This is a genomic window from Sphingomonas adhaesiva, assembly GCF_002374855.1.
Lineage (GTDB): Bacteria > Pseudomonadota > Alphaproteobacteria > Sphingomonadales > Sphingomonadaceae > Sphingomonas > Sphingomonas adhaesiva.
In genome coordinates this window covers 1-111,622 of the sequence record NZ_NWVC01000007.1, presented here as the reverse complement: position 1 = coordinate 111,622, position 111,622 = coordinate 1, and the positions used below count along the sequence as shown (strand labels likewise).

At 70.0% G+C, this 111,622-nt stretch carries 114 protein-coding genes and 1 tRNA gene (1 of these 115 cut by a window edge); 49 read left to right on the top strand and 66 right to left on the bottom strand.

What is annotated here, in order from left to right:
* On the bottom strand, positions 1-792 hold the 5' portion of the coding sequence (gene hppD, locus COA07_RS13870) for a 4-hydroxyphenylpyruvate dioxygenase (protein WP_066706423.1). Its footprint begins 279 nt before the window's first position; the window shows 792 of its 1,071 coding nt (coding positions 1-792); its start codon is at positions 790-792; its stop codon lies beyond the left edge, outside the window.
* 379 nt (positions 793-1,171) lie between these two features.
* Here hppD and COA07_RS13865 point away from each other — a divergent pair, with 379 nt between their 5' ends.
* Positions 1,172-2,287, top strand: coding sequence for a mechanosensitive ion channel family protein (locus COA07_RS13865; protein WP_066706426.1), 1,116 nt, complete (start codon positions 1,172-1,174; stop codon positions 2,285-2,287).
* Positions 2,288-2,387: 100 nt separating this feature from the next.
* Positions 2,388-4,841, top strand: a complete 2,454-nt coding sequence (locus COA07_RS13860) for a TonB-dependent receptor domain-containing protein (RefSeq protein WP_066706428.1) — start codon at positions 2,388-2,390, stop codon at positions 4,839-4,841.
* 132 nt (positions 4,842-4,973) lie between these two features.
* Here COA07_RS13860 and COA07_RS13855 read toward each other — a convergent pair whose 3' ends face one another.
* The 5 genes from COA07_RS13855 to COA07_RS13835 form a co-directional block, all read right to left on the bottom strand.
* Positions 4,974-6,356: an alpha,alpha-trehalose-phosphate synthase (UDP-forming) gene (locus COA07_RS13855; RefSeq protein ID WP_066706431.1), complete on the bottom strand. Its 1,383-nt coding sequence runs from the start codon at positions 6,354-6,356 to the stop codon at positions 4,974-4,976.
* Positions 6,353-8,152, bottom strand: a complete 1,800-nt coding sequence (locus tag COA07_RS13850; protein ID WP_066706433.1) for a glycoside hydrolase family 15 protein — start codon at positions 8,150-8,152, stop codon at positions 6,353-6,355. Before COA07_RS13850 ends, COA07_RS13855 begins: the two co-directional genes overlap by 4 nt.
* Complete coding sequence (otsB, locus tag COA07_RS13845; RefSeq protein WP_066706436.1) at positions 8,149-8,895, bottom strand: trehalose-phosphatase; 747 nt, start codon at positions 8,893-8,895, stop codon at positions 8,149-8,151. The genes COA07_RS13850 and otsB overlap by 4 nt, the downstream gene beginning before the upstream one ends.
* Before the next feature lie 208 nt (positions 8,896-9,103).
* Positions 9,104-10,162 (bottom strand): NAD(P)H-dependent flavin oxidoreductase, encoded by a 1,059-nt coding sequence (locus COA07_RS13840; RefSeq protein ID WP_066706438.1) that lies wholly within the window; start codon positions 10,160-10,162, stop codon positions 9,104-9,106.
* A complete protein-coding gene (locus COA07_RS13835) occupies positions 10,159-10,689 on the bottom strand; it encodes a GNAT family N-acetyltransferase (RefSeq protein WP_066706441.1) in 531 nt (176 codons plus the stop codon). The genes COA07_RS13840 and COA07_RS13835 overlap by 4 nt, the downstream gene beginning before the upstream one ends.
* Before the next feature lie 170 nt (positions 10,690-10,859).
* Here COA07_RS13835 and COA07_RS13830 point away from each other — a divergent pair, with 170 nt between their 5' ends.
* The 3 genes from COA07_RS13830 to COA07_RS13820 all read left to right on the top strand — a co-directional run bounded on the left by COA07_RS13830 (position 10,860) and on the right by COA07_RS13820 (position 13,659).
* Complete coding sequence (locus COA07_RS13830; protein ID WP_096641262.1) at positions 10,860-12,308, top strand: L,D-transpeptidase family protein; 1,449 nt, start codon at positions 10,860-10,862, stop codon at positions 12,306-12,308.
* A gap of 14 nt (positions 12,309-12,322) precedes the next feature.
* On the top strand, positions 12,323-12,652 hold the full coding sequence (locus tag COA07_RS13825) for a hypothetical protein (RefSeq protein ID WP_245842161.1): 330 nt from the start codon (positions 12,323-12,325) through the stop codon (positions 12,650-12,652).
* A 296-nt stretch (positions 12,653-12,948) separates the two neighbouring features.
* A complete protein-coding gene (locus COA07_RS13820; protein ID WP_066711503.1) occupies positions 12,949-13,659 on the top strand; it encodes an MgtC/SapB family protein in 711 nt (236 codons plus the stop codon).
* A gap of 214 nt (positions 13,660-13,873) precedes the next feature.
* On the opposite strand, the gene COA07_RS13815 is transcribed toward COA07_RS13820, so the two are convergent.
* The 5 genes from COA07_RS13815 to fdhD form a co-directional block, all read right to left on the bottom strand.
* Complete coding sequence (locus COA07_RS13815; protein ID WP_066711502.1) at positions 13,874-15,076, bottom strand: acyl-CoA dehydrogenase family protein; 1,203 nt, start codon at positions 15,074-15,076, stop codon at positions 13,874-13,876.
* A 16-nt stretch (positions 15,077-15,092) separates the two neighbouring features.
* Entirely contained in the window at positions 15,093-16,184 is a 1,092-nt protein-coding gene (locus tag COA07_RS13810) for an acyl-CoA dehydrogenase family protein (protein WP_066711501.1), read from the bottom strand.
* 5 nt (positions 16,185-16,189) lie between these two features.
* On the bottom strand, positions 16,190-16,978 hold the full coding sequence (locus COA07_RS13805; RefSeq protein ID WP_066711500.1) for an SDR family NAD(P)-dependent oxidoreductase: 789 nt from the start codon (positions 16,976-16,978) through the stop codon (positions 16,190-16,192).
* 75 nt (positions 16,979-17,053) lie between these two features.
* Complete coding sequence (locus COA07_RS13800; RefSeq protein ID WP_083956901.1) at positions 17,054-19,318, bottom strand: FdhF/YdeP family oxidoreductase; 2,265 nt, start codon at positions 19,316-19,318, stop codon at positions 17,054-17,056.
* A 7-nt stretch (positions 19,319-19,325) separates the two neighbouring features.
* Positions 19,326-20,096, bottom strand: a complete 771-nt coding sequence (gene fdhD / locus COA07_RS13795; protein WP_096641234.1) for a formate dehydrogenase accessory sulfurtransferase FdhD — start codon at positions 20,094-20,096, stop codon at positions 19,326-19,328.
* A 100-nt stretch (positions 20,097-20,196) separates the two neighbouring features.
* On the opposite strand from fdhD, the gene COA07_RS13790 reads away from it, so the two are divergent.
* The 3 genes from COA07_RS13790 (at position 20,197) to COA07_RS13780 (ending at position 22,077) form a co-directional block, all read left to right on the top strand.
* On the top strand, positions 20,197-20,997 hold the full coding sequence (locus tag COA07_RS13790; protein WP_066711827.1) for an enoyl-CoA hydratase/isomerase family protein: 801 nt from the start codon (positions 20,197-20,199) through the stop codon (positions 20,995-20,997).
* Complete coding sequence (locus tag COA07_RS13785) at positions 20,994-21,755, top strand: SDR family NAD(P)-dependent oxidoreductase (RefSeq protein ID WP_066711828.1); 762 nt, start codon at positions 20,994-20,996, stop codon at positions 21,753-21,755. Before COA07_RS13790 ends, COA07_RS13785 begins: the two co-directional genes overlap by 4 nt.
* 142 nt (positions 21,756-21,897) lie before the next feature.
* Complete coding sequence (locus COA07_RS13780; protein WP_066711829.1) at positions 21,898-22,077, top strand: hypothetical protein; 180 nt, start codon at positions 21,898-21,900, stop codon at positions 22,075-22,077.
* 25 nt (positions 22,078-22,102) lie between these two features.
* Here the strand turns inward: COA07_RS13780 and COA07_RS13775 are convergent, their stop codons facing one another.
* The 4 genes from COA07_RS13775 to COA07_RS13760 form a co-directional block, all read right to left on the bottom strand.
* Positions 22,103-22,705, bottom strand: a complete 603-nt coding sequence (locus COA07_RS13775; RefSeq protein ID WP_066711830.1) for a DUF1989 domain-containing protein — start codon at positions 22,703-22,705, stop codon at positions 22,103-22,105.
* The gene (gene gntA / locus COA07_RS13770) at positions 22,702-23,412 is read right to left on the bottom strand and encodes a guanitoxin biosynthesis heme-dependent pre-guanitoxin N-hydroxylase GntA (protein WP_066711831.1); all 711 of its coding nucleotides are present in this window, start codon (positions 23,410-23,412) and stop codon (positions 22,702-22,704) included. The genes COA07_RS13775 and gntA overlap by 4 nt, the downstream gene beginning before the upstream one ends.
* 333 nt (positions 23,413-23,745) lie before the next feature.
* Positions 23,746-24,849, bottom strand: a complete 1,104-nt coding sequence (dnaN, locus tag COA07_RS13765; RefSeq protein WP_066711832.1) for a DNA polymerase III subunit beta — start codon at positions 24,847-24,849, stop codon at positions 23,746-23,748.
* Between the two features lie 166 nt (positions 24,850-25,015).
* Positions 25,016-25,630 carry an outer membrane protein gene (locus COA07_RS13760; RefSeq protein WP_066711833.1) on the bottom strand — a complete coding sequence of 205 codons (615 nt, stop codon included), beginning with the start codon at positions 25,628-25,630 and terminating at the stop codon, positions 25,016-25,018.
* A gap of 132 nt (positions 25,631-25,762) precedes the next feature.
* Here COA07_RS13760 and COA07_RS13755 point away from each other — a divergent pair, with 132 nt between their 5' ends.
* From COA07_RS13755 to rlmN, 3 genes are all read left to right on the top strand, one after another.
* Positions 25,763-26,395: a histidine phosphatase family protein gene (locus tag COA07_RS13755; protein ID WP_066711834.1), complete on the top strand. Its 633-nt coding sequence runs from the start codon at positions 25,763-25,765 to the stop codon at positions 26,393-26,395.
* 7 nt (positions 26,396-26,402) lie between these two features.
* Positions 26,403-26,873, top strand: coding sequence for an invasion associated locus B family protein (locus tag COA07_RS13750; protein ID WP_096641232.1), 471 nt, complete (start codon positions 26,403-26,405; stop codon positions 26,871-26,873).
* 66 nt (positions 26,874-26,939) lie between these two features.
* Complete coding sequence (gene rlmN, locus COA07_RS13745; RefSeq protein ID WP_096641260.1) at positions 26,940-28,124, top strand: dual-specificity RNA methyltransferase RlmN; 1,185 nt, start codon at positions 26,940-26,942, stop codon at positions 28,122-28,124.
* Positions 28,125-28,142: 18 nt separating this feature from the next.
* On the opposite strand, the gene COA07_RS13740 is transcribed toward rlmN, so the two are convergent.
* On the bottom strand, positions 28,143-29,396 hold the full coding sequence (locus COA07_RS13740; protein WP_169924241.1) for a methyl-accepting chemotaxis protein: 1,254 nt from the start codon (positions 29,394-29,396) through the stop codon (positions 28,143-28,145).
* Between the two features lie 271 nt (positions 29,397-29,667).
* Here COA07_RS13740 and COA07_RS13735 point away from each other — a divergent pair, with 271 nt between their 5' ends.
* Complete coding sequence (locus COA07_RS13735; protein ID WP_245842160.1) at positions 29,668-30,426, top strand: sulfite exporter TauE/SafE family protein; 759 nt, start codon at positions 29,668-29,670, stop codon at positions 30,424-30,426.
* Positions 30,427-30,444: 18 nt separating this feature from the next.
* Here the strand turns inward: COA07_RS13735 and COA07_RS13730 are convergent, their stop codons facing one another.
* Positions 30,445-31,062, bottom strand: coding sequence for a flavin reductase family protein (locus tag COA07_RS13730; protein WP_066712449.1), 618 nt, complete (start codon positions 31,060-31,062; stop codon positions 30,445-30,447).
* A gap of 26 nt (positions 31,063-31,088) precedes the next feature.
* On the opposite strand from COA07_RS13730, the gene COA07_RS13725 reads away from it, so the two are divergent.
* Both COA07_RS13725 and COA07_RS13720 read left to right on the top strand, forming a co-directional pair.
* Positions 31,089-31,781, top strand: a complete 693-nt coding sequence (locus tag COA07_RS13725) for a cytochrome b/b6 domain-containing protein (RefSeq protein ID WP_066712451.1) — start codon at positions 31,089-31,091, stop codon at positions 31,779-31,781.
* The gene (locus COA07_RS13720; RefSeq protein ID WP_066712454.1) at positions 31,778-32,533 is read left to right on the top strand and encodes a molybdopterin-dependent oxidoreductase; all 756 of its coding nucleotides are present in this window, start codon (positions 31,778-31,780) and stop codon (positions 32,531-32,533) included. The genes COA07_RS13725 and COA07_RS13720 overlap by 4 nt, the downstream gene beginning before the upstream one ends.
* Before the next feature lie 458 nt (positions 32,534-32,991).
* Here the strand turns inward: COA07_RS13720 and COA07_RS13715 are convergent, their stop codons facing one another.
* The 13 genes from COA07_RS13715 to coxB all read right to left on the bottom strand — a co-directional run bounded on the left by COA07_RS13715 (position 32,992) and on the right by coxB (position 45,439).
* Positions 32,992-33,591, bottom strand: a complete 600-nt coding sequence (locus tag COA07_RS13715) for an SURF1 family cytochrome oxidase biogenesis protein (RefSeq protein ID WP_066712460.1) — start codon at positions 33,589-33,591, stop codon at positions 32,992-32,994.
* Positions 33,588-34,016, bottom strand: a complete 429-nt coding sequence (locus COA07_RS13710) for a DUF983 domain-containing protein (RefSeq protein WP_096641228.1) — start codon at positions 34,014-34,016, stop codon at positions 33,588-33,590. The genes COA07_RS13715 and COA07_RS13710 overlap by 4 nt, the downstream gene beginning before the upstream one ends.
* Positions 34,017-34,020: 4 nt before the next feature.
* On the bottom strand, positions 34,021-34,932 hold the full coding sequence (locus COA07_RS13705; protein ID WP_066712204.1) for a cytochrome c oxidase subunit 3: 912 nt from the start codon (positions 34,930-34,932) through the stop codon (positions 34,021-34,023).
* A 38-nt stretch (positions 34,933-34,970) separates the two neighbouring features.
* The gene (locus COA07_RS13700) at positions 34,971-35,531 is read right to left on the bottom strand and encodes a cytochrome c oxidase assembly protein (RefSeq protein ID WP_066712202.1); all 561 of its coding nucleotides are present in this window, start codon (positions 35,529-35,531) and stop codon (positions 34,971-34,973) included.
* Positions 35,531-35,668 (bottom strand): hypothetical protein, encoded by a 138-nt coding sequence (locus COA07_RS18350; RefSeq protein WP_169803565.1) that lies wholly within the window; start codon positions 35,666-35,668, stop codon positions 35,531-35,533. Before COA07_RS18350 ends, COA07_RS13700 begins: the two co-directional genes overlap by 1 nt.
* On the bottom strand, positions 35,665-36,564 hold the full coding sequence (locus COA07_RS13695) for a heme o synthase (protein WP_066712208.1): 900 nt from the start codon (positions 36,562-36,564) through the stop codon (positions 35,665-35,667). The genes COA07_RS18350 and COA07_RS13695 overlap by 4 nt, the downstream gene beginning before the upstream one ends.
* Before the next feature lie 47 nt (positions 36,565-36,611).
* Positions 36,612-37,991, bottom strand: coding sequence for a DUF1501 domain-containing protein (locus COA07_RS13690; protein ID WP_066712200.1), 1,380 nt, complete (start codon positions 37,989-37,991; stop codon positions 36,612-36,614).
* A gap of 13 nt (positions 37,992-38,004) precedes the next feature.
* Positions 38,005-39,726 carry a DUF1800 domain-containing protein gene (locus COA07_RS13685; protein WP_096641226.1) on the bottom strand — a complete coding sequence of 574 codons (1,722 nt, stop codon included), beginning with the start codon at positions 39,724-39,726 and terminating at the stop codon, positions 38,005-38,007.
* A 142-nt stretch (positions 39,727-39,868) separates the two neighbouring features.
* The gene (locus COA07_RS13680; RefSeq protein WP_066713879.1) at positions 39,869-40,837 is read right to left on the bottom strand and encodes an alpha/beta fold hydrolase; all 969 of its coding nucleotides are present in this window, start codon (positions 40,835-40,837) and stop codon (positions 39,869-39,871) included.
* On the bottom strand, positions 40,837-41,598 hold the full coding sequence (locus COA07_RS13675) for a GNAT family N-acetyltransferase (RefSeq protein WP_096641224.1): 762 nt from the start codon (positions 41,596-41,598) through the stop codon (positions 40,837-40,839). Before COA07_RS13675 ends, COA07_RS13680 begins: the two co-directional genes overlap by 1 nt.
* Positions 41,599-41,654: 56 nt before the next feature.
* On the bottom strand, positions 41,655-42,191 hold the full coding sequence (locus COA07_RS13670; protein WP_083957015.1) for a L,D-transpeptidase family protein: 537 nt from the start codon (positions 42,189-42,191) through the stop codon (positions 41,655-41,657).
* A gap of 358 nt (positions 42,192-42,549) precedes the next feature.
* Positions 42,550-44,217, bottom strand: a complete 1,668-nt coding sequence (gene ctaD / locus COA07_RS13665; protein ID WP_066712968.1) for a cytochrome c oxidase subunit I — start codon at positions 44,215-44,217, stop codon at positions 42,550-42,552.
* 4 nt (positions 44,218-44,221) lie between these two features.
* Positions 44,222-45,439, bottom strand: a complete 1,218-nt coding sequence (coxB, locus tag COA07_RS13660) for a cytochrome c oxidase subunit II (RefSeq protein WP_096641222.1) — start codon at positions 45,437-45,439, stop codon at positions 44,222-44,224.
* Positions 45,440-45,627: 188 nt separating this feature from the next.
* On the opposite strand from coxB, the gene pyrE reads away from it, so the two are divergent.
* From pyrE to COA07_RS13620, 8 genes are all read left to right on the top strand, one after another.
* The gene (pyrE, locus tag COA07_RS13655; protein ID WP_066712815.1) at positions 45,628-46,212 is read left to right on the top strand and encodes an orotate phosphoribosyltransferase; all 585 of its coding nucleotides are present in this window, start codon (positions 45,628-45,630) and stop codon (positions 46,210-46,212) included.
* Positions 46,212-46,949, top strand: a complete 738-nt coding sequence (locus COA07_RS13650; protein ID WP_066712810.1) for a pyridoxine 5'-phosphate synthase — start codon at positions 46,212-46,214, stop codon at positions 46,947-46,949. Before pyrE ends, COA07_RS13650 begins: the two co-directional genes overlap by 1 nt.
* Positions 46,949-47,368: a holo-ACP synthase gene (gene acpS, locus COA07_RS13645; RefSeq protein ID WP_066712812.1), complete on the top strand. Its 420-nt coding sequence runs from the start codon at positions 46,949-46,951 to the stop codon at positions 47,366-47,368. Before COA07_RS13650 ends, acpS begins: the two co-directional genes overlap by 1 nt.
* Positions 47,369-47,371: 3 nt before the next feature.
* Entirely contained in the window at positions 47,372-48,325 is a 954-nt protein-coding gene (lepB, locus tag COA07_RS13640) for a signal peptidase I (protein ID WP_066712814.1), read from the top strand.
* 41 nt (positions 48,326-48,366) lie between these two features.
* Complete coding sequence (locus COA07_RS13635) at positions 48,367-49,434, top strand: AI-2E family transporter (protein WP_066712816.1); 1,068 nt, start codon at positions 48,367-48,369, stop codon at positions 49,432-49,434.
* Between the two features lie 121 nt (positions 49,435-49,555).
* A complete protein-coding gene (locus COA07_RS13630) occupies positions 49,556-50,521 on the top strand; it encodes a hypothetical protein (RefSeq protein WP_245842159.1) in 966 nt (321 codons plus the stop codon).
* Positions 50,503-51,024: a DUF2141 domain-containing protein gene (locus tag COA07_RS13625; RefSeq protein ID WP_066711207.1), complete on the top strand. Its 522-nt coding sequence runs from the start codon at positions 50,503-50,505 to the stop codon at positions 51,022-51,024. Before COA07_RS13630 ends, COA07_RS13625 begins: the two co-directional genes overlap by 19 nt.
* A gap of 11 nt (positions 51,025-51,035) precedes the next feature.
* Entirely contained in the window at positions 51,036-52,229 is a 1,194-nt protein-coding gene (locus COA07_RS13620; protein ID WP_066490300.1) for a glycosyltransferase, read from the top strand.
* Here the strand turns inward: COA07_RS13620 and COA07_RS13615 are convergent.
* Positions 52,172-52,927: a polysaccharide deacetylase family protein gene (locus COA07_RS13615; protein WP_066711205.1), complete on the bottom strand. Its 756-nt coding sequence runs from the start codon at positions 52,925-52,927 to the stop codon at positions 52,172-52,174. The genes COA07_RS13620 and COA07_RS13615 overlap by 58 nt on opposite strands.
* A 142-nt stretch (positions 52,928-53,069) precedes the next feature.
* On the opposite strand from COA07_RS13615, the gene COA07_RS13610 reads away from it, so the two are divergent.
* On the top strand, positions 53,070-54,701 hold the full coding sequence (locus tag COA07_RS13610) for an alkaline phosphatase D family protein (protein ID WP_066711203.1): 1,632 nt from the start codon (positions 53,070-53,072) through the stop codon (positions 54,699-54,701).
* Between the two features lie 226 nt (positions 54,702-54,927).
* Here COA07_RS13610 and COA07_RS13605 read toward each other — a convergent pair whose 3' ends face one another.
* The 9 genes from COA07_RS13605 to panC all read right to left on the bottom strand — a co-directional run bounded on the left by COA07_RS13605 (position 54,928) and on the right by panC (position 66,126).
* Entirely contained in the window at positions 54,928-55,416 is a 489-nt protein-coding gene (locus COA07_RS13605; RefSeq protein WP_066711201.1) for an asparaginase domain-containing protein, read from the bottom strand.
* The gene (locus COA07_RS13600; RefSeq protein WP_066711199.1) at positions 55,413-57,455 is read right to left on the bottom strand and encodes a M3 family metallopeptidase; all 2,043 of its coding nucleotides are present in this window, start codon (positions 57,453-57,455) and stop codon (positions 55,413-55,415) included. Before COA07_RS13600 ends, COA07_RS13605 begins: the two co-directional genes overlap by 4 nt.
* Positions 57,456-57,518: 63 nt before the next feature.
* Positions 57,519-59,186 (bottom strand): N-acetylglucosamine-specific PTS transporter subunit IIBC, encoded by a 1,668-nt coding sequence (gene nagE / locus COA07_RS13595; RefSeq protein ID WP_066711197.1) that lies wholly within the window; start codon positions 59,184-59,186, stop codon positions 57,519-57,521.
* The gene (ptsP, locus tag COA07_RS13590) at positions 59,183-61,675 is read right to left on the bottom strand and encodes a phosphoenolpyruvate--protein phosphotransferase (protein ID WP_245842158.1); all 2,493 of its coding nucleotides are present in this window, start codon (positions 61,673-61,675) and stop codon (positions 59,183-59,185) included. The genes nagE and ptsP overlap by 4 nt, the downstream gene beginning before the upstream one ends.
* Positions 61,676-61,706: 31 nt before the next feature.
* On the bottom strand, positions 61,707-62,864 hold the full coding sequence (nagA, locus tag COA07_RS13585) for an N-acetylglucosamine-6-phosphate deacetylase (protein WP_066712019.1): 1,158 nt from the start codon (positions 62,862-62,864) through the stop codon (positions 61,707-61,709).
* Positions 62,861-63,904: an SIS domain-containing protein gene (locus COA07_RS13580; RefSeq protein WP_096641218.1), complete on the bottom strand. Its 1,044-nt coding sequence runs from the start codon at positions 63,902-63,904 to the stop codon at positions 62,861-62,863. Before COA07_RS13580 ends, nagA begins: the two co-directional genes overlap by 4 nt.
* An 85-nt stretch (positions 63,905-63,989) precedes the next feature.
* A complete protein-coding gene (locus tag COA07_RS13575) occupies positions 63,990-64,769 on the bottom strand; it encodes a GntR family transcriptional regulator (protein WP_066712021.1) in 780 nt (259 codons plus the stop codon).
* 107 nt (positions 64,770-64,876) lie between these two features.
* Positions 64,877-65,161, bottom strand: coding sequence for a hypothetical protein (locus tag COA07_RS13570; RefSeq protein ID WP_066712028.1), 285 nt, complete (start codon positions 65,159-65,161; stop codon positions 64,877-64,879).
* Positions 65,162-65,283: 122 nt separating this feature from the next.
* A complete protein-coding gene (gene panC, locus COA07_RS13565) occupies positions 65,284-66,126 on the bottom strand; it encodes a pantoate--beta-alanine ligase (RefSeq protein WP_066712022.1) in 843 nt (280 codons plus the stop codon).
* An 83-nt stretch (positions 66,127-66,209) separates the two neighbouring features.
* Between panC and COA07_RS13560 the strand changes: the two genes are divergently transcribed.
* Genes COA07_RS13560 through murA form a run of 4 tightly spaced genes read left to right on the top strand, consistent with a single transcriptional unit; the run spans position 66,210 to position 70,000 of the window.
* Positions 66,210-67,010, top strand: a complete 801-nt coding sequence (locus COA07_RS13560) for a division plane positioning ATPase MipZ (protein ID WP_066712024.1) — start codon at positions 66,210-66,212, stop codon at positions 67,008-67,010.
* Between the two features lie 28 nt (positions 67,011-67,038).
* A complete protein-coding gene (locus COA07_RS13555) occupies positions 67,039-67,302 on the top strand; it encodes a J domain-containing protein (RefSeq protein ID WP_096641216.1) in 264 nt (87 codons plus the stop codon).
* Positions 67,302-68,669, top strand: a complete 1,368-nt coding sequence (gene pgmG, locus COA07_RS13550; RefSeq protein ID WP_066708610.1) for a phosphoglucomutase/phosphomannomutase PgmG — start codon at positions 67,302-67,304, stop codon at positions 68,667-68,669. Before COA07_RS13555 ends, pgmG begins: the two co-directional genes overlap by 1 nt.
* 47 nt (positions 68,670-68,716) lie before the next feature.
* Positions 68,717-70,000, top strand: coding sequence for a UDP-N-acetylglucosamine 1-carboxyvinyltransferase (gene murA, locus COA07_RS13545; RefSeq protein WP_066708613.1), 1,284 nt, complete (start codon positions 68,717-68,719; stop codon positions 69,998-70,000).
* Between the two features lie 156 nt (positions 70,001-70,156).
* Here murA and COA07_RS13540 read toward each other — a convergent pair whose 3' ends face one another.
* The 8 genes from COA07_RS13540 to COA07_RS13505 are packed head-to-tail and all read right to left on the bottom strand — an operon-like array spanning position 70,157 to position 77,879.
* Positions 70,157-70,840: a Fe2+-dependent dioxygenase gene (locus tag COA07_RS13540; RefSeq protein WP_066708616.1), complete on the bottom strand. Its 684-nt coding sequence runs from the start codon at positions 70,838-70,840 to the stop codon at positions 70,157-70,159.
* Between the two features lie 19 nt (positions 70,841-70,859).
* The gene (locus COA07_RS13535) at positions 70,860-73,331 is read right to left on the bottom strand and encodes a TonB-dependent receptor (protein WP_066708619.1); all 2,472 of its coding nucleotides are present in this window, start codon (positions 73,329-73,331) and stop codon (positions 70,860-70,862) included.
* Positions 73,332-73,388: 57 nt separating this feature from the next.
* Complete coding sequence (locus COA07_RS13530; protein WP_066708621.1) at positions 73,389-73,661, bottom strand: ribbon-helix-helix domain-containing protein; 273 nt, start codon at positions 73,659-73,661, stop codon at positions 73,389-73,391.
* Between the two features lie 19 nt (positions 73,662-73,680).
* Entirely contained in the window at positions 73,681-75,504 is a 1,824-nt protein-coding gene (gene cobT, locus COA07_RS13525; protein WP_066708624.1) for a cobaltochelatase subunit CobT, read from the bottom strand.
* Positions 75,504-75,863 carry a HepT-like ribonuclease domain-containing protein gene (locus COA07_RS13520; RefSeq protein ID WP_141396542.1) on the bottom strand — a complete coding sequence of 120 codons (360 nt, stop codon included), beginning with the start codon at positions 75,861-75,863 and terminating at the stop codon, positions 75,504-75,506. Before COA07_RS13520 ends, cobT begins: the two co-directional genes overlap by 1 nt.
* Entirely contained in the window at positions 75,841-76,134 is a 294-nt protein-coding gene (locus COA07_RS13515) for a nucleotidyltransferase family protein (protein ID WP_141396541.1), read from the bottom strand. Before COA07_RS13515 ends, COA07_RS13520 begins: the two co-directional genes overlap by 23 nt.
* Positions 76,134-77,138, bottom strand: a complete 1,005-nt coding sequence (gene cobS, locus COA07_RS13510; protein ID WP_066708633.1) for a cobaltochelatase subunit CobS — start codon at positions 77,136-77,138, stop codon at positions 76,134-76,136. The genes COA07_RS13515 and cobS overlap by 1 nt, the downstream gene beginning before the upstream one ends.
* Positions 77,139-77,195: 57 nt before the next feature.
* Positions 77,196-77,879: a winged helix-turn-helix transcriptional regulator gene (locus COA07_RS13505; RefSeq protein ID WP_066708635.1), complete on the bottom strand. Its 684-nt coding sequence runs from the start codon at positions 77,877-77,879 to the stop codon at positions 77,196-77,198.
* A gap of 60 nt (positions 77,880-77,939) precedes the next feature.
* Between COA07_RS13505 and COA07_RS13500 the strand changes: the two genes are divergently transcribed.
* From COA07_RS13500 to COA07_RS18720, 13 genes are all read left to right on the top strand, one after another.
* Positions 77,940-78,665, top strand: coding sequence for a DUF1428 domain-containing protein (locus tag COA07_RS13500; RefSeq protein ID WP_083956768.1), 726 nt, complete (start codon positions 77,940-77,942; stop codon positions 78,663-78,665).
* Between the two features lie 178 nt (positions 78,666-78,843).
* Positions 78,844-79,626 carry a succinate dehydrogenase iron-sulfur subunit gene (locus tag COA07_RS13495; RefSeq protein WP_066708637.1) on the top strand — a complete coding sequence of 261 codons (783 nt, stop codon included), beginning with the start codon at positions 78,844-78,846 and terminating at the stop codon, positions 79,624-79,626.
* A gap of 7 nt (positions 79,627-79,633) precedes the next feature.
* Complete coding sequence (locus tag COA07_RS13490) at positions 79,634-80,089, top strand: PaaI family thioesterase (RefSeq protein WP_066708644.1); 456 nt, start codon at positions 79,634-79,636, stop codon at positions 80,087-80,089.
* A 19-nt stretch (positions 80,090-80,108) separates the two neighbouring features.
* A complete protein-coding gene (gene zapE, locus COA07_RS13485; protein WP_066708647.1) occupies positions 80,109-81,191 on the top strand; it encodes a cell division protein ZapE in 1,083 nt (360 codons plus the stop codon).
* A 130-nt stretch (positions 81,192-81,321) separates the two neighbouring features.
* Complete coding sequence (mdh, locus tag COA07_RS13480) at positions 81,322-82,284, top strand: malate dehydrogenase (RefSeq protein WP_066708650.1); 963 nt, start codon at positions 81,322-81,324, stop codon at positions 82,282-82,284.
* Between the two features lie 57 nt (positions 82,285-82,341).
* The gene (locus tag COA07_RS13475; protein ID WP_066708655.1) at positions 82,342-82,638 is read left to right on the top strand and encodes a GIY-YIG nuclease family protein; all 297 of its coding nucleotides are present in this window, start codon (positions 82,342-82,344) and stop codon (positions 82,636-82,638) included.
* Positions 82,639-82,692: 54 nt separating this feature from the next.
* Complete coding sequence (gene sucD, locus COA07_RS13470) at positions 82,693-83,583, top strand: succinate--CoA ligase subunit alpha (protein WP_066708658.1); 891 nt, start codon at positions 82,693-82,695, stop codon at positions 83,581-83,583.
* 165 nt (positions 83,584-83,748) lie between these two features.
* On the top strand, positions 83,749-86,724 hold the full coding sequence (locus COA07_RS13465; protein WP_066708662.1) for a 2-oxoglutarate dehydrogenase E1 component: 2,976 nt from the start codon (positions 83,749-83,751) through the stop codon (positions 86,722-86,724).
* Positions 86,724-87,227: a hypothetical protein gene (locus COA07_RS13460; protein ID WP_096641214.1), complete on the top strand. Its 504-nt coding sequence runs from the start codon at positions 86,724-86,726 to the stop codon at positions 87,225-87,227. Before COA07_RS13465 ends, COA07_RS13460 begins: the two co-directional genes overlap by 1 nt.
* Position 87,228: 1 nt before the next feature.
* Positions 87,229-88,461 (top strand): 2-oxoglutarate dehydrogenase complex dihydrolipoyllysine-residue succinyltransferase, encoded by a 1,233-nt coding sequence (odhB, locus tag COA07_RS13455; RefSeq protein ID WP_096641212.1) that lies wholly within the window; start codon positions 87,229-87,231, stop codon positions 88,459-88,461.
* 67 nt (positions 88,462-88,528) lie between these two features.
* On the top strand, positions 88,529-88,819 hold the full coding sequence (locus COA07_RS13450; protein ID WP_255266825.1) for a GIY-YIG nuclease family protein: 291 nt from the start codon (positions 88,529-88,531) through the stop codon (positions 88,817-88,819).
* Positions 88,820-88,861: 42 nt separating this feature from the next.
* Complete coding sequence (gene lpdA, locus COA07_RS13445; RefSeq protein WP_066712825.1) at positions 88,862-90,262, top strand: dihydrolipoyl dehydrogenase; 1,401 nt, start codon at positions 88,862-88,864, stop codon at positions 90,260-90,262.
* A gap of 99 nt (positions 90,263-90,361) precedes the next feature.
* The gene (locus tag COA07_RS18720; RefSeq protein ID WP_281254094.1) at positions 90,362-90,487 is read left to right on the top strand and encodes a hypothetical protein; all 126 of its coding nucleotides are present in this window, start codon (positions 90,362-90,364) and stop codon (positions 90,485-90,487) included.
* A gap of 41 nt (positions 90,488-90,528) precedes the next feature.
* Here COA07_RS18720 and COA07_RS18715 read toward each other — a convergent pair whose 3' ends face one another.
* Positions 90,529-90,663: a hypothetical protein gene (locus COA07_RS18715; RefSeq protein WP_281254093.1), complete on the bottom strand. Its 135-nt coding sequence runs from the start codon at positions 90,661-90,663 to the stop codon at positions 90,529-90,531.
* Between COA07_RS18715 and COA07_RS13440 the strand changes: the two genes are divergently transcribed.
* Together COA07_RS13440 and COA07_RS13435 are read left to right on the top strand one after the other, a co-directional pair.
* Positions 90,614-91,033 carry a GNAT family N-acetyltransferase gene (locus COA07_RS13440; RefSeq protein WP_245842170.1) on the top strand — a complete coding sequence of 140 codons (420 nt, stop codon included), beginning with the start codon at positions 90,614-90,616 and terminating at the stop codon, positions 91,031-91,033. The genes COA07_RS18715 and COA07_RS13440 overlap by 50 nt on opposite strands.
* Positions 91,034-91,057: 24 nt before the next feature.
* The gene (locus COA07_RS13435) at positions 91,058-91,528 is read left to right on the top strand and encodes an AAA family ATPase (RefSeq protein ID WP_066712823.1); all 471 of its coding nucleotides are present in this window, start codon (positions 91,058-91,060) and stop codon (positions 91,526-91,528) included.
* A 3-nt stretch (positions 91,529-91,531) separates the two neighbouring features.
* Here the strand turns inward: COA07_RS13435 and COA07_RS18000 are convergent, their stop codons facing one another.
* The 6 genes from COA07_RS18000 to rpmF form a co-directional block, all read right to left on the bottom strand.
* Positions 91,532-91,747, bottom strand: a complete 216-nt coding sequence (locus COA07_RS18000) for a hypothetical protein (RefSeq protein ID WP_141396540.1) — start codon at positions 91,745-91,747, stop codon at positions 91,532-91,534.
* A 64-nt stretch (positions 91,748-91,811) separates the two neighbouring features.
* A complete protein-coding gene (locus COA07_RS13430) occupies positions 91,812-92,162 on the bottom strand; it encodes a MerR family transcriptional regulator (protein ID WP_096641211.1) in 351 nt (116 codons plus the stop codon).
* Positions 92,159-92,458 (bottom strand): integration host factor subunit alpha, encoded by a 300-nt coding sequence (locus COA07_RS13425; protein ID WP_066490543.1) that lies wholly within the window; start codon positions 92,456-92,458, stop codon positions 92,159-92,161. The genes COA07_RS13430 and COA07_RS13425 overlap by 4 nt, the downstream gene beginning before the upstream one ends.
* Before the next feature lie 87 nt (positions 92,459-92,545).
* Positions 92,546-93,526, bottom strand: a complete 981-nt coding sequence (locus COA07_RS13420; protein ID WP_066713108.1) for a beta-ketoacyl-ACP synthase III — start codon at positions 93,524-93,526, stop codon at positions 92,546-92,548.
* Entirely contained in the window at positions 93,523-94,557 is a 1,035-nt protein-coding gene (gene plsX, locus COA07_RS13415) for a phosphate acyltransferase PlsX (RefSeq protein ID WP_066713104.1), read from the bottom strand. Before plsX ends, COA07_RS13420 begins: the two co-directional genes overlap by 4 nt.
* A 41-nt stretch (positions 94,558-94,598) precedes the next feature.
* Positions 94,599-94,778, bottom strand: coding sequence for a 50S ribosomal protein L32 (gene rpmF / locus COA07_RS13410; RefSeq protein WP_056633974.1), 180 nt, complete (start codon positions 94,776-94,778; stop codon positions 94,599-94,601).
* A 212-nt stretch (positions 94,779-94,990) separates the two neighbouring features.
* Here rpmF and COA07_RS13405 point away from each other — a divergent pair, with 212 nt between their 5' ends.
* On the top strand, positions 94,991-95,437 hold the full coding sequence (locus COA07_RS13405) for an MAPEG family protein (RefSeq protein ID WP_375182541.1): 447 nt from the start codon (positions 94,991-94,993) through the stop codon (positions 95,435-95,437).
* 25 nt (positions 95,438-95,462) lie between these two features.
* Here COA07_RS13405 and COA07_RS13400 read toward each other — a convergent pair whose 3' ends face one another.
* Entirely contained in the window at positions 95,463-96,125 is a 663-nt protein-coding gene (locus COA07_RS13400) for an MBL fold metallo-hydrolase (RefSeq protein ID WP_066713267.1), read from the bottom strand.
* Positions 96,122-98,095 (bottom strand): S9 family peptidase, encoded by a 1,974-nt coding sequence (locus COA07_RS13395; RefSeq protein WP_066713270.1) that lies wholly within the window; start codon positions 98,093-98,095, stop codon positions 96,122-96,124. The genes COA07_RS13400 and COA07_RS13395 overlap by 4 nt, the downstream gene beginning before the upstream one ends.
* A 100-nt stretch (positions 98,096-98,195) precedes the next feature.
* Here COA07_RS13395 and pabB point away from each other — a divergent pair, with 100 nt between their 5' ends.
* The 4 genes from pabB (at position 98,196) to msrA (ending at position 102,259) form a co-directional block, all read left to right on the top strand.
* Positions 98,196-99,959, top strand: a complete 1,764-nt coding sequence (gene pabB / locus COA07_RS13390) for an aminodeoxychorismate synthase component I (protein WP_096641252.1) — start codon at positions 98,196-98,198, stop codon at positions 99,957-99,959.
* Between the two features lie 51 nt (positions 99,960-100,010).
* Positions 100,011-101,210: a pyridoxal phosphate-dependent aminotransferase gene (locus COA07_RS13385; RefSeq protein WP_066710964.1), complete on the top strand. Its 1,200-nt coding sequence runs from the start codon at positions 100,011-100,013 to the stop codon at positions 101,208-101,210.
* A gap of 214 nt (positions 101,211-101,424) precedes the next feature.
* The gene (locus COA07_RS18345) at positions 101,425-101,568 is read left to right on the top strand and encodes a hypothetical protein (protein WP_157085224.1); all 144 of its coding nucleotides are present in this window, start codon (positions 101,425-101,427) and stop codon (positions 101,566-101,568) included.
* 46 nt (positions 101,569-101,614) lie between these two features.
* A complete protein-coding gene (gene msrA / locus COA07_RS13380; RefSeq protein WP_066710973.1) occupies positions 101,615-102,259 on the top strand; it encodes a peptide-methionine (S)-S-oxide reductase MsrA in 645 nt (214 codons plus the stop codon).
* Between the two features lie 42 nt (positions 102,260-102,301).
* Here msrA and COA07_RS13375 read toward each other — a convergent pair whose 3' ends face one another.
* The 8 genes from COA07_RS13375 to COA07_RS13340 form a co-directional block, all read right to left on the bottom strand.
* Entirely contained in the window at positions 102,302-102,478 is a 177-nt protein-coding gene (locus COA07_RS13375) for a Trm112 family protein (RefSeq protein WP_083956856.1), read from the bottom strand.
* Positions 102,475-103,098 carry an LON peptidase substrate-binding domain-containing protein gene (locus COA07_RS13370; protein ID WP_066710966.1) on the bottom strand — a complete coding sequence of 208 codons (624 nt, stop codon included), beginning with the start codon at positions 103,096-103,098 and terminating at the stop codon, positions 102,475-102,477. Before COA07_RS13370 ends, COA07_RS13375 begins: the two co-directional genes overlap by 4 nt.
* Before the next feature lie 10 nt (positions 103,099-103,108).
* Complete coding sequence (locus COA07_RS13365; RefSeq protein ID WP_066710967.1) at positions 103,109-104,005, bottom strand: tetratricopeptide repeat protein; 897 nt, start codon at positions 104,003-104,005, stop codon at positions 103,109-103,111.
* Between the two features lie 134 nt (positions 104,006-104,139).
* Positions 104,140-104,988 carry a TorF family putative porin gene (locus COA07_RS13360; RefSeq protein ID WP_066710969.1) on the bottom strand — a complete coding sequence of 283 codons (849 nt, stop codon included), beginning with the start codon at positions 104,986-104,988 and terminating at the stop codon, positions 104,140-104,142.
* Between the two features lie 145 nt (positions 104,989-105,133).
* Positions 105,134-106,711, bottom strand: coding sequence for a SulP family inorganic anion transporter (locus COA07_RS13355; protein WP_066710970.1), 1,578 nt, complete (start codon positions 106,709-106,711; stop codon positions 105,134-105,136).
* On the bottom strand, positions 106,711-107,403 hold the full coding sequence (locus tag COA07_RS13350) for a carbonic anhydrase (protein WP_066710975.1): 693 nt from the start codon (positions 107,401-107,403) through the stop codon (positions 106,711-106,713). The genes COA07_RS13355 and COA07_RS13350 overlap by 1 nt, the downstream gene beginning before the upstream one ends.
* Before the next feature lie 101 nt (positions 107,404-107,504).
* A complete protein-coding gene (locus tag COA07_RS13345; RefSeq protein ID WP_066710972.1) occupies positions 107,505-108,836 on the bottom strand; it encodes an ATP-binding protein in 1,332 nt (443 codons plus the stop codon).
* Complete coding sequence (locus COA07_RS13340; RefSeq protein WP_066487501.1) at positions 108,833-109,543, bottom strand: response regulator; 711 nt, start codon at positions 109,541-109,543, stop codon at positions 108,833-108,835. The genes COA07_RS13345 and COA07_RS13340 overlap by 4 nt, the downstream gene beginning before the upstream one ends.
* A gap of 160 nt (positions 109,544-109,703) precedes the next feature.
* On the opposite strand from COA07_RS13340, the gene COA07_RS13335 reads away from it, so the two are divergent.
* Positions 109,704-109,778, top strand: a tRNA-Gly gene (locus COA07_RS13335).
* On the top strand, positions 109,734-111,365 hold the full coding sequence (locus tag COA07_RS13330; protein ID WP_342747670.1) for a DUF6538 domain-containing protein: 1,632 nt from the start codon (positions 109,734-109,736) through the stop codon (positions 111,363-111,365). Before COA07_RS13335 ends, COA07_RS13330 begins: the two co-directional genes overlap by 45 nt.
* Here the strand turns inward: COA07_RS13330 and COA07_RS18780 are convergent.
* On the bottom strand, positions 111,269-111,622 hold a 354-nt coding region (locus COA07_RS18780), incomplete at its 5' end, for a hypothetical protein (RefSeq protein ID WP_342747669.1). The genes COA07_RS13330 and COA07_RS18780 overlap by 97 nt on opposite strands.

The following is a 111,622-nucleotide window of genomic DNA, read 5'->3' as shown; positions in this document are numbered from 1 at the left end:
CTGCAACCGCACGCCGCGCGCGCGCAGCGCCTCCACGGTGGCGTAGATATCGTCGGTGGTCATGGCCAGGTGCTGGATCCCCTCGCCATTGTAATCGCGGATGAATTCCTCGATCTGGCTCTTGTCGTCCTGGCTTTCGTTGAGCGGGATGCGGATCGCGCGGTCGGGCGCGATCATCGCCTGGCTGAACAGCCCGGTCGCCTTGCCCTTGATGTCGAAATACTTCTGTTCCTCGAACCCGAAGATCTGGCCGTAGAATTCGGCCCAGACGCGCATCTGCCCGCGCCGGACATTGTGGGTGAGGTGGTCGAGCAGGTCCAGCCCGACGCCCTCGCGCGCCGCCGCCTCGCGCCAGCCGGGCACCTCGTCCCAGTCGTCATAGACGCTGCCGGCCGCGCCGTGGCGATCGACCAGATACAGGAGCGAGCCGCCGATCCCCTGGAGCACATACGCCCCCTCCCCCAGCGCGCTGGAGCCTGCGTCGGCGGGCTTCGCGCCGCGCGCCAGCGCCGCGTCGAACGCCGCCTTCGCATTGGCGACGCGGAACGCCATGCCGTTGGCGGACGGGCCGTGTTCGGCCGCGAACGCCGCCGCCTGCCCGCCCGGCTCCTCGTTCACCAAAAGGTTGGTGCGCCCCTGGACGTAGCGCGTGACGCGGCGCGTGGGATGACGCGCGGCGGCGACGAAGCCCAGCGCCTCGAACTGGCGGCGCAGCGCGGCGGGATCGGGGGCGGTGAATTCGCAGAATTCGAACCCGTCGAGGCCCATCGGATTGACGTCCATGTGTTCCATCGCGCGTGTCCCGGCCAGTGGTTTCAAACGATATGGTATCGTATGAAACCGGATGCACCGCGTCAATGGGGATGCGCACGCCCGCGTCATGCCGGACCTGTTCCGGCATCCACGGTTCCGCGCATCCGCAAGACGTTGCGGAGCGGCCGGTGGCCCCTGGGGACGGATAGAAGCCTCTGCGAAGGCCCGGGGTCCATGGTGCCGCAAGAGCAGCGGCCTGTGCGTTCGTGGCGCGGTGGATGCCGGAACAAGTCCGGCATGACGGGGGAGGGGCGGACGGTGCGCGTGTCGCGGCGGTGGCGGGCGCCCGGTCGCCGATCGGGAACGCGCGCGGGCCGATGCTCGTTCGCGGCGGTGCAACATCATGCACGGAGCGGCGATGACGGGCTGGAGCAGGGCGGTGCGGACATGGTGGCATGACGTGCCCGGCTGGCTGTCCGGGATCGTCTATGTCGCGGGGGCGGTGCTGTTGGCGCTGGTGGTGCATCGCGTGCTGATCTGGGCCGCGCGGCGCGCGACGCGCGGCCGGCCCGACAGCAGCGCCGCGCTGTTCGTCGAGCGGATCCGCAAGCTCATGCGCTGGCTGATGATCGTCGTCGCGCTGGCGGCGGTGCAGCCCGCGCTCGACCTAGACCGCACCACCGCGACCTTATGGGCGCGCGCCGCCGCGCTGATCGTGCCGGGGTTGCTGGGCTGGGCGGCGATCGTCGGCGCGGGGACGGTGATCGACGCGATGATCCGCCATGCCGACATCACCGTCGCCGACAATCTGCGCGCGCGGCGGCGGCGCACGCGGCTGGGCATCCTGCAACGGATCATCGTGTCGGTGATCCTGCTGGTGACGATCTGCGCGATGCTGATGACGATCCCGGCGGTGCGCACGCTGGGCGTGACGCTGGTCGCGTCGGCGGGGCTTGCCGGGCTGGCGGTGGGCGCGGCGGCGCAGCCCGCGCTGAAGAACCTGATCGCCGGGTTCCAGATGATCTTCACCGAGCCGATCCGAATCGACGACGTCGTCATCATCGACGGCGAATGGGGGCGGATCGAGGAGATCCGGCTGACCTATGTCGTCGTCAAGATCTGGGACGAACGGCGGCTGGTGGTGCCGGTGTCGAAGTTCCTGGAGCAGAGCTTCCAGAACTGGACCCGCCAGTCGAGCGCGCTGCTGGGCAGCGTGTTCTGGTATGTCGATCCGGCCGCCGACGTGCCGCGGCTGCGCGAGGCGCTGGGACGGATCGTCACCGCCAGCCCGCGCTGGGACGGGCGGTTCTGGAACCTGCAGGTGACCGATACCAAGCCCGACGGGTCGATCGAGCTGCGCGGGCTGATGACCGCGAAGGATGCGTCGACCGCGTTCGACCTGCGCTGCGACGTGCGCGAGGGATTGCTGGCCTATATCGCAGCGGACATGCCGCAGGCGCTGTTCCGGCGGCGCGCCGAGGTGGCGCTGGCACCGGCCGGCCCAAGCGGCCCGGCGCCTACGACTTTAGGCTAAGTCGTTTTGTCTCTTAAGTAAATTGATACCGGTGCGGACCCAAGGAGCAGGCCTGACTCGCAGAGGGCGGTGAGCGAGCAGTTCTTGGGGGAGGATCCACATGTCCCGTTACATGGCACTGGCGGCGGTATCGGCCATCGCGCTGGCATCGCCGGCGCTGGCCGAAACCGCGGCGCCGGCGCCGGCGCCTGCCGCCGACCAGGACACTGTCACCACCGGCGTCGCGAAGGGGCGCGACCGGCTGGACAGCGCCACGTCGACCAGCGTGCTGCGCGAGGCGGAGATCGCCAAGCTGGCGCCGCGATCGGTCGGCGAGCTGCTGCGCGACATTCCCGGCATCCTGGCCGAGGCACCAAACGGGGAGAGCATCGCCAACATCACCATCCGCGGGCTGCCGCTGTCGTCGTCGGGCGCCAAGTTCGTGCAGTTGCAGGAAGACGGCCTGCCGGTGATGGAGTTCGGCGACATCGTCGGCGCGAGTGCCGACAGCTTCCTGCGCCTGGACCTGAACCTGGCGCAGGTCGAGGCGATCCGCGGCGGTTCGGCATCGACGTTCGCCAGCAACGCGCCGGGCGGGATCATCAACTTCATCAGCAAGACCGGCGAACAGCAAGGCGGCGCGGTGGCGCTGACCGCGGGCGTTGATTTCGACCAGTATCGCGCCGACGTGGATTACGGCGGGCCGCTGAGCGACACGTGGCGCTTCCACGTCGGCGGCTATTACCGGCAGGGCGAGGGGCCGCGGCGGATTGGCTTCGACGGTCAGCGCGGCGGGCAGATCAAGGCCAATGTCACGCACACGTTCGCGGGCGGCTACATCCGCTTCTACGGCAAGTATCTCGACGACCGCTCGCCCTTCTACGATTCGGTGCCGCTGCGCGTGACCGGCACGAACGACGCGCCGACGCTGGCGGCGGTACCCGGGTTCGATCCGACGCGGGACACGCTGTCGACCCGCTACCTGCAGTCGGTGCTGGTTCTGGACGAGAACAACCAGCCGATCCGCGAGGACATCCGCGACGGCCAGCGGGTCAGGGAACGCTCGGTCGGGGTCGAAACCCAGTTCGCGCTGGGCGACTGGACGATCACCGACCGCTTCCGCGTCGCCGGCCGCTCCGGCGGGCTGATCGGGCCGTTCAGCAGCCAGTATCTGACCCCCGCCGCCGCGCTGACGCGGCTGGGCGCGACGGGCGGGTCGTTCCGTTATGCCAGCGGCGCCGGCGCCGGGCAGGCGATCGCCGATCCGACGGCGCTGAACGGCAACGGGCTGATCGCGATCTACAACATCCGCGACCGTCGCCAGCAGGATGTCGGCAGCGTCACCAACGACATCCGCGCCAGCCGCGTGTGGAACGTGGGCGACGGCGTGCTGACCACCACCGCTGGCCTGTACACCGGGCGCCAGCAGATCGACACGTCGATCCTGTACGGCGTGGCGGTGACCGAGGTGAAGGGCGGCGGCGATGCCGCGCTGATCGACGTGTTCGACGCGGCCGGCAATGCGCGCACCGCGGGCGGCATCTATGCCTATAACCCGCTGTCGGGCACGCAGCGCCGCACGCTGCGGCTGGCCTATGCGATCAACGCGCCGTTCGCGTCGGCGAACTACAAGATCGGGCGCGTGTCGATCGGCGGCAGCCTGCGCTACGATGTCGGCAGTGCGAAGGGCACCGTCTACGGCGTCGAGCTGGGCGGGGGCCGCATCGGGCAGGTCGCGCGCGACATCGACGGCAACGGCGTCCTGTCGCCCCCCGAACAACGCGTCGGGGTGACCCCGACCGCGCCGGGGTACGTCGACTATACCTATCGTTACCTGTCCTATTCGGCGGGCGTCGTCTATCGCGTGGCCGAGCCGCTGGCGGTGTTCGCGCGCTACAGCCGCGGCGCGCGCGCCAATGCCGACCGGATCACCTTCGGCAGCGTGATCGACAATGCCACCGGCGCGCTGGCGATCCCGCAGGCGGCCTACGACCCGGTCAAACAGGCCGAGATCGGCGTGAAATACCGCCAGCACGGCGTGACGCTGAACCTGACCGGCTTCCATGTCGAGGCGCAGGATTCGAACATCAACACCTCCACCGGCGCGGTGATCGCGCGCGACTACAAGGCCAAGGGGCTGGAGTTCGAGGGCGGGGTGCGCCGCGGCGTGTTCAGCCTGACCGCGGGCGCGACCTTCACCGACGCCACGATCGTGCGCGACCGGGTGGACCCGGCCGTCAACGGCAACACCCCGCGCCACCAGGCGAGCGTGATCTTCCAGGCGACGCCGCAGGTCAGCACCGACCGGTTCGCGGTGGGCGCGGTGTTCATCGGCACCACGGACACCTATGCGCAGGACACCAACCTGCTCAAGATCCCCGGCTATGTCACCACCAACGCCTTCGTCCAGGTGCGCCCGGCCGAACGGCTGCTGCTGTCGCTCAACGCCACCAACCTGTTCGACACACTGGCGCTGACCGGGATCGACGAGGATCGCATCCCCGCCAGCGGGATCGTGCGCGGACGGCTGCTGAACGGGCGCGCCGTGTCGGTGACCGCGCGGTTCGACTTCTAGAGGCTCCCAGGACACCGGCCTTCCAGCGGGGGCGAGAAGGCCGGTACCCCCACTGCGTCCCTGCACGGCCCCTTTGCATGCGGGGACGCAGACCGGGTATTTCAGACCGGGGGGCTATCGCGGCGTGTAGCGTCAGGCGTCGACCTCGGCGCGGCGCAGCGCGGCGAGGAAGCGGTCGGCCCACCAGGTGACGTCGCGTTCCTGCACCCCGGCCATCAGCCTTTCCCAGCGCCGCACGCGTTCGTCGCGCGGCATGCGCAGCGCCTGGCAGATCGCATCGGCCATCTCCTCCGCGCTGTACGGATTGACCAGCAGCGCATCGCCCATCTGTTCCGCCGCGCCCGCGAAGCGCGACAGCACCAGCACGCCGGGATCCGCCGGATCCTGCGCGGCGACATATTCCTTCGCGACCAAATTCATCCCGTCGCGCAACGGGGTCACCAGCCCGATCTTCGCCGCGCGATAGATGCCGGCCAGCTGGTCGCGCGGATAGCCCTGGTTGACGTAGCGGATCGGCACCCAGTCGACATCGGCATATTCGCCGTTGATCCGCCCCGACAGCCCTTCCAGCGACTGGCGGATGCGCTGGTAGCTTTCGACCGAGACGCGGCTGGGCGGCGCGATCTGGAGCAGGAACACTTCCTTGCGCTCCTCCGGATGCTCGATCAGGAAGCGTTCGTAGCCGAGGAAGCGTTCTTCCAGCCCCTTCGAATAATCGAGCCGGTCGACGCCGACGATCATGTCGCGCCCGTCCGCCGAATCGCGCATCCGGCGATAGGCGAGCCGCGCGTTGACGCTTTTCGACATGTCGGCGAACGCCGCCGCGTCGATCCCGATCGGGCAGGCGATCAGCTCCACGCTGCGGTCGCCCAGCCGCGCGACGCCATCCTCGATCACCGCGCCCATATCCTGTCGCGCATAGTCGCAGAAGGATTCCAGCCATTCCTCCGTATGGAAGCCGATCAGGTCGTAGGCGAACATCGATTCGACCAGCGCGCGTGCGCCCGGCAACGTCCCCAGCAGGCGGCGCGGCGGCCACGGGATGTGCAGGAAGAAGCCCATGCGATTTTCGCAGCCGCGCTGGCGCAGTTCGGCGCCCAGCGGGAACATGTGATAATCCTGGATCCACACCAGGTCGTCCGGCTCGATCAGCGGGCGCACCGTGTCGGCGAACCGCTGGTTCGTGCGCTGGTAGCCGCCGGCGAACTCACGCTCATATTCCGCCAGGTCGATGCGATAGTGGAACAGCGGCCACAACGTGCGGTTGGCGTAGCCGTCGTAATATTCCTGGACGTCCTGTTCCTCCAGATCGACGGTCGCGGTGGTGACGCCGTGCGCGCGCTGGAAGTTGATATGGCCGGTGAACTGGTCGGTCTGTTCCCCCGACCAGCCGAACCACAGCCCGCCGTTGGCGCGCAGCGCCGCCGCCATCGCCACCGCCAGCCCGCCCTGTGCGCCCGACGTGGAGCCGGTGGGGGCGCTGACCCGGTTGGAGATGACGATCAGGCGGCTCAACGGATACTACTCCATGGTTTGCTCAACATCGCGGCGCAATTGATCATGCCGACCAGCGAATAGGTCTGCGGGTAATTGCCCCACAATTCGCCGGTCGTGGGGTCGATATCCTCCGACAACAGCCCCGCGGCGGTGCGCCGGGTCAGCATCTCCTCGAACAAAATGCGCGCCTCGTCGCTGCGCCCGGTTAGGAAAAGCGCCTCGATCAGCCAGAAGGTGCAGAAATTGAATGCGGTTTCGGGCAGGCCGAAATCGTCCTCGGTATCGTAGCGCAGCATCGTCGAGCCGCGGCGCAGCCCCTTTTCGATCGCGGTCAGGGTATCGATGAAGCGCGGATCGTCGGCGGCGAAGAAGCGCAGGTCGAGCAGTTGCAGCACGCTGGCGTCCAGATCGTCGCCGCCGAAGGTCGCGGACATGCGCCGCGTCCCCTCGCGCCACGCCGCTTCCTCGATGCGCGCGCGGATCGCGTCGGCGCGCCCGGCCCACAGCGCCTGCCGGTCGGTCAACCCCAGCCGTTCGGCGGCGTTGGCCAGCCGGTCGCACGCCGCCCAGCACATCGCCGAGGAATAGGTGTGGACGCTCTGGCGCGTGCGCAATTCCCACAGCCCGGCGTCGGGCTGGTCGTAATAGGCCCAGGCGCGGTCGCCGACATGTTCGAGCGATTCGAAATCCTCGATCCCGGCGGTGCGGAACAGTCGCTGGTCGAAGAAGGCGTGGACCGAACACAGCACGATCTGGCCATAGGCGTCATGCTGGATCTGCTCGGCCGCCTGGTTGCCGACGCGCACCGGCCCCATGCCGCGATAGCCGGGCAGCGTCTCCTCGATCCGTTCGGGCAGATGCGCCTCGCCCAGCACGCCGTACAGCGGCTGGATATGCCCGCCGCGCTCCTCGTCATGGCTGGCAGCATCGACGATGTTGCGCAGATAGCCCAGATAGCCCTCCAGCACGTCGAGCGCGCCGAGGCGGTTGAGCGCCTGCACCGTATAATAGGCGTCGCGGATCCAGCAGAAGCGATAGTCCCAGTTGCGCTGCGACCCGGCATGTTCGGGGACCGAGGTGGTCAGCGCGGCGACGATCGCGCCGGTTTCCTCATGCTGGCACAGTTTCAGCGTGATCGCGCAGCGGATGACGACGTCCTGCCATTCCAGCGGCACCGCCAGCCCGCGCACCCACGACTGCCATTCGTGGGTGGTGCGGTACAGCATCAGGTCGACCGTCGCGGCCAGATCGCCCTGGAAGCTTTCGTCCGGCCCCAGGAAGAAATGCAGCGGGCGTTCGAGGCGGAAGGCGCGTTCGCCCTGCACCATCGCGATCGGCGCGGTGGTGGTCAGTCGCAGCGCGATCGTGTCCATCAGCAGCCGCAGGTGGTTCGACCCGCCGATCTGTTCGCGGCACCCCCCGCCCCAGCCGCAGGTCGGGCGCAGCTCGACCCGCACCCGCGGGCTGCCCGACAGCGGGCGGACGATCCGCGCGAAGGCGACCGGGCGATAGGTGCGCCCCTCGCGCTGGAAGCGCGGGCAGAAGTCGATCACCTCCACCGCGCCGCCGTGCGCGTCGCGGTGGGTGGTGACCAGGATCGGGGTGTTGCGGATATATTCCTGCTCGACCGAAACCGAATCCTCGAGGGCGATGCCCCAGAAGCCGGTATCGGGCGCCTCGCCCCCCAGCAGCGCGGAGAACAGCGGATCCCCGTCGACACGCGGCACGCAGCCCCACACGAAGCGGCCGGCACGGTCGACCAGCGCGCTGACCTGGCAATTGCCGATCGGCCACAGATCCAGCGTCGTCGTCATGCATTCCCCCGTGCGGCGGCGTCGAGAAAGGCGAGCGCGTCGGCGACGCCGGCCAGGCGGAAGGACGCGGCGGTCGCGCGCGGCGCGCCGATCAGCACGCCCGCGCCACCCAGCGCACGCGCGGCATGGAAGCCGGCCTCGTCGGTCACGTCGTCCCCCATGAACACAGGACGCGCGTGGCGCCGTTCCGGTTCCGTCATCAACAGATCGACCGCCGCGCCCTTGTCGCGGCCGGGCAGGCGCAGTTCCACCACCATCTTGCCATGCTGGACGACCAGCCCGTGGCGCGCGGCGAGCGTATCGGCGAGCGCGGCGGCGGCATCGCCCGCATGCGCCGCGCGGCGATAGTGGAGGCCGACGCCGAACGGCTTGTCCTCCACCAGCACCCCATGGTGCGCGGCGGCCAGATCGTGCGCGGCGGCCAGCGCGGCATCGAGCGCGGCGGGGCGATCGGGCGCGTGGACGGTGCCGTCGGCGTCGGCGATCTCCAGCCCGTGGCTGCCCGCGATCACCAGCGCGGCGGGGGCGATCAGCGCGCGCACCTCGTGCACCGGCCGCCCGCTGACGATCGCGACCCCGCCGGGCAGGCGCGCCGCCAGCCGTTCGAGCAGAGCGGGCAGTTCGGGCGCGACGACCACCGCATCGGGGGTGGCGGCCAGTTCGACCAGCGTGCCGTCGAAATCGAGGAACAGGCTGGCGCCGGCAAGCAGATCGGCGGGCGGGGGCGGAAGGGGGGCGCTCATGCGCGCCTAGGTGGCGCGGGGCGCGCGATGGTGCAATGCGGAAAGGGTCGGCGTGGCGCGCCCGCTGCGCGGGCGGGGCATCGCCAGAACCGTCGCCCCAGCGAAGGCTGGGGCCTTTCGCGGCTCCTGCGGCACCCTGTCGGCCCGAGATCCCGGCTTTCGCCGGGATGACGGTGTTGGCGCCGGGATGACGATACGGCCGGCCCGCTCAGCGGGTGCGGCGGTCGAGCGCCTCGGCGGCTTCGGTCATCAGCGCGGCGATGATGTCGGCGACGGGTTCCTCCTTCGTCACCATCCCGACCGACTGGCCGGCCATCACGCTGCCGTGCTCGACGTCGCCGTCGATCACCGCGCGGCGCAGCGCGCCGGCCCAGTAATGCTCGATCTGCAACTGCGCCTCGGCCATCGCGACCGCGCCTTCGTCCAGCGACTGCGCGACCTCGCGCTGTTTCGCGGTGAACAGTTCCGACCCGGCGTTCTTCAGCGCGCGCACCGGGATCACCGGCAGGCGCGGGTCGATCTGCACGCTGGCGACCGCGTCGCGCGCGCTGGCGCGGATGAACGCCTTCTTGAAATTGGCGTGCGCGATGCTTTCGGTCGCGCAGACGAAGCGCGTGCCGAGCTGGACGCCCGCCGCGCCCATGTCGAGATAGCCGGCGATCGCTTCCCCCCGGCCGATCCCGCCGGCGACGAACACCGGCACCTGATCGGCGATCTCGGGCAGCATTTCCTGCGCCAGCACGCTGGTGGAAACGGGGCCGATATGGCCGCCGGCCTCCATCCCCTCGATCACCAGCGCGTCGACGCCGGAACGGATCAGCTTCTTCGCCAGCGCCAGCGTGGGGGCGAAGCAGATGACCTTCGCGCCCGATGCCTTGATCGCCTCCAGCGAGCCCTTGGGCGGCAGCCCCCCGGCCAGCACGACATGCCCGACGCCGTGGCGCGCGCACACCGCGATCAGATCGGTCAGCTGCGGATGCATGGTGATGAGGTTGACGCCGAACGCGCGGGTCGTCAGCGCCTTCGTCCCCGCGATCTCCGCGTCGAGCAGCTCGGGGGTCATCGCGCCGCACGCGATCACGCCGAACCCGCCAGCGTTCGACATCGCCGCGACCAGATGGCGTTCCGACACCCACGACATCGCGCCCGCCATGATCGCGACGTCCGCGCCCAGAAACGCGGCGCCGCGTTCCATGCGGCGCGCCAGGCGCGCGGCGCCGGTGGAGGGGGCATCAGCGGCCGTCGGGGCGATCAGCGTATCGGTCATCGCGCAGCCGTAGAACGCGGGCGCGCGCGCGGCAATCCTTCCGCCAGATCGCGGTACATCACCAGCGCATCGACCAGGCCGTGGACCGGATGGTCGAACGCGCGCGGCAGCGTGCCGACGACCGCGAAGCCCAGCCCGCGCCACAGCGCGACGGCGCGGTCGTTGGTGGCGACCACGAAGTTGAACTGCATCGCGCGGAACCCGGCCGCACGCGCATGGTCAAGCGAATGGACGCACATCGCGCGCGCCACCCCGCGCCCGCGCGCCGCCGCCGCGGTGGCGTAGCCGGCATTGGCGACATGCGCACCGCCGCCGCGCTGATTGGCGCGCACCCAACAGGTGCCCAGCACCGCGCCGTCCGCGCCGACCGCGACGAACACGTCGTGCGCCGGCGCCATCCAATAGGCGAGCGCGGCGTCGCGGCCGATGTCGCGTTCGATCGCATTGGTTTCCCCGGCGCGGAACACCGGCAGGAGGATCGCGGCGATCGCGTCGGCATCGGCGGGGGTGGCGGGCCTGATCTGCATTGCGACGCTTCACCACATCCACCGTGCAACCGCAGCTTCTTTTCGCTTGTTCATTGGCCAGCAGGGTGCGCACCGCCATATGGGGCGCGACGACGAACGGGGAGATCGACAGGGTGAACGGATCGGGGCAGGCGATCGTGGCGCGGCTCGCACGGCAGGCGGTGATCGGGATGACGGCGGCGGCCGTCGCCGGCCAGGCGTTGGCGCAGGCGCCCGCGCCGCAGCCGATCCCGACGATCACGCCGCCCGCCCCCACCCAGCCCGGCCCGCTGGCGCCGGTGGCGCGCGCGCCGGTATCGCTGCCGACGCTGTCGGCGGCACAGGCCAGGCAGCTGGCGACGCTGATCGCCGACGACGAAGTCGCGCAGGGGCTGCGCTATACCCGGCGCACCGACCTCGACCGGCTGGACGGTGCGGCGCTGGTGCGTGCCGCGCTCGACCATGCGCGCGCGATCCGCAGCGGACGGTTGATGGCGGAGGATTTCCAGCGCGACTGGGGCATCCGCCCGCCCGCCTACGACCCGCTGCCCGATTTCGCCGCGGCGGTGGCGAACGACCGGCTGTCGGCCTGGGTGCGCGCGCTGCCCCCGCCCTATGTCGGCTATGACGCGCTGGTCGCCGGGCTGGCACGCTATCGCCGGATCGCCGCCGACGGCGGGTGGCCGACGATCGCCACCGCGCCGACGTTCGGATCGCGCGGGGCCGCGGTCGCGACGCTGCGCGCGCGGCTGGCGGCGGAGGACCCGCAGGTCGCGAAGAGCGGCGACACGTTCGATGCCGCGCTGCTCGACGCGGTGCGCCGCGCGCAGCGGCGCTATGGCCTGAACCCGGTCGGCACGGTGGGATCGCAGACGATCGCCGCGCTCAACGTGCCGGTCGAACGGCGCATCCGCCAGATCATGGCGAACCTGGAACGCTGGCGCTGGCTGCCGCCGCGGCTGGACCAGAAGCGCGTGCAGGTGAACATCGCCGCGGCGGTGCTGACCGCGTTCGACGGCGATGCGCCGGTGATGTCGATGAAGGCGGTGACCGGGCGCCCGGGGAACGAGACGCCGATGCTGATCTCCAAGATCAACAGCATCGTCATCAACCCGCCGTGGAACGTGCCGACGTCGATCGCGACCAAGGAATTGTGGCCCAAGGAACGCGCCAACCCCGGTTACCTGAAGCGCAACGGGTTCCGCGTGATCGACAATGGCGACGGCAGCAAGCGGTTGCAGCAGGCGTCGGAGCGCAGCGCGCTGGGGCGGTTCAAGTTCGATTTCCCCAACGATTTCGCGGTGTACCTGCACGACACGCCCGCGCAATCGGGCTTTTCGCGGTTCGACCGGCTGGCCAGCCACGGCTGCGTCCGGCTGGAGAAGCCCGAGGAACTGGCCAAGCTTCTGCTGAAGACGACCCCCGAATGGCAGCCCGACGCGATCGACGCCGCGGTCGCGGCGGGCAAGACGGTGCGCGCGCGCATGGCCGAGCCGGTGACGGTGTACCTGCTGTACTGGACCGCCTTCGCCAGCGCGGACGGCCAGGTCGGCTTCCGGGATGATCCCTATGGCTGGGATGCCAAGCTGGCGGCTACGATCGAGCGGCGTTCGCAGGTACAGGCACAGGCGACGACATGAGCAAAGGAATCCACGTGACCAAGCGTTCGACCCCGCTTTTCCTGGCGACCCTGCTGGCGGCGACCGCGCTGGCGGGCTGTTCGCGCCATGACGAGCCGGAAACCCCGCCGGCGGACACCAACATGGCGGTCGAGGAAATCGCCCCGCCCGAGGCCGCGCCGACCCCGGAGCCGATGCCGACCGCCGCGCCGTCGCCGATCGAGAATGTCGCCGCGCTGCCCGACGCGCCGCCGCCGGCACCCGACGAGCAGATGCTGGACGACGCCTCCGTCACCGGCATGACCGCGCGCGCCAACCGCGACGCGGCGGACGAACAGGCGCCGGCAGAGAAGAAGCAGAACTGACGGTTCGGGGCGTGGTGGCTGGGGCGGGTAGAGACCTTCGCCGACGTCGGTTTCCGCCTCCTTATGTCGTCACGCCGGCCAAGGCGCGAGGTTTACAAGCCCACGCCGTCATGCCGGACTGGTTCCGGCATCCACGTTTCCGCACACGGGCACGCGCCTGATGTCGCGGCACAGTGGACCCCGGAACAAGTCCGGGGTGACGGAGGGAACTAGATAGACGGACCTCCCGCCCGCCCCTCTCCCTCGCCGCCGGCGGCGTCACGCAAACGTCACATTCGCGGCGCACCGCGCGCGCCGTGGATACGAGCTTTCCCCTGACCGACAGCTGGCGGCTGCTCGCCGCGCTGGCGACGGCGTTCGTGCTGGGCACGGCGATCGGGCTGGAGCGGCAGTGGCGGCAGCGCACCGCGGGGCTGCGCACCAACGTGCTGGTCGCGGTGGGCGCGGCGGCGTTCGTCGACCTGGGGGTGCAGACCGCCGGGCAGGACGGCGCGGCGCGGGTGATCGCCTATGTCGTGTCCGGCATCGGCTTCCTGGGTGCGGGCGTCATCATGAAGGAAGGCACGCAGGTCCGCGGGCTGAACACCGCCGCGACGTTGTGGACGTCGGCGGCGGTCGGCGCCTTCGCGGGCGTGGGCCGGCTGGCGGAGGCGGCGGTGGTCACCGGCTTCGTGCTGGCGGGCAATACGATGCTGCGCCCGCTGGTCGATTTCGTGAACCGCCGCCCGATCGCGGAGCGGCATACCGAGGCGCTGTACCGCGTCCATGTCGTCTGCGCGCCCGAGCGCGTGTCGATGGCGCGCGACGTCCTGTACGAGGAGCTGGAGGTCCACGACTATCCGGTGCGCGAGATCGAGATGATGACCGAATCGGACGCCGCGGTGGAACTGGCCGCCGCGCTGCTGCCGACCAGCGCGGAGGCCGCCGACCTGGACCGGATCGTCGCGCATATCGCGCGGCGGCCGGGGATCGTCAGCGCGACCTGGACGGTCAGCACGACGAACTGACGCGCCCTCACCGGGCGGTCGAAGAAGATGGGTTCACGCGAAGACGCGAAGGCGCAACGGGGCGGCGCCCGCGGTTCGCGACAGCGCGCCCGTCAGATGGCACAGGACGATGACGCTGCGCGTCGATGACGATTGCTTCGCGCCTTCGCGTCTTCGCGTCTTCGCGTGAACCCATCTTCTCCTTCGTATCGCCCGCGCCTCCGCCCCGGCCCCGCTACGCCGGCAGGTCGCGGAACGCCGCGTCCTTGTCGGTGCGGATTTCGCCGGGCAGGCCCAGCACGCGTTCGGCGATGATGTTCTTCAGGATCTCGTCGGTGCCGCCCGCGATGCGCAGCCCCGGCGCGTTGAGCGTCGCCGACTGGAACAGCCCGCGCAGCGGCGCCAGCGCGGGATCGGCGATGATGCCGTATTGGTCCTCCGCCTCGACCGCCGAATTGCCGATATCCTGCAACTGGTTGGCGGCGATGATCTTGCCGATCGAGCTTTCCGGCCCCGGCGTCTGCCCGCGGCTGAGCGCGGTGATGGTGCGCATCCGGGTGTTGCGCAGCCCCTCCGCCTGGACCCACCAGTCGGCCAGTTTCTGGCGAAAGGCGGGATCGTGGAGCAGCTTGCCGCCGTCCGCGCCGTCCACCTCACGCGCCAGTTTCAATATCTCCTTCGGCCCCGCGCCGCCGCCGCCGCCGACCGCCAGCCGTTCGTTCATCAGCGTGACCAGCGCGACCTTCCAACCGGCATCGACCGCGCCCAGCCGCTGCGCGTCGGGGATGCGCACGTCGGTGAAATAGACTTCGTTGAAGTTCGACCCGCCCGACATCTGGTGGATCGGCCGGATCTCCACCCCCGGCGCGCGCAAGTCGAGCCAGAACATCGTCAGCCCCTTGTGCTTGGGCACGTCGGGGTTGGTGCGCACCAGCACGATGCCGAAGTCGGAATAATGCGCGCCCGACGTCCACACCTTCTGCCCGTTGACGACCCAGTCGTCGCCGTCGCGCACCGCGCGGGTGCGGATCGCTGCAACGTCCGACCCGCCGGCGGGTTCGGAAAACAGCTGCGACCAGATTTCCTCGCCGCGCAGCGCCGGGCCGACGAACCGCTGCTTCGTCGCATCGTCGGCGAAGGCCATGACGGTGGGGATGCACATCCCCAGCCCGATCGTGAAATAGCCGTACTGGACGGGGTGCTTTGCCTCCTCCTGCCCGAAGATCACGCTCTGGATCGGGGTACCGCCGCCGCCGCCCCATTCCTTCGGCCAGGTGATCTGCGCATAGCCGGCCGCGGCCTTGCGCGCCTGCCACGCGCGCGCCGCCGCCATGTCGTCGGCATAAGCGATCGCCTTGTGCTCGGCGACGTTCGCGGCCAGCCAGTCTCGCGCGCGGGCGCGATAGGCGGCTTCGTCGGGGGTATCGTTGAAGTCCATCGTACCGTTCCTCGCTTCAGGCCGCGTTGCGGCGTTCGAGCTGCGCGACCAGCCGCTCGCGCCAGACCGCCGGCGCCCCGGCAACCAGCGCCAGCTGGCGCGAGCGGCGATAGTGGAGCTGCGGATCGGCTTCCCAGGTGAAGCCGATGCCGCCGTGGGTCTGGATATTCTCCTTGGCGGCGAACCAATAGGCCTCGCTGGCGGCGACGCGCGCGGTCGCGGCGGCCAGCGGCAGTTCCGCCGCGCCGCTGCCCAGCGCCCAGGCGCCGTAATAGGCGTTGGAGCGTGCGATCTCGTTCCTGACGTAAATGTCGGCCAGCTTGTGCTTGATCGCCTGATAGCCGCCGATCGCGCGGCCGAAGGCGTGGCGCTGGAGCGCATAGTCCTTGGCCATTTCCAGCGCGCGGTCGGCGCCGCCCAGCTGCTCGAACGCCAGCAGCACCGCCGCGCGGTCGAACACCGCCTGCATCGCGGCGAAGCCGTCCTCGTCGCCCAGCCGCTCGGCCGGCGCGCCGTTGAAGACGATCTTCGCGGCGGCGCGCGTAGGGTCGAGCGTCGCCAGCGGCTCGGCGGCGACCGGCCCCTCCACCAGGTACAGGCCGTCGTCTGCGAGCACGACCAGCACGTCGGCGATCTGCCCGTCGGTGACGGGGATCTTGGTGCCGCTGAGCCGGCCGTCGACGACGCGCGTCGCGATCCGCCCCGGCGCGATTGCGCCCGGCCCCTCCGAGGTGGCGAAGGCGCCGATGACCTCGCCCGCGGCGATGCGCGGCAGCCAGCGCGTCTTCTGTTCCTCGCTGCCCAGCAGCATCAGCGCCTCGGCGACGAAATAGACGGTGGACGCGAACGGTACCGGCGCCAGCGCGCGGCCCAGCTCTTCCGCCAGCGCGCACAATTCGACATGGCCCAGCCCCAGCCCGCCATAAGCTTCCGGGATCGCCGCCCCCAGCCAGCCCTGCCCCGCGATCGCGCGCCACAGCGCATCGTCGTGATGCCGGTCGTCGTGATCGAGGACGCCGCGCACCACCGCGGTATCGCAGCGCGCGGCCAGGAAGCGGCGCGCCTCCTCCTTCAGCATCTTCTGCTCATCGGAATAGTCGAAGTTCATCGGCGCTACCTCGGCTGCATGCGGATGGCGCCGTCCAGCCGGACGTCCTCGCCATTGAAATAGGGGTTGCGGATCATCTCCAGCGCGAGCCGGGCATATTCGTCGGCGCGGCCCAGCCGCTTCGGGAACGGCACCATCGCGCCCAGCGCCGCCTTCACCTGCGGCTTCGCCCGCGCCAGCAGCGGCGTGTCGAAGATGCCGGGCAGGATCGTGTTGCAGCGGATCGCCTCCGCCGCCAGATCGCGCGCGACCACCAATGTCATGCCGATGATCCCCGCCTTGGCCGAGGCATAGGAGATCTGGCCGACCTGCCCTTCCTCGCCCGCGACGCTGGCGGTGTTGACGATCGCGCCGCGATCGCCGTCGGCGGTGGGCGGCAGCGTCATCATCCCCGCCGCCGCGCCGACGATGCAGCGGAACGTGCCGACCAGGTTGAGTTCGAGCGTCGCGCGGTAATGGTCGATCGGATAGGGGACGATCGCGCCGTCCTCCTTCGACCGCGCGACCGTCTTGTTCGGGCCGCCGACGCTGCCGCCGGCGCAATTGACCAGCACGCGTTCCTGCCCGTTGGCGGCGCGCGCCGCGGCGAAGCCGGCGTCGACCGACCCCTGATCGGTGACGTCGACATGGCAGAAGGTCGCGCCGATCTCAGCCGCGACGCCCGGTCCGATATCGGCATTGCGATCGAACAGCGCGACGCGGCATCCGGCGGCGATCAGCGCCTGAGCGGTAGCGCGCCCCAGTCCGGACGCACCCCCGGTGACGACGGCCGCGATATCGGGGCCAAGCTGCACATCCCTCTCCCTCTTGCGGGTTATCGAGGGATAACGTCTGTTATGGTGACGCGCACGTCAAGAGGCTTGGCACGATCAGGCGACGATCCGCACCGGCACCGACTTGGCGGCGGGGACGTGGCTTTCCTCCGCATGATGTTCCAGCGGGATCAGCGGGTTGCACTCCGGGTAATAGGCCGCGATGCAGCCGGGCGGCACATTGTATTCGACGACGATCAGGTCGCCGACGCGCCGGTCGTGGTTGTCGCCCGCGTCGCTGGCCAGCGTCACCTTCTGTCCGTTCGACAGCCCCGCCTTCGCGATATCGTCGCGGTTCATCAGCACCACCTGCCGCGTGCCGTTGATGCCGCGGAACCGGTCCGAATAGCCGTAGACGGTGGTGTTGAACTGATCGTTCGAGCGCAAGGTGAGCAGCCGGTAGCGGCCGTCCGCGGCGGCGAAGCCGGTGGCGTTCAGCTCGGCCGGCGCCAGGAACTCGGCCTTGCCGCTGGGCGTGTCCCATTCGCGCCCCGATGCCTTGTTCCCCTTCCAGAAACCGCCCGGCTCCTCGGCGAGGCGCTGGTTGAAGCGGGCGAAGAAATGCGGGAAGATCGCCGCGATCTCGTCGCGGATCAGCGCATAGTCGCCGATCCATTCGTCCCATTTCACCGCCGGATTGGCGGGCAGCAGCGCCCTGGCGATGCCCGCGACGATCGCGGGTTCGGAGAGCAGGTGCGGACTGGCGGGATCGACCTTCCCCAGCGAGGCGTGGATGACGCTGGTCGAATCCTCCACCGTCACACGCTGCGGCCCCGTTTCCTGCAGATCGCGCTCGATCCGGCCCAGGCACGGCAGCAGCCAGGTGTCGCCGGCGGCGGGCAGCAGGTGGCTGCGGTTCAGCTTGGTGGCGATCTGCACCGACAGGTCCATCCGCATCCAGCCGTCCTCGACCAGTTCGGTTTCCGGCACCGCGCGCGCGAAATTGCCGCCCAGCGACAGGAACGCCTTCACCGTGCCGTCGATGATGCCGCGGCACGCCTCCACCGTGTCCAGCCCCTTTTCGGTGGGCGGAGTGAAGCCATAGCGCTCCTTAAGCGCATCGACCGGCGCCAGCTCGGTCTTCTCGGTGATGCCGACGGTGCGCTGGCCCTGCACGTTGCTGTGCCCGCGCACCGGGCACAGGCCCGCGCCCGGCTTGCCGATGTTGCCGCGCATCAGCATCAGGTTCACGAGCATGCGGACGTTGTCGACGCCCTTCACATGCTGCGTCAGCCCCATGCCGTAGATCGCCATCGCCGCCTTCGCGCGCGCATAGATGGCCGCGACCCCCTCGATCGCGGCACGCGTCAGCCCCGATTCGCGTTCGATATCCGCCCAGTCCGCCGCCTGCACGCTGGCGGCGAACGCCTCATAGCCGTGGGTGTGGCGGGCGACGAAATCGTGGTCGACGCGGTCGTTGTCGATCAGCCATTTGGCGATGCCGGTCATCGCGGCGATATCGCCGCCGGCGATCACCTGATGATATTGGGTGGCGATCGGGGTTTCGCCGCCGGTCGCCATCTCGATCGGGTTCTGCGGATCGGTGAAGCGTTCCAGCCCGCGTTCGCGCAGCGGGTTGAACACGACGATCGGTGCGCCGCGCTTGTGCACCGCGCGCAGCTGGTGGAGCATCCGCGGGCTGTTGGTGGCGACGTTCTGGCCGAAGTGCAGGATGCAGTCGGTATGGTCGAAATCCTCGATCTTCACGGTGCCCACCGGCACGCCGATCGACGCCTTCAGCCCGACCGACGTCGATTCGTGGCACATGTTCGAACTGTCGGGCAGGTTCTGGTTGCCGTAGAGGCGCGCCATCAGCTGCCACAGGAACGAGGTTTCCAGGCTGGCGCGGCCCGAGGCGTAGAAGACCACCGACCGCGGATCGAGCGGCTTGAGCCGCGCGGCGATCGCGGCGAACGCCTCCTCCCACGGCGCCACGACATAGCGGTCGGTCGCAGCGTCGTAGCGCATCGGATGGGTCAGCCGCCCGGCTTCCTCCAGCCGGTAATCGCTCCAGCCGCGCAGCTGCGTCAACGTATGCTGGCGGAAGAACGCCGGGGTGACGCGCTGCGAGGTGATTTCCCAGGCGGTCGCCTTCGCGCCGTTTTCGCAGAATTCGGCGGCATGCGTCGGATCGGGCTTGGCCCAGGCGCAGCTGACGCAGGCGAAGCCGTCCGGCTTGTTCTGGCGCAGCAGCTCGGCGCTGGTGACGACCGGGTTCTTTTCGCGCGGGATGATGTCCGCCAGCGAGCGGAGCGACCCCCATCCGCCCGCCGGGCCGGGATAGGGGGTGAAATCGGGGCGGTCGTCATATTGTTCGGTCATGGCACCCCTAACGCACGGGATCGGCGATCAGCACCGCGTCGTCGCGCGCCAGGCTGACCAGCGTCAACCCCGCCGCGGCGGCGCGCGCCAGCGCCAGCGTGGTCGCCGCCGATACGGTGACCAGCATCGGGCAGTCGGCCAGCGCGGCCTTTTCCACCAGTTCGTACGAACAGCGCGACGACAGCAGCGCGAACCCGCCGTCCCACGCCATGCCGCCGCGCGCCATCGCGCCGATCAGCTTGTCGAAGGCATTGTGGCGGCCGACATCCTCGCGCGCGCAGCGGATCGTGCCGTCCGCCGCGCACAGCATCGCGGCATGCGCGGCGCCGGTCGCGGCGTTCAGCGGCTGGTGCGCGCGCATCGCCGCCAGCGCGGCGAACACCGCCGCGGTCGGCGCGGTGGCGGCGGGGACGCGCGGCAGCGGGCGGTGGACGGCATCGAGGTTGTCCATCCCGCACAGTCCGCACGAACTGTCGCTGGTGCGCCGCCGCACGCGGTCGGCGACCGCGGCGGCGCGCGCGGGGGGCACGGCGAGCCGCACGATCGTCCCCTGCGGTGCGTCATGCAGGTCGATCGCGGCCAGTTCCGAGCGATCGGCGACGATCCGTTCGGACAGCGCGAAGCCGGTGGCGAAATCGGCAAGGTCGGCGGGGGTCGCCATCATCACCGCATAGCCCAGGCCGTTGACCTCGATCGCGACCGGCGCCTCCTCGGCGATCGCGCGGCGGTGCGGTTCGGTGCGGCCATCGGGAAAGGCGCGGCGGAAGTCGTGGTCCATCGCGCGCGCTTGTGCCCGATCCGCATCCCCGCGGCCATCGCCGTTGCGGGATAACTTTAGTTATGCCAACCTGCGCGCAAAGAAGGAACGGGAGAGGGTGATGACGCAGCGACAGACGATCGTCGTGGAGCGGCGCGGCGCGACCGAATGGGTGACGATGAACCGGCCCGACCGGCTCAACGCGCTGGACGACGCGATGGTCGGCGAACTCTCCGACTATTTCCGCGGGCTGGCGACCGACCGCGAGGTGCGCGTCGTGGTGCTGCGCGGCGCCGGCAGCGCCTATTGCGCGGGGCTGGACCTGAAGGCCGATCCGGTCGAGCGCGACACGATCGACCGGCTGCGCCACCAGCGGTCGATCGCGGAGATCGTGATGGCGATGCGCTATGCGCCGCAGCCGATCGTCAGCCTGATCCACGGGCCGGCGTGCGGCGGCGGCTTCGCGATGGCGCTGGCGTCCGACGTGCGGATCGCGGGCGAAAGCGCGCGGATGAACGCGGCCTTCATCCGCATCGGCCTGTCGGCGTGCGACATCGGGGTCAGTTACTTCCTGCCGCGGCTGGTCGGCGCGTCGCTGGCGGCCGAACTGATGCTGACGGGCGATTTCATCCATGCCGAGCGCGCGCTGGCGTGCGGGCTGGTGAGCCGCGTCGTCCCCGATGCCGAGCTGGAGGCGGCGGCCGTGCCGCTGGTCGAACGGATGCTGGATGCCTCGCCGCTGGGGCTGCGGCTGACCAAGGAGTGTCTGCGGATGAGCATCGATGCCCCCTCGCTCGAATCGGCGATCGCGATGGAGGATCGCAACCAGATCCTGACCGTCGGCGACAACGCCTTTGCCGAGGGGCTGAGCGCGTTCCTGGAGAAGCGGCGTCCGGACTATAGCAAGGGAGCGCGGGCATGAGCGCGCCGCTGACGGGACGCGTCGCGCTGGTGACGGGCGCGGGGCGCGGAATCGGGCGCGCGATCGCGCTGCGGCTGGCGCACGACGGCGCGGACGTGGCGGTCAATTACCGCCGCGACGCCGATGCCGCGGCGGAGGTGGTCGCCGCGATCGAGGCGATGGGGCGGCGCGCGCGCGCCTATCCGGCGTCGGTCGATTCGTTCGACGCCTGCGCGACATTGGTGGAGGCGGTGGCGGCGGATTTCGGCGCGATCGACATCCTGGTCAACAACGCCGGCATCGCCAGTCGCGGGCAATCGGTCGCCGATACCGATCCCGCCGAGCTGGAACGCGTGGTGCGCACCCATGCGCTGGCGCCGCATTACCTGTCGAAACTGGCCATCCCGTGGATGCGCCAGCGGACGCGCGGCGATATCGTGATGATCTCGTCGGTGGCGACGCTGTATCACGCCGCCAACGGCGCGCCGTACAACATGGGCAAGGCGGCGGTGGAGGCGCTGGCGCAGACGCTGGCCAAGGAGGAGCGCGCGCATGGCATCCGCGTCAACATCGTCGCGCCGGGACTGACCGTCACCGACATGGGCAAGCGGCTGGCGATGGCGACGCGCGGCGTGGCGGATATCCATGAACTGGACGCGGGGTCGCCGTTCGGGCGCGTTTCCACGCCGGAGGACGTCGCGGCGGCGGTCGCCTTCTTCGTGTCGGCTGACGCCGACTACGTCACCGGGCAGAAGATCAACCTGCACGGCGGGGGATAGCGCGACCGCGCTTCGCGGCCAAGCGACGGGAATTGTGGCGGAATCTTGATCGAGTTGAACGCCGCGCGCGGCAGGGTGGTGCATAGTGCGCAACCGCCGCCGGATGCCGGCGGCCCCTTCGCTCGATCAGAAAGGTTGCGCCATGTCAGCCACCGACGATGCCGAATTCTTCCGCCGCCGTTCCGACCAGGAACGCGCCCTTGCCCGCGACACGGACGTCAAGGCGATCCGGCGGCTCCACCTCGACCTGGCCGAACGTTATACGCAGCGGTTGCGCGAGGCGGTCGCGCGCAAGCGCGCGAACGCGACCGCGCGGCCATAGCGGCGCCCGGTCATGACGGGCCGGGTCACGACGGGTCGTCGATCCGATAGTGGATCGGCTTGAAACTGCCGCCGTTCGATGCCGGTGCGGAACAGGCGGTCAGCCCGATCACCAGGTCCATCCGCGCGCGCAGCACGATCCGGTCCCCCGCGACGCTGGTGGGGGGCAGCACCTCCAGCCGCCCGGTCGTGCCATCGACCGGCACATTCATGAAACAGTTGAACGCGACCGGGATCGCATCCTCCTCCACCCCGAACGGCGCCAGCGCCTCCGCCAGATTGCCGAAACAGCCGCGATGCGGCGGCAGGTCGGGGTAGAAATGGTGGAAGGTGTCGTAAGAGCAAGGCGTCAGCAGGAAGTCGTGCCGGCCGACGCTGTCCTCGACAATCTCCAGCATCGGCCTTGAGCGGTTGGAATACAGCAGGTGCCCGGTCGTCAGCCGGATCGTTTCGGCATAATCTAGCGTGCGGCCGGACGAGATCACCTCGCGCACGTCCGCCGCGTTATAGGCGAGCAGGTCGGCGACCTGCCGCCCCTCCGGGTCGATGACGGTCAGCAATTGCCCGGCGGCCAGCCGGAAGCCGGCCCCCCTGCGCGGCGGGATGACCTGCGTGCCCGCGGCGCTCATGCCGCTTCCCCGCCGCCATATTGGAACGGGCAGCGCCATTGCGGATCGACCGCGCGGCCGCTGTATTGGCGCGCCTCGCTCATCTCGCCATGGCGGGCGAGCATCGGGTTGCGCGAACCGGCGATCGCCTCGTCACGGACCATGATCGCCTCGCGCATCGTTTCGTAGCGGCCGTCGGCGCGCAGCGTCTCGAACTGGTCGTGGAGGTTGAACACCAGGGTCGGCCGCGCGAAGCGCCGCGCCGGGCGCGACGCGGCGGGGTGCAGCCCGACGACGAAGAACGCCTCCCCGCCGAAGCTGAGCGAGAAATGCGGATCGTCCGGATCGGCGCTGACGCGCGCGTCATAGGACTGGCCGCGCCACACGTCCTTGTCCGACAGCGACTGCAGGCGCTGCCACAGCGCCGCCTCGAACGCGTTCTCATCCAGCGCGTCCGGCCCGTCGAACACCACCGCGAAGCTGCGGAACAGCCCGGGCTGCGCGCGATAATCGGCGGCGAAGCGCATCAGCGCGTCATGGATGCGCAGGTCGTCCCACGCGCTGTCGATGCGCGTGCACGCCAGCACCATCAACGTCCCGCGCGCCAGCGCCGCCTTGGCCCCGACACACGGGAAGTCGCGCGCCGCGACGTGTTGCTGGAGGAGCGATTCCAGCGCGGATTGCGCATCATGGACCCAGGGAAACAGCGGCGTGGCGGGAATGGTCATAGGGCCGGGGATACGGACCGCGCGGGTGGTTCGTTCCGGGAAATCAGGCTGATGCCGATCAACCGGGGGTGTCGTGCGCCGCCGGGGGTCCGGTGGTGGCCCCCGCCTCTTCTACCCGTCGCGCCAGCGAAGGCAGGACCTTTGGCAAAACTCACGCCGTCATGCCGGACCTGTTACGGCATCCACGTTTCCGCACACAGGCAAGCGCCTGATTTCGCGGCACGGTGGATGCCGGAACAAGTCCGGCATGACGGAGGCGAGCTTCGCAGACGTCCCGGCCCGATCAGCGGCCACGGCGTGGGAGTGGTCGTCGTCCGCCCCCCCGGCCGGGTGTCAGACGCGCATCGGCATCAGGACGTAGAGCGCGGGGCTCTTGTCGTTCTCGCGGATCAGCGTCGGGGCGGCGGCGTCGGCGAGGTGGACCTCGACGATATCGGTGTCGATCTGCCCCAGGATGTCGAGCAGGTAGCGGCTGTTGAAGCCGATCTCGAACGGCAGCGACACATATTCGCCGGGCACTTCCTCCGCCGCGGTGCCGTTTTCCGGGCTGGTCACCGACAGCGTGATCTTGTCGCGGTCCAGCGCCATCTTGACCGCGCGGGTCTTCTCGGTGGCGATGGTGGAGACGCGGTCGACGCCCTCCATGAAGCTCTTGGGATCGAGCTTCAGGATCTTGTCGTTGGCGGTCGGGATGACGCGGCTGTAATCGGGGAAGGTGCCGTCGATCAGCTTCGACGTCAGGATCGCCTGCCCCAGGTCGAAGCGGATCTTGGTGCCCGACAGCGACACGCCGACCGAACCGTCGACCTCGTCGAGCAGCTTGCGCAGTTCGGCGATGCATTTGCGCGGCACGATCACGTCGGGCATCCCCTCGGCGCCCTGCGGCTGGTCGACGGTGACGCGCGCCAGCCGGTGGCCGTCGGTCGCCGCCGCCTTCAGCACGCCCTCCGCGGTGTGAAGGAAGATGCCGTTGAGGTAATAGCGCGTCTCCTCGGTGGAGATGGCGAAGCGCGTCTTGTCGATGATCTGCCTGAGCGTTTCGACCGGCAGTTCGAACTGGTGCGGCAATTCGCCCTCGGCGATCACCGGGAAATCGTCACGCGGCAGCGTGCCGAGCGAGAAGCGCGCGCGCCCCGCCACGATCGTCATCCGCCCCTCGGCCGCGGTGATCGACACCTGCGCGCCCTCCGGCAGCTTGCGCGCGATGTCGAACAACGTGTGCGCCGACACGGTGGTGGCGCCCGGCTGATCCACGGCGGCGGCGACCGATTCGTTGATCTGCAGATCGAGGTCGGTCGCCATCAGCCGCAACTGCCCCTCGGCGGTCGCTTCCAGCAGCACGTTCGACAGGATCGGAATGGTGTTGCGCCGCTCCACCACCGACTGGACGTGGCTCAGCCCCTTCAGCAGCGTCGCGCGTTCGATCGTCGCCTTCATCTCAACTCATCCCCCGGCCCGCAGGTCTACACATCGCACCAGGGGCAATTGGCCGACTTTTCCTAGCCAAAGATGAAGGGCCGGAGCAAGCGCCCCGACCCTCCATAACGGTCCCAAGCCGGTGGTACGGCCGATTTCCTGTGGAAAACCGGCCGCACGATGCGCATCAGAAGCGGATGCCGATGCCCGCCATCAGCTGATGCCGGTCGAGGTCGATGTCGACGTTGTCGACATTGCCATAGTGCGAATAGCGGTATTCGCCCTTGATGAACGACGTCGGCGACAGCTTGTACTCAAGGCCCGCACCGACGCGGAACCCGTCGAGGTTCACCTTGTCGATCGTCTCGGTCGCGCCGGTCGCGCCGGTGGTGTAGCGGCTTTCCACGCGCGCGTTGGTGTAGCCGCCCTTGGCATAGACCATCGCCTGCGGCGAGATCACCGCGCCGATGCGCCCGCCCAGATAGAAGTCGCGCCCCGCCTCGACCGAGAAACGGTCGCCCGCGGCCAGCGCGTTGTAGCTGCGCGTGCTGGTGGTGGCGTCGGTCACTTCCCCTTCCAGGCCGAACACGGTGTTGCCGCGCTGGATATCGTAGCCGACGAGCCCGCCGTAGGTGAAGCCGCTGGTCCCTTCCGACGAACCGTCGCCGCCGTCCTGGACGTTGTCATAGCCGGCCAGCGCCTCGACACGGCCACCCGCGAACGGGCCGTCCTGCGCCATCGCGGGGGCCGCCAGCATCGCGCCGAACGCGGCCGCGGCGGTGGCCATTGCAAGCTTACGCATGTCTCACTCCAGTTACCCACCCCAGAACGCGGGGCGTGGCGTTCAATTAGCGGATCGCGCCGACGTTGCATGAACCCTGCCTAAACAGGAAAAATCGTTGCTTTTCGGCAACAGCAAGGGGACAGGGACGGGATGACCGCTACCCGCCACGGACGTGACTTCATCGCCCGCCACGGCGAAACCGTCTTCAACGCCGCGCGCCGGTTGCAGGGCGAGGCGCCGCACACCCCGCTGACCCGCGCCGGCTTCGCCCAGGCCGAGGAGATGGGCCGCGCGTTGCGCGCCGCGCTGGGGGAAAGGCCCGCGCTGACGCTGTGGGCCAGCCCCACCGGCCGCGCGTTGCAGACGCTGGCGATCGTCGCCGAGCATCTGGGGCTGGACTGGCACGACGTCCGCACCGACGAACGCCTGACCGAGATCGGCATGGGATCGTGGGGCGGGCGCTATTACGCGGACGTGGTGGCGGACGTCGGGCCGGTGATCCTGCCCGGCGGGCTGCTGAAATGCGCGCCGGACGGGGAGCGATACGAGCAGATCGCCGCGCGCGTCTCCGGCTGGCTGGCCGATACCGATGCGGACCCAGGCGACCGGCTGGTCATCATGCACGGTATTTCCAGCCGCGTGCTGAGGGGTGTGATGACCGGCGCGCCGGTCGATCCGTGCGGTGCGCCGGTGCTGCCGGGCCATCCGCAGGGCACCGTGACGATGATCGAGCGCGGGCGCGAACAGGTGGTGCACCTGGGCACGGGGCACGCGCCGGCGTGACGCGCCGGTGATCTGGGCGCTGGCGCTGGCGCTGGCGGGCGAGCGCGTCGCGCTGGGCGTGTGGGAACGCTGGGCGGCGATTCGGGATGCCGGGAACGGGGCGGGGCCGCGCTGCTTCGCGATCGCGCAGCCGGTGCTGGCGGGCGGCGACAGCGACCGGCGCGGCGCCTTCGCCAGCGTCGCCGCGCGGCAGGGGCCGGCGCGCGCGCCGGCGGTCTTCTATCGCCTGTCGCGCGCGCGCGGTGCGGGCGCGGCGATCACGCTGACCGTGGGGGAGCGGCGCTTCGCGCTGGTCGGCGACCGAACGACCGCGCGCGCAGCGGACGCCGCCACCGACCGCGCGATCCTGAACGCGATGCGCAGCGCGCACGCGATGACGCTGGCGACGCTGGACGCGGACGGGCGGACGATCGCGGATTCCTATCCGCTGGCCGGCGCCGCCACCGCGATCGACGCGGCACAGCTGGGCTGCCGGTAGCGGATACTGGAAAAACGCGCGCGATCCGGCTATATCGCCGCGATGCTGACAGAGCCGGCCGCCGCCATGCCCATTCCGGGGCACATCGATCCCGTGCCCGTGCCGCGCGCGCCGACGATGCGCGAGGATGGCCGCACCGACCTGATCGGCCTGTCCAAGGAGCAGCTGCGCGAGACGCTGGCCGCGGCGGGGATGGACGCGCGGCAGGCCAAGCTGCGCGCCAAGCAGATCTGGCACTGGATCTACAACCGCGGCGCGACCGATTTCGCCGCGATGACCGATATCGCCAAGGCGCAGCACCCGTGGCTGACCGAGCGGTTCGTGATCGGCCGCCCCGACGTGGTGGAGGCACAGGTGTCGACCGACGGCACGCGCAAGTGGCTGCTGCGTTCCCCCGACGGGCAGGATTACGAGATGGTGTTCATCCCCGATGCCGATCGGGGGACGCTGTGCGTGTCGAGCCAGGTCGGCTGCACGCTCAACTGCCGGTTCTGCCATACCGGCACGATGCGGCTGGTGCGCAACCTGACCGCGGGCGAGATCGTCGGGCAGGTGATGCTGGCGCGCGATTCGCTGGGCGAATGGCCCAGCCAGCCCGAGGGGCGGATGCTGACCAACATCGTGATGATGGGGATGGGCGAGCCGCTGTACAATTTCGATGCGGTGCGCGACGCGCTGAAGCTGGTGATGGACGGCGACGGGCTGGCGCTGTCGAAGCGGCGGATCACGCTGTCGACGTCGGGCGTGGTGCCGATGATGGCGCGCGCGGGCGCGGAGATCGGCGTCAACCTGGCGGTGTCGCTCCACGCCGTGACCAAGGACGTGCGCGACGAGATCGTGCCGCTGAACCGCAAATACGGCATCGAGGAACTGTTGCAGGCATGCGCCGACTATCCCGGTGCCAACAATGCCCGGCGCATCACGTTCGAATATGTGATGCTGAAGGACAAGAACGATTCGGACGCCGAGGCGCACGAGCTGGTTCGCCTGCTGCGCCAGTACAAACTGCCGGCCAAGGTCAACCTGATCCCGTTCAACCCGTGGCCGGGCGCGCCGTACGAAACCTCCACCCCCGAACGGGTGCGGCGGTTCAGCGAGATCGTGTTCGAGGGCGGCATTTCCGCCCCGGTACGCACCCCGCGCGGGCGCGACATCGACGCGGCGTGCGGCCAGCTGAAGACCGCGGCGGAGAAGAAGAGCCGCGCCGAGCTGGACCGGCTGGCGGCGGAAAAGCAGGCCGCGCTCGGCTGATCCCGGCCGCGGCGCGGATCAGCCCGCGTCGTGATGCGCGGCCAGGTGCATCGACCAGAAGCGGTCGGCGCCGTCGACCAGCTGCGATACCTGCCGTTCGGCGGCATCGACCTGTCGGGTGACGTCGCGGAAGGCCGCGTCCAGCCGCCGGTGCGCGTCCTCCAGCGCATGGGCGTGGCGCACCGCCAGGTCGCCGTTCCCGGCGATCTCGCGCGCGGCGCGCGCCACCGCGGCGACCTCGACCCGTTCCGCCTGCATCGTCGCGCGCACCGACGCGGCGCGGCCATGCACGTCGTCCAGCCGCCCGCGGATCACCGCATGGGCGCCGACCACGTCGTCCACGCCGTCACGGATGCCGTCGACATGATCGGCGATCCCGCCCGTTGCGCGGCCGATCTGGTCGGTCAGCAGCCTGGCCTCCTGCGCCACGACGCGAAAGCCCTGCCCGGCATCGCCGGCGCGCGCCGCCTCGATCGTCGCGTTGAGCGCCAGCAGCCGGCTTTGCGCCGCCAGCGCACCGATCTGGTCGAGCACCGGGCCGATCGCGCGCGCGTGATCGGCCAGCTTCGCGATCGCGGTGCTGCTGTGCCCGGCCGCCACGCGCGCCTGCTCCGCGATGCCGGCGGCATCGTCGATCGCATCGGCGGTCGCGCCGATCGTGTCGTTCAGCCGCGCTGCGGCGTCCGCCGCCGCGGCCATGCCGGTCGACGCCTCCGCCGACAGGCCGGCGATGTCGCCGACCCGCGCGGCGACGATGGCGGTCGCCGCCGCGGCATCGTCGCCGCGCGCGCGGATCGCGGCGGCGACGCGTGCGACGCCCGCCACCGTCTCACCCACGTCGTCGCGGAACTGCCGCGCGGCATCCTTGCGCGCCCGCGCCAGCGTCGCGCGCTGTTCCTGCTGGGTGATGTCGTCGAAGGTCAGCACCGCGCCGCGCGCGCGATAGGGGCGATAGGCGATGCGCAGCACCGTGCCGTCGTCGTAATGATGATCGAGCTGGCGGTCGGTGCCCTCCCGCTTCCAGCTGCGGTGGTTGTCGAGCACCCGCGCGACGCGCGCCGCGTCCCAGCCGACGCTGGCGCCGACATGGCCCAGCAGCTGCGCCAGCGTCGTCCCGGCCGCGATCGTCCCCGGCGCCAGCGCGAACAGCCGGTGCATCCGGTCGTTGACCAGCAGCACCGTCTCGTCCTCCCCCAGCACGACGATGCCGTTGGTCATGTGGGCGAGCGCGACCGACAACAGATCACCCCGGTCCTCGGCCTGGTCGCTCACGGGCATTCCTTCCTGGCGGCCAATGCCGAAAGCTTCGCCTTACGAACCGGCCGCGCGGCTGACAACGATGCCCGCGCAAGACGTTGACGAAGCGGGCGCAAGCGCGCACGGATCGCCGGCTTCACCTGTCGCAACGACGAAAGGACCGGCCGTGACCGCTATCGTTGGCCCGTTCCCCCGCCGGTCGTGGCGGACGGCGATGTCGATCGACGGCGCGGTCGGCATCTTCTGACGAACGCGAACGGATGATGGCGCACGCGGGGCGCGGCGCGTGATCGACGCGGGCGCGATGCTGATGATCTTCGCCGCGGGCACGCTGGGCGGGGCGATGAACGCGCTGGCGGGCGGCGGCACGTTCGCGACGCTGCCCGCGCTGATCGCGATCGGGCTGCCGGCCAATATCGCCAATGCGACGTCGAACGTCGCGCTGCTGCCCGGCGCGGCGGCGAGCGCGCATGGCTATCGCGACGAACTGGCGCCGCTGGGCGGGGTCGACTGGCGCGTGCTGGCGGCGGTCACCTTCGTCGCGGGGCTGGCGGGCAGCATCCTGCTGGTGCTGACCCCGACGCGCGCGTTCGACCTCATCATCCCGTGGCTGCTGCTGGTGGCGCTGGCGGCGATGCTGGGGGGCAAGCGCGCGGCGGACTGGCTGGCGGCGCGCGTCACGATCGGGCCGCGCACGCTGCTGGCGGTACAGGCGCTGCTCGGCGTCTATGGCGGCTATTTCGGCGGGGGCGTGGGCTTGATGATGACCGCGCTGTACGGGCTGCTCGCCGGGATCGGCGTGCGCGCGATGTTCGCGCCGCGCACGATGATGCTGGCGGTGGCCAACAGCGCCGCCGCGCTGGTGTTCGTGGCGACCGGCATGGTGCGCTGGCCCGCGGCGCTGCCGATGATCGCCGGCGCGATCCTGGGCGGCTGGGGCGGCGCGCTGGTCGGGCGCGCGCTGCCCCCGCTGCTGGTGCGGTGGTGGACGCTGGCGGTGACGGGCGCGACGACCGCGGTGTTCTTCGCCCGCGCCTATGGCTGACGTCGGCCGGCGGGGCGGTCAGCCGGGGCGGTGCATCCGGAACAGCCCGGCGTCCAGCGCCTCGAAATAATCGGCCGGGCCGCCGCCGCGCAGGATCGGGCGGGCGCGCGCGGTCTGGTAGACGCCGTCCGTAATCAGCGCGCGGTCGATGTGGATCGCGATCGCTTCGCCGAACACCATCCAGTACGGCATGTCGCTGCCGTCGCGCGCGGTCAGCTGCACGATCTGCGTCACCGCGCATTCGAACTGCACCGGGCTGCCCGCGACGCGCGGCGCGGCGACACGGCGCGAGGGCAGCGCCGCCAGCCCCGCCAGCGTGAATTCGTCCTCTCCCGGCGGCACCATCGCGCTGGTGGCGTTCATCGCCTCCGCCTGGTCGCGGGTCGCCAGGTTCCACACGAATTCGCCCGTGGCGCGCGCATTGGCGAGCGTATCCTTCGCCCCGGCCGAACAGAAGCCGACGATCGGCGGGCGATAGGCGAACAGGTTGAAGAAGCTGTACGGCGCCAGATTGCGCACGCCGGTGTCGGACAGCGTGCTGATCCAGCCGATCGGGCGCGGCGCGACGATCGCGTTGAGCGGATCGTGCGCCAGGCCGTGGCCCGCCGCCGGCTCGTAGAAATGCCATTCGGTCATCGCGCGCCTTCTGCTAGAACCACGCCATGGCCGCAACCGTCATCCGCCGCCACCGCCTCGCGACCCGGATATGGCACGCGATCAATGCGGTGTGCATCATCGTCCTGATCGGATCGGGACTGGGCATTTCGAACGCCCATCCGCGGCTCTACTGGGGCGCGTATGGCGCGAATTTCGACCATGCCTGGGCGCAATTGCCGCGCTTTCCGGCGTGGCTGACGATCCCGGCGAACTACAATCTGGCAATCTCGCGCCGCTGGCACCTGTTCATGGCGCTGATCCTCGCCTTCTCGCTGCTGGCGTACATGGTCGTCAGCCTGGTCAACCGGCATATCCAGCGCGACCTGAGCATCCGCCGCGCGGACCTGTCGCGCGCGCATCTGGCGGCGGACGTGCGCGCGCATTTGGCGCTGCGGTTCCACGATCCCGAAGCGCCGGGGGCGTACAACATCCTGCAGAAGCTGAGCTACGTGGCGGTGATCTTCGTCCTGCTGCCGCTGGTGATCGCGACGGGCCTTGCGCTGTCGCCGGGGATGAACGCGGCGTGGCCGTGGCTGCTCGACGTGCTGGGCGGACGGCAGTCGGCACGATCGCTGCACTTCATCGCCATGGTGGCGATCGCGGCGTTCCTGGTGGTGCATCTGGTGCTGGTGATCCTGGCGGGCGTGGGCAACGAACTGCGCTCGATCGTCACCGGCCGCTGGCAGGTGCCGGAATGAGCGCGTCGCTCCTCCGCCGCCGCACGCTGATCGCGGGGGGCGCCGGGCTCGCGTTGGCGGGATGCGACCGCGTGATCCGCCAGCCGACGGTGCGCGAGATCGTGTTCCGCGGCGAGGACATGCACCGCGGGTTGCAGCGCGCGCTGTCGAACCGCGACGCGCTGGCGCCCGAATTCCGCCCCGACCAGATGTCGCCGCGGTTCCGCACCAACGGGACGCGCGATCCGGGCACCGCCGACTATGCCGCGCTGCGCGCCGGACGCTTCGCCGACTGGCGGCTGACGGTCGACGGGCTGGTGACGCGCCCGCTGTCGCTGTCGCTGGCGGATATCGGCGCCTTCCCGCAGCGCGCGCAGATCACCCGCCACGATTGCGTGGAGGGGTGGAGCGCGATCGGCAAGTGGCAGGGGCCGCAACTGGGCGCGGTGCTGCGCGCGGCGGGGCTGCGCGACGGCGCGCGCTACATCGTATTCCGCTGCGCCGACCTGTACGGCGGCGCGCCCTATTACGAATCGATCGACCTGGTCGACGCCTTCCATCCGCAGACGATCCTGGCCTGGGCGATGAACGACCGGTTCCTGGACGTCGGCCACGGCGCGCCGCTGCGGCTGCGGGTGGAGCGGCAATTGGGGTACAAGCACGCCAAATACCTGATGCGCGCCACCGCGGTCGCCTCGCTCGACGGGATCGGCAAGGGGCGCGGGGGCTATTGGGAAGATAACGTCGATTACGACTGGTGGGCGGGAATCTGACGCACCGGGGCGGGGCGAAGAAGGTTGTTCACGCGGAGGCGCGGAGGGGGTGTGGCGCCGTGGTCCGCGCAGCGGCCTCATCATCGCGCGTCGGCCGCCTGGTATCGGCCTGAGTGCACGAATCTGGCGCGCCTGCGCGGCGGCGGGAAGATGGTTCACGCGAAGCCGCGAAGACGCGAAGGGGTTGCGACCCGTGGCCCGCGTAGCGGACTCATCATCGCTCGTTGACAGGCAAGGACGCTTCGCGTCGGCGAAACCTCTTCGCGGCTTCGCGGCTTCGCGTGAACCTTCCTTCTACCGTTCGAACCGGTATCGCCTGTTCGACGACGGAAGAGCGCGACGATGTCAGGCCTTATGGCAAGCGTCGTGGGCCATTGACTGGCCGGTGGAGAGAGACGCTTCGCGTCGGCGCCAGCGCTCCGCGTCTCCGCGCCTCCGCGTGCCCCCCTCTCGGCGCGTTATCGCGCGCGGCGGCGCAGTGCGATGGCGTAGATGATCGCGGCGATGCCGGCGAACAGGAACCATTGCACCGCATAGGCCAGATGGTTGTTGGGCACCGCCGCGACGTTGGGCGGGGTGTTGGCGGTCAGCCCGGCGGCGGGGGTGTCGGCGATCAGCAGCATGTCCTGCGGCCGGCGATCGAACAGTGTCGCGATCAGCGGGCGCGAATCGGGCGCGTGGCCGATCCAGCCGGATACCTTCCCGCCGCGCCAGTCGACCTTGCCCAGCGGATCGCGCGTCGTGCCCAGCTGCACCTGGAACCCCGGCCCCTCCGCCCCCGTGCGGCAGGTGGCGATCAACCGGTAGCCCGCCGACCCCGCACCGGCGCGCCGGATGTCGACCGGTTCGAGGCAGAAGGCGCTGGTGCGCCGGAACAGCAGACTGTCGTCGGGAAAGCGCGGGAAGGCGACCGCGGGCAGCGACGGGTTCTTCGCCAGCCGCGCGATATGCGCTTCCTTGGCGGGCAGCCGGTCGAGCAGCTGCCACAGGCCCAGCGCGATCATCGCCGCCACGGCCATCCCGACGACCAGCGTCGGGATCAGCGGAATACGCCTCACGGGGTGATCTTCCCCTCGCGCGCGGCATTGCGGAACTCCGCCGCCAGCAGCCAGCCCTTGGCGACGCGCAGCGAATAGACGACCCCGGCGGCGGTCACCGGCACCCACACCAGCGCATGGACCCACCACGGCGGCCCGACCGACAGTTCCAGCCAGATCGCCAGCGCGGTGACGATCGCCCCCCAGATCAGCGTCAGGAACGCCGCCGGCCCGTCACCGACGTTGAAATCGCCGATGCGCAGCCCGCACGCGCCGCATGTCGGGGAAAAGCGAACGGCGCCGGCGAACAGGGTCGCGGCGCCGCAGCGCGGGCACAGGCCCTTCAGCCCGCATTCCAGCGGGGCGGGAAGCGCCGCCGGCGCGGGGCCGGCAGCGCCGGCGGGGGCCGCCGGATCGCCGCCCCCGGCCGATGGGCCGCCGGTCATCGCGTCAGCCGCCGTGGACCGGCGCGCCCCAGCCGCCCCAGACGTAGATGGTGACGAACAGGAACAGCCACACCACGTCGACGAAATGCCAGTACCAGGCGGCGGCTTCGAACCCGAAATGCTGCTTCGGGGTGAATTCGCCCTGATAGGCGCGGATCAGGTTGACGATCAGGAAGATCGTGCCGACCAGCACGTGGAAGCCGTGGAAGCCCGTCGCCATGAAGAACGCCGCGCCATAGTTGATGCCCTTGAACGGGAACGGCGCGTGCATGTATTCATAGGCCTGGATCGTGCTGAAGATCAGGCCCAGCGCGACCGTCAGCCACAGCCCCTTGAGCACGCCGTCGCGGTCGCCCACGCCCAGCAGGCCCCAGAAGCCGCGCTTCTCGCCACCGCGCTGGTTGTGGATCAGCGCATGGTGCGCCCAGGTGATGGTGGTGCCCGAGGTCAGCAGGATCAGCGTGTTGAGCAGCGGCAGCTCGAACGCGTTGATGACGGTCAGCCCCTTGGGCGGCCATTGCGCGGCGATCGCGGCGGCCCCCTCGGCCGCGCGTTCCACCTGGCCGTCGACGAACTGCATCGCGGTGGGGAACAACGCGAAATCGAAGAACGCCCAGAACCAGCCGACGAAGAACATCACTTCCGAGGCGATGAACAGGATCATGCCGTAGCGGAAATGCAGCTGGACCACCGGCGTATGATCGCCGGCATGCGCCTCGCGGATCACCTGGTGCCACCAGCCGTACATGCAGAACAGCACGAAGGCGAGGCCGATCAGGAAGACCCAGCCGCCGCCGACCGCGGAATGCATGTACATGATGCCGCCCGTCGCCAGCACCAGCGCGGCCAGCGAGCTGAGCAGCGGCCACGGGCTGGGTGGCAGGATGTGGTAATCGTGGTTCTTCGCGCCAGCCATGCGTGGCTCTCCCCGTTTATACGCCTATCGGCCCCGCTCTAGCTTGCCGTTTTCGCAGAATCCACCGGGTAAAAGGTGTAGCTGAGCGTGATCGTCTCGACATCGCGGGTATCGGGATCGGTCAGGATCTTCGGATCGACGAAGAAGATCACCGGCATCCGCTGCGTCTCGCCCGGTTTCAGCGTCTGCTGCGTGAAGCAGAAACACTGGATCTTGGTGAAATATTTTCCCGCGATCGCGGGGGTGACGTTGTAGGTGGCGGTGCCGGTGACCGCTTGCGCGCCGCGGTTGGTGGCGGTGAAGAACGCCATGTCGCGCGCGCCGATCTCGACCGTTTCCTGCTCCTGTTCGGGCACGAAGCGCCACGGCAGCTTGGGGCTGGTATTGGCGTCGAACGCGATCGTGATCGGGCGGTGGACGCTGCCGGGCGCGGCGAGTGCGCGGTTGGTGGTGCCGTTCAGCCCGGTCGCCTCGCAGAATAGGCGGTAGAGCGGCACGCTGGCGAAGGCGAGGCCGGTCATGAAGCAGATGCCCAGCACCGCCAGTACGACGGTGCGCGTGGTGCGCGCCTTCACGCCCGGGGCGCCTTCACCGCGCATCAGTGCGCCATGCCCTGGCGGATCTTGGCGATGGTGATGAAGAAGATCAGCACCACGAACGCGCCCAGCAGCAGCGCCAGTACGATCGCGCGGCCCTTCTGCCGGCGGCGGATCAGGTCGTCGTCGTCAGGAATCATGCCACCCACCGGTCGGCGACCAGCGCGCCGAAGATCACGAACAGATACAGGATCGAGAAAGCGAACAGCCGCTTTTCCCACGCCATCGGGCGCCCCGCGCGAGTCGCCCCGGCGGTGACCAGCGCCGCCAGCACGCCGAACGCGGCGGTCATCGCCACCGCGACGACGCCGTACACCGCGCCCGCCAGCCCCAGCGGCCACGGCGCGATCGCCACCGCCGCCATGGGAATGGTATAAAGGCCGATCTGCCGCCGCGTCGCCGCCTCGCCCGCCACCACCGGCAGCATCGGCACGCCGGCATTGGCGTAATCGGTCTTCACGAACAGCGCGAGCGCCCAGAAATGCGGCGGCGTCCACAGGAAGACGAGCGCGAACAGCAGGAACGGCAGCAGCGCGACCTGCCCGGTCGCCGCGGCCCAGCCGATCAGCGGCGGAAAGGCGCCCGCCGCGCCGCCGATGACGATGTTCTGCGGCGTCCGCCGTTTCAGCCAGACGGTGTAGATGAGGACGTAGAACAGGATCGAGACGGTCAGGATCGCCGCCGCCGCCAGGTTCACCGCCAGCCCCATCAGGATCACCGAAAAGGCGCCCAGCCCGACCCCGAAATGCAGCGCCGACTGCCGCTCCATCCGCCCGGCGGGCAGCGGGCGCTGCGCGGTGCGCTTCATCACCGCGTCCAGATCGGCTTCATACCATTGGTTGAGCGCCCCCGCCGCGCCGGCGCCCAGCGCGATGCACAGGATCGCGGTGAAGCCCAGCACAGGATCGACCGCGACCGGCGCGGCGAGCATCCCGCACAGCCCGGTGAAGACGACCAGCGTCATCACCCGCGGCTTGGTCAGCGCCAGGAAATCGCGCCAGTCGGCCGGCGGCAGGAGGGGGGCAGCGGTGCTCATGACGGTCACCACCCTCCCCTACCGTGCGGCGGGGCGCGAGGAAAGCCTTACAGAAAGCCGAGATTCCAGGTCGAGGCGTCGTAGTTGCCGATGTTCGGCAGCACGGTGCGCAGGTCGGAGGCGGAGACGCCGAACCACGTCGCCATCGTCGCGGCATATTGATCGACCGAGGTGGTGGGGATCAGCCGCCCCTGTCCGACGTCGTCGTTGGTGTTGGCGCCGACATCGGGCGCGCGGCCGTACAGCCTGCGCCCCTTCACCGCGCCGCCCATCACGAAATGCATCCCGCCCCAGCCATGGTCCGATCCGTCGCCGTTGCTGGTCAGCGTGCGGCCGAAGTCGGAGGCGGTGAAGCTGGTCACCTTGTCCGCCACGCCCATCGCGACGGTGGTGTCATAGAAGGCGCGCATCGCCGCGGCGACGCGGCCCATCAGCACCGGATGCTGGGTCACCAGGTTGTCGTGCAGGTCGAACCCGCCCATGCCGACGAAGAACACCTGCCGCGACAGCCCCAGTTCGCTCGACACCGAGATCATCCGCGCCACCATGCGCAGCTGGTCGGCCAGCGAATTGCCGCTGGGGAACAGCGGGAAGTTGCCCGCCGGCGCGCCGGCCAGCGCGGCCGAGACCTGCGCATAGGTATCCAGCGCGCGCTTGCTGACGCGGGCGTGTTCGTTGGCGAGCAGCGCGGCATTGCTCTTCGTCATCAGTTCGCGCAGCGTCGCCGCCGCGGTGCTGGACCCGTACATCGTCTTGCTGTTGCCCAGCAGCGCGACCGGGCCGCCGGTACCGACCGCATATTGCACCGCCTGGCGCCCGGTCAGGTAGACCGCGTTGCCGGTGGTGTTGATGCACGTCAGCGCCGACCCGCCGTTGCCGGCCTGCATCAGATCGCCGATCCGCCCGCCCCAGCCGCTCTGCGCGCCCTCCGGGCTGGATGCCTGGAAATAGCTGCTCTGGTCGTTGTGGCTGAACAGCTTGGGCGGGACCGGCGCGGAGCGCGCGTTATACTGTGCCTTGGTGATCGGCTGTACCAGCGTGCCGACGTTCATCACCGGCGCGACCGCGCCCCTGGCGAACAGATCGGCGAGCGGCGCCAGCGACGGCGCCATCGCATATTGCCGCCCGCCGGCCAGCGCGACGTCTGGCACCAGCGCCGACAGCGTGTCGCGCGACAGCGCCAGCGCGGCGCGCGTCTGCGCATAGGCGGCATAGCTGCCCTGGTCATAGGGGATCAGCGTGTTGCCGTAATCGTTGCCGCCGTGCAGGAACACGCAGACCAGCGCCTTGTACCCCGATCCGGTCGCGGCCGCCGCCTCGCCGATCGCGCCCAGCGTGTTGACGAACGGGGCGGCGGTGCCCGCCATCCCCAGCAGCGCGGCGCGGCGCAGGAAGGCGCGGCGCGATTCGTCGTGATGGATGTGCATCGTCGCGGCCCTTTTAGCGAAGCGTCAGATAATCGGGGGAGGCGAGCGTCAGCATGATCGCGATGCCGACGCGGTTGATCGCGGCGTTGGTGGCGGTGGTGGCGACGCTATCGACCGCGGCGCGGATCGACGCGACCGTCGCGCTGGACAGCTGGCCCGCGGCGAGCAGCACGTTCACCTCGTCCACCAGCGCGGCGCTGTCGCCCGCCTTGGTCAGGATCGCGGTATAATCCGCCTTCACGTCGCCGATGCCGTTGGCGACCAGCGAGTACATGAAGTTGACGTAGCCGACGACGCTCTGTTCGTTGGTGATCTGGAATTCGGGCGCGACCAGCCCGGCGCCGGCCAGCGCGGTGGCGGGCGGGATGTAGCCGGGGCGGTAGAAGTTGAACACCGACGGCGCGCGGCCGATCCCCTGCCCCAGCCGCGACGTCCCCGACGTGGTATCGCCGATCGCCCAGGCGTTCGACGGGGAGGTGGCGCCGAACGCGCGCGCCCAGCCGGTCAGCCGCTCCACCGGGGTGCGCAGCCGCCCGGCCTCCGCCTTCGTCAGCGCCGCGCTGCCGCGCGCCTCGCTGTCGAGCAGCACCGCGCGCACCACCGCCGCCAGATCGCCGCGCACCTGCTTGCCGTTGTCGGCGAACACCGCCGCGACGCGCGCGACATAGGCGGGGCTGGGATTGCTGGTGACCAGCCGCTGGATCAGCAGCTTGCCGATGAACGGCGGCACGTTGGGATGCGCGAAGATCGTGTCGAGCGCGGCGTTGACCGCCCCCATGCCGTCCGCGCCGTTGATCGACGCGCCCAGCACGGTCGAGGTGCCGGTTTCATGCAGCGACGCGGTCATCACCAGCGGCAGGCGCATCCGGTCGGGGGTGGAATTGTCGCTGTTGGCCAGTTGCAGCCCGGTGAACACGCGCGCCAGCTGCGTCACGTCGGCCTGGGTATAGGTGTCGATCGGCGCACCGTTCGACGTCTGCTGCGTGCCGTCGCTGTTCAGCCGGTACAGCCCCAGCGTGAAGAGCTGCATCAGTTCGCGCGCGTAATTTTCGTCCGGCATCGCGCCGGTGCGCGTGTCCGCCTTCCGGTTGTTGAGGAAGGTGAGGTAATAGGCCATCGCCGCGCTGGTCGTCACCGCGCCCAGCAGCGTGCGGTAATTGCCGAACGCATTGTCGGCCAGCACGTCCATATAGGCGGCCATCAGGAACGGGCGCCATTGCGCGTTCAGCCCGTCGATCCCGACCACCAGGATGTCGAGCAGCGCGGTCACCACCCGCTGGCGCAGCTGGTCGGGCGCGCCGATCAGCTGGCTCCACACCATCGCGTCGAAGCCGGCGTAACTGTTGATGTTCGCCGCGGCGTTATAACCGCCCGCGACCAGCCAGTCCCAATAGCTGATCGGGCGCGCCATCGCGATCTGATCGTCGATCCAGCCGGCGTATCCGCGCGAGACGACCTTGTCGATCTCCGCGCGGGTCGCCCCCATCGACGCCTGCGCCAGGAAGCGGCTGGCCTCCGCCGCGGTCGGCGGGGCGGGCGGCGCGACGACGACCGGGGCCGGGGTGGACGAGCCGGCCGGCGTGGCGGGCGCGGCGGCCTGTTCCGAACCGCAGGCGGCCAGGAACAGCGCCGATGCCAGCGCGCCGTTGCGGCCCCATGCCGCATCGCCCGCCCCGTCGCGCGTCGTGACGCCGCGCGCGTCCGCCGGCGCCGCGCCTTCCCTGTCGATCATCATGCCCTACCCCGCGCGCGGACCACCCCCCTGGGTGCCGCGCCGGGACGACATGTACCGCGCGCATCCTTTACGAATCGGAAAGCGCGTTCTTCAATCTGGGCAATCCGGCTTGATTACCAATGGCTTTACCGCATTCTAGCCGTCACGGGCGCACCCGCGCCAGCCAGTCGAGCAGCAGGCGGTTGACCTCCTGCGGCCGCTCCTGCTGCGTCCAGTGGCCGCATCCCTCCAGCACGTGCCCCTCCACCTTCGGCACGTGCGGGCGCATCGCCGCGATCGGATCGGCCAGCGCGCCGAACAGGTTGGTCGCGGGATCCTTGGTCCCGCCGATGAACAGCGCGGGCTGTTCGATCCGTCGGACCTTGAACGGCTGCGCCCAGGCCCAGTCGCGTTCGTGGTTGCGATAGCGGTTGAGCGGGCCACGCAGCCCCGATGCCTCGAACTCCGCGACATAGTAATCGAGGTCGGCGTCGCTCAGCCAGGCGGGGAAGACCGGCGGGTCGACCATCCCGTCCAGCAGGGTCGCGCCCGCGGGCTTTTCCGGCCAGGTGCCCGGCGGGGCGTCGCCCGAAATGGCGTAGTAGAAGCTGCGCAGGAAGCGGCGCACGTCCGCCTCCGCCTCCGCCTCGGCGGGTCCGGGTTCCTGGAACCATTCCTGGTAGAAGAACTGCCCCTTGTCGGTGAAGGCGGCGCGGAACGATTCGGTAAACGGGCGCGATGGCACGCCGACGAACGGCACCGACAGCGCCGCCACCGCCGAGAAGCGATCGGGACGCGACAGCGCGCTGTTCCACACGATCGGCGCGCCCCAGTCGTGCCCCAAAAGAATCGCGGGCGCGCCCGGTTGCAGCGCATCGGCCACCCCGGCGACGTCGGCGGTGATCGCCTCCAGCGTATAATCCTCGATCGCCGGGGGCTTGTCCGACCCGCCATAGCCGCGCACGTCGATCGCCGCGGCGGTGAAGCCGGCCGCCGCCACCGGGCCGATCTGGTGCCGCCACGAATACCAGCTTTCGGGAAAGCCGTGGACCATGATGACCAGCGGCCCCTCGCCCTCCACCGCGACGCGCAGGCGCAGCGTGCCGGTGTCGACCATCCGCAATGCGGGCATCATCCTCTCCTTCGATAGTTGTAATCGTAGAGGTGACAGGTGAAGCCCAGCCGGCGGTAGAGCGCAAGCGCGGCGGCATTGTCCGACGCCACCTGGAGCGCGACATGCCCCGCGCCGGCGGCGATCGCGCGATCGACCAGCGCGGCGACGCACGCCCCCGCCAGCCCGCGCCCGCGCCACGCCGGGTCGGTCGCCACCGCCTCGACGATCGCGATGCCGTCGGTCAGCGCGGCGAAGGCGACCGCGCGGGGCGTGCCGTCGACCGCGGCGGCGGCGAACCAGGCGGGCGCGCGCAGGCGGGACAGCGGGTCGAGATGGTCGTCGGCCCCCGCCCCCGCCGCCAGCGACAGGTGCCGGCGCGCCGCGCGCCATGCCGGGGTGGGCGCGGGATCGACCGCGATCCGCACGCCGGCGGGCACCGGCGCGGCCGTCGCGGTACCGGGCACCAGCGCGAGGGTGGTCGACGCGCCCTCCGCCGCGGCGAACCCGGCCGCATCGAGCACGCTGGCGGGCGGCGCGATCAGCGTCGGGAGCCGGACGATCGCGGGCAGCGCGGCGTCGCGATAGGCGGCAAGGATCGCCGCCAGCGCGGTCGCGTCCAGCGTCGCCGCGGGCGACAGCGGCGAGGCGGAATTGATCCGCCGCGTGCCCCCGCCCGACCGCGCCACCGCCCAGCCGTGGCGCGCGTCCACGGTCCGCGCGGGCCAGGCCGCGGCGCAGGCGCGCTCGACCCGCCAGCACAGCGTCGCCTGATCGTCCATCACGCGATCGTGGCGCGCAGGCGCGCGATCGGCAAGCCGCAGGGGGGCGGCGGGCGTCAGGGGTAGGCGGCGGGCAGCCAGTTGCGCGTGACGATCACCTGGTCGCCGACCTTCGCATGCGCGTACAGGATGCGCGCGAACGCGGTGGGCACGCCGATGCAGCCGTGGGTGACCCAATCCTCCTCCACCGCGCTGCCGTGGATCGCCACCCCGCCCCAAGTCAGCCGCAGCATGTACGGCATCGGCGCGCCGCCATAGGTGCTGGAATAATGATCGGCATGTTTCTGCAGGATCGGGAAGCGGCCGGTCGGCGTCGGCTGCTCCGGCGGGCCGATGACGATGTACGACCGGCCGATCTCCACCCCGGCGCGATAGACGTAGAGCCGCCGCTTCGCGAGATCGACGACGATCCGCGTCGGGCCGGCGGGCACCTCGTCGGTATCCCACACGTAATCGCCGGGGCCGAGCGGCTGTCCGACGTCCAGCACGGTGTGGACATCGGGCGCCGGCTCGACCCGGCGCGGTGCAGCCAGCCCCGCGGCGGGGGCGAGCAGCAGGATGACGGCGAACAGGCAGCGGAGCGCGCGGGACATGGCGTCCATGCTGGGAGCGCCGGGGCGCGGTTTCCAGCGCCCGATTCGGGACGTCCCGTTACGGGACGGGCGGCGGGGTGGGTCACGCGACGCCGCGACGCCGCGACGGTGGAAAGAAGGGGGGGGGCGCGCAGAGACGCGAAGACGCAGAGATGTCTCATGTTCCCCCCGCGAAGCGGCCCGTCACCAATGGTGCTTTGGCGAGGTGACCCTTCGAGTCGGAAGCGCCCCTCTGCGTCTCCGCGTCCCTGCGCGAGTCGCACGTCTTTATGCACTGTGACGTGATGCGCCGGCTGCTCGACCAGGCCCGTAAAGAAAAAGGCCCGGAAGCGGGTGCTTCCGGGCCTTGGCTTTCCGATCAGTCGATCTTGGGCAGGGTTTCAAACTGGTGGAACGGCGGCGGGCTGGACAGCGTCCATTCCAGCGTCGTCGCACCGTCGCCCCAGGGATTGTCGGGGGCCTTCTTGCCCGCGATCAGCGACCAGATCACGTTGACGAAGAAGATCGCCATGCCCGCGGCCATGATCATGTAGCCGATCGTCGCGACGTTGTTCCAGTGCGCGAAGGCGTCCGGATAGTCCGGGTAGCGGCGCGGCATGCCCTGCAGCCCCAGGAAGTGCATCGGGAAGAACAGCAGGTTCACGCCGACGAAGAACACCCAGAAGTGCAGCTGGCCGAGCAGCTCCGAATACATCCGCCCCGACATCTTCGGGAACCAGTAATAGAAGCCCGCGAACAGCGAGAACACCGCACCCAGCGACAGCACGTAGTGAAAGTGCGCCACCACGTAATAGGTGTCCTGCATATAGTCGTCGACGCCGCCGTTGGCGAGGACGACGCCGGTCACGCCGCCGACGGTGAACATGAAGATGAAGCCGATCGCCCAGACCATCGGGGTCGGGAAGCGCAGCGAACCGCCCCACATCGTCGCGATCCACGAGAAGATCTTGATGCCGGTCGGCACCGCGATCACCATCGTCGCGGCGGTGAAGTACATCTTCACGTTCACGCTCATGCCGGTCGTGAACATGTGGTGCGCCCACACGACGAAGCCGACGACGCCGATCGCGACCATGGCATAGGCCATGCCGAGATAGCCGAACACCGGCTTGCGGCTGAACGTCGCCACGATGTGGCTGATGATGCCGAAGCCCGGCAGGATCATGATGTACACTTCGGGGTGGCCGAAGAACCAGAACAGATGCTGGTACAGCACCGGATCGCCGCCGCCGGCGGGATCGTAGAAGGTGGTGCCGAAGTTGCGGTCGGTCAGCAGCATCGTGATCGCCGCGGCCAGCACCGGCAGCGCCAGCAGCAGCAGGAACGCGGTGACCAGCACGGCCCAGGCGAACAGCGGCATCTTGTGCAGCGTCATGCCCGGCGCACGCATGTTGAAGATGGTGGTGATGAAGTTGATCGCGCCCAGGATCGAGCTGACGCCCGCCAGGTGGAGCGAGAGGATCGCCATGTCGACCGACGGTCCCGGCTCGCCATAGGTGGAGAGAGGCGCGTAGACGGTCCAGCCGGTGCCCGCGCCGCCGAAGAACGGCGAGGCCAGCAGCAGCGTGAAGGCGGGGACCAGCAGCCAGAAGCTGATGTTGTTCATCCGCGGGAACGCCATGTCCGGCGCGCCGATCATGATCGGCACGAACCAGTTGCCGAACCCGCCGATCATCGCCGGCATCACCATGAAGAACACCATGATGAGGCCGTGCGCGGTGACCAGGACGTTCCACAGGTGCAGCGCCTGGTCGAACGACTGTTCGGTGCCGCCGTGCAGCATCGCGGCCCATTGCGGCAGGTATTGGATGCCCGGGTGCATCAGCTCGGCGCGCATCAGGCCCGAGATCGCACCGCCGATGATCCCCGCGACGATCGCGAAGATCAGGTACAGCGTGCCGATGTCCTTGTGGTTGGTGGACATGAACCAGCGCGCGAAGAAGCCGGGCTTGTGGTCGGCATCGGCGTCATGGTGGCCATGGTCGTGCGCCTGGAAGGCGGACGGGTGGAGCGCGGTGTCGGTCATGGTCTCAGCGTCCGGCTTCGCCGACGCCACCGGGGTTACCGGTCGCGCCCTGCGTGGAAGTGGGGGGAGTGTCGGTGCCGTTGACGGTCGGGCCGGTCATGTTGCCGGCGTCCGCCGCCTCGGTCATCACCGCCGCCGAATTGTCGGCGCCCGGCTGCGGGATCACCGCGTCGGACGGCTTGCCCGGCGCGGGCATCTTGCCGCCCTTGGCGCGGACCCAGGCGGCGAATTCGGCGGGCGACACCGCCTCGACCGCGATCGGCATGAACGCGTGGCGCGCGCCGCACAGTTCCGAACACTGGCCGAAATACAGGCCCGGCTTCTCGATGGTGAAGCTGGTTTCGTTCAGGCGGCCGGGGATCGCGTCCAGCTTGATCCAGAAGGCGGGGACCGCCCAGCTGTGGATCACGTCGTTCGCCGTGGTGATGAGCCGGATCGGCACACCCACCGGCAGGACGATGCGGTTGTCGGTCGCCATCAGGCGCGGGCCGTCGGCCGCGGTGCGCGCGCGTTCGCCCGGCGCGACCTGATTGGCTTCCTTCAGCATGTTGGCGGTGATCTCGATCCCGCCGTGGTCGGGATACTGGTAGCTCCAGAACCACTGGTTGCCGATCGCCTTAAGCGTCACGGCATTGGCGGGCGCGGGCTTGAACTGCGCCTGGAGCAGCCCGATCGAGGGCACCGCGATGGCGACCAGGATCAGCACCGGTGCCAGCGTCCACACGATTTCGATCGCGGTGTTGTGGCTGGTCTTCGACGGATTGGGGTTGGCGCCCGCGCGGAAGCGGATGACGACGAAGACGAGCAGGATCAGGACGAAGATCGAGATGATCGTGATGAGCGGCAGCAGCACGCGGTCGTGAAACCAGTGCGCGCGCAGCCCGTTCTTCGTCACCTGCGGCTGGATGCCGAACAGGCCGTCGGTCGGCTGGCCCAGCATCGGCTTGACGGTCATCGCGGGGGCGCCGTCCATCGCCAGCGCGGGCGAGGCCGGGGCGGCATCGGCCTTCTGCAGCGAACCGCCCGACGTGCCCTGATTCGAATCGGCGGGGCGCAGCCCGGTCGGCGCGGCGGTGGCGGCGGTGGCCGGCGAGGCGCCGGTCGTCGCAGTGGCGGTCGTCGCAGCGGGGGCCGCCGGCGCCTGCGCGGTGGCGGCGCCCGCCAGCCCGGCAACCGCCAGGCTCGCCGCGAGCATCCATCCCTTGATCCCGGTTTTCAGCATTGTGTTATCGTCACCCCTGCTCGTGGCACGCGCGTCCGCGCGCCGGGCGTAGGACGCCCCTCCTGACTGGCCTATACGCAGACCACCCCCCTCCCTCAAGAGGGCGCGCGCATCCACCGCCGCGCGTTGCGCGTTGCGCGCCCATCGGCCGATGCCTAATGGGGCGCGGCAAGGAGGTTGCCGACCCGATGACCGAACAAGACGTCCTCGCCGAATTCCGTGCCGCCGACGCGCTGCTGGAGGGGCATTTCATCCTGTCGTCGGGGCTGCGCAGCCCGCGCTACCTGCAATGCGCGCGCGTGCTGATGGACCCGCGACGCGGCGCGCGATTGTGCGAGGCGCTGGCCGCGCGCATCCCGGGCGACCTGCGCGCGCGGATCAGCGCGGTCGTCTCCCCCGCGATGGGCGGGGTGATCGCCGGGCACGAAATGGCGCGCGCGCTTGGCGTCGAGGCGATGTTCGTCGAACGCCCGACCGGCACGTTCGAGCTGCGCCGCGGCTTCCGGCTGGAAGAGGGGCAGGAGGTGCTGATGATGGAGGACGTCGTCACCACCGGATTGTCGAGCCGCGAGGCGATCAAGGCGATCGAGGCCGCCGGCGGGCGCGTGATCGCGGGCGCCGCGCTGGTCGACCGGTCGAACGGGACCGCCGACATCGGGGTGCCGTTCTTCCCGCTGATCCGGCTGGACGTGCCCACCTATGAGGCGGATGCGGTGCCGCCCGAACTGGCGGCGATCCCGGCGATCAAGCCGGGCAGCCGGGCGGCGGCGTGATGGCGGCGGATACCTCGCCGCTGCGGCTGGGGGTCAACATCGACCATGTCGCCACGGTGCGCAACGCGCGCGGCGGCGGGCTGCCCGATCCGGTGCGCGCCGCGCTGCTGGCGGCGCAGGCCGGGGCGGACGGCATCACCGCGCACCTGCGCGAGGATCGCCGCCACATCACCGATGCGGATATCGAGCGGCTGTCGACCGGCCTTGCCATCCCGCTCAACCTGGAGATGGCGGCGACCGAGGAGATGCTGGCAATCGCGCTGCGCCACCGGCCGCACGCCGCGTGCATCGTCCCCGAAAAGCGCGAGGAGCGCACCACCGAGGGCGGGATCGACGCCGCCGGGCAGCACGCGCGGCTGGCGCCGATGGTGCGCGCGCTGGGGGATGCGGGGATCCGCGTCTCGCTGTTCATCGAACCCGACCCGCGGCAGATCGCGGCGGCGGTATCGCTGGGCGCGCCGGTGGTCGAGCTGCACACCGGCCGCTACGCCGAACTAGCGGGCGCGGACCAGGTGGCCGAGCTGCGCCGGCTGGCGGATGCCGCGGCGCTGGCGGCGAAGAACGGGATCGAGGTGCACGCCGGCCACGGCCTGACGTTCGACAATGTCGCCCCCGTCGCCGCGATCCCGCAGGTGCGCGAGCTGAACATCGGGCACTTCCTGATCGGCGAGGCGATCTTCGTCGGGCTGGAGGCGAGCGTCGCGCGGATGAAGGCGCTGATGGAGGCGGCGCGATAATGATCGTCGGGCTGGGTTCCGACCTGTGCAATATCGAGCGCATCCAGGCGTCGCTCGACCGGTTCGGCGCGCGGTTCGAGGTGCGGGTGTTCACCGACGTGGAACGCGCCAAGGCGAGCCGGCGGCCCTATACGCGCGCCGGCACCTACGCCAAGCGGTTCGCCGCGAAGGAGGCGTTCTCCAAGGCGGTCGGCACCGGGTTCAAGCGCGGCGTGTTCATGAAGGACATCGGCGTGGTCAACGCGCCGTCGGGCGCCCCCACGCTGGCGTTGACCGGCGGGGCGAAGGCGCGGCTGGACGCAATGATCCCCGCCGGGCACGAAGCGCGCATCCATCTGACGTTGACCGACGACCATCCCTGGGCGCAGGCGTTCGTCATCATCGAGGCGATCCCGCTTCCCCCCGCAGGAGCCGAGTAGTTTATGGCCGAGGAGATCGCGTTGACCGGCGAACCGCCCGCCGCCCCGCCCGCCGCCAAGCCTGCGGACAGCGCACCCGCCCCCCGGTTCGACTGGTGGGCGGAGGCCAAGGGGCTGTTCTGGCTGATCCTGGCGGTGCTGGGCTTCCACAGCTTCATCGCCAAGCCGTTCTACATCCCCAGCGAATCGATGCTGCCCGGGCTGATGGTCGGCGACCGGCTGGTGGTGTCGAAATTCGCCTATGGCTGGTCGTTCGTGTCGCCGACCATCCCCAATCCGGTCGCGATCGTCGAGGACGTGGTGTTCCATCGCCCGGTCGACGGCTGGTCGGTGCAGCTGCCCTTCATCCACGGCCGGCTGCTGGGGCGGATGCCGGAACGCGGCGACGTGGTGATCGTCACCCCGCCGGGGCAGACCAGCGACTATATCAAGCGGGTGATCGGGCTGCCGGGCGAAACGCTCGCGGTGCGCGGCGGCACCGTCTACATCGACGGGCGCGCCATCGCGCGCGGGCCGCTGCATTATCGCGAGCTGCCGGTGGACGCGAACGCCACCTGCGACCCGCTGCAATACGGGCCGGCGCGCACCGTGCTGCCCGACGGCCGCATCGTGTGCCGCCTGCCGATCGTGACCGAGACGCTGCCGGGCGGGCGCCGGTACGATACGGTCGACCTGGAACCCAACAGCCCCGGCGACAATTACGGCCCGGTGACGATCCCGGCCAACCATGTGTTCCTGATGGGCGACAACCGCGACCGGTCCGCCGACAGCCGCTTTGCGCTGGGCGGGTTCGAACGCGGGCTGGGCGGGCCGGTGCCGTGGGAGAACCTGGGCGGGCGGGCCGAGTTCATCACCTTCTCGCTCGACGGCAAGGCGACGTGGAACCCGCTGACCTGGCCCGGTTCGCTGCGCGGCGGGCGGGCGGGCACCTCGCTCCACCCGGCGACCGGCCAGTGACCCCCGCGGACGGGCGCCGCCGGCGCGACGCGCGCGTCCCGGTGGTCGGCGGTGCCAGTCCGCACGAGGTGCGCAGCGACGCAACCCGCGACGAGATCCGCCGCGCGGCGGTATGGCTGGGGATGGCAAGCGCGATCGCGCTGGTCGTGCTGCTGGTCCAGCCGCTGCTCATCATCCTGGGCGGGCTGGTGTTCGCCGCGCTGCTCGACGGGGGCGTGCGGCTGCTGGGCCGCGTGCTGCCGATCGGGCGCGGCTGGCGGCTGCTGATCGTCTGCCTCCTGACGATCGCGTTCCTGGTCGGCACCTTCTACCTGGCGGGGGTACAGATCACCGAACAGGTGATGCAACTGCGCTCCACGATGGAGGCGCAGGCGACGCGCCTTGCCGGATGGCTGTCCGCGCAGGGGCTGATGCCGGGCACGTCCGACCTGTCGGGGATGGCGCGGCAGGCGCTGTCGTCGGTCGGACGGCTGACGTCGTGGCTTGGCACCGCGGCGGGCGCGATCACCAGCCTGTTCATGATGATCGTCATCGGGCTGTTCGTCGCGATCGACCCGCGCGTCTACGAACGCGGGCTGCAATGGATGATCCCGCTGGACCAGCGCGCCGAATTCGCGCTGACGGTGCGGCGGATGGCCGACACGCTGCGCCGGCTGCTGGCGGGGCGGTTGCTGGGCATGGCGCTGGAAGGCGTGCTGACCGCGATCGCCTTGTGGATCGCGGGGGTGCCGATGGCACTGATCCTGGGCATCCTGACCGGGCTGCTGGCGTTCATCCCCAATATCGGCGCGTTCATTTCGGGCGCGCTGATGGTCGCAGTGGGCTTTTCCGCCGGGGTCCATACCGGGGTGATCGCGATCGTCGTCTATGTCGTGGTGCAGACGTTCGACGGCTATGTCGTGATCCCGATGGTGGCCAAGCGCACCGTCGACCTGCCGCCCGCGCTGACGCTGGGGACGCAGATCCTGGCCAGCGCGCTGTTCGGCATCCTGGGCCTGGCGCTCGCCGATCCGATGACCGCGATGCTCAAGACCGCGATGGAGCGCCGCTCGGAACGGCTGGACGGCGACACCGGCGACGCGAACGAGGACGGGCAATCCGCGTCGTAGCGGCACCGGGACGCGCGCGTCCCACTTTTGCCACATCCGCTTGTCAGGGCAGCGATGGCGCGGCACTTCGCGCCGAAACCTCGCGCCGCCCGCCCGCGGCGCGCGCTGCTGGATGACGTGATTGGCCGCCGAACCGCCCGCCCCGCCCGCTGCCGATCCCGCGCCGTCCCCGGCGGCGGTGGTCGCGCCGCTGGTGGCGCTAAAGCCGGTGCAGACGCTCCAGCGGCGCTGGCCCGCGCTGCTGGGCGCGGTGGTCACCGCCGCGATGCTGGGTGGGCTGGCGGGCGAACTGCTGGGACAGGGGCTGGCGGGGCTGCGCCGCGCGGTGCCGACGGCGGCGGGTTTCTACCTGTTCTTCCTCATCTCCTATTTCGCGCTGCCGGTCGCCGATTTCGTGATCTTCCGCCGGCTGTGGCACGTCCCCGCGGGTGCGTTCGGCGCGCTGAACCGCAAGCGGATCGCCAACGACGTGCTGGTCGGCTATTCGGGCGACGCCTATTTCTACGTCTGGGCGCGCGCGCGCACCGAGATGGTGGCAGCGCCGTTCGGCGCGGTGAAGGACGTGACGATCGTGTCGGGGATCGCTGGCAACGTCTCCGCGATCGTGCTGGGCGCGGTGGCGCTGCCGCTGGGCTATGAACTGATCGAGCCGGCGACGCTGCGCACGATCCTGTGGTCGATGGGGCTGGCGACCGGGCTGACGCTGGCGTTCCTGCTGTTCTCCTCGCGCGTGTTCTCACTGCCGCGGCGGCAATTGTGGTTCATCTTCGGCGTCGACATGCTGCGCATCGTCGTCAATTGCGTGACGATCGCGATCGCCTGGTCGTTCGCGATGCCGACCGTGTCGGTGGGACTGTGGCTGTTCCTGATCGCGGGGCGGCAATTGGTGTCGCGATTGCCGCTGGTGCCCAACAAAGACCTGCTTTTCGCCAATTTCGCGATCCTGTTCATCGGGCAGGATCAGGCGTTGTCGGATTTGATGGCGTTCACGGCCGCGTCAACCTTGCTGGTGCATATGTGCATCATCGCGGTCGTCGGGATCGAATATCTGGTGGAAAGGACGCAGGCATGGCGGCACGAGGGTTGACGATCGCACTGGCGGCGGCGCTCGCCACGGTGGCGGTGCCGGCGGGCGCGCAGGTGCTGGGGCCGGACGCGGCGGCGTGCAACGGCGGCGAAGGCCCGGCGATCCGCGCGACGATCACCGGGCTGAAGGATGCGCAGGGCACCCTGAAGCTGGAGCTGTATCCGGCGACCGAGGAAGATTTCCTGGCCGGCGACGACGAACTGGCGGCGCGCGGCCGCCCGTTCCGCCGCATCACCGTTCCCGCGCCCGCCAGCGGCAGCGCGGTGATCTGCATCCGCGTGCCGAATCCCGGCCGCTGGGCGCTGTTCCTGGGGCATGACCGCGACGGGAAGCGCAAGTTCAATTTCTGGAGCGACGGCGCCGGTTTCCCCAGCAACCGCCGCATCGGCCGCGCGCGCCCGAAGCTGGCCGATGCGATCATCGACGTTGGCAACGGCGTCACCAATACCCAGATCGTGGAGCAGTATCTGCGCGGGCTTGGTGGCTTCGGCCCGCTGAAGTAAGGGGATCCCCGATGCGGATCGTCGACGTCAACGAACTCTATTCGCCCACCGGCGGGGGCGTGCGCACGTACGTGGATCGCAAGATGGCGGTCATGCCGACGCTGGGCCATGAACAGATCGTCATCGCCCCCGGCCGCGAGGACCGCGTCGAGGAGCGGCCCGGCGGCGCGCGCATCATCTACGTCAAATCGCCCGCGCTGCCGTTCGATTCGAACTACGGCCTGTTCCGGGACGTGGCGCCGGTCCACCGGCTGCTCGACGAACTGCAGCCCGACGTGGTCGAGAATTGCATGCCGTGGCGCTCGGCGCGGATCGTCGGCGAATGGCAGGGCCCCGCGCTGAAATCGTGGATCCTCCACAACGACAATATGGCCACCTATCCCAAAAGGTGGTTCGCGCGCGTCGCCTCGCCCGCGACGATCGAACGGGCGTTCGGCTGGTACGATCGCCAGATGATCCGCGCGATGGCGCCGTTCGACACGATCGTCACGAACGGCCCGATGCTGGCGAAGACGCTGGGTGCGCGCGGCATCCCGATCGACGCGGTGATGACGCTGGGGATCGAACGGCAGCATTTCTCCCCCCGGCTGCGCAGCGAGACGCTGCGCGCCGCGATGCTGGCGCAATGCGGCCTGCCCGCCGACGCGCACCTGCTGATCGGCGTCGGGCGGCACCACCCGGAAAAGCAATGGCCGATGGTCATCAACGCGGTGCGCCGCGCGGGCACGCGCATCCCGGTCGGGCTGATGCTGCTGGGGCTTGGCCCCGACACGCGCACGCTGGAACGGCAGATCGCGCAAAGCCCGCACGTCCGCCTGTTCGAGCCGATCTACGACCGCACGCAGTTGGCGACGGTGATGGCCAGCGCCGATGCCTTCATCCACGGCTCCGACACCGAGACGTTCGGGCTGGTCGCGTCGGAGGCGCTGGTATCGGGCCTGCCGCTGATCGTCCCCGATGCGGGCGGCGCGGCGATGGTGGCGCGCCCCGCCTATGCCGAAACGTATCGCGCCGGCGACCCGTATGACGCGGCGGACGCGATCGTGCGGCTGGTGTCGCGCGACCGCGCGCTGCTACGCCGCGCGGCGGAGATCGGCGCGAACAGCGTGCTGAGCGATCGCCAGCACGCGGCCGCACTGGTCGCGCATTACGAGGCGCGGATTGCCGCGCGCGACACGGGCACGGCGCGCAGCAGGTCGGCATAGGCCGCCGGCCGGTGCCGCGGGAAGGCGGCGAACGTCCGGTCGATACTGTCCAGCAGCTGCGGCACCCGCGTGTCGCCGGGGTGGACCGCGATGCGCACCGTATTGCTGGGTTGCAGCACGCGGCGCAGCACCGCGGCGGCGGCGAGCGAGCTCAGCTGCCGCGGCCGCGACCTGCTGGCCCAGGTGATGACCGGCCCGCGCGCCAGCACCCGCCCGCCGACCGGCGCCCAGACGCGTGCATGATCCTCCGCCAGCGCGAAGCCCGCATCGCCCAGCGCCGCGCGCGCCGCGCCGGAATACAGCCACGCCGGCGCGATGAACCCCGCCGCCGCGCGTCCCGTGACGTCCTCCACCAGCGCCTTGCCGCGCCGCATCCGCGCCAGCGCCTCGCCATGGTCCAGCCCCAGGAACTCGCCCTCGCCCGCGGTCATGTGCTTCGCCTTCAGCGCCGCGGCGCCGCGATGCGCCGAATCGTCCTGATGCGACCAGCCGTGGACGAACATCTCGATCCCCGCATCGGCCCAGCCGCGCAGCTTCGCGGCGAACGCGGGCGTGATCGGCGCGCCGTTCCAGTGATCGGGCACCACCAGCATCGCCAGCCGGTCGCCGACATGCACGCGCAGCCGGTCGAGCAGCTGGTCGACCTCGCGCTCGAACCGGGGCGAGACGTCGTGGATCGAGGCAAGCAGGCGCTTCATCCCCCGGTCAACAGCATGGCCGCGCGCGTGGTGCAACCCCGCGCGCGGATCGGGTAGCATCGCGCGCCGCTGTCATCACCGCGTCACCGAATGCGGCGCAGGGCAGGCGCACGCCCCGTTGTCGAGGATCAGGACCCGTATCATGACCGTCACCGTCACCCGCCGCGCACTGCTCGCCACCGGTACGCTGGGGCTGGGCGCGTTCGCGCTGCCCGGCTTCTCGATCGCGCAGACGATGCTGGCCGCGCGCGGCTTCACCCATTCGGTGACCAGCGGGGAACCGGGCGCCGATTCGATGCTGCTGTGGACGCGCTACGTCCCCGCGACCGGCGATTCGGCGCGGCTGGTGGCGGAAATCAGTGAAAGCGAGGATTTCGCGCGTATCGTCGCATCGGGCGCGATCATCACCGGCCCGTGGCGCGACTGGACCGCGAAGGTGACGCTGGACGGGCTGGCGCCCGGCCGCCGCTATTTCTACCGCTTCGTCGCCGCCGACGGCACGCGTTCGCCGGTCGGCCGGACGAAGACGCTGCCCGACGATGCCGCGACGACGTGGCGCGCGGCGGTGTTCTCCTGCTCCAATTTCGGGTTCGGCTGGTTCAACGCCTACGGCCATGCCGCGGCGCGCGACGATCTGGACGCGGCGATCCACCTGGGCGATTATTTCTACGAATATTCGCCGGGCAAATATCCGCCCGCCGCCGCGCAGGTGGCGGGGCGTATCCCGCAGCCGCTGGCCGAGACGATCCATCTGGCCGATTACCGCCTGCGCTTCGCCAGCTATCGCGCCGACCCGGACCTGCAGGCGCTGCATGCGAAGGTGCCGTGGATCGTCCAGTGGGACGATCACGAAAGCGCCAACGATTCGTGGGAAGGCGGCGCGGAGAACCACGATCCGGCGACCGAGGGCGACTGGAACCAGCGCCGCGCCGCCGCGGTGCAGGCGTATCGCGAATGGATGCCGGTGTCGGACGAGCCGTGGAAGGCGTATGACATCGGCACGCTCGCCACGCTGTGGCGGACCGAGACGCGCGTGTTCGCCCGTTCGCGCCAGCGCGAAATCGAACAGGTGATGGCGACCGGCGACAAGCTGGCCGCGCTGAAGGCGTTCCGCGACGGCGCATGGGTCGATCCGGCGATCACGATGATGGGGTCGCAGCAGGAAAGCTGGCTGGCGCACGACCTGGCGCGATCGGTGAAGCAGGGGCAGAAGTGGCAGGTGGTCGGCTTCGGCACGATCATGGGCAACCTGTCGACGCCGGAAGCGGCGCAGGCGTGGATCGACCCGGGCAATGCGCGCGCCGCCGCCTGGGTATCGGACGCGATCGCCGCGTCGCGCGTCGGGCTGCCGGGGAACCTCGATTCGTGGGGCGGCTATCCCGCCGCGCGCGCCCGCTTCCTGAAGGGCGCGCAGGCCGCCGACGCCAATCTGGTCGTGATCTGCGGCGACAGCCACAATGCCTGGGCGTTCGACCTGGCGCAGGACGGGCGCGCGGCGGGCGTGGAGTTCGCCGGCCATGCGGTCACCTCGCCTGGGTACGAATCGGCGGTGAAGCGCGATCCGGCCGATGTCGCGCGCGCGATGGTCGGCGCCAATCCGGAGCTGAAATGGTGCGACACGTCGCGCCGCGGCTATATGGCGATGACGATCACGCCGGAGAAGGTCAGCAACGACTGGCTGTTCGTCGACACGATCAAGGAACGCCGCGCCACCGCAGCGGTCGGGCACAGCACGCAGGTGCTGCGCGGGCGCCGGGTGATGAGCGCGGCGTAAGGGGCCGGGGTGAGCGAAAGCGGCGGCGGACGCCTCGATCCGCCGCCGCCCCTATACTCAGCCTCACCACCCCGATGCGTCATCCCAGCGAAAGCTGGGATCTCCCGGTCGAAGCACGGGACAGGAGCCGCGAGAGGCCCCAGCCTTCGCTGGGGCGACGGTTCGCCGCCGACGCTGGCACCCTGGGCATGCGGCCGCAGCGTTCGCCGGGGCGCCGCCCCGCACCTCAGGCGGCGACGAAGCTGTTGATCGAGCGGTCCTTGCGCACCTTCGCGCCGTCGAACACGGTGCCGTTCATCGCGATCCACACGCCCGGCGCGGCGACCTGCGCGGTGGCCACGGCCAGCCCTAAGTTGAAGGTCGCATCGCTTTCCGCGAAGCGCGCCGGCGCCAGCGCGCCGACCAGCACGACGGTCTTGCCCGCCGCCGCCATCCCGGCGAGCGCGCGGGCGGTGTCGGTCATCGTATCGGTGCCATGGGTGATGACGATACGGGTTTCGGGCGCGCCCTCCACCGCGGTGCGGATCGTCGCGCGATCGGCATCGGTCAGCTCCAGGCTGTCCTTGCGCATCAGCTCGGCGACGCGGAACGGCAGCGCGACGCGCGCGGTGCGCAGGATGCGTTCCACCACGCTGTCGCCGATCTGATATTCGCTGAGCGCGTCGAAATACAGCTTGTCGATCGTCCCGCCGGTGGTGAGGAACAACAGGCTCATCGCGCCGCCGCCTCGGTCAGGCCGTGGCGGATCAGCATCGCGGTGGGATCGGCATCGCGCCCGCGGAACGCGCGGAAGCTGTCGGCGGCGGGGCGCGTCGCCCCGCGCGCCAGCACTTCCTCGCGCAGGGCGGTGCCGGTGGCGCGGTCGATCAGGCCGTTTTCGGCGAACCGCTGGAACCCGTCGGCGGCCAGCACCTCGGCCCACAGATAGCTGTAATAGCCCGAGGCATAGCCGCCCGCGAAGATGTGGCTGAAGGCGTGCGGGAAGCGGTGCCATGCCGGCGGGCGCATCACCGACACCTCGTCACGCACCGCCTCGATCACCTCGATCGGGTCCGACCCGGCGGTGCCCAGGTGCAGGATCAGGTCGAACAGCGCGAATTCCAGCTGGCGCACGACGAACAGCCCCGAATTGAACCGCCGCGCCGCGACCATCCGGTCGAACAGGTCGGGCGGCAGCGGTGCGCCGGTGTCGTGATGCCCCGACATGCCGGTCAGGATCGCACGGTCCCAGGCGAAATCCTCCATCAGCTGGCTGGGCAGCTCGACCGCGTCCCATTCGAACCCGCTGGTCCCCGCGATCGACGGGCGGTCGACGCGCGTGAACAGGTGGTGGAGGCAATGGCCGGTTTCGTGAAGCAGGGTGACGACGTCGCTGTGGCTGAGCAGCGAGGGGCGATCCGCCCCCTTGGGCGCGAAGTTGCACACCAGATAGGCGACCGGCACGCGCACCTGATTGCCGTCGCGCAGCCGCGGGCGCGCCTGCGCCATCCAGGCGCCGCCGCGCTTGCCGTCGCGCGCGTGCAGATCGAGGTAGAGGCCGGAGAACACCTCCCCATTGTCGTCCACCACGTCGAAATAGCGCGCGTCGGGATGGTAGAGCGGCGCATCGGCGCGCTCGACCAGCCGGATGCCGAACAGCCGGTGCAGCAGCGCCTGCCACCCGTCCATCACGCGCTCGACCGGGAAATAGCCGCGCACTTCCTGCTCATCGACCGCGAAGCGCGCGCGCCGCAGCCGGTCGGCGACGAAGCCGGTGTCCCACGGCTGGAGATCGTCGATCCCCAGTTCCTCCGCCGCGAAGGCGCGCAGCGCCCCCAGATCGCGCTCCGCCGCCGGGCGCGCGCGGGCGCCCAGATCGCGCAGGAACGCCAGCACCTCGCCCGCATTGGGCGCCATCTTGGTCGCCAGCGACCAGTCGACCGGATCGGCGAAGCCCAGCAGCCGCGCCGCTTCGTGGCGCAATTCCAGGATGCGCGCGATGCGCGGGCCGTTGTCGAATTCGCCCGCGTTCGGCCCCTGATCCGACGCGCGCGTGCCATAGGCGCGATAGACCGCAGCGCGAAGATCGCGATCCTCGGCGAAGGTCAGCACGGCATTGACGCTGGGTTGCTGTAGCGACACCCACCAGCCGTCCAGCCCCTTCGCCGCGGCGGCGGCGGCGAACATCGCCTTGTCCGGCGCGGCGATGCCGGCCAGCCGCGCCTCGTCGGTGACATGTTCGCCCCAGCTTTGCGTCGCGTCGAGCACCGCGCTGCCGAAGGCGGTGGACAGCGCCGACAGCTCGACCGAGATCGCGGCGAAGCGCGCGCGCCCGTCGTCGTCGAGCGCGACGCCCGCCAACCGGAAATCGCGGATCGCATGTTCCACCGCGACGCGATCCGCCTGCGGCAGCGCGGCGAAGGCGGGCGATGCCTCCAGCGCGGTCAGCACGTCGTACAGGTCGCGGTTCTGCGCCACCGCCATCGAATGTTCGACCAGCTTTTCCTGCCCCGCGGCGTGTGCGGCGCGCAGTTCGGGCGTGTCGGCGACGCCGTGCAGGTGCGACACCGCCGACCAGAGCGCGTCGATCCCCGCCTCCGCCCGCTCCAGCGGCAGCCACGCGTCCTCGAACGTGGTCGGGCGATCGCGCGTGATGGTCGCCACCGCATCGGCATGGCGCGCGATCGCGGCGTCGAGCGCGGCGGCGATCGCTTCGGGGGTCAGCGCCGCGAAATCGGGCAGCGCCAGCGGATCGAGCAGGGTGTCGGTGGTCATCCCCGCCTGTTAGCCCGGCGCCCGCGCGATGGGAACCGGGCGATCATAGCCGGGCGGGGGGCGTCAGGCGGCGCGCGGATCGGTCAGCAGGTGCCAGCGCCCGCCGACCGGCGCGGCCATGCGCACCCCCGCCCCCGCCAGCGCGGCCCGGTCGATCCGCGCATCGTCGTGGAGCGTGACGACGATCCTCCCGCGATAGCGATGATGCGCGCCCAGGTTCGCCGCCCCGCCCAGCGCCGCCAGCACCGCAGCGGGCAGATCCTGCGCGCGCGGTTCGGCCGGGGCGACCATGGGCGCGGGCGCACCGGCGGCACCGGCGGCGACGCGAATCTCGTCCGCGACCTGATCGGCGATCGGGCCGAGCACGACCTGCAGCGTCGTCGGCGACGGGCGCAGCACGCCGCGCGCGCCCAGCGCCTTCAGCCGCGCATCGTCCGCCACGGCGGTATCGGCCAGCACCAGCCGCAGCCGGGTGGTGCACGCGCCCACCGTCATCAGGTTCGCCGCCCCGCCCAGCGCGGCGACGAATGCCGCGCCGCGATCGCCATCGGCCACCATCGCCGCGGCGTCGCCGCCGCCGCCGTCCGCCTCGCGTCCCGGGGTCGCCAGGTTCCAGCGGCGGATCGCCAGCCGGAAGGCGCCGTAATAGATCGCGGCATAGGCCAGCCCGATCGGCAGCAGCAGCAGCGGGCGCGTCGCCTTCCCTGCGTTCAGCACATAATCGAGCAGCCCCGCCGAAAAGCCGAACCCCAACCGCATCCCCAGCGCATAGGTGACCGCCATCGACACGCCCGTCAGCACCGCGTGCAGGACGTAAAGCGCAGGCGCCAGGAACATGAACGAAAACTCGATCGGCTCGGTCACCCCGGTCAGCAGCGAGGTGAGCGCGAGGCTGAGCAGCATCCCGCCGACCGCGCGGCGCCGGTCGGGCCGCGCCTCGTGATACATCGCCAGGCACGCGGCGGGCAGGCCGAACATCATCACCGGGAAGAAGCCGGTCATGAACGCCCCCGCCGCCGGATCGCCCGCGAAGAAGCGGCGCAGATCGCCGCTGACACCGTGATAGTCGCCCAGCACGAACCAGACGATGTTGTTGAGGATATGGTGCAGCCCGGTGACCAGCAGCAGCCGGTTGACCACGCCGTACAGGAACAGCCCCGCCGGCCCCGCCGCCGCGATCCCCCAGCTGAGCCGGTCGATCCCCGCCGCAATCGCGCCATAGCCGCTGCCCAGCACGGCGGCGATCGCGATCCCGGCGACGCCGCTGACGATCGGCACGAACCGCCGCCCGCCGAAGAAGGCGAGGTAGTCGGGCAGCCTGATCGTGGCGAAGCGATTGTACAGCAGCCCGCCGGCGACGCCGGACAGGATGCCGATCGGCACGTCGAGCCGCCCGATCGCCTTGGCCTTCCACGCCGCGATCGCTAGGTCGCCGGCGACGTCGGGCGGCACGATCATCAGCGGCTGCGCACCGTTGCGCGCCACCAGATAGCAGACCACCGCCGCCAGGCTGGCCGCGCCGTTGCCGTCGCGCGCCAGCTGCGTCGCGACGCCGATCGCGAACAACAGCCCCAGATTGCTGAAGATTGCCTCCCCCGCCGCCGCGACGAACGCGACGTCGAGCAGGTCCGGCTGCCCCAGCCGCAGCAGCAGCCCCGCCGCGGGCAGCACCGCGATCGGCAGCATCAGCGCCCGGCCGAGCGATTGCAGCCCCTGCATCAGCGCCTTCATGCCGCCATTCCTCCTGCAAAGTCGCGCGCCAGCGCGCGCACCGCCGCCGCGCTGTCCGCCGCGACCGCGCGTGCCGCCAGATCGCGGCAATCGGCCAGCGTCACCGCGCGGATCGCGGCCTTCACCTCCGGCACCAGCGCGGGCGTCGCCGACAGTTCGGTCACGCCCAGCCCGATCAGGATCGGCACCGCCAGCGGATCGGACGCCAGCCCGCCGCACACCCCCGTCCAGCGCGCGTGGCGCGCCGCGCCGCGGCACGTCTCGCCGATCAGCCGCAGCACCGCCGGGTGCAGCCCGTCGACCCCGCCCGCGACGCCGTCGTTCCCGCGGTCCATCGCCAGCGTATATTGCGTCAGGTCGTTGGTGCCGATCGACAGGAAATCGGCGTGGCGCGCCAGCAGGTCGGCGGTGATCGCGGCGGCGGGGGTTTCCACCATCACCCCCACCTGCACGGCATGCGCGACGCCCATGTCGGCGCGCAGCGCATCGACGACCCCGCGCACCGCGGTCAGTTCCGCGACGCTCGCCACCATCGGCAGCATGATGCGGCACGCCGCGCCCGCCGACAGGATCGCGCGCAGCTGCGTATCCAGCACGTCGCGGTGGCGCAGCCCGACGCGGATGCCGCGCACGCCCAGCGCGGGATTCTCCTCCGCCGGCAGCGGCAGCCACGGCGCGGGCTTGTCCCCGCCGATATCCAGCAGGCGAACGATCACCGGCCGCCCGTCCAGCGTATCGGCGACCGCGCAGTACAGCGCGGCCTGTTCGTCGGCATCGGGGGGCGTCGCGCGGTCGAGGAACAGGAATTCGGTGCGCAGCAGCCCGCACCCCTCCGCCCCCGCGGCGACCGCCGCCTGCGCATCGGCGAGCGAACCGAGGTTCGCGAATGCCTCGATCCGCACGCCGTCGCGGGTGTGCGCCGCGTCGGCCGCCGCGGCCAGCACCGCGGCGCGGCGGTGCGCCGCGGCATCCGCGCGCGCCCGCGCCGCCGCCACCACGCCGGGCGCGGGATCGACCGCCAGCGTCGCGGCATCGGCGTCGAGGATCAGCGTCGCGCCCTCCGCCACCTCGGCCAGCGGGCCGCCGATCGCGACCAGTGCGGGGATGCCCAGCCCGGCCGCGAGGATCGCGACATGCGAGGTCGGGCCGCCGCGCGTCGAACACAGGCCGACGACCGCACCGTCGCGCAGCGCCGCGACGTCGGAGGGCAGCAGATCGTCGGCGAGCAGGATCGTCCCCGCCGGATAGGCCGGCGCGGCCGGGTCATCGCCCTCCCCCGCCAGCACCGCGAGCACGCGGCGCTCGACGTCGAGCAGGTCGTCAGCGCGCTCGGCGAGGCGCGGGTTGCCGGTCGCGCGCAACGTATCGGCCTGCGCACGCAGCGCGTGGCGCCACGCATGGTCCGCGCTGCGCCCCGCCGCGATCTGTCGCTGCGCCACGTCGATGAGGTCGGGATCGTCGAGCAGCGCGCGATGCGCCGCCATGATCGCCGCCGCCGCGCCGGTCGCCGCCGCCAGCGCGGCGCGCACCTGCGCCAGCGCCGCATCCAGCCGCGCGCGTTCCGCGTCCGCGCCCGCGCCGTCGCGCGCGACCGCGCGATCGCGCGACGCCAGCCAGCGCGCGGTGCCGATCGCCAGCCCCGGCGCCGCCGTGACGCCGCGCAGCATGCCGTCGGGAAGCGCGGGCGCGGGAGCCGGCGGCGCGGCGGGCGTGGGGGCGGCCGGCCCCGCCTCGCCCATGCCGCTGCCGATCAGCGTCGCCAGCCGTTCGACCGCCTCGTCCGCGTCCGGCCCGGACGCCCGCAGCGTGATCGTGTCGCCATGGCGCACGTCCAGCGCCAGCAGCGCGGTCACCCCGGTCGCGGGGGCGACGGCATCGCCCTTCGCGATCGTGACGCGCGCGTCCAGCCCGCGCACCGCCTCCGCGATCCGCGCCGCCGGGCGGGCGTGGAGGCCGTGCGCCAGCGGGACGACCACGTCGCGCGCGACGGCGGCGCCGTCCCCGGCATCGGCGGCGGCACGAGCGATGGCACGGGGGGCGATCACCAGCAACGGCTCGCCGATCGCCACCGCGCCACCGGGATGGCGATCGACCACCTCGAACGCATCGGCGTCGGTCACCAGCACCGGGGTGACCATGCTGGCGGCGCCCGCCAGCAACCGGTCGAGGTCGAGGTCGATCAGCGGATCGCCCGCCGCCACCCGCTGCCCCGCCGCGACCCGCACGGCGAAGCCCGCGCCGCCCAGCGCCACGGTGTCGATGCCCAGATGGATCAGCACGTCGGCGCCGTCGTCGGTGCGCAGCGTCACGGCATGGCGTGCGGCATGGACCGACAGCACCGTCGCGGCGCAGGGCGCGACCAGTTGCGTGCCGGTCGGGTCGATCGCGACGCCGTCCCCCATCATGCCGCCGGCGAACACCGCGTCGGGCACCTCGTCCAGCGGGGATACCCATCCGGGCAGCGGCGACAGCAGGGTCAGGCGTGTCACGCGATCGTCTCTCCCGTTGCGGCGGGGCGCGTCATGCGCCGTGCGCCACCTGTTCGCCGCCGATCCACGTGCCGCGCGCGCGGAAACCGGCATCCAGCCACACCCAGTCGGCGCGCAGCCCCGGCGCCAGCGCGCCGCGTTCGTGCGACAGGCCCAGGAACGCCGCCGGGTTGGCCGCCGCCATCGCCGCCGCCGCCTGCGGCGCGACGCCGACCAGCTGCACCATGTTCGCCACCGCCTGCGCCATGTCGAGGTCGGAGCCGGCGAGCGTCCCGTCGGCGCCGCGGCACACGCCGTCGGCGACATGGATCGGCCGGCCGTAGAGCGTGAAGTCCTTTTGCGCGGCGCCGACGCTGGGCATCGCATCGGTCACCAGCATGGCACGGTCGGCGGGCAGCAGCCGGGTGGCGAGCCGCAGCGCGGCGGGGTGGACGTGGACGCCGTCCGCGATCAGCCCGCACCACGCGCGGCCCCAGTCGAGCGCCGCACCGGTCAGCCCCGGCGCGCGGTGCCCCAGCGGGGTCATGGCATTGTACAGGTGCGTGACCCCGCTTGCGCCGGCTGCGAACGCGGCCATCGCGGTGTCGTAATCGCTGTCGCTATGCCCCGCCGCGACGCGCACGCCCGCCGCGGCCAGCGCCGCGATATCGCGCGGGTCGCACAATTCGGGCGCCAGCGTCAGCAGCACGCGGCCGCGCCGGGGTCGCGTCAGCAGTGCGATCGTGGCATCGTCCAGCCGGCGGAACATCGCCGGATCGTGGATGCCCTTTTTCGCGGGGTTGAGGAACGGCCCCTCGATATGCGTGCCGACGATGCCGGGCACGCCCCGCGCGATCGCCGCCTCCACCGCGTCCAGCGCGGCGGCGACCTTCTCCAGCGTGTCGCTGATGAGCGTGGGGAGTAGCGCGGTGGTGCCGTAGCCGCGGTGCGCCGCGGCGATCGCGGCGATGCCGTCGACATCGACCGCATCGTTGAACAGCACGCCGCCGCCGCCGTTCACCTGCGTGTCGATGAAGCCGGGCATGATCCAGCCGCCCGCCAGGTCGATCGCGCCGGCCACCGCGTCGCGCGCCAGCGGGGCGATCGCGGCGATCCGCCCGTCCGCACCGATGGTGATCGCCGCGCCCGGCAGGGTGCCGCCGGGGGTGACGACATGGCCGTTGGCGTAGCGGATGATCGTGGCGGTCATAGCGTCCTGGTCACCTTCGCCAGATGCGGCGGCTGGTCGGGGTCCAGCCCGCGCGCCAGCGATACCGCATTGGCCAGCCGATAGAAGCTTTGCAGCATCAGCAGCGGCTCGATCGCCGGATGGCTCGCCTCCGCCGGCAGCGCGCCGCCGCCGCGCGCATCGGCCATCCGCACGATCGCGCCACGCTCGGCGAATTCCGCAGCGACCGCGCGAACCGCATCGCCCGCCGCATCCGACGTCGCGAACGCCAGGATCGGAAAGCCTTCGCCGACGATCGTCATCGGGCCGTGGCGCACCTCGGCGGCGCTGAACGCCTCGGCATGGAGCGCGCACGTCTCCTTGAGCTTCAGCGCGGCCTCCTGCGCGATGCCGAAGCCGTAGCCGCGCCCCAGCACGAACAGGTTGGTCGCCGCGACCAGCGCGCCTTCCGCCGCGCTCCAGTCCTGCGCGAACGCCGCGGGCAGGCGCGTCGGCAGCGCCACCACCGCCGCCGCCAGCGCATCGTCGCCCGCCCAGTCCGCCGCGATCGCCGCCAGCCCCGCCATCGCCACCAGGCAGGACTTGGTCGCAGCGACCGACGTTTCCGGCCCGGCGCAGAGCGGCAGCAGCGTGTCGGCCATCGTCGCCAGCGTCGATCCGGCGTCGTTGACCAGCGCCACGACATGCGCGCCCGCTTGCTGGTGCGCCGCCACCGTCGCGATCAGATCCGGGCTGCGCCCCGATTGCGAGATCGCGATCACCAGCCGCTCGCCCTCGCCGCGCGCCACCGGCGCGGCATAGACCGACGCCACCGACGGCGCCGCGGACGCGACCGGCACGCCCAGCAACGTCTCGAACAGATATTTGCCATAGGTGGCGGCATGGTCCGACGACCCGCGCGCGCAGGTCACGACGACCGCCGGCGGCGCCGCGCGCAGCCGCTGCGCCAGCGCCGCGATCGCCGCGCCGTTCGCCGCCAGGAACCGCGCCACCGCGTCCCCCGCCTCCCCGGCCTCGGCAAACATCAGCGTTGCCCGCTGCGCTGCAATCATGTCGGTCATGATAGCCCTTCCTCCTGCATCGACCGGACTACACCGCGACCAATAGGCCTTCAATAGATAATGCAGTGGATCGTTATTGGTACCTTCACTCGCCCAGTTCGGCGACGAAGTCATAGGCGTCGCCGCGGTAATAGGATTGCGTGACCTCCGCCGGGCGGCCGTCCGACAGGAAGGCGCGGCGCTCGATCAGCAGCCCGGCATGCCCCGACGGCACGTCGAGCAGCGCGGCCTGCGCATCGAGGAACGGGATCGCGCGCAGCCGCTGCAGCGCGCGCGTCGGGCGGTAGCCCGCCGCCTCCAGCGCGGCGTAGAGCGAGTCGCCGACCGCCTCGATCGACGGCAGGCAATAGGCCGGGATGGTCGAATGTTCGATCGCCAGCGGCTGCCCGTCCGCCAGCCGCAGCCGCTGGAAGCGATAGACCGGCGTGCCCGGCGACAGCGCCAGCGACAGCGCCTCGTCCGGGGTGACCAGCCCGTCGCTGCGCGCCAGCCAGCGGCTTTCGGGGCGGCGCCCGCGCGCCAGCATGTCCTGCGTGAACGACGACAGATGCGCGAAGCTCTTTTCCACCCGCGCCGGGGCGGCGGCCGGGCCGGGGGCGGCGTGCGGCACCACGCTGCCCGCGACGAAGGTCCCCGCGCCGCGCCGCGCGACCAGCAGGCCGGCGTCGCTCAACGCCGCGATGGCGCGGCGGACGGTGATGCGGGAAATGCCATATTCCTGGCAGAGTTCGCGTTCGGCCGGCAACGCATCGCCCGGGGCCAGCGCGCCGCGCTCGATCGCGCTGCGCAGGATGGCGCCGAATTGCAGGTACAGCGGCCCGGTGCCGTCAGGGGGCAGCGCGCCGATCCGGTCCGCAAATGCCATGTCCGCTGTCGCCCCCTCCGCCGGGGCCGCGGTATCGACGCCCCCAAAGGAGCGCGCATATCATCGCCGCCGGGACGTTCACAATCGCCCGCAGCGGGAAAGGAAGGTCAGGCCGCGTGGCGACGGATGAGCGCGAGCAGGTCGCGCGCCGCCCGCTGCGCGGTAGCGATCTCGCGCGCGGTCATGTCCTCGGCCACGTCGGCGCGCGCCGCGCCCGCCTCCTCGTTGCCGCACGCGGCCGCGAGGTTGAACCATTTGTGCGCCTCGATCGCGTCGAAGGTCGCCCCCGAGGTGCCGGTCGAAAAAGCGACGCCCAGGTCGTAGGCGGCGTCCGCGTCGCCGCGGCTGGCCTCCGCGATACGGCGCTCCAGCAGCGCCTGTTGAAAATTCATAACCACCGGATGCCCCTTGCGATCCATTTCGATGGACTTGGGGTGTGCCTCAGCCGGCGTCACCAAATGGTTAATTCGTTAACCGCGATTCTTACAACTTTGGTCTAGGGGCAGACCCGGCTTCAGGCAGGATCGACGGCCAGATTGTCGATCAGCCGGGTGTTGCCGATCCGCGCGGCGGCGAGCAGTTGGCGGCGGCGGCCGGGCGCGGGATCGGCGACCAGCGTTTCGGCATCGACCAGCGCGACATAATCGACCGCGAAGCCCGCCGCGACCAGCGCCGCGGTCGCATCCTCCAGCGCGCGCGCGGTATCGCCCCCGCCCAGGATCGTGCGCGCCGCCACGCCCAGCGCACGCGGCAGCGCCACCGCCTTCGCGCGCTCCTCCGGCAGCAGGTAGACGTTGCGCGACGACAGCGCCAAACCGTCATCCTCGCGCTGGGTCGGCACGCCGGTGATCTCGATCTCGAAATCCAGGTCGGTCACCATCCGGCGGATCACCGCCAGCTGCTGGAAATCCTTTTCCCCGAAATAGGCGCGCGCCGGGCGGACCTGGTTGAACAGCTTAGCGACGACGGTGGCGACGCCGTCGAAATGGCCGGGGCGGGCCGCGCCGTCCCACCCGTCGCTGACCCCGGTGACGGAGACGTTGGTGGCGAAGCCGTCGGGATACATCGCCTCCACGGGCGGCAGCCACAGGATGTCGCAGCCCGCATCGGTCAGCATCGCGATGTCGCTGATCTCCTTGCGCGGGTAGCGCGACAGGTCCTCGTTCGCGCCGAACTGCTTCGGATTGACGAAGATCGACGCGACGACGCACGCGCCGGGGCGCCGCGCGGCCTCCACCAGCGCGACGTGCCCGGCATGGAGCGCCCCCATCGTCGGCACCAGCGCGACCTCGCGCCCGGCCGCACGCGCCTCCGCCAGCGCGGCCCGCAGGCCCGCCAGATCGCGATATACTTCCACGTCTTACCCCTCGAAACTCGCGGCGGCGGGTTCTATGGTCGCGACGAAGCGCAATCAATGAGGGATGCGACGAATTGTCCGAGATGGTGACCGAGACGCCGCCGCAGCGAACGCATGTCATTGTGTTCGCCAATGAAAAGGGCGGCACCGGCAAATCGACCACCGCGGTCCACGTCGCCATCGCGCTCGCCGCGAAGGGCGCGCGCGTCGCCTGCATCGACCTCGACCACCGCCAGCGCACGCTGGGCCGCTATCTCGACAACCGCGAGGCGACGGTGACGCGCACCGGGATCGACCTGCCCGTGCCCCACCATGCCACCGGCGACGGACGCGCCGACGGCAATTTCGGCGATCTGTACCGCGGCTTCACCGACGGCTACGATTTCCTGGTGATCGACACGCCGGGGCGCGACGATCCCGCGGCGCGGATCGCGGCGGCGCTGGCCGATACGCTGGTGACGCCGATGAACGATAGCTTCGTCGATTTCGATCTGATCGGGCACGTCGACCCCGAAACCTTCAAGGTGACGCGCCCCAGTTTCTATTCCGAGCTGATCTGGGACGCACGCAAGGCCCGCGCGCGCGAGGACGGGACGACGATCGACTGGGTGGTGCTGCGCAACCGCCTGCAATATCTGGAGGCGCGCAACATGCGCCGCGTGTCGGAGGCGCTGGACCAGCTGGCGCGGCGCGTCGGCTTCCGCATCATCCCCGGCCTTGGCGAGCGCGTGATCTATCGCGAGCTGTTCCCGAAGGGGCTGACGCTGCTGGATGCCAAGACGTTCGGGGGCATGGGGCTGAGCCATGTCGCCGCGCGCCAGGAACTGCGCGAGATGATGGCCGGGCTGGCGCTGCCGGAGGCGGCGATGCCGCTGTTCGCGTGACGGGCGCTCGCAAAAGGGGCACACGGCCATGAAGTGGATCGTCGCGGCGCTGCTGATCTGGGGCATCTGGTGGCTGCTGAAGAAGCCCGCCGCGCGGCGTCCGTCGGCGGTGCGCGACGCGCGCGCGCTGCTGGGCGTGCCGGCCGGCGCGGATGCCGGCGAGATCCGCGCCGCGCACCGCCGGCTGGTGGCGGACGTCCACCCCGACCGCGGCGGTTCGGACGAGGCGACGCGCCGCGCCAATGCCGCGCGCGACCTGCTGCTGGAGCGACTGCGCCGGCCGGAGGCGTGATGGCGCACGTCTTCCACCCCGATATCCTGCGCGATTACGACGTGCGCGGTACCGTCGGCGAAACGCTGACCGCCGCCGACGCCCTCGCGGTCGGGCGCAGCTTCGCCACGCGGGTGCGGCGCGCGGGCGGGCGGCGGGTGGCGGTGGGGCGCGACGGGCGGACGCATTCGCCGCTGCTGGAAGCCGCGCTGGTCGACGGGCTGACCGCGGGCGGGGTGGACGTGGTGAGGATCGGCCTGGGTCCGTCGCCGATGCTCTATTTCGCGGAAGCCACGCTAGAAGTGGATGGCGGCATACAGGTAACGGGCAGCCATAATCCCGCCGAGGACAATGGCTTCAAGCTGGTACTTCGACACGACAGCTTTTTCGGGGAGGATATCCGCGATCTCGCCCGGATCGCCGCCGCCGGCGACTGGGAAGCCGGCCGGCCCGGCAGCGTCACCGATGCCGACGTCGCCGACGCCTATGTCGCGCGGCTGCTCGCCGGCTATGCCGGGGGCGATTTCCGCATCGGCTGGGACGCGGGCAGCGGCGCCGCCGGCCCGGCGATCGCCCGGCTGACCCGCCGGCTGCCCGGCGAGCATCACCTGCTGTTCTGCGACGTCGACGGCACCTTTCCGCATCACCACCCCGATCCCACGGTCGAGGACAATCTGGCGCATCTCAAGGCGCTGGTCGCGGACAACAAGCTCGATTTCGGACTGGCTTTCGACGGCGACGGCGACCGCATCGGCGCGGTCGACGGCGCGGGGTGCGTGCTGTGGGGCGACGACATCCTGTCCATTCTGGTGCCGCCGGTGCTGGCGCGGATGCCGGGCGCGACGATCGTCGCCGACGTGAAGTCCAGCGACACGCTGTTCGCGGGGATCGCCGCGCTGGGCGGGCGCCCGGTGATGGGCAGGACCGGGCACAGTCAGATGAAGCGCCGGATGAAGGAAACCGGCGCGCCGCTGGCGGGCGAGCTGTCGGGCCATATCTTCTTCGCGGACGAATATTACGGGTTCGACGACGCGCTGTACGCCGCGATCCGGCTGATCCACGCCGTCCACCTGTCGGGCCGGTCGCTGGCCGCGCTGCGCGATGCCGCCCCGCCGCGCTACGCCACGCCGGAGATCCGCGTGCGCGTGGCGGAGGCGGACAAGGTCGCGATCGTCGCCGCGGTGGCCGCGCGCGTCGCCGATGCGGGCGCGCGCGTCGACACCACCGACGGCATCCGCGTCTCCACCTACGACGGCTGGTGGCTGCTGCGCGCGTCGAACACGCAGGCGGCGCTGACGCTGCGCGCGGAGGCGCGCGACGCCGACGGGCTGGCGCGGTTGCTGGCGGCGATCGACGGGCATCTGGATGCGGTGGGCGTGGCGCGCTGAGCGATCGCTCGCTTGGCGCGGCGATGCGGACTGGCTAGAGCATCGGGATGGACCGTATCCTCATCCGCGGCGGCCGTCGCCTGAACGGCAAGCTTCCGATTTCCGGCGCGAAGAACGCCGCGCTCACGCTGATGCCCTGCGGGCTGTTGACCGACGAGCCGCTGACGCTGCGCAACCTGCCGCGGCTGGCCGACGTCGACGGCTTCGGCCATCTGCTCAACCAATTGGGCGCATCGACCACGATCGAGGGCAGCCGGCCGGAGGATTTCGGCCGCGTCATGACGATCCGCGCCGGGCAGCTGACCTCTACCGAGGCGCCCTATGACATCGTGCGCAAAATGCGCGCGTCGATCCTGGTGCTCGGCCCGATCCTGGCGCGGGCCGGGCAGGCGCGCGTGTCGCTGCCGGGCGGCTGCGCGATCGGCAACCGCCCGATCGACCTGCATCTGAAGGCGCTGGAGGCGATCGGTGCCGATCTGGAGATGAGCGCGGGCTATGTCACCGCCACCGCGCCCGGCGGACGGCTGTCGGGCGGGCGGTATCGCTTCCCGGTGGTGTCGGTCGGCGCGACCGAGAATGTCGTGATGGCGGCGGTGACCGCCAGCGGATCGAGTCGGATCGAGAATGCCGCGCGCGAGCCGGAGATCGTCGATTTGTGCCGCTGCCTGGTGGCGATGGGTGCGCGGATCGACGGCATCGGCACCGAGACGCTGGAGATCGAGGGCGTCGCCGAACTGCACGGCGCGACCTATGCCGTGATGCCCGACCGGATCGAGGCGGGCAGCTATGCCTGCGCCGCGGCGGTCACCGGGGGCGAGGTGGAGCTGACCAACGTCGACGTCGCGTCGATGGGCGCGACGCTGACCGCGCTGCGCGAGGCGGGCGTGGGGATCGAGGAACGGCGCGATTCGATCGTCGTCACCAGCGATGGCCAGCTGAGGCCGCTGACGCTGACCACCGCGCCCTACCCCGGTTTCGCCACCGACATGCAGGCGCAGTTCATGGCGATGCTGTGCAAGGCGGCGGGCGCCAGCGTGCTGACCGAGACGATCTTCGAAAATCGCTACATGCACGTCCCCGAACTGGCGCGGATGGGCGCCGACATCCAGGTGCGCGGGCGCACCGCGGTGGTGAAGGGCGTCGACCGGCTGGTCGGCGCGCCGGTGATGGCGACCGACCTGCGCGCGTCGATGAGCCTTATCATCGCCGGGCTGGTCGCGGAGGGCGAGACGAGCGTCGCGCGCGTCTATCACCTCGATCGCGGGTACGAGCGGCTGGAGGAGAAGCTGTCGGCGGTCGGCGCGGATATCGAGCGCGACGGCGGCGGCTGAGGCGGGCAATCGTCGCCCCAGCGCAGGCTGGGGCCTTCGGCGGTTCTGGTCGCGTGCTATCGTCCAGAGATCCCAGCCTTCGCTGGGATGACGGAGGGGGGCGCGGCGGCCCCGGACACATCGGGGGGCGGCGTACGTCACGCAGCCCCCGCCCCGCTACGCCTCCACCCAGCGGCGCAGCAGGTTGTGGTACACCCCCGTCAGCGCCACCGTGGCGCGCGCGTCCTGGCCCTGCGCCGCGGCGACCGCCTGTACCCCCTGGTCGAGGTCGAACAGGATGCGCCGCGCGCCGTCGTCGCGGACCATCGACTGGATCCAGAAGAAACTGGCCACCCGCGCGCCGCGCGTCACCGGCTCGACGCGGTGCAGGCTGGACGCGGGGTAGAGCACCATATGCCCGGCGGGCAGCTTGACGCGCTGTTCGCCGAACCGGTCCTCGATCACCAGTTCGCCGCCGTCATAGGCGGCCGGTTCCGACAGGAACAGCGTCGCCGACAGGTCGCTGCGCAGGCGGAAATCGCTGTCGCGGCGCACGCGCACCGCATTGTCGATATGGACGCCGAACGCCTGCCCGCCGGCATAACGGTTGAACATCGGCGGCCACACCTTCGCCGGCAGCGCGGCGGCGACGAACAGCGGGGTGCGCCCCAGCGCGTCGAGGATGATCGCCCCCGCCTCCCGTGCGGCCGCGCCGCCGTCGGCCAGTTGCGCGTTGCGCTTGGCGAGCGCGGCCTGCGGGCCGGAGGTGGCGTTGCCGTCCACCCACTCGCCCGCATCGACGATCGCGCGCACCCGCGCGAGCGCGGCGGCATCCAGCACGTCGGAGATCGCGATCAGCATCGGCGCGATCCTGCCACGATCAGAAGCTGTAGAACAGGCTGAGCACCGCCTGCCGCCGGTCGCCCGGCATCGCCCAGCCGCCGGTCACCACGCCGGTGGTCGCATCGATGTTGTTGCGCACGTTGGTGAGATATTTCTCGTCCGTCAGGTTCTGGACGTTGAGCTGGAGCGTCAGCCCCTTGCCGAAGGTATAGCCCAGATAGGCCCGGTGGATCAGGTAATCGTCGGTCTTCACCGTGACGTCGTTGGCCAGCACCGGGACATAGGTGGTGAACGCCCCCTGGTAGGTCAGGCCATAGCCGAGCTCCAGCCCGAACGGCAGGCGATAGGTGGTGAACAGGCTGCCCGAATGCGCCGGGGTCTGCACCAGCGGGCGGCCGCGCTGCGGATCGGGGTTGGCCGCCGAATTGCCGCAGCCGGTCGCGCCCGGATTGCGCAGGCAATAGTCGGACACCGACTGGCGCACCTGGCTGTCGAGATAGGTGTAATTGGCGAAGATCGTCCAGGCGCGGGTGAGGTTGCCCGACGCGCCCAGCGCGATCCCGTCGACGCGGCTGCGCCCACCCAGCACCTGCACCGTCGGCAGCGCCGGATCGTTCGACGGCACGCGGTAATTGGTGCGTTCGTTGCGGAACAGCGCCGCGGTCAGCTCCAGCCGGCGCCCGAACAGCCCGGCCTTGGCCCCCACCTCGTAATTATACGCCTTTTCGGGCGCGACGCCGCAGGTGTTGGTGACGATCGCGTTCGACACGCTGACGCAGCTGGCGCGCACCGAGGCCGACGACGGGGTCAGCGCATTGCCGTAGCCGGCGTAGAGGCTGACGTCGCGGACCGGGTGATAGACCGCGCCCACGCGCCAGGAGAACAGCCGCTCGCGGTTGATCGCGGGCACCAGCTGCGCGGGCACCGGCTGGCTCACCCCCGGCGCGAGGGTGGCGAGCGGCAGGCTGCGGAAATCGGTGCGCTGCTGTTCCCAGCGCACCCCGCCGTTCAGCTCGACCGCGCGGCCCAGTTCCAGCGTGTCGAACGCATAGACCGCGATATTCTCGCTGGTCGCGCGCTGGTGCGCGGTATCCACATAGTTGATCGGGCCGCGATAGACGGTGTCGGGGTTGCTGATCGACAGGAACGGCAACGGCGCGGTGGCGGCGCCGTTGGCGTTGCGCAGCAGCGAACCGGAGGTGATGCGATAGTCCTCCACCAGCGCCGACACGCCGATGTTCGCCACGTTGCGGATGCCCCCGGCGGTGCCGTGTTCCAGCCGGATGTCGGTCTGGTTCACCAGCAGCTGGTTCTCCTGATCGCGCACCAGCCCGCGCGGGCCGGACGGCAGCCACTGGCCCGCCGGGATGGTGATCGCGGTGCCGTTGACCGTGGTGGTGCACGGCAGCCCCTGCGCATTGGTGGCGCTGGTCGCGCGCGGCTGGCGGTTGGTGGCGGCAAGGCAGAAGGTGCCCTGCGGCGCGCTGGTCACGCTATACTGGCCGACGCGCTGCCAGCGGGTCAGGTTGCGCACCGCGATATGTTCGTCGACCTGGTGGCGGAACGTCGCGGTCAGCCGGTCGACGGTCACATCCTGCCGGTCGAGGTTGCTGTAGCCGTAGTAATCGCTGCGATCGACGCCGGGCAGGACGCCGCCCGACAGCGCGTTGTTGAAGTAGGGGACGCCGTAGATCGGGGTGTTGCGGTCCTCCTGATGGACATAGGCGAGCGTCAGGCTGGTCGGGCCGCCCGCGCCGATCGTCACCGCGGGGGCGACGCCCCAGCGTTCGAATTTCTCGACGTCGCGCCCGGGCACGTCATTGTGGTGGTAGACCGCGTTCAGCCGCGCGGCGACGTTGTCCGCCAGCGGCTCGTTCGCGTCGATCGCGGCGCGATAGTAATTGTCGGTGCCGATGGCGGCCTGCGCGATCGTCAGCGCCTCCGTCCGCGGCTCCTTCGACACCAGGTTGATCGTGCCGCCGACGCTGCCCGATCCGTTGAAGGCGGTGTTGGCGCCGTTGTAGACCTCGATCTGCTGCAGGTTGAACGGATCGGTGCGGCTGTATTGCGCGGTGTCGCGGATGCCGTCGATGGTGATGTCGTTGTTCGCCGAAAAGCCGCGCAGGTTGATCGAATCGCCATAGCCGCCGCCGCCCTCGCCCGCGCCGAAGGTGATGCCGGGGATCGTCTGCAACGCATCGCGCAGCGTCAGCAGGTTCTGCTTGCGCAGCACCTGGTCGGAGATGACCGTCACCGTCTGCGGCGTGTCGAGCAGCGGGGCGGTCGCCTTCGGGCTTTCCAGTTCGGCAGGCGCGCGCTCGGCCAGGCCGGTGACGACGATATCGTCGCGCTGGATGCGCGCGCGGGCATCCTGATCGGACGGCGCCGCCACCGCTATCCCTGCGCCGGCATCGCTGCGCGGCGCCGAATCGGCCGGCGCGGCCAGCGCGGGCGCCGACGCGATCAGGCCGACGCACGAAAGCGCCAGGAACGAGACGGACGACGACATGAACTTCCCCCTTTGTTGTTGGGGGTCAGCTATTGCTACTCGTTCGCACTGTCAACGCTATTGCGAGCCGATCGCATATTCCGCGAACAGCCAGGATCGCAGCGCGCTGGCCAGATTGGGGGGATCCCCGGCCTGGATGCGCAGCGCATCGACCGCCGCGACCAGCGCCGACAGCGGCAGGCCGCGCGCGTCCGCCGCCCCCTCCAGCGCGCGCCAGAACATCGGTTCCAGGCTGATCGAGGTGGCGTGTCCGGCGATGGTGATCGACCGTTTCACCGGCCCCGCGAAGCCGCCGGCCGGCGCGGCGATCGCCCTGCGGCGATCGCTCATCGGCGCCTCACGCCCGCCATCACTCGGCGTCGAACAGCGAGGCCAGCTGCTCTATGATCGTGCCGCCCAGCTGCTCGGCATCCATGATCGTCACCGCGCGGCTGTAATAGCGCGTCACGTCATGGCCGATGCCGATCGCGACCAGCTGCACCGGCGACTTCTTCTCGATCCAGCCGATCACCTGCCGCAGATGGCGTTCCAGATACGAGCCGGAATTGACGCTGAGCGTCGAATCGTCGACCGGCGCGCCATCGGAAATGACCATCAGGATGCGGCGATCCTCCGGCCGCGCCATCAGCCGCGTATGCGCCCACAGCAGCGCCTCGCCGTCGATATTCTCCTTCAGCAGCCCCTCGCGCATCATCAGGCCCAGCGAGTTGCGCGCGCGCCGCCACGGTTCGTCCGCCATCTTGTAGACGATGTGGCGCACGTCGTTGAGCCGGCCGGGCTGCGGCGGGCGGCCGGCGGCCAGCCACGTCTCGCGGCTCTGCCCGCCCTTCCACGCGCGGGTGGTGAAGCCCAGGATTTCGGTCTTCACCCCGCAGCGTTCCAGCGTGCGCGCCAGGATGTCCGCGCTGATCGCCGCGATCGAGATCGGGCGCCCGCGCATCGACCCGGAATTGTCGATCAGCAGCGTCACCACCGTGTCGCGGAATTCGGTATCGCGCTCGATCTTGTAGCTGAGCGACTGCATCGGATTGACGACCACGCGCGCCAGCCGCGCGGCGTCCAGCAACCCTTCGTCCTGGTCGAAATCCCAAGAGCGCGACTGCTGCGCCATCAACCGCCGCTGGAGGCGGTTGGCCAGCTTCGACACCGCGGATTGCAGGTGCACCAGCTGCTGGTCGAGATAGCCGCGCAGCCGCGCCAGTTCCTCGGCATCGCACAATTCGGTGGCGGCGATCACCTCGTCGAAATCGCCGGTCCAGACGCGATAGTCGAACGCCTGCGACATGTCGGCGGGCGGACGGTTGGGGCGCACCGGCTGCATCCCCTCCTCGCCCTCGTCGCCCGGCTCGCCCTCGGCATCGTCGAGGTCGTCGCCCTCCAGCTGCTGGCTCTCGCCCTCGGACGACTGGTCCTCGCGCTGCTGGCCGCGCTGTTCCATCTGCGCGTCGCCTTCGGACTGTTCGGCATCGCCCTCGTCCGCCTCGTCGGTTTCCTGGCCCTCCTGGCCTTCCTCCTCCTCACCGCCCTCGTCGCTGTCCTCGGGCACCTGATCGCCCTCGACCAGCTCCAGATCCTGGAGCAGCCGGGTCGCCAGCTGCTGGAAGGCGCGCTGGTCATCGAGCGCGAGCGCCAGCGCGCCAAGGTCGGTCTTCTCGCCGATCCAGTCGCGCACCAGCGCCAGCCCCGGTTCCGCCGCCACCGGCGAGGGCGCACCGGTCAGCGCCTCGCGCACCAGCAGTTGCAGCGCGGTCGACAGCGGCACTTCGGACCGGTTGCGCGCGCGGGTGAGCGGATCGGCGCGCAGCTTCACGTCCAGCGCGGTCGCCAGATTGTCGGCGATCCCCTGATAGCCGCGGCTGCCCAGCGCCTCGATCCGCGCGGTTTCCACCGCATCGAACACCGCGCGCGCGGTCGCATCCACCGGCGCGGCGCGCGCGTGCAGCCCCGCATCGTGAAGCCGCAGCCGCAGCGCGAAGCCATCGGCGAAACCGCGCGCCTCCGCCACTTGGTCGGCGGGCAGCGTGCGCGCGGGCATCGGCACCTTCAGGTGCTTGCCCGATTGCGTTGGCGTATCGGCGGTGAACGCCAGCTCCACCTCCGCCTCGTCCGACAAAGCGCGCGCGGTGCCGCCCAGCACCGCCTTGAAGCGATCGAGCGGGGTGTCGTTGGCCATCAGCGGTCCATTTCCAAGGCGAGTTCGGCCGCCGCGCGGACCAGCGGCACTTCGATCCGTACCAAATCGAAGATGATATCCCGCGCGACATCACGATATTCGTGGCGCAGGCGATTGCCCAATGCCCGCATCTTGGCCACCGGAATATCCGGTCCGAGGCGCGCGGCGTCTTCCGGCGGAATCTGGATGGCCGCTTCCGTGATCCGCTGCAGCGGCCGTTCCACGGCGAACACCGTACGTTCGTCGGCAACGAACGTCTCGACCGTCATCCCGTCGATGAAACCGGCCACGCGATCAGCGTCCTCGATCATGTCGCGCAAGCGCGACCGGGTGCGCTCAGAAAGCGTCGACGCGGTCACGGTCGATCTCCGCCTGAAGTCGGGGGCGGTCCGTCGGCTCGGTCACGATATCGACGCGAACACCCAGCAACGCGCCAACGCGATCGTCGAGCGTGAAGAAGTCCCACCCCAGGCGCATGTCGGGACGCAGCTTCACCACCAGATCGAGATCCGATCGCGCGCCCGCTTCCTCACGAGCGGTCGAGCCGAAGATCGCGACATGCTCGATACCCATCGCGTGCAGATCGGCACGATGGGTTCGCAGCCGCCGCAGTGCTTCGGCCCGCGTCATCACGCCTTCCCCACCACGCTTTCCGGCAGGTCCTTGCCGAACACGCGCTGGTAATATTCGGCGACCAGCGCACGTTCCGCCTCGTCGCACTTGTTGAGGAACGACAGGCGGAACGCGAAGCCGACGTCGCCGAAGATCAGGCTGTTCTGCGCCCAGGTGATGACCGTGCGCGGGCTCATCACGGTCGAAATGTCGCCGTTGATGAAGCCCTTGCGCGTCAGGTCGGCGACGCGGACCATGTTCTCCACCACCTTCTTGCCATCGGGCTTGTCATATTCGCCCGACTTGGCGAGCACGATCTGCGCCTCGGTCACGGCGGGCAGATAATTGAGCGTGACGACGACGTTCCAGCGGTCCATCTGGCCCTGGTTGATCTGCTGCGTGCCGTGGTACAGACCGCTGGTGTCGCCCAGGCCGATCGTGTTGGCGGTCGCGAACAGCCGGAAATAGGGGTTGGGGCGGATCACCCGGTTCTGGTCGAGCAGCGTCAGCTTGCCCTCCGTCTCCAGCACGCGCTGGATCACGAACATCACGTCCGGGCGCCCGGCGTCATATTCGTCGAACACCAGAGCGGTCGGCGTCTGCAGCGCCCAAGGGAGCAGGCCTTCGCGGAATTCGGTGACCTGCTGCCCGTCCTTCAGCACGATCGCGTCGCGCCCGACCAGGTCGATGCGGCTGATGTGCGCGTCCAGGTTGATGCGGATGCACGGCCATTTCAGCCGCGCGGCGACCTGTTCGATATGGCTCGACTTGCCGGTGCCGTGATAGCCCTGCACCATCACGCGGCGGTTGTGCGCGAACCCCGCGATGATCGCCAGCGTGGTATCGGGATCGAAGACATAGGCCGGGTCCAGATCTGGCACCCGCTCGTCCGCCTCGGAGAAGGCCGGCACTTCCATGTCGCTGTCGATCCCGAACAGGTCGCGCACGCTGACCATCTTGTCCGGCGCGTCGAGGATCGTCGTGTCGCGACTGTCGGGCTGCGTGTTCGGAATATCGGTCATCAGGAATAAGCCGTCCGCTGTAGGGGTGTGTACCAGTGAGAAGGGATCGCGTTCGCGTCAACCCGCCGCAATCGGCGATACGGCCTTCGCGGGCAGGTGGAAGAGATCGATGAACGCGGCGGCGGCCGCGCGGTTGCCGGCGAACGCGAGATCGCCCGCCGCCTCCGCCTCGGCGATCGGGCGCTTGGCGTAGATCACCGCGGCCATCACCCCGGGCGTCGTCGCGAACACGGCATCGCCCGCGGCGGATGCGCGCACCACCGGCAACGCCCCGTCCGCCAGCCGCGCAACGAATGAATCGCGCGGAAAGCGGAACCCGATCGTCAGCGACAGCCCCACCGCCCGGTCGCGGTCCAACATGGTGCGCAGCGACAGCATCATCGACGCGGCCGACAGGGGCCGCGTTGGATCGTGATCCGGCGAACGCGCCGCCCAGCGCCCCAGCGCTTGGATCGCCTCCTCCGCCTCATAGCCCCACGGCGTCAGCTCGTAGCATCGCGACGGCGCGTCGTGCCGCACCAGCACGCCCGCGCGCGCCAGCCCGTCGAGCCGCTGCGTGAGCACGTTGGCGCTGATCCCCGGCAGGCCCGCGCGCAGTTCGGAGAAGCGCCGCGGGCCGAACATCAACTCGCGCACCACCAGCATCGCCCATCGCTCGCCCAGCAATTCCAGGCCCAACGCGGTGCCGCAGGCATCGTCATACCAGCGCGCGGGCGATTTCGTTATCTTTTCTGACTTCATGGTTGCTTTTAATAACTCCGACCCGCATCCTTGGCGAGCGACGATTCGAGGAGACGGTCCATGCCCTATATCGAAGGCTTCCTCACACCCGTTCCCGGCCACCGGCGCGACGATTATGTCGCGCATGCCAATGCCGCGTTCGCGATACTGCGCGACGTCGGGGTCACCCGCCTAGTCGAGGCGTGGGGCGAGGACGTGCCGCGCGGCACGGTCAACGACCTGTGGGGCGCGGTCGACGCGCAGGCCGGCGAAGCCGTCGTCTTCTCGTGGTTCGAATATCCCGATCGCGCGACGCGCGATGCCGCGAGCGAGCGGATGAGGACCGATCCGCGCATGGAGGCGCTCGGCGCGGGGATGCCGTTCGACATGCGCCGCATGATCTGGGGCGGCTTCCGTGTCGTCAGCGACGCCGGCGTGACCACGGAGACGGCGGGCTTCGTCGACGGCGTCGTCCTGCCGCTGTCCCGCGACGCGGACGCGGCCTATCGCGATCATGCCGCCGCGCTCGCGCCGGTCTTCCTCGATCACGGCGCGCGGCGCGTGGTCGACACCGCCGCCGACGACGTCCCGGCGGGCGAAACCACCGATTTCCACCGCGCGGTGCTGACGCAGGCCGGGGAAGCGCCCGCGTTCGGCTGGATCGAATGGCCCTCGCGCGCGGCGCGCGACCAGGGCTGGGGCGCGGTGATGGCCGACGCGCGGATGACGGGCGCCGCGCCGCCGCCCTATGACGGCAAAAGGATGGCGTTCGGGGGCTTTTCGGTACTGCTCGATCTGCGCGCGTGATCCCGCGGGCGCATCGGCGCAACAAGCCTCTTGAGCCGACCGGCTTACGCGCTACTTAGGATATGCAAGGGCGCGGGTTTGCGGCGACCGCCGCGATCATGTACGCGCCCGTCACGAACGGCGTCGGCGCGCCTCCTGCGTGCCGGCGGTCCGCCTGTTACGAAGACGAGACGCGCGCATGGCCGAGTTCACGCTCCCGAAGAACAGCAAGATCAAGGGCGGTCGGACGATTCCCTCGCCGCAGCCCGGCGGCACCATGCGCAATTTCAAGGTCTATCGCTACGATCCCGATTCGGGGGAGAACCCGCGCTACGACACGTTCGAGGTGAACCTCGACGAATGCGGCCCGATGGTCCTCGACGCGCTCATCAAGATCAAGTCGGAGCAAGACAGCTCGCTCACCTTCCGCCGCTCGTGCCGCGAGGGCATCTGCGGATCCTGCTCGATGAACATCGACGGCAAGAACGGGCTGGCCTGCACCACCGCGATCGAGGACGTGAAGGGCGAGGTGAAGATCACCCCGCTGCCCGCGATGGACGTCATCAAGGACCTGGTACCGGACTTCACGCACTTCTACGCGCAATATGCCTCGATCACCCCGTGGCTGCAGACGGTGACCCCGCCGCCCGCGGGCAAGGAACGGCTCCAGTCGCCCGAGGAACGGTCCAAGCTGGACGGGCTGTACGAGTGCATCCTGTGCGCCTGCTGCTCGACGTCCTGCCCCAGCTATTGGTGGAATTCCGACAAGTTCCTCGGCCCGGCGATCCTGCTCCAGGCGTATCGCTGGCTGGCGGACAGCCGCGACGAGATGACCGGCGAGCGGCTCGACGCGCTGGAGGATCCGTTCCGGCTGTACCGCTGCCACACGATCATGAACTGCGCCAACGCCTGCCCCAAGGGCCTGTCCCCGGCCAAGGCGATCGCGGAGATCAAGAAGATGGAAGTCGAGCGGATCGTCTGATCCCTCGATGGCCCCCGATACGCCGCACCCGGCCTTCATCTACGAGGAGCATCCCGACCATCCCGGCTGGATGCGCTGGGCGCTGCGCGATCCCACGCGCTACAACGCCTTCCTGGGCGAGATCATCGTGCGCCGCGAAGGCGGGATCGCGCGGGTGCGGATGGTCGCGGGGCGGCAGCATTCGAACCTGGCCGACCATGTCCATGGCGGGGCGTTGCTGGGCTTCATCGACGTGGCACTGTTCGCCGCGGTGCGCACGTTCGGCCTGATCGAGGCGGGGCCGGCGGTGACGCTGGACCTCAACACCCATTTCATCGGCGGCGCCCGGCTGGACGAGCCGCTGGAGGCGCAGGTCGAGCTGCTGCGCGAAACCGGGCGGCTGATCTTCCTGCGCGGACTGCTGGTCCAGGGAGAGCGGCCGGTCACCGAATTTTCGGGCACGATCCGCAAGCCCGGCCGGTGATCGCGCCGACGGGAACGACATGACGGTATTGCACGCCTACGACCAGCTGATCGCCGCCGGCGAGCTGCGCCCCGACCCCGAACAGGCCGCCGCCGCCGCGCGGCTCGACGCGCTGGCGCGCGAGCTGGAGCATCCGCGCACCACCGGCCTGCTGCGCCGCCGCGTCGTGCCGGCGCGCGGCGTCTATCTGTGGGGCGATGTCGGGCGCGGCAAGTCGATGCTGATGGACCTGTTCTATGCGCAGGCGGGCATCGCGGCGAAGCGGCGGGTGCATTTCGGCGAGTTCATGCTGGAGGTGCACGGCCGCATCGCGATCGAGCGGCGCAAGGAGCTGGGCGATCCGATCCCCCCGGTCGCCGCCGCGCTGGCGGAGGAGGCGCGGCTGCTGGCGTTCGACGAGATGATGGTCACCAACAGCCCCGATGCGATGATCCTGTCGCGGCTGTTCACCGCGCTGATCGAGGCGGGCGTGACGGTGGTCACCACGTCCAACCGCCCGCCGCAGGACCTGTATCGCAACGGCCTGAACCGCGAGCATTTCCTGCCGTTCATCGCGCTGATCGAGCAGCGGCTGGACGTGCTGGCGCTCAACGGCCCGGTCGATTACCGCCGCGACCGGCTGGGGCAGCAGGATATCTGGCTGGTCCCCAACGGCCCGGCCGCGACGGCGGAGCTGTCCGCCGCGTTCTTCCGCCTGACCGACCATGAGGTGACCGAGCCGATCCCGTCGGAGGAACTGACCGTCCAGGGCCGCGCGCTGCACGTGCCCAAGGCGCTGAAGGGCGTCGCGGTCTTCAGCTTCAAGCGCCTGTGCGGCGAGGCGCGCGGATCGGCCGACTATCTGGCGATCGCGCGCCGGTTCCACACCGTCATCCTGGTGGGGATCCCGATGCTGGGGCCGGACAACCGCAACGAGGCGGCGCGCTTCGTCAGCCTGATCGACGCGCTGTACGAACATAAGGTGAAGCTGCTGGCGGCCGCCGATGCGCAGCCCGACGCGCTTTATCCGCGCGGCGACGGGGCGTTCGAGTTCCAGCGGACGGTCAGCCGGCTGGAGGAGATGCGGTCGGACGACTATCTCGCACAGGGGCATGGGGGCTGATCCACGTCTTAATGCTTCTGCGAACGATTATCATGTAATCTTTTAAGACTCATGCTTTAGCGGTTGCCCGATCGCCCGGAAGGGCGTAGGCGGCGTGACCATTCACACGTCAACGACGGAAGGGGATGGGATGGCCCGCAAGAAGATCGCATTGATCGGCGCCGGTAATATCGGCGGAACGCTCGCACATCTGGCCGCGCTCAAGGGACTGGGCGACATCGTCCTGTTCGACGTGGTCGAGGGCGTGCCGCAGGGCAAGGCGCTGGACCTGTCGCAGTGCGGCCCGGTCGAAGGCTTCGACGCCACGATCAAGGGCTCGAACGACTATGCCGACATCGCGGGCGCGGACGTCATCATCGTCACCGCCGGTGTCGCCCGCAAGCCGGGCATGAGCCGCGACGACCTGCTGGGCATCAACCTGAAGGTGATGAAGGCGGTCGGCGAGGGCATCAAGGCGAACGCCCCCGACGCCTTCGTCATCTGCATCACCAACCCGCTCGACGCGATGGTGTGGGCGCTGCGCGAATTCTCCGGCCTGCCGCACAACAAGGTGGTCGGCATGGCGGGCGTGCTCGATTCGGCACGCTTCAGCCACTTCCTCGCCGAGGAATTCGGCGTCAGCGTGAAGGACGTGAACACCTTCGTGCTCGGCGGCCATGGCGACACGATGGTGCCGGTGCTGGAATATTCGACCGTCAGCGGCATCCCGGTCAGCGACCTGATCGAGATGGGCTTCTCCACCAGGGAGAAGGTCGACGAGATCATCAAGCGCACCCGCGGCGGCGGCGGCGAGATCGTCGCGCTGCTCAAGACCGGCTCGGCCTATTACGCGCCCGCCACCAGCGGCATCGCGATGGCCGAGGCGTATCTGTACGACCAGAAGCGCATCCTGCCGGCCGCGGCGCACCTGTCGGGTGAATATGGCATCGACAACCTCTACGTCGGCGTGCCCGTCGTGATCGGCGCCGGCGGCGTCGAGAAGGTCGTCGAGGTCAAGCTGTCGGACGAGGCGAAGGCGAACCTTCAGGTGTCGGTCGACGCGGTCAAGGAACTGCTGGTCGCCTGCAAGGGTATCGACGGCACGCTGGCGTAAGGAAGGAGTTGCACCCGCCCCGGCGTAGGCCGGGGCCCAGTGGGGAGAACCCTCGCGATGATCGGCGCGGCCTATGTCTACATCATGGCCAGCCGTCGCAACGGAACGCTCTATCTGGGATCGACGGTCAATCTGCCGAAGCGGGCATGGGAGCATCGCACCGGCGCCGTCGACGGGTTTTCGAAACGATACGGCTGTCATCGCCTCGTCTGGTACGAAGTGCATGAAAGCTGGGAAGCCGCGCGGCAGCGAGAGCTGCAGATGAAGGAGTGGAGGCGGAACTGGAAATTGCGGGAGATCGAGGGGCTGAACCCCGACTGGGACGACCTGTACGATCGCATCGCACGACCATGACCGCCTTCCCAACTGGACCCCGGCCTGCGCCGGGGTGGTAAGGACGGAACGCGAATGAGCATCCTCGTCGACAAGAACACCAAGGTCATCACGCAAGGGATGACCGGCAAGACCGGCACCTTCCACACGAAGACCGCGCTGGATTACGGCACGCAGATGGTCGGCGGCGTGACGCCGGGCAAGGGCGGCACGATCCACGAGGAGCTGGGCCTGCCCAATTTCAACACCGTCCACGAAGCGGTGGAGAAGACCGGCGCGACCGCATCGGTCATCTACGTGCCGCCGCCCTTCGCCGCCGATTCGATCCTGGAGGCGATCGACGCCGAAGTGCCGCTGATCGTCGCGATCACCGAGGGCATTCCGGTGCTCGACATGGTAAAGGTGAAGCGCGCGCTGTCGGGCAGCAAGTCGCGGCTGATCGGCCCGAACTGCCCGGGCGTACTGACGCCGGGCGAATGCAAGATCGGCATCATGCCGGGCAACATCTTCAAGAAGGGTTCGGTCGGCGTCGTCAGCCGTTCGGGCACGCTCACCTATGAGGCGGTGTTCCAGACCTCGAACGCGGGCCTGGGCCAGACCACCGCGGTCGGCATCGGCGGCGATCCGGTCAACGGCACCAACTTCATCGACGTGCTGGAGCTGTTCCTGGCGGACGAGGCGACCCAGTCGATCATCATGATCGGCGAGATCGGCGGTTCGGCCGAGGAAGAGGCCGCGCAGTTCCTGAAGGACGAGGCCAAGCGTGGCCGCAAGAAGCCGATGGCCGGCTTCATCGCGGGCCGCACGGCGCCTCCGGGCCGCCGCATGGGCCACGCCGGCGCGATCGTGTCGGGCGGCCAGGGCGGCGCCGAGGACAAGATCGCGGCGATGGAAGAAGCCGGCATCAAGGTCGCGGCGAGCCCCAGCGAGCTGGGCTCGACGCTGTTGAGCGTGCTGAACAAGTAAGACGACGTAGCGTCATTCCGGCGACGGGTTCCCCTGAAAACAGGTAGTTTTCAGGGGCCTGGGGGCCGGGATCCAGGGCGGCAAGCGGGCCGCTCGCGGCTCTGGACCCCGGCCTCGGCCGGGGTGGCGTACGATAGACAAGGCGGGCGGCCGGAGATGCGTATCATGGGCTACGAAGGTCAGGATTTCGGCGACATCGCGGGCGGCGTCAGCCCCGCGTTCATCGACGCGCTGTATGCGCGGTTCAAGACCTCGCCCGACACCGTCGAGCCGGGCTGGCGGCAGTTCTTCGAAGGGCTGGAGGGCGCGTCCGCCGCACCGTCCTGGACGAACGAGCGGTGGCCGCTGACCACCACCGACGATCTGACTGCCGCGCTCGACCCGACGCAGATGGAGCCGGCGCCCAAGCCCACGAAGGGCGGCGGCAAGCCCGCCCCCGCGACGCCGGTCGCCCCCGCCCCGTCGAAGGACGATATCGTCAAGGCCGCGGGCGATTCGATCCGCGCCCAGATGCTGATCCGCACCTATCGCGTGCGCGGGCACCTGGCCGCCAATCTCGACCCGCTGGGCCTGTCCGGCCCGCGCTCGCTGCCGGCCGACCTGACGACCGAATACCACGGCTTCTCCGACGCCGACATCGACCGCCCGGTCTATCTGGGCGGCACGCTGGGGATGCAGTGGGCGACGGTGCGCGAGATCGTCGACACGCTGCGCCGCAACTACTGCGGCAGCGTCGGGCTGGAATATATGCACATCGCCGATGTCGAGGAGCGCAAGTTCCTCCAGGAGCGCATGGAGGGCAAGGACAAGGCGATCGAATTCTCGGTTCAGGGCAAGAAGGCGATCCTGAACAAGGTGATCGAGGCCGAGCAGTGGGAGAAGTTCCTGGGCCGCAAGTATGTCGGCACCAAGCGCTTCGGCCTGGACGGCGGTGAGAGCATGATCCCGGCGCTGGAAAGCGTCATCAAGTACGGCGGCGCGGCCGGCGTGAACGAGATCGTGTTCGGCATGGCGCACCGCGGGCGCCTCAACGTGCTGGCCAATGTGATGGCCAAGCCGCTGCGCGTGATCTTCCACGAATTCGCCGGCGGATCGGCCAATCCGGACGACATCGGCGGGTCGGGCGACGTGAAATATCACCTCGGCACCTCCACCGACCGTGAATTCGACGGGCACAAGGTGCACATGTCGCTGGTCGCCAACCCCTCGCACCTCGAAGCCGCCGACCCGGTGGTGCTGGGCAAGGTGCGCGCGATCCAGACGATCGCCAAGGACCTGGAGACGCACTCGCGCGCGCTGCCGGTGCTGATCCACGGCGACGCGGCCTTCGCGGGCCAGGGCATCGTGTGGGAATGCTTCGGCTTTTCCGGCATCCGCGGCTACAATACCGGCGGCTGCGTCCATTTCGTCATCAACAACCAGATCGGCTTCACCACCAGCCCGCAGTTCGCGCGCTCCTCGCCCTATCCGTCGGATGTGGCCAAGGGGGTGCAGGCGCCGATCTTCCACGTCAACGGCGACGATCCCGAGGCGGTGACCTTCGCCACCAAGATGGCGATCGAATATCGCCAGACGTTCCACCGCGACGTCGTGGTCGACATGTGGTGCTATCGCCGCTTCGGCCATAACGAGGGCGACGAGCCGGGCTTCACCCAGCCGCTGATGTACAAGGCGATCCGCAGCCATCCGCCGGTGTCCGAGATCTACGGCAAGCGCCTGATCGAGGAGAAGGTGGTCGACCAGGCATGGATCGACGACGCCGTCGCGCAGCAGACCGCGCTGCTGGAAGGCGAGTTCGAGGCGGGCGCCAGCTACAAGCCGAACAAGGCGGACTGGTTCGCCGGCCGCTGGTCCGGCCTGCACGCCCCCGCCGACCCGGAAACCGCGCGGCGCAGCGTCGATACCGGGATCGAGCAGAAGCTGTTCGATTCGATCGGCCGCACGCTGACGACGGTCCCCGACAGCATCGCGATCCACAAGACGCTGGCGCGCGTGCTGGACGCCAAGCGGCAGATGTTCGCGACCGGCCAGAATTTCGACTGGGCGACCGGCGAGGCGCTGGCGTTCGGATCGCTGCTGCACGAAGGCTATGGCGTGCGCCTGTCGGGCCAGGATTCGGGCCGCGGCACCTTCTCGCAGCGGCACGCCGTCTGGGTCGACCAGAATGACGAGCACAAGTACGTGCCGCTGTGGACCGTGCCGCACGGCAGCTTCGAGGTGCTCGACAGCCCGCTGAGCGAATATGGCGTGCTGGGCTTCGAATATGGCTATGCGCTCGCCGATCCGAAGACGCTGGTGCTGTGGGAGGCGCAGTTCGGCGACTTCGTCAACGGCGCGCAGATCATGATCGACCAGTTCATCGCCAGCGGCGAGGCCAAGTGGCTGCGCGCCAACGGCCTGGTGATGCTGCTGCCGCACGGCTACGAGGGCCAGGGACCGGAGCATAGCTCCGCGCGCCCGGAACGCTTCCTGCAATTGTGCGCTGGCGACAACATGCAGGTCGCCAACTGCACCACCCCGGCCAATTACTTCCACCTGCTGCGCCGGCAGATGCACCGCACGTTCCGCAAGCCGCTGATCGTGATGACGCCCAAGTCGCTGCTGCGCCACAAGCTGGCGGTCAGCCGCGCCGAGGATTTCCAGGGCGACAGCCACTTCCGCCGCATCCTGTCCGATCCGTCGGCACCGGCGGACGGCGCGACGAAGCGGCTGGTGCTGTGCACCGGCAAGGTCGCCTACGACCTGATCGAGGCGCGCGACGCGGCCGGCGACGACACGACACAGATCGTCCGCATCGAACAGCTGTATCCCTTCCCCACCGAGGCGCTGGCGAAGCGGATCGAGCGGATGCCGAACCTGGAGCATGTCGTCTGGGCACAGGAAGAGCCGAAGAACAACGGTTACTGGTTCTTCGTCGAACCCTTCATCGAGGAAGCGCTAGGCATGGCGGGGGCGCGGATCGCGCGTCCGCGCTACGCCGGGCGCGCCGCCTCCGCCTCCCCGGCGACGGGCCTGATGAAGCGCCACCAGGCCGAACAGGGCGCGCTGATCGCCGATGCGCTGGGGCATAACGTGCGCGACGAGATCCGCCGCACGCGCGAGGCCGACACCACCAAGAAATCGGGCAAGGCGGCCAGCTGATGGCGGGCGTCGCGATCATCGCCGGCGCGCTGGCCGTCGCGGCGGGGCATGCCCCCGCCGCGAACGGCGCGCCGGTGCTGCGCGACTTCACCTGGCACCCGCTGCTGGGCGCGCCGCGCAAGAGCGCGCTGGGCGTCCGGGGTCCGCGCACCGGCCGGACCGTGGCGCTGCTGCAGATCGGGCTGCCGGGCGCGACCCCGCGCCAGCTGACGATGTTCCGCGTCGACTGCGCCGCCGACCGGGTCGACGCGATCGAAGCGTTCGCCGTCGACGCCGCGCTGGCCCGCGCGACGGCGGCCGTCCCCGCGCTCGGCGTTCGACCGCAGGCCGACGCACTGGCGGCCGGCCGTTCGCTATCGCTGGCCGACCTGGCCGCGGCGCCTGCGGGCGCGCTGGTCCGGATGGCGTGCGACGACGCCGGGATCACCACCTTACGTACCGCGCCGTTGTCCGCATTGAACGACGACGCCACCTACATCGACGATGAACAGGACAGGAAGTAACATGGCAACCGAGGTCCTCGTCCCCACGCTGGGCGAATCGATCACCGAAGCGACGGTCGGCGAATGGCTGAAGCAGCCCGGCGACCCCGTTGCCGTCGACGAAGCGATCGCCAGCCTGGAGACCGACAAGGTTTCCGTCGAGGTGCCGTCGCCGGTCGCGGGCGTGATGGGCCAGCATGCGGTCAAGGTCGGCGACACCGTCGAGGTCGGCGCGATGATCGCCACGATCGAAAGCGGTGACGGCGCCGCCGCGGCCCCCGCCCCCGCCGCTGCTGCCGCTCCGGCGCAGGCGAACCCGGCCGCGACCGCGGGCGAGCAGGCCCCGGCCGAGCCGAAGGGCGACGCCCCCGCCGCGCTGTCGCCGTCGGTGCGCCGCGCGGTGCTGGAACACGGCGTCGATCCCGCGACGATCAAGGGCACCGGGCGCGACGGCCGCCTGACCAAGGAAGACGTCGCCGCCGCCGCCTCGTCCAAGCCGGCCGCCGCCCCCGCCCCGGCTGCGGCGCCCGCGGCCGCCCCGGCATCGTCGGGCGGCCGCAACGAAGAGCGCGTCAAGATGACGCGCCTTCGCCAGACGATCGCCAAGCGTTTGAAGGAGGCGCAGAACACCGCCGCGATGCTGACGACGTTCAACGACGTCGACATGACCGCGGTGATCGAGGCGCGCGCCAAGTACAAGGACCTGTTCGAGAAGAAGCACGGCGTCCGGCTGGGCTTCATGGGCTTCTTCGTGAAGGCCGCGACGATGGCGCTGAAGGACATCCCGTCCGTCAACGCCAGCATTGAGGGCGACGAGATCGTCTATCACGATTATGCCGACATCTCGGTCGCGGTCAGCGCCCCCAACGGGCTGGTCGTGCCGGTGATCCGCGATGCGCAGGACCTGTCGGTCGCCGGTATCGAGAAGACGATCGGCGATTTCGGCAAGCGCGCCAAGGACGGCACGCTCAAGATGGACGAGATGAAGGGCGGCACCTTCACCATCTCGAACGGCGGCGTGTTCGGTTCGCTGATGTCCACCCCGATCATCAACCCGCCGCAGTCGGCGGTGCTGGGCCTGCACCGCATCGAGGACCGCCCGGTCGTCCGCGACGGCCAGGTGGTGGTGCGCCCGATGATGTATCTGGCGCTCAGCTACGACCACCGTTTGATCGACGGGCGCGAGGCGGTGACCTTCCTGGTCGCGCTGAAGAACGCGATCGAGGACCCGACGCGGATCCTGATCGATTTGTGATGGCCGCGCGCGGTGCTCCGGCGCAGGCCAAAGCGGTGGCAGTGGCAGTGGCAGTGGCAGTGGCGCGGTGAAGGCCGGATGCGTCTATCTGATGGCGAACCATCGCCGCGGGCAGACGTATCTTGGTGTGACCAGCAACCTGCCGCAGCGCGCATGGCAGCACCGCAACGGCGTGATCGAGGGCCATTCGCGCGACAAGGGTTGCGTCCGGTTGGTCTGGTACGAATATTTCGACGATCTGCAGGAGGCGTGCGCCTGCGAGTATCGGATGAAGAAATGGAAGCGCGCGTGGAAGTTGCGGCTGATCGAGGAGCGAAATCCCGATTGGCGCGATCTCTTCGATGACGTTTGCGCGTGAGGCCAACGCTCCGGCCTGCGCCGGAGCACGAAAGGTGTGAACATGGCTGACGAACAGCAGTACGACTATGACGTCCTCGTGATCGGCGCCGGCCCGGGCGGCTATGTCGCCGCGATCCGTGCCGCGCAGCTGGGGCTGAAGACCGCGTGCGCCGAAAGCCGCGAGACGCTGGGCGGCACCTGCCTGAACGTCGGCTGCATCCCGTCGAAGGCGATGCTCCACGCCTCCGAACTCTACGATCATGCCGCCAACGGGGCGATGGCCAAGCTGGGCATCAGGACGACGGTCGAGCTCGACCTCGACACGATGCACGGGCAGCGCCGCGACGCGGTGAAGCAGCTGACCGGCGGGATCGAATTCCTGTTCAAGAAGAACAAGGTCACCTGGCTGAAGGGCCGCGCGGCGTTCACCGGCGCGCACAGCGTCGACGTCGGCGGGCAGGCCGTCACCGCGAAGAACATCGTCATCGCCACCGGTTCGTCGGTCACCCCGCTGCCGGGCGTGACGATCGACCAGAAGGTGGTGGTCGATTCGACCGGCGCGCTGGAGCTGCCCAAGGTGCCCGAGCATATGGTCGTCATCGGCGGCGGTGTGATCGGGCTGGAGCTGGGCAGCGTGTGGCGCCGGCTGGGCGCGAAGGTGACCTGCGTCGAATTCCTCGACCAGATCCTGCCCGGCTTCGACGGCGATATCCGCAAGGAATCGAACAAGATCTTCAAGAAGCAGGGGATCGAGTTCAGGCTGTCGACCAAGGTCACCGGCGTCGCGGTGAACGGCGACAAGGCGACGCTGACGCTGGAGCCGGCCGCGGGCGGCGAGGCGACGACGATCGAGGCGGATTGCGTGCTGGTGTCGATCGGGCGGCGCCCGAACACCGACGGGCTGGCGCTCGACAAGGCCGGCCTGTCGGCCAACCAGCGCGGCCAGATCGAGATCGACCACGACTTCCGCACCGCGGTGGACGGCATCTGGGCGATCGGCGACGTCGTCCCCGGCCCGATGCTGGCGCACAAGGCCGAGGACGAGGGGATCGCCGTCGCCGAGAACATCGCCGGCCAGCACGGCATCGTGAACCACGATATCATCCCGTCGGTCGTCTACACCTGGCCCGAGGTCGCGGGCGTCGGCCTGACCGAGGAAGCGGCGAAGGAACGCGGCGAGGTGAAGGTCGGGAAGTTCCCGATGGTCGCCAACAGCCGCGCCAAGACCAACCACGAACCGGACGGGCTGGTGAAGGTGATCGCGGATGCGAAGACCGATCGCGTGCTGGGCGTATGGTGCATCGCCAGCGTCGCGGGCACGATGATCGCGCAGGCCGCGCAGGCGATGGAATTCGGCGCCACCAGCGAGGATATCGCCTACACCTGCCACGCGCACCCGACCCATTCGGAAGCCGTCAAGGAAGCCGCGATGGCGGTGCAGGGCAAACCGATCCACATCTGATCCATGCGGCGCCGGGGCGTTCCGCCGCCCCGGCGGCGGTGTGGCGCGTGTCGGGCGGCGGCGGTTGATATCGCCATGGCGCCCGGCCATGACGTCGGCATGAGCCCGATACCGCTTGGCCCGGTCGTTTCCGCCCCCGCCCCGCGGATGCCCGCGCCCGTGCGCCATGCCGGCCGATCGGTCACGCTCGAACCCTTGTCCGCGGGGCACGTCGACGGCCTGTAGTCGGCCGCCGGGCAGGCGGACGCGTCTTGGGCCTATCTGTCCTACGGGCCGTTCGCGACCAGGAACGATCTGGCCGCGCATGCCGGCCGGATCGCCGGCCGCGACGACCAGCCGTTCTTCGCGGCGATCCCGGCATCCAGCGGCAAGGCGGAGGGCTGGGCATCGTTTTGCGACATCGCGCCCGGCGATGCTGCGATCGAGATCGGTAGCGTGTGGCTTTCGCCGCGGCCGCAACGCACCCGTGCCGCGACCGAGGCGATCTTCCTGATGATGAACCACGCCTTCGCGCTCGGTTATCATCGCGTGGCATGGCGCTGCAATGCGCTGAACGCCGCGTCGATGCGCGCGGAGCGGCGATTCGGCTTCACCCATGAAGGGACGTGGCGCGCACACGCCATCGTAAAGGGGCGCCGCCGCGACACCGCCTGGTTCGCGATCCTCGCGCCGGAATGGGCCGCGCGACGCGCGCTGTTCACTGCGTGGCTGGACGACGGGAATTTCGATGCCGACGGCGTGGCGATTCGCCCGCTGTCACCGGCCGCCTGACCGGACCCCGCAGCGACGCACGCCATGCCGGACGCGGTATCGATCAATCCCGACGATTTCCTCGAAACCGCGGATGGCCGCGTCTGGACGCCGGAGCGTAACGCGGCGGCGTGGCAGGCGGCCTATGCGGCGCTGGAGGAGGCGATCGGGCGCACGCCGCCGCCGGTGCGCGTGGTGATCGTCTGCGGCATACAGGGCGCGGGCAAGTCGACGTGGATCGCCGCCCGGCCCCCTTCCCCCTCCACGATCCATGTCGATGCGGCGCTGCCGGGTGCGCGGCACCGCGCGCCGATCATCGCGATCGCGCGGCGGCTGGGATGTGCGGTGGACGCGGTCTGGATCGACACGCCCGTCGACGTCGCGATCGCCCGCAATGCGGCGCGACCCGCCGACAAGGTGGTGCCGGTGGCGGCGATCCGGTCGGTCGCGGCGCAGTTCGAGGCGCCCGCGGTGGCGGAGGGGTTCGATGGTGTCGCGATCCACCCGGGCGAGTAAGGATCAGTCCGGCGGCGCGACCTTCGCCCGGGCCAGCAGCCGGCCGAGCAGCAGCGCGACGGCGGCGAGGGTCGCGATCGCGCGGCGGTCTGCGCCATCCCGTCGGCGCGGCCCTTCAGCATCCAGTACGGGACGAACAGTACGGTACCGATCGCCGACAGCGACCGGGGGATCACCAGCTGCCGCCCGCAGCGGCGGCACGGGAAGGGTTTTCCCCATCCCCATTGCGTGCGCCGGAACGGCACCGCGGCACCGCAGCCGGCGCACATCGGACCGGCGCGGGTCACTCCCGCGCCGCGCGGTCGTCCTGCGCCAGCGCGGTGGCCAGCAGGTCGCGGACGTCGCGCAGCGTCGTGGCGGGGCGGGCGGACCGCCGGCGTTCGGCGTCCAGCAGCTGCTGCACGCCCTTGACGGTATAGCCCTCGCGGTTGAGCAGCCGGTCGATCCGTTCGACCAGCGCGACGTCTTCGGGGCGGTAGTAGCGGCGCTTGCCCGCGCGCGTCACCGGGCGCAGCTGCGGGAAGCGGCCCTCCCAATAGCGCAGGATGTGCGGGGCGATACCGGTCGCGGCCGCGACCTCGCCGATGGTACGGAAAGCGGCGGCGGATTTGGTCTCCGACGCCACGCGCGTCATCCGGCGCCGATGATGCGGTCGCGCATCATCTGGCTGGCGCGGAACGTCAGCACGCGGCGCGGGGCGATCGGCACTTCGACGCCGGTCTTGGGATTGCGGCCGACGCGCTCGCCCTTGTCGCGCAGGACGAAGGTGCCGAAACCGGAGATCTTGACGTTTTCGCCACGCGCCAGCGCGCCGCACATCTTTTCCAGGATCTGTTCGACCATCCGCGCCGAATCCGCGCGCGACAGCCCGACCTGCCGGTGCAGCGCCTCTGCCAGATCCGCGCGGGTGAGCGTTCCTGCGTCCGTCATGTCCCTACCATTCCCCCCAGAAAGGTTAGCCGTGTCCGATCGTTACCGCCCGCAGCCCGGCTTGTCGATGCCGATTGCCAACCTGGATCAGTAGCGCAGGACCGCCGCACCCCAGGTAAATCCGCCGCCCATCGCCTCCAGGACGATGATCTGTCCCGGAATGATGCGCCCGTCGCGCACCGCGGTGTCGAGCGCGAGCGGCACCGACGCGGCCGAGGTGTTGGCGTGGCGGTCGACGGTCATCACCACCTTGTCCGCCGGCAGCGACAGCTTGCGCGCGGTCGCATCGAGGATGCGGGCGTTGGCCTGGTGCGGGACGACCCAGTCGACCGCATCGGTGGCGAGGCCCGCGGCGGTGAGCGCCTCCTCCATCACCGCGGCCAGGTTGACCACGGCGTGGCGGAACACCTCGCGCCCCTTCATCCGCAGCTTGCCGACCGTGCCGGTCGTCGAGGGGCCGCCGTCGACGTAGAGCAGTTCGTTATGCCGCCCGTCGGCGTGCAGCCGCGTCGCCAGGATGCCGCGCGCGGCGCCATCGGCGGGATCGTCGGCGGTGTCGCGCGCCTCCAGCACGATCGCGCCGGCGCCGTCGCCGAACAACACGCAGGTGGTGCGATCCTCCCAGTCGAGGATGCGGCTGAACGTTTCCGCGCCGATCACCAGCGCGCGGCGATGCGCGCCCGCGCGGATCATGCTGTCGGCGACCTGCACCGCATAGAGGAAGCCGGAACAGACCGCCGCGACGTCGAACGCGACGCAATCGTCGATGCCCAGCATCGCCTGCACCTTGGTCGCGGTCGCGGGGAAGGTATTGTCGGGCGTGGCGGTGGCCAGCACGATCAGGTCGATATCCTGCGCGGTCACCCCCGCCGCCGCGATCGCGGACAAAGCGGCGTCGCGCGCCAGCGTCGCGGTCGTCTCGTCGGCGCCGGCGATGTGTCGGAAACGGATGCCGGTGCGCTCGACGATCCATTCGTCGGAGGTGTCGACCTGTGCCGCCAGTTCGGCATTGGACACACGGCGGACCGGCAGCGCCGATCCCGTCCCGATCAGCACCGAACGGATCATGCCGCTGCTTTCGCTTCGAAATTGCCTAGGTCTTCGATGATGCGGCGGGTCAGGTCCGCCTTCACCATCTTCGCGGCATTGCCGATCGCGGTCGCCACGCCGCGCTCGTTCGCGCTGCCGTGGCTCTTCACCACCAGCCCGTTGAGGCCGAGGAAGACCGCGCCATTGTGGTTGTTGGGATCGAGGTGGTCGCGCAGCAGCTCGGTGGCGGGGCGCGAGATCAGGAAGCCGACCTTCGAGCGGACCGAGCTGCGGAACGCGCGCTTGAGCAGGTCGGCGACGAAGCGCGCGGTGCCCTCCGCGGTCTTGAGCGCGATGTTGCCCGAAAAGCCGTCGCAGACGATCACGTCATGTTCGCCGCGCGACAGCCGGTCGCCCTCGACGAAGCCGGCAAAGCGCATCGGCAGATGGGTGGCGGCGCGCAATTGCTGCGCGGCGTCGCGGATCTCGCCGGTGCCCTTCTGATCCTCGCTGCCGATGTTGAGCAGCGCGACGCGCGGCGCCGACAGGTCCAGCGTGGTGCGCGCATAGGCCGCGCCCATCACCGCGAACTGCACCAGATTGCGCGCGTCGCATTCGGTGTTGGCGCCCAGATCGAGCATGACGACGTCATTGTCGCCCAGGGTCGGCAGCAGCGCGGCGAGCGCGGGCCGGTCGATCCCCGGCATGGTGCGCAGCGACAGCTTGGCCATCGACATCAGCGCGCCGGTATTGCCCGCGGATACCGCGGCGGCGGCCCGCCCCTGCTTCACGCAGTCGATCGCGATGCCCATCGACGTCGTCCGCGCGCGGCGGATCGCCTGGCTGGGCTTTTCGTCGCCCGCGATCACGTCGGGGGCGTGGACGATCTCGGAATGCTGCGACAGGTTCGGGTGGTTGGCCAGCCCGGCGCGAATCGCCGGTTCGTCGCCCACCAGCAGGAAGCTGATGTCGTCGATGTCGCGACGCGCACGTGCGACGCCCGCCAGCATCACCGCCAGCCCTTCGTCGCCGCCCATCGCATCGACGGCGATCCGGGATCTGTCGGACATAGCTGAGGCGGGCTCCTGTAAGGTCGCGTCGTGCCCGTGGATCAGGCGTCGACCGCGACGACCTCGCGGCCGTTATAATGGCCGCAGGCGGTGCACAGGTTGTGCGGACGCTTCAGCTCGCCGCAGTTCGGGCATTCCTGGAACGCCTCTACCGACAGCGCGTCATGCGAACGGCGCATGCCACGGCGGGAGGGAGAAGTCTTTCGCTTGGGGACGGCCATCGCGGCACCTTGATCTGTCTAATGTTTCCATACGCGGCCAGTCGGCGCACAACGCCCGCAGCGACCGGCGCGATGGCCAGCCGCGGCAGGCAGCCGGGCATCGGCTCGCATCGCGAAGCCCCGCGCCTATAGCGAAATTCCGCGACGTTGCAAGCCGCGTCGGCCGATGGCACGCTGCCCGCGGCGCGCGTGCGCCTTGGGGAGGGGTGAAGATGCTGGTGCTTCCGGTGACACTGACGATCGCCGCGGCCTGTGCCGCGGTCAACCTGTGGCTGGCGGTGCGAATCGTGCCGGGGCGGATGCGCGGCAAGGTGATGCTGGGCGACGGCGGCGACGAACGGCTGTTCGCGCTGCAGCGCGCGCACGCCAATTTCATCGAATATGCGCCGTTCGCGCTGATCCTGATCGCCGCGATCGAACTGGCGGGCGGATCGCCGTCGGGGCTGTGGGGGCTGGGCGGCGCGTTCGTTGCGGTGCGAATCGCGCACGGGCTGGGGATGACCCGCGCCGCCCCCAACCCGCTGCGCGCGGTCGGCGCGCTGGGCACGTGGGTGCTGCTGGCGGCGCTGGCCGGCTGGGCGCTGGTGATCGCCTATACCGACGGCGCGCGCACGGCGCCGGTCCGGCTGGCCCCCGCCACCGACGCGCCATCGGCCTGACGCGCCGGGGCGCGAGGGCCGGCGTCTAGGCCGACAGCGCGCGGTCGCTGACGAACATGTTGTGCGCGCGTTCGTGCGCGAAGGTGCTGGGGCGGCCGTGGCCGGGGATGAAGGTGGTGTCGTCGCCCAGCGGCCACAGCTTGGTCACGATCGATTCGATCAGTTGCTTGTGATTGCCCTGCGGCAGGTCGGTGCGCCCCACCGACCCCTGGAACAGCACGTCGCCGACCTGCGCGAAGTTCGACGGCGCATGGTGGAAGATGACGTGCCCGGCGGTGTGGCCGGGGGTGTGATAGACGTCCAGCACCAGATCGCCGACCGTCACGGTATCGCCGTCGACCAGCCAGCGATCAGGTTCGAACGGTACGCCGGTGATGCCCCAGTTGCGCCCGTCGTCGGCCAGCCGCGCCAGCCAGAACCGATCGTCCTCGTGCGGCCCCTCGATCGGCACGCCCAGCGCCTCGGCCAGCGGCTTCGCCTCGCCGGCATGGTCGATATGGCCGTGGGTCAGCAGCACCTTTTCCACCGTCACCCCGGCCTGCGCGATCGCGGCCTGGATCTTGGGCAGGTCGCCGCCCGGGTCGATCACCGCCGCCTTCATCGTCGCGGTGCACCAGATCAGCGTGCAATTCTGCTCGATCGGGGTGACCGGCACGATCGCGGCGCGCAGCGGCGCGGGCGCGGTCACTTGGCGCCTCCCGCCGCGGCGACCGGTGGCGGCGCCAGCAGCTTGCCCTGCCAGAAGGTCAGCCCCGCCCAATAGGCGTAATCGCGATTGGCCTTCTTGGCATAGCCATGCCCCTCGTCCGCGGCGACGACGTGCCATGCGCTGCCGCCGTTGGCGCGCACCGCGGCGACCATCTGGTCCGCCTCGCTCTTGGGCACGCGCGGATCGTTGGCGCCGGTGACGACCATCAGCGGCACGCGCAGTTCGGCGACGCGCGTCATCGGGGAGATCGCCAGTAGTTTCGCGCGCTGCTTCGGATCGCGTTCGTCGCCATATTCGACACGGCGCAGGTCGCGGCGATAGGCCTGGGTGTTCTCCAGGAAGGTCACGAAGTTCGATATCGCGACGGTGCACAGCGCGCCCTTCAGCCGCGCGCCGTAGCGGATCGCCGAGGCGTAGCACATGTACCCGCCATAGCTGCCGCCCTCCACGCCGATGCGGTCGGCGTCGATGGCGGGATCCTTCGCCAGCGTATCGAGGAAGGCGCCGATGTCCTGCACCGAATCCTCGCGCTTGAACGGGCCGTTGTCCGCCGCGACGAAGCGTTTGCCGAACCCGGTCGACCCGCGCACGTTGGGATAGAAGCGCGCGACGCCCAGTTCGTTGGTGTAGTAATTGGACGCGCCCTGGAAACCGGGGCGGCTCTGCCCCTCCGGCCCGCCATGGATGCTGACGATCAGCGGGCGCTTGCCCGGGAAGCGCGCGGGATCGGGGCGATAGAGGAAGCCCGACACCGCCGTCCCGTCGAAGCTCTTCACCGTGACCAGTTCGGGCGCGGGGTTGCGCGCCGGGTCCAGTCCGCCGGTCTCGCTTTCCGTCCAGCGCGTCACCGCCAGCGTGGCGGGGTCGATCGCGAAGACGTCACCCGGGGTCCCCGCGCCGCCGACGGTCACCGCGATCGTCCCCCAGGGCGCGATCCGCACCCCCGATGCCACCCCGTCGGGCAGCCCGGTGACCGGGCGTACCGCGCGGGTCGCCAGGTCCATCACCTTCACCCGGCTCGCCCCCGCTTCGTTGACGACGAACACCAGGAACCGGCCGTCCGGCGCGATCTCCATATCCTCCACGTCCCAGCGCGGATCCCCCGCCACGGGGGTGAAGCGCCCGGTGCGCGGGTCCAGGGTGCCCAGCCGCGCGACGTCCGACCCTTGGTCCGAAATGACCCACAAGGTGCCGTCCGGGGCATAATGCGCGCCGCTCCACGCCACCGCCGCCTTCGGATCGGTGATCGCGCGCAGCGCGCCGGTCGCCAGGTCGAGGTCGTAGAGCGTCGACTGCTGCACCGACGTATATTTCCCGACCAGCGCATGGCCGCCGCCGGGCGCGAAATCCACGATGCTCCAGCCGCCGCCGGTCACCTGCGCGACCATCCGGTCGCTCTTCGGATCGCGCGGGTCCATCACGTACAGGTCGCTGTCCGCGCCGTTGCGGCGCGTGGAGGAATAGCCGACCAGCCGCCCGTCATGGCTGAACGCGCCGAACTGGTTGCGGCTCTTCCCATCGGTCAGCAGCGTTAGCTGCCCGTTCGCGAGCGTGTAGAGCTGGTAGAATTCGCCCCCGCCGCTGTCCTTTTCCACCACCAGTACGTCGCCCGACGGCGAATAGCGTGCCGACGACACGCGATCCGCCTCGAACGTGATCTGGCGGCGCATCGCCAGCGGCGCGGCGACGGTGTGGAGCTGCGCGACATTGGCGAAGCGGGTGGCCATCAGCAGCGACCGGTCGCGCGGGTTCCAGTCCACCACGCCCGCCGATCGCGCCTCCAGATACGGGCGCGTGCGGTCCGCCAGCGCGGCGGGGATCGGCGGCACGCCATCGGCGGTGATCGCGGCGGGCACTGCCACCGCCGGGGCCACCGCCGGCTCCGCGACCTGTGCGATGGCCGGCGCGGCGACCAGCGCGGGGATGGCGAGCAACGTGTAACGGGACATCCGGTCTCCTGGTCTCATGCGTTGCCGCGGACGCTAACCCCCTGCCATCGCGGTGGCAACGCCGCTTGCCGTGGCGCGGCCGCACGGGCATCACCATCGGGTGACGTCACCCCTAGCCCCCTTCATCCTCCTCGACGATGCGCGCCCGGGCGGTGTGCCCGCGCGGCTCTACACCCGGCCGGTGCGCGTGCTGGAGGCATGGAGCGCGCAGGAGGTGCGCGACGTCATGGCGGCGGTGCGCGCGGCGAGCGCGGACGGCACGCTCGATGCGGCCGGGTTCCTGTCGTACGAGGCGGGCGCCGCGTTCGAGCCGGCGGCGGGGCCGGTCGCGCCGTCGCCCACCCCGCTGGCGTGGTTCGCGCTGTTCGACGGGTGGCGGACGGTCGAGGACGTCCCCGCCTGGCTGCCCGATCCGGCCGGCGCGATCATCGAGCCGCCCGTGCCGGCGCCGTCCTACGCCGCCTATCGCGCGATGTTCGACCGCGCGCGCGATCTGATCGCGGCGGGCGACCTGTATCAGGTCAATCTGACGTTCCGCGCGCAGGCGCGCGTCGCGGGCGATCCGCTGGCGCTCTATGCCCGGCTGCGCGCCGCCGGGGCGGCGGGCTGGGGCGCGGTGGTGGCGACGGGGCGGGAGACGCTGCTGTCCTTTTCCCCCGAATTGTTCGTCGCGCTCGACCGCGGCCGGCTCAGCTGCCGCCCGATGAAGGGCACCGCGCGCCGCCATGCCGATCCCACCGCGGACGCCCACGCCGCCGCCGCGCTGGCCGCCAGCGCCAAGCAGCGCGCCGAAAACCTGATGATCGTCGACCTGATGCGCAACGACCTGGCGCGCGTCGCGGTGGCGGGCAGCGTCGCGGTGCCCGAACTGTTCACGGTGGAACGCTATCCGACCGTCCATCAGATGACCTCCACCGTCACCGCCGATCTGGCGCCGGATCGCGACGCGCTGGACGTGCTGGGCGCGCTGTTCCCGTGCGGGTCGATCACCGGCGCCCCGAAGGTGCGCGCGATGCAGGCGATCGCCGAGCTGGAGCGGGGCAGTCCGCGCGGTGCCTATACCGGCGCGATCGGCCGGATCGACCGCGGCGGGCACGATGCGATGTTCAACGTCGCGATCCGCACGCTGACGATTCCCGATGGCGCGGATCACGCGACGATCGGGCTGGGCGGCGGGATCGTCGCCGATTCGCGCGCCGAGGCCGAATGGGACGAGGCGCTGGCCAAGGGCGCGTTCCTGGCCGGCGGATGCGCGGCGTTCGACCTGATCGAGACGATGGCGTTCGATCCGATGGAGGGCATCGTCCTGATCGAGCGGCATCTGGAACGGATGCGCGCCAGCGCCGCGGCGCTCGGCTTCACCTTCGATCGCCACGCCGCCCGCAACGAGCTTCAGGCCGCGACCTTCCGGCTGCGCGACGCGATGCGCATCCGGCTGCTGCTGGCACGATCGGGCGCGATCGCGATCGAGGTGGCGCCGATGCCCGCGCCGCCCGCCGCGCCGCTGCGCGTCGCAATGGTGCCGCTGCCGGTCCCGCCGCGCGACCTGCGGCTGCGGCACAAGACCAGCGACCGCGGCTTCTACGACGCCGCGCGCCGCGCGTCGGGCGCGGACGAGGTGGTGTTCGTCGACGATCGCGGGCTGGTGACGGAGGGCAGCTTCACCTCGCTGTTCGCCTTGCGCGACGGTGTGCTGGTGACGCCGCGCGGCCCCGATCTGCTGCCCGGGGTGCTGCGCGCGCAGCTGATCGAGAGCGGCGTTGCGGTGGAGGGCGACGTGACGGTTGCCGATCTGGCGGGCGGGTTCCAGCTGGGCAATGCCCTGCGCGGGTTGATGCCGGCCGTGCTCGCGGTTGCACAATGATCGCATACGTCGCATAGGCGCGCACGCAATTTTCCATCGAAGGCGCCTTTCATGAAGACCTCCGCCGCGCTCGACCGCATCAACCCCTCCCCCACGCTGGCGATCACCAGCCGCGTGCTGGAGCTGAAGCGTGCCGGCGTCGATGTCATCGGGCTGGGCGCGGGCGAGCCGGATTTCGACACGCCCGATTTCGTCAAGGAGGCCGCGATCCAGGCGATCCGCGACGGAAAGACCAAATATACCAACGTCGACGGCACCGCCGAGCTGAAGGACGCGATCGTCGCCAAGTTCCGCCGCGACAATGCGCTCGACTATACGCCCGCGCAGGTGACGGTGAACGTCGGCGGCAAGCACACGCTGTTCAACGCACTGGTCGCGACGCTGGACGCGGGCGACGAGGTGATCGTGCCCGCGCCCTATTGGGTCAGCTACCCGGACGTCGTCCAGTTCGCCGGCGCGGTGCCGGTGATCGTGCCCGCGGGCGCCGAATACAACTACAAGCTGACGCCCGCGATGCTGGAGGCGGCGATCACCCCGCGTACCAAGTGGGTGATCCTGAATTCGCCGTCCAACCCGACCGGCGCGGCCTATTCGGTGGACGAGCTGAAGGCGCTGGGCGCGGTGCTGGAACGCCACCCGCACGTGTGGATCTTCGCCGACGATATGTACGAGCATATCGTCTACGACGATTTCGAATTTGCCACGATCGCGCAGGTGTGCCCGTCGCTGTACGAGCGGACGCTGACGGTCAACGGCTGTTCCAAGGCCTATGCGATGACCGGCTGGCGGATCGGCTTCGCGGCCGGTGCGCCGTGGCTGATCAAGGCGATGGCCAAGCTGCAGTCGCAGTCGACGTCCAACCCCTGCTCGATCGCGCAGGCGGCGGCGGTGGCGGCGCTGACCGGCGACCAGTCGTTCCTGAAGGACCGCGCCGCCGCGTTTCAGACGCGCCGCGACCTGGTGGTGTCGATGCTCAACGCCGCGGACGGGATAACCTGCCCGAAACCCGAGGGCGCCTTCTACGTCTATCCCGACGTCGCGGGCGTGATCGGCAAGACGACGCCGGGCGGCAAGCGCATCGAGAGCGACAGCGATTTCGTGGCCTATCTGCTCGACGACGCGCGCGTCGCCGCGGTGCAGGGCGTCGCGTTCGGCCTGTCGCCGGCGATGCGCATCAGCTACGCCACGTCGGAGGCGCTGCTGACCGAGGCGTGCACCCGCATCCAGACGGCGTGCGCCGCGCTGCGCTGACGATACGCGTTTCGAAACGCTGACTTTCCGCCGCCGGGCTGTCCGCCCGGTGGCGGCTGCGCTACATCAATGCCAGATGAACGGGCGTTCCAGCCCCGGTTCATCCCGTCCCGGCCATAAGCGACCACGGACGATCCGCCGGCCCCGCGCCGAACGGTCGCCGCAGGTTCGATCCCGCCGCGCAGACGGCCGAAAAGACGAAGAAAGACGACATATGACCCGCCTTCTCAAGTCCCGCTTCGCATGGCAGTTCGCCGGCGGCTTCCTGATCGGGACGCTGGGCATGGGCGCGGTGCATGTGGTCGACGCGCACGCCAAGACCGCGCCCGCCCCCGCCGCGATCCACGCGACCCGCTGAACGACTGGCGGGACGCAGCCGCGCTTCCCATATCGGTGCGATGACGATGCTGCGCACCCTATCCCTCGCCGCGACGCTCTCGCTTGCCGCCTGCGGCAGTGCGCAGGCCGAACGCGCCATTCCCCTTCCCGCCGCCGCGCAGGACGTGCCGCCCGGCAACGGGGCGCAGGTGGCGGTGCTGGCCGGCGGCTGCTTCTGGGGGATGGAGGCGGTGTTCGAACAGCTGAAGGGCGTCCGCTCGGTCACCGCGGGCTATGCCGGCGGTACGCGCGCGACCGCCAATTACGCCGCCGTCAGCAGCGAGACGACCCGCCATGCCGAAGCGGTGCGGATCGTCTACGACCCGCGCGTCATCAGCTATGCGACGCTGCTGCGCGTCTATTTCTCGATCGCGCACGATCCGACGCAGCTGAACCGGCAGGGGCCGGACCAGGGCACCAGCTATCGCTCCGCGATCTTCCCGCAATCGCCGCAGCAGCGCGCGGTCGCCGCCGCGTATATCGCGCAGCTGGGGCGCGCGCGCGCCTTCCCCGCGCCGATCGTGACGCGGATCGAGGGCGGGGCGTTCTATCCGGCCGAGGCATACCACCAGGATTTCTTCCGCCGGAACCCGACCCACCCCTATATCGTCCGCTGGGACAAGCCGAAGGTCGCCGCCTTCCGCGCCGCCTATCCGCGACTGGTGGGCTGAGCGCCGGGGCGACGCGAAGCGCCCCCCCTTGCATCGTCCGGCTTATTCGAACGCCCGCGCTTCCTCGACCAGCAGCACCGGAACCCCGTCGCGCACCGGATACGCAACACGCGCCGCGTCCGACACCAGTTCGCCGCGCTCCACGTCGTAGCGCAGCGGGGTGCGCGTGGCGGGGCAGACCAGCCGTTCCAGCAGCCACGGGTCGATCGGCGCGGTCACTGCAACGTCACCCGATCCTCGCCGTCGTGGCGGCCGAAGAACTGCATCAGCTGCACCAGCAACTCCGCCCGCGCGGCGATGCCGGGCGCTTCCAGCAGCGCCTGCTTGGCGGCGACGTCGAACGGCGCGATCTGCGCGATGCCGTTGACCAGGCTAGTGTCGTCGAGCCGCCCCACCGCATCCCAGTCGACGGCATAGCCCTGCGCCTCGGCGAAGCGGCGCGATTCCAGCTCCAGCGACGACCGCGCTCCCAGCGCCAGCGTTTCGTCGGGGGCGACGGGCATCAGGATGCCCTCGACCTGCCGGAACGGCGTCGTGACGTCGATCTCATGCCCGACGCGGAACAGCGACAGCCCTTCGAGGATCAGGTTGTAGCGCCCGTCGTCCATCGCCTCCACCTCGGCGATGCGCCCGACGCAGCCGATGTCAAACAGGGCGGGGCGATCGCGATCGGTGCTGTCGGGGCGCGGCTGGATCATCGCGATCCGCCGGTCGCGCGCCATCGCGTCGGACACCATCGCGCGATAGCGCGGCTCGAAGATGTGCAGCGGCAGGTGCAGCCCGGGGAACAGCAGCGCCCCGGGCAGCGGGAAGATCGACAGGCGCGTCACCTTGCTCATCGCGCGGCGCTCATCCGAACAGGATGGCCGACAGCTTGCGGCGTTGCGCCGACACCCACGGATCCTCCAGCCCGACCACCTCGAACAGCTTGAGCAGCTGCTGGCGGGCCGCGCCCTCGTTCCAGTCGCGCTCGGCCGCGACGATCGACAGGAAGCCTTCCGCCGCGCCGTCGCGGTCGCCCGCGACCATGCGCGCATTGGCCAGGTCGTAGCGCGCCTGAAAATCGTCGGGGTTGGCCGCGACGGCGGCCTCCAGCGGCGCCAGATCGTCCACCGCCGGCGCCGATCGCGCCAGCGACAGCGCCGACCGGGCACGCTCGATATCGGGCAGTTTCGCCACGTCGTCGGGCAGCGCGGCGATCGCCGCCTCGGCCGCATCGACCTCCCCGGCGGCGACCAGTGCGCGAATCCGGCCCGACAGCACGGCGTGGTGATCGGGCGCCATTTCGGCCAGCTGGTCGAAGATCGACAGCGCGCGCGCCGCATCGCCCGCGGCCAGCACCTCCTCGCCCATCGCGATCAACGGCTCCAGCTCGGCGTCCTGCGCCTGCGCCTCGCCCTCGATCGGCAATTGCCGTAGCAGCTGGTCCAGCATCGTGCGCAGCTGCGATTCGGTGCGCGCGCTGGTCAGGTCGGCGACCAGCTGCCCCTGGAACATCGCATAGACGGTGGGGATCGAGCGGATCTGGAATTGCGCGGCGATGAACTGGTTCTTGTCGGTGTCGATCTTGGCCAGCACGACGCCCTTGTCGGCGTATTCGGCGGCGACCTTTTCCAGCACCGGGGTCAGCGCCTTGCACGGCCCGCACCATTCGGCCCAGAAATCGATGACGACCAGCTTGGTCATCGACGGTTCGACGACCTCGGCACGGAAGCTTTGCACCGCTTCCTTCTCTGCCGGCGACATTCCTAGCGTGGCCAATGGGCGCTCCTCAATGGTGATGCGCCCTTATGTGGGAACGGGGCGGGGGATACAAACCCCCGCCCCGCCCGCTTTTCTGCGATCGCCCCGATCAGAAGGGGCCGATCAGAAGGCGCCGATCAGAAGGCGGCGGTCAGCGACACGACGACCTTGCCGTTGGCGATCGACCCGACGCCGTCCTGCCCCTTGCTGAAGCTGGGCTGGAGATAGGCGGCTTCCCGGTCGGAGATGTTGGTGTCGACATAGGCGACGCCCAGCGTCAGCGGCGTGGTGGGGATGGCGTAATCGACGCCCAGCAGCCAGTCGGCATATTCGCCGGTCGGCGCCACGCTGGTCGCGAACGGGCCGAGGCCCTTGTTGCCGCTCGAATAGCCGACGTGCGCCTTGGCGGTCAGCCCGGTGTCGGGGATGGCCGCCGCGGCATCGCCCCACACGTACAGGTTGTCGCCAGTCGCGCCGGGCTTGTCATAGACGCCGGCGGCCGCCGACGTGCCGTTGGTGTACCACGCGCCCAGCGCCTCCTGCTTGGGGGCATAGGCGACGCCTGCGGTCAGGTTCACCGGTCCGGCGGTGCCCGACAGCTTGACGTAGGGTTCGATGAAGTCGGTGTTGTCGAACCCGCCCGGGTACATGTACCAGGTCGCGCCGACGTCCAGCGTGCCGCCGCCGACCGGCAGCTTGAACCCGGCGATCAGGTCCAGTTCCATGTTGGCGCCGCCGAACGTGCCCCAGCCGGCCAGGTTCGACCCCCAGGTACCGATGTACACGCCGCTTTCGTGCGCGATCGTGAAGCCGCCCTGCACCGCCAGGTTTTCGTCGGACTGCGATACGCCGCGGAAGCGATAGTCGCTAACCAGACCGACCGAGCCGGACACGGTCACCGGCTTGGGCGGTGCGGTATCCTGCGCCGCGGCGGGCACGGCGGACAGGCCCAGCAGGGCCGCGGGGATAAGGAATGCGTATTTCATGTGGAACCTCCCTTTCGACAGAGGCTCCTCCTGCACGTGTCCTGCGTCCGCTCTCCCCCGTCACGAAGACGGGAGGGCAGCCGCTAAGCCACCCTCCCGACGTAAAGCAGTAATACTTTCGGAAATGTTTCCATTCCGTGTCAAACTATTTCTGATCGCGGGTTCCCTCGGCGAGTGTGGCGATCCTGCCACGCGCCCCGGTGATCTCCACCCGCGTTCCCGACGCGCGGCGGCGCTGGAACCAGTCGCGCAGCATCTCCGCGCTGGTGTGATCGACCGCATCGAGCCGCGAGGCGTCGATGCGCACCGGCGTACCGTGCGGCACGCGGTCCAGCGTGTCGCTCAGCTTGGGCAGCGTCACGAACGTGGCGGTGCCGTCCAGCGTGATCGAATGGGCATCGCCCTCGCTCGCCTCGAACACCCTGAGCCGCAGGCGGCGCAGGTGCGGCACCAGTTCCAGCATGGTCAGGCCGATGCCGACCAGCACGCCGGTCAGCAGGTCGGTCGCCACCACCATCGCCAGCGTCGCGCCCCAGATGACCACCGGCAGCACGCCATAGTCGCGGAACAGGTGCGTGGCATGCTTCAGGCTGACCAGCCGCCAGCCCGTCACCACCAGGATCGCGCCCAGCGCCGCCATCGGGATCTGCGTCAGCACGAACGGCAGCGCTGCGACGAACGCCAGGATCCACACGCCGTGCAGGATCGCCGACAGCCGCGTGATCGCGCCCGCCTGCACGTTGGCGGAACTGCGCACGATCACCCCGGTCATCGGCAGCGACCCGGCGAACCCGCACAACAGGTTGCCGATGCCCTGCGCGCGCAATTCCTTGTTATAGTCGGTGCGCACGCCGTCATGCATCTTGTCGACCGCCGCGGCGGACAGCAACGTCTCGGCCGAGGCGATGAACGCGATCGCCACCGCCGACGCCAGGATCGCCGGGTCGAGCCAGCGCGCGAACGATTCGGCGGTCGGCGGGGTGATCGCGCCGACGATCGAATCGGGCACGGTGACGCGCGCGATATCGACGCCCAGCACCAGCGACAGCAGCGTGCCCGCGACGACGCCGACCAGCGCGCCCGGCATCAGCCGCAGCGCGGCGGGGCGGAACTTCTCCCACCCCAGCATCGCCGCGATCGTGACCAGCGCGATCGCGAAGGCGAATTCGGTCGCCTGCCAGTTGGTCGCCGACAGGCCCAGCATCCGGCCGGGCATCGCCGCCAGGTTCTGCAACCCGCTGGGCAGCGGGCGGTGATCGAACAGGACGTGGAACTGCCCGACGACGATCAGCACGCCGATCCCCGCGAGCATCCCGTGGACGACCGCGGGCGAGATCGCCTTGAACCAGCCGCCCAGCCGGAACACGCCGGCCGCGACCTGCACCAGCCCCGCCAGCACCAGGATCGGGCCGAGCGCGCTCAGCCCCTGGTCGCGCACCAGTTCGTAGACGATCACCGCCAGCCCGGCGGCCGGGCCGCTGACCTGCAGTGGCGATCCGGCCAGCGCGCCGACGACGATCCCGCCGATGATACCGGTGATCAGCCCCTTTTCGGCGGGCACGCCGGAGGCGATGGCGATCCCCATGCACAACGGCATGGCGACCAGGAAGACGACGATCGAGGCGGTGAGGTCACGGCCGAGGAATTTGACGCTGGGAACGGAGACGCCGGGACGGCCGGGATCGGCGGCGGCGGGAGCGGCCTGGGGTGCGATGCTGGCCATCACTCCGCCGCCTCGGCGATGAAGTCGGCGGCCAGCCGCTGCGACGCGGCCAGATAGACCGGCAGCGGCCGGTCGGCGCGCGCCGGGGCGAAACGCCCGGTGGTGCCGTCCACCGCCAGGATATTGCCTTCGTGGATGTCGACGAACCAGCCGTGCAGCGACAGGTCGCCGCGCGCGATCTTCGCCGCCACCGCCGGGTGGGTGCGCAGATGCGCCAGCTGCACCACGACATTCTCCAGGCTGGCGGCACGCACCGCCGCCTGATCGTCGAGATCGGGGTAGGAGGTCTTCACCACCTCGCACGCCGCATGGCTGTGGCGCAGCCAGCTGGCGACATTGGGCATGCTGGCGACCATCTCAGGGTTCATCAGCGCCTTCATCGCGCCGCAGTCCGAATGGCCGCACACCACGATGTCGGTGACGCCCAGCGCCGCGACCGCATATTCGACCGTCGAGATCACGCCGCCGTTCATCGTCCCGTACGACGGCACGATGTTCCCGGCGTTGCGGCACACGAACAGGTCGCCCGGCTCGGCCTGCATGATATGTTCGGGCACGACGCGCGAATCGGAGCAGCTGACGATCAGCACCTTGGGGCTTTGCCCATGGGTGGCGAGACGCGAATAGAGATCGCGCGCGTTGGGGTAGACCTGCTTCTCGAAACTGAAGACCCGGCCGAGGACGTCGTTCACGGCGATCACTCCTGTGATGAACCGTCCAGTCGTTAACGGCCGCCATTTGCTGACGTCCGGCGGGTTTGTGTTGTTTCGTTTCCCGCCCGGCACGATCGGGGTCACAGATGCTGGACGCGCCCGGTATGCGGCAGGGTGATTTCCGCGCGCAGCCCGCCCTGCGCGCGGTTCGCCAGCGACAGCGTGCCCCCCTCCAGCGCGACCGCCAGCTGGACGATCGGCAGGCCCAGCCCGAACCCCGGCGTGTCGCGCCCGCGCGCCGGGTCCAGCCGCACAAACGGTTCCAGCACATGTTCCAATTCGTCGTCGGGGATGCCGGGGCCGTCGTCCTCGACGCGGATCGTCACCGTCTCACCGCCGGGTAGCAGCGCGATGGTCGCGCGATCGCCGTAGTGCAGCGCATTGTCGACCAGGTTGACCAGAGCGCGCTTGAACCCCAGCCGCCGCACGCGCCATTCGAAATGGTCCGGCCCGCGATAGTCCGCGTCGCGCCCGCGATCCTGCGCATCGTCGGCGATCGTCGCGCACAGCACCGCCAGGTCGACCGCGGCGGGCGCCTCGGGATCGGCATCGCCGCCCAGGAAGGCGAGGAGCGAGGTTATCATCCCCTCCATCTCCTCCACGTCGCGCGCGATCGCCGCGCGCAGCTCGTCCTGGTCCAGCGCCTCGATCCGCAGGTGCAGCCGCGCCAGGGGCGTGCGCAGGTCGTGGCCGACCGCCGCCAGCGCCTGCGTCCGCCCCGCGATCAGCGCCTGGATGCGATCCTGCATCCGGTTGAACGCGACGATCACGCGGCGCACCTCGCCCGGCCCGTCCTCCGCCACCGGCACGACATCGCCATGCCCGACCTCGTCCGCCGCCGCCGCCAGCCGCCTGAGCGGCAACAGCACGCGCCGCAGCAGCAATCCCCCCAGCAGCATCAGCGCGATCGCCGGCACCATCGCCAGCGCGATCCGCTCGAACGCCAGGTTGATCTGCGCCACCGGCTCCAGCGTGCGGAAATGCAGCCAGCTGCCGTCCGCCAGCCGCAACCCGCCGGTGACGACGGAACTGCGCCCGGGCGATTGCAACTGCACCCGCAGGTCCGACCCGCGCAACGACGGTTCCCATTCGACGATCTGGCGGCGCGTTTCGTCCAGCGTCGGCGCGAACCGCCCGGGCGGCGGCAACGATCCGGTCCATTGCAGCGCGTAGCGGTCGGTGGTCAGCTCCTGCGCCATGCCGGGCCGCTGTTCGGGCCGGCGCTCGTCCAGCAGGCGGCGGCTGATGACCAGATGTTCGGCCAGCCGGTGCGCCTCGTCGTCGCGCACCGCGAACCGGCTGGCGCGCTCGTACAGCAGGGTACTGGCGCCGAATTCGATGATGAGCGTGAGCAGCAGGATGGCGACGACCTGCCCCAGCAGCCCGATCGCGGGCCGGCGCAGGAAGGTCAACGGCGCTCCACCGGCGCGTTGAGCATATAGCCGACGCCGCGCACGGTGACGATCGGCGCGGGCGCGCCGGCGCTGCCCAGCTTGCGGCGCAAGCGGCTGACCAGCACGTCGATCGACCGGTCCGAACTGTCGCCCAGCCGTGTGCGCGACAGCTCGATCAGCCGCTCGCGCGCGATCACGCGCTGCGCATGATCGGCCAGCACCACCAGCAGGTCGAACTCCGCGCCCGTCAGGTCGACGATCGCGCCGGTCGGGCTGGTCAATTCGCGGCGCGGCAGGTTCACCGTCCAGCCGTCGAACGTCAGCATCCCCTGGTCGCTGGCGCCCGCGCGCCGGTCCAGCGCCGGGCGGCGCAGCACCGCGCGCACCCGCGCCACCAACTCGCGCGTTCCGAACGGCTTGGCGATGTAATCGTCCGCGCCCAGTTCCAGCCCGACGACGCGGTCCGTCTCACTCGCGCGCGCCGACATGAAGATGATCGGCACGTCGCTTTTCTGGCGGAGCGACCGGCACAGGTCGATCCCGCTGGTGCCCGGCAGCATGATGTCGAGCAGCACGAGGTCGACCGGCCCCGAATCGAGCGCCAGCCACATTTCCGGCGCGGCGGAGGCCGGGCGCACCGAAAAACCGTTTTCCTGCAACGCCCGCGCCGTCAGCATCCGCAGCGACGGATCGTCCTCGACGAGCAAAATCGTGGGGGCGGTCATGGCGGTGGGGTAGAGTCGCGGGCCGGCGCGGTCAACGTCGCACCCGTGGCGGGAAAAAAAGTGTAACGCAGGCAACAGGGGGGTTGCGGCCCATGGGGGTGGGTGCTAGTGGCGCCGCCTCACCCGGCCGAAGCGTCCGCTTTCGGCCCACGGCGCCAGAGCGGGCGTAGCTCAGGGGTAGAGCACAACCTTGCCAAGGTTGGGGTCGAGGGTTCGAATCCCTTCGCCCGCTCCAGCGACTTCCAAATCATTGGAAGTCCTCGCAAAACCGTCGAAACGACGGTCCAGCACCACGATCGTCTCCACTGAGCGTCTACACAATGACGCCGGTCGCAGTGCCTCAAGCCCTCGTAAATGCTCGGGAAATCGTCGTCAGGTCGTCTACACAAGGCGTCTCCACAATCGACCGATTGGGCTCTGCTCGAAGCGTGGCATCTTCCATTACCGACGACGGGTGCCGACCGACCTCGTGACGGTAATGGCGCAATCTGAAATCTGGCGGTCTCTGGACACTGACAGTTATGGGATGGCGCTCCGGCGCATCCATCGGGTCGCCGCTGATGTCGAAGCAGAGTTCGAGAAGGTGCGTTGCTCGACCGGGAGCGTCATCGATCCCGTGCTGCTCGCCACGCCGGTTAGCGATCCATCGCGCTCGACCCCGCTGGTTCCGGCTGATCCGCAGCCGCCAGCGCCACCCTCGCCATCAAACACTCGCACCATTGGCGATGTCTACGATCGCTTCATCGCCGACCCGAAACATCAATGGAGCAAGCGCACGCAGATCGCCCATGCCACGACTCGGAAATGGGTCATTGAGGTATTTGGCGAGGGCACTCCGCTCGCCGAGATCACCCGCGAAGGCTGTCGCGATTTCGTTGCCCTCCTACGCGAGATGCCGAAGAGCGCGCATCAGCGCTTCCCAGACCTGACGATCACTGAGGTGATCGCTGCCGCCAAGGAGAAGGGTGAGCGCCGCGTAATCAGCACCGCGAATCTGAACGCCTACATCAATCGGTTCGGCGGTGTGATGAACTGGGCGATGAACGAGGGCTACCTCGATCGCAATCCGCTCAAAGGGCTGAAGCTCCGCGACCCTGTGAAGAAGCGCGACAAGCGCAACCCGTTCTCGATCGAACAGCTTCGCCGCATCTTCGACGCGCCGATTTACACCGGGTGTCGAGACGACGCGAACGGCTACGCCGTCCCCGGCGATCAGCGCCCTCGACGCGCTCGATTTTGGGTGCCGTTGATCGCGCTGTTCAGCGGCCTGCGCCTCAATGAGATTTGTCAGCTTGAGGTTTCCGACATTCGAGCGATCGACGGCATCCCGTGCTTCCGCGTGGCTTCCGGGCTCAGCCAGACTGGCGACGAGAAGCGCGTGAAGACGAACGCCAGCGAGCGTAGCGTGCCGGTTCACGACGAACTGATCCGGTGCGGATTTTTGGTGTTCGCTGAATCTCAGCGGCTATGCGGTGAAACGAACCTGTTCCCTGAGCTTCCATTCGGGCATCTGGGCTACCGCTCTACGGCCATATCGCGGTGGTTTTCGCGCTTTCTCGAAAACGCCGGTGCAGCCGCTCCCCTCACCTGCTTCCACTCATTTCGCCACAACTTCCGCGATGGGTTGCGTGAGGCGAAGATTGATCGTGATATCGCGCTGCTGCTCGGCGGGTGGACGACTGATGGCAAGGGCACCGCAGTCGCCGACAACTATGGGAGTGGGTATCAACCGAAGGCGTTGGCTGAGGCGCTGAACGCTGTCCGGTTCCCGGCGCTCAACCTCGACCACCTTGCGGTGATCGGGTCGCGCCGTGAGACCTGACGACGATTTCCCGAGCATTTACGAGGGCTTGAGGCACTGCGACCGGCGTCATTGTGTAGACGCTCAGTGGAGACGATCGTGGTGCTGGACCGTCGTTTCGACGGTTTTGCGAGGACTTCCAATGATTTGGAAGTCGCTGGAGCGGGCGAAGGGAAATCAGCCGTGGCACCATTCTCAGCCGCTTCGCTGACCGCCTGAGCACGGTCTCGCAAGCGTTCGGTGATGGTCTGGATGGTGGCGGGTGCCTCGTCATTGAG

Excerpts from the sequence above, each read along its gene's own strand:
- COA07_RS18715 (WP_281254093.1), bottom strand. The coding sequence starts at position 90,663 with ATGTCGCAAAACGATGCCCAGCCCTCCGCCTTGCCGCTGGATGCCGGG.
- COA07_RS13670 (WP_083957015.1), bottom strand. The coding sequence starts at position 42,191 with ATGTCCCGCGCGCTCCGCTGCCTGTTCGCCGTCATCCTGCTGCTCGCC.
- COA07_RS13625 (WP_066711207.1), top strand. The coding sequence starts at position 50,503 with ATGGCGGCACGAGGGTTGACGATCGCACTGGCGGCGGCGCTCGCCACG.
- COA07_RS13695 (WP_066712208.1), bottom strand. The coding sequence starts at position 36,564 with ATGAGCACCGCTGCCCCCCTCCTGCCGCCGGCCGACTGGCGCGATTTC.
- fdhD (WP_096641234.1), bottom strand. The coding sequence starts at position 20,096 with ATGGACCACGACTTCCGCCGCGCCTTTCCCGATGGCCGCACCGAACCG.
- COA07_RS13610 (WP_066711203.1), top strand. The coding sequence starts at position 53,070 with ATGACCGTCACCGTCACCCGCCGCGCACTGCTCGCCACCGGTACGCTG.
- COA07_RS13780 (WP_066711829.1), top strand. The coding sequence starts at position 21,898 with ATGTCAGCCACCGACGATGCCGAATTCTTCCGCCGCCGTTCCGACCAG.
- COA07_RS13730 (WP_066712449.1), bottom strand. The coding sequence starts at position 31,062 with ATGACCGAATGGCATTTCTACGAGCCGGCGGCGGGCCACGGCCTGGCG.
- COA07_RS13850 (WP_066706433.1), bottom strand. The coding sequence starts at position 8,152 with ATGACGACGACGCTGGATCTGTGGCCGATCGGCAATTGCCAGGTCAGC.
- COA07_RS13460 (WP_096641214.1), top strand. The coding sequence starts at position 86,724 with ATGGCGGGCGTCGCGATCATCGCCGGCGCGCTGGCCGTCGCGGCGGGG.
- lepB (WP_066712814.1), top strand. The coding sequence starts at position 47,372 with ATGGCCGAGGAGATCGCGTTGACCGGCGAACCGCCCGCCGCCCCGCCC.
- COA07_RS13430 (WP_096641211.1), bottom strand. The coding sequence starts at position 92,162 with ATGACGCGCGTGGCGTCGGAGACCAAATCCGCCGCCGCTTTCCGTACC.
- msrA (WP_066710973.1), top strand. The coding sequence starts at position 101,615 with ATGCTGCGCACCCTATCCCTCGCCGCGACGCTCTCGCTTGCCGCCTGC.
- COA07_RS18350 (WP_169803565.1), bottom strand. The coding sequence starts at position 35,668 with ATGATTCCTGACGACGACGACCTGATCCGCCGCCGGCAGAAGGGCCGC.
- COA07_RS13535 (WP_066708619.1), bottom strand. The coding sequence starts at position 73,331 with ATGTCGTCGTCCGTCTCGTTCCTGGCGCTTTCGTGCGTCGGCCTGATC.
- COA07_RS13675 (WP_096641224.1), bottom strand. The coding sequence starts at position 41,598 with ATGGACGATCAGGCGACGCTGTGCTGGCGGGTCGAGCGCGCCTGCGCC.
- murA (WP_066708613.1), top strand. The coding sequence starts at position 68,717 with ATGGACCGTATCCTCATCCGCGGCGGCCGTCGCCTGAACGGCAAGCTT.
- COA07_RS13710 (WP_096641228.1), bottom strand. The coding sequence starts at position 34,016 with ATGACCGGCGGCCCATCGGCCGGGGGCGGCGATCCGGCGGCCCCCGCC.
- rpmF (WP_056633974.1), bottom strand. The coding sequence starts at position 94,778 with ATGGCCGTCCCCAAGCGAAAGACTTCTCCCTCCCGCCGTGGCATGCGC.
- COA07_RS13475 (WP_066708655.1), top strand. The coding sequence starts at position 82,342 with ATGATCGGCGCGGCCTATGTCTACATCATGGCCAGCCGTCGCAACGGA.
- COA07_RS13515 (WP_141396541.1), bottom strand. The coding sequence starts at position 76,134 with ATGACGCGGGCCGAAGCACTGCGGCGGCTGCGAACCCATCGTGCCGAT.
- COA07_RS13490 (WP_066708644.1), top strand. The coding sequence starts at position 79,634 with ATGGCCCCCGATACGCCGCACCCGGCCTTCATCTACGAGGAGCATCCC.
- lpdA (WP_066712825.1), top strand. The coding sequence starts at position 88,862 with ATGGCTGACGAACAGCAGTACGACTATGACGTCCTCGTGATCGGCGCC.
- COA07_RS13790 (WP_066711827.1), top strand. The coding sequence starts at position 20,197 with ATGACGCAGCGACAGACGATCGTCGTGGAGCGGCGCGGCGCGACCGAA.
- COA07_RS13830 (WP_096641262.1), top strand. The coding sequence starts at position 10,860 with ATGACGGCGGCGGCCGTCGCCGGCCAGGCGTTGGCGCAGGCGCCCGCG.
- COA07_RS13815 (WP_066711502.1), bottom strand. The coding sequence starts at position 15,076 with ATGGACTTCAACGATACCCCCGACGAAGCCGCCTATCGCGCCCGCGCG.
- zapE (WP_066708647.1), top strand. The coding sequence starts at position 80,109 with ATGACGGTATTGCACGCCTACGACCAGCTGATCGCCGCCGGCGAGCTG.
- COA07_RS18720 (WP_281254094.1), top strand. The coding sequence starts at position 90,362 with ATGAGCCCGATACCGCTTGGCCCGGTCGTTTCCGCCCCCGCCCCGCGG.
- COA07_RS13760 (WP_066711833.1), bottom strand. The coding sequence starts at position 25,630 with ATGCGTAAGCTTGCAATGGCCACCGCCGCGGCCGCGTTCGGCGCGATG.
- gntA (WP_066711831.1), bottom strand. The coding sequence starts at position 23,412 with ATGACCATTCCCGCCACGCCGCTGTTTCCCTGGGTCCATGATGCGCAA.
- COA07_RS13355 (WP_066710970.1), bottom strand. The coding sequence starts at position 106,711 with ATGGCCAGCATCGCACCCCAGGCCGCTCCCGCCGCCGCCGATCCCGGC.
- COA07_RS13705 (WP_066712204.1), bottom strand. The coding sequence starts at position 34,932 with ATGGCTGGCGCGAAGAACCACGATTACCACATCCTGCCACCCAGCCCG.
- cobS (WP_066708633.1), bottom strand. The coding sequence starts at position 77,138 with ATGACCGATATTCCGAACACGCAGCCCGACAGTCGCGACACGACGATC.
- COA07_RS13500 (WP_083956768.1), top strand. The coding sequence starts at position 77,940 with ATGCCCTATATCGAAGGCTTCCTCACACCCGTTCCCGGCCACCGGCGC.
- COA07_RS13810 (WP_066711501.1), bottom strand. The coding sequence starts at position 16,184 with ATGAACTTCGACTATTCCGATGAGCAGAAGATGCTGAAGGAGGAGGCG.
- COA07_RS13800 (WP_083956901.1), bottom strand. The coding sequence starts at position 19,318 with ATGACCGAACAATATGACGACCGCCCCGATTTCACCCCCTATCCCGGC.
- COA07_RS13560 (WP_066712024.1), top strand. The coding sequence starts at position 66,210 with ATGGTGACCGAGACGCCGCCGCAGCGAACGCATGTCATTGTGTTCGCC.
- COA07_RS13360 (WP_066710969.1), bottom strand. The coding sequence starts at position 104,988 with ATGAAATACGCATTCCTTATCCCCGCGGCCCTGCTGGGCCTGTCCGCC.
- COA07_RS13495 (WP_066708637.1), top strand. The coding sequence starts at position 78,844 with ATGGCCGAGTTCACGCTCCCGAAGAACAGCAAGATCAAGGGCGGTCGG.
- COA07_RS13775 (WP_066711830.1), bottom strand. The coding sequence starts at position 22,705 with ATGAGCGCCGCGGGCACGCAGGTCATCCCGCCGCGCAGGGGGGCCGGC.
- dnaN (WP_066711832.1), bottom strand. The coding sequence starts at position 24,849 with ATGAAGGCGACGATCGAACGCGCGACGCTGCTGAAGGGGCTGAGCCAC.
- COA07_RS13425 (WP_066490543.1), bottom strand. The coding sequence starts at position 92,458 with ATGACGGACGCAGGAACGCTCACCCGCGCGGATCTGGCAGAGGCGCTG.
- COA07_RS18000 (WP_141396540.1), bottom strand. The coding sequence starts at position 91,747 with ATGGGGAAAACCCTTCCCGTGCCGCCGCTGCGGGCGGCAGCTGGTGAT.
- COA07_RS18345 (WP_157085224.1), top strand. The coding sequence starts at position 101,425 with ATGACCCGCCTTCTCAAGTCCCGCTTCGCATGGCAGTTCGCCGGCGGC.
- coxB (WP_096641222.1), bottom strand. The coding sequence starts at position 45,439 with ATGCTGAAAACCGGGATCAAGGGATGGATGCTCGCGGCGAGCCTGGCG.
- COA07_RS13840 (WP_066706438.1), bottom strand. The coding sequence starts at position 10,162 with ATGACCGATACGCTGATCGCCCCGACGGCCGCTGATGCCCCCTCCACC.
- COA07_RS13580 (WP_096641218.1), bottom strand. The coding sequence starts at position 63,904 with ATGACCGACATGATTGCAGCGCAGCGGGCAACGCTGATGTTTGCCGAG.
- COA07_RS13685 (WP_096641226.1), bottom strand. The coding sequence starts at position 39,726 with ATGATGATCGACAGGGAAGGCGCGGCGCCGGCGGACGCGCGCGGCGTC.
- COA07_RS13465 (WP_066708662.1), top strand. The coding sequence starts at position 83,749 with ATGGGCTACGAAGGTCAGGATTTCGGCGACATCGCGGGCGGCGTCAGC.
- cobT (WP_066708624.1), bottom strand. The coding sequence starts at position 75,504 with ATGGCCAACGACACCCCGCTCGATCGCTTCAAGGCGGTGCTGGGCGGC.
- COA07_RS13690 (WP_066712200.1), bottom strand. The coding sequence starts at position 37,991 with ATGCACATCCATCACGACGAATCGCGCCGCGCCTTCCTGCGCCGCGCC.
- nagA (WP_066712019.1), bottom strand. The coding sequence starts at position 62,864 with ATGACCGCCACGATCATCCGCTACGCCAACGGCCATGTCGTCACCCCC.
- COA07_RS13575 (WP_066712021.1), bottom strand. The coding sequence starts at position 64,769 with ATGGCATTTGCGGACCGGATCGGCGCGCTGCCCCCTGACGGCACCGGG.
- COA07_RS13365 (WP_066710967.1), bottom strand. The coding sequence starts at position 104,005 with ATGTCGCCGGCAGAGAAGGAAGCGGTGCAAAGCTTCCGTGCCGAGGTC.
- COA07_RS13435 (WP_066712823.1), top strand. The coding sequence starts at position 91,058 with ATGCCGGACGCGGTATCGATCAATCCCGACGATTTCCTCGAAACCGCG.
- COA07_RS13605 (WP_066711201.1), bottom strand. The coding sequence starts at position 55,416 with ATGAGCCTGTTGTTCCTCACCACCGGCGGGACGATCGACAAGCTGTAT.
- COA07_RS13650 (WP_066712810.1), top strand. The coding sequence starts at position 46,212 with ATGGCGGCGGATACCTCGCCGCTGCGGCTGGGGGTCAACATCGACCAT.
- COA07_RS13680 (WP_066713879.1), bottom strand. The coding sequence starts at position 40,837 with ATGCCCGCATTGCGGATGGTCGACACCGGCACGCTGCGCCTGCGCGTC.
- COA07_RS13720 (WP_066712454.1), top strand. The coding sequence starts at position 31,778 with ATGAGCGCGTCGCTCCTCCGCCGCCGCACGCTGATCGCGGGGGGCGCC.
- COA07_RS13540 (WP_066708616.1), bottom strand. The coding sequence starts at position 70,840 with ATGCTGATCGCGATCTCCGACGTGCTGGATGCCGCCGCGCTCGCGCGG.
- COA07_RS13835 (WP_066706441.1), bottom strand. The coding sequence starts at position 10,689 with ATGCAGATCAGGCCCGCCACCCCCGCCGATGCCGACGCGATCGCCGCG.
- acpS (WP_066712812.1), top strand. The coding sequence starts at position 46,949 with ATGATCGTCGGGCTGGGTTCCGACCTGTGCAATATCGAGCGCATCCAG.
- rlmN (WP_096641260.1), top strand. The coding sequence starts at position 26,940 with ATGCCCATTCCGGGGCACATCGATCCCGTGCCCGTGCCGCGCGCGCCG.
- COA07_RS13555 (WP_096641216.1), top strand. The coding sequence starts at position 67,039 with ATGAAGTGGATCGTCGCGGCGCTGCTGATCTGGGGCATCTGGTGGCTG.
- COA07_RS13505 (WP_066708635.1), bottom strand. The coding sequence starts at position 77,879 with ATGAAGTCAGAAAAGATAACGAAATCGCCCGCGCGCTGGTATGACGAT.
- COA07_RS13385 (WP_066710964.1), top strand. The coding sequence starts at position 100,011 with ATGAAGACCTCCGCCGCGCTCGACCGCATCAACCCCTCCCCCACGCTG.
- otsB (WP_066706436.1), bottom strand. The coding sequence starts at position 8,895 with ATGAGCGCCCCCCTTCCGCCCCCGCCCGCCGATCTGCTTGCCGGCGCC.
- COA07_RS13785 (WP_066711828.1), top strand. The coding sequence starts at position 20,994 with ATGAGCGCGCCGCTGACGGGACGCGTCGCGCTGGTGACGGGCGCGGGG.
- COA07_RS13370 (WP_066710966.1), bottom strand. The coding sequence starts at position 103,098 with ATGAGCAAGGTGACGCGCCTGTCGATCTTCCCGCTGCCCGGGGCGCTG.
- mdh (WP_066708650.1), top strand. The coding sequence starts at position 81,322 with ATGGCCCGCAAGAAGATCGCATTGATCGGCGCCGGTAATATCGGCGGA.
- pgmG (WP_066708610.1), top strand. The coding sequence starts at position 67,302 with ATGGCGCACGTCTTCCACCCCGATATCCTGCGCGATTACGACGTGCGC.
- COA07_RS13755 (WP_066711834.1), top strand. The coding sequence starts at position 25,763 with ATGACCGCTACCCGCCACGGACGTGACTTCATCGCCCGCCACGGCGAA.
- COA07_RS13860 (WP_066706428.1), top strand. The coding sequence starts at position 2,388 with ATGTCCCGTTACATGGCACTGGCGGCGGTATCGGCCATCGCGCTGGCA.
- COA07_RS13570 (WP_066712028.1), bottom strand. The coding sequence starts at position 65,161 with ATGAATTTTCAACAGGCGCTGCTGGAGCGCCGTATCGCGGAGGCCAGC.
- COA07_RS13865 (WP_066706426.1), top strand. The coding sequence starts at position 1,172 with ATGACGGGCTGGAGCAGGGCGGTGCGGACATGGTGGCATGACGTGCCC.
- COA07_RS13600 (WP_066711199.1), bottom strand. The coding sequence starts at position 57,455 with ATGACCACCGACACCCTGCTCGATCCGCTGGCGCTGCCCGATTTCGCG.
- pyrE (WP_066712815.1), top strand. The coding sequence starts at position 45,628 with ATGACCGAACAAGACGTCCTCGCCGAATTCCGTGCCGCCGACGCGCTG.
- COA07_RS13405 (WP_375182541.1), top strand. The coding sequence starts at position 94,991 with ATGCTGGTGCTTCCGGTGACACTGACGATCGCCGCGGCCTGTGCCGCG.
- COA07_RS13340 (WP_066487501.1), bottom strand. The coding sequence starts at position 109,543 with ATGACCGCCCCCACGATTTTGCTCGTCGAGGACGATCCGTCGCTGCGG.
- COA07_RS13530 (WP_066708621.1), bottom strand. The coding sequence starts at position 73,661 with ATGAGCGATCGCCGCAGGGCGATCGCCGCGCCGGCCGGCGGCTTCGCG.
- COA07_RS13620 (WP_066490300.1), top strand. The coding sequence starts at position 51,036 with ATGCGGATCGTCGACGTCAACGAACTCTATTCGCCCACCGGCGGGGGC.
- odhB (WP_096641212.1), top strand. The coding sequence starts at position 87,229 with ATGGCAACCGAGGTCCTCGTCCCCACGCTGGGCGAATCGATCACCGAA.
- plsX (WP_066713104.1), bottom strand. The coding sequence starts at position 94,557 with ATGTCCGACAGATCCCGGATCGCCGTCGATGCGATGGGCGGCGACGAA.
- COA07_RS13700 (WP_066712202.1), bottom strand. The coding sequence starts at position 35,531 with ATGCGCGGTGAAGGCGCCCCGGGCGTGAAGGCGCGCACCACGCGCACC.
- sucD (WP_066708658.1), top strand. The coding sequence starts at position 82,693 with ATGAGCATCCTCGTCGACAAGAACACCAAGGTCATCACGCAAGGGATG.
- COA07_RS13395 (WP_066713270.1), bottom strand. The coding sequence starts at position 98,095 with ATGTCCCGTTACACGTTGCTCGCCATCCCCGCGCTGGTCGCCGCGCCG.
- COA07_RS13420 (WP_066713108.1), bottom strand. The coding sequence starts at position 93,526 with ATGATCCGTTCGGTGCTGATCGGGACGGGATCGGCGCTGCCGGTCCGC.
- ctaD (WP_066712968.1), bottom strand. The coding sequence starts at position 44,217 with ATGACCGACACCGCGCTCCACCCGTCCGCCTTCCAGGCGCACGACCAT.
- COA07_RS13725 (WP_066712451.1), top strand. The coding sequence starts at position 31,089 with ATGGCCGCAACCGTCATCCGCCGCCACCGCCTCGCGACCCGGATATGG.
- COA07_RS13615 (WP_066711205.1), bottom strand. The coding sequence starts at position 52,927 with ATGAAGCGCCTGCTTGCCTCGATCCACGACGTCTCGCCCCGGTTCGAG.
- nagE (WP_066711197.1), bottom strand. The coding sequence starts at position 59,186 with ATGAAGGCGCTGATGCAGGGGCTGCAATCGCTCGGCCGGGCGCTGATG.